The following is a 115,343-nucleotide window of genomic DNA, read 5'->3' on the forward strand; positions in this document are numbered from 1 at the left end:
TGATCATCCTCTCAGACCAGCTAGGGATCGTCGCCTTGGTGAGCCATTACCTCACCAACTAGCTAATCCCACCTGGGTTCATCCAATCGCGCAAGGCCCGAAGGTCCCCTGCTTTCCCCCGTAGGGCGTATGCGGTATTAGCTACCGTTTCCAGTAGTTATCCCCCTCGACTGGGCAGATCCCCAGGCATTACTCACCCGTCCGCCGCTCGCCGGCAAAAGTAGCAAGCTACTTTCCCGCTGCCGCTCGACTTGCATGTGTTAGGCCTGCCGCCAGCGTTCAATCTGAGCCATGATCAAACTCTTCAATTTAAGTTTGGTTGCTTCGAAAAGCGGCTCAATGAATTGCTGAAATAAACTGTTCGACTTCTTATTGGTAAGAAATCGTCTTGGTCACTTCACCAGACATTGAAAATCAAAAATTGTTTTTGATGTTCGATGCTGTGAGTGCCCACACAGATTGCTTGATTCAAATTGTTAAAGAGCGACGCAACAGTGTGTTGCTGCGGGAGTGGAATTCTACTCAACCGCTTTCTCGAGTCAAGCCTTATTTTCAAAGGCTTTTCGAGGTTATCGATAAGGTTGTTTGCGTTGCCGCTTGCCCTGTCGATGGAGGCGCATTATAGGGAACAGATTCTTTCTGGCAAGGCTAAACTGCATGTTTTTTTGATAAAACCGCACAACCGTTCAAACAACAAACAAAAAGCATAAAACTTGAACTGAATCACACATTCTTGAGGCAGATGACCGTCAAGTACCCCTCCCCTTCAACTCATATAAGCCATTTCGGATTGTTGACGTGCTAGCCAAAGCTCCTCCATCTCCAACAAGGTCTGATAGATTTTCTCCGCCTGCTCCGGTCGGCTGAACAGATAGCCCTGTCCATACAAGTGGATATCGGTCAGGGATCGCAGCACATCCAACTGGGCCTGTGTCTCAATCCCTTCACACACCAGACTCTTGCCCAGCATCGACCCCATCCTGCAAATATTGGCGACCAGTTCGGATGCCTCCATTGAGGTGTCAATGCCCTGTATAAAGGAGCGGTCGATCTTCACCTTGCTGACCGGTAACTTTTGCAGATAACTCAAAGATGAATAACCAGTCCCAAAATCGTCTAATGCCAGCAGTACCCCCTGCTGATTGAGATCCTGCATCAGTTGCAGCGAATTCTTCACTTCGCGCATGGTGGTATCTTCAGTGACCTCCAAAACCAGACTGCTGGCTGGCAGGTGGTTCTCCATCAATGCCTTGGCCACCAGTTTGAGCAAATTGCGCTGGTACATGCCCGGCGAGATATTCACGCACATCTGCAGGTCGACCATACCCAACTGATGCCACTGATAAAGCTGCTCGCAAGCGGTGTTCAACACCCAGCCGCCCAGACGCTCGGCAAGCTGGAACTCCTCAGCCACCATGATCACTTCGTTTGGCGGAATAAAGCCCAGCTCCGGATGCCGCCAGCGCAGCAGTGCTTCGACAGCTTCACAACGGCCACTCTCGAGATTGACGATGGGTTGGTAATAGAGTTCCAACGCATTGTGTTCCAGCGCCATGATCATGTCCGAGGCCAAATGCTTGCGCCGCGCCGTCTCGTTGAGCAAGGAGTTATCGTAAATCACATAGGGGACATGGGTCTTGCGGCTATGGAACAGAGCCTGTTCCGCACGACTCAATAACTCCTGTGTTTTATCGCTGTCCATCGGATAGAAGGCAATCCCGATCCCCACCTCGAGCCGGAAGGGATAGTTATCATAGACGATATCTTGCTTCAGAACGTGCAGCAGTCGCGCTACCAGCTCCCTGACCTGACGCAGATCGCTGCTACCACGCTGGATAATGGCAAATTGATCGCCACCCAACCGACCACTCCACTCCCCTTCTTCACAGAGCAATCTGATCCGTCTGGCCAATTCACTGAGCAAAAAATCGCCCGCATCATAACCAAACTTGCTGTTGATATCTCTGAAGTCGTTGATATCGACCAATACCAATCCGAAAGGTACCTCCTGAGTGGCACAGAGCTCCATCCGTTCCAGCAATGCCACCCGATTGGAGAGACCCGTCAACGGGTCACGCCTTGCTGCCCTAAAGTGACGTCGAGCTTCATATACAAGAAGCAAGCTAAGGAGTAAAACCGAGATAACCAACCCCGACACCATCAACAGCAGAGCATTACGCAATTGACCAAAATGGCGATCATTCTCTGAGTAGATGTTGATGTTCTTCTGCATAACGGAAGCTAGTGCATAGGATAAAGGCTCCTGCAAGGGGGCTAGGCGCATCATTATTTGCTGGTAGACAGAGTCTCCGCTCTGCAGCTTGGTAATGACAGGCTCTATATCGCGAATGTTGTTTTCAATCAGTTGCACCAAGCGCAAGGTTTTCTGCTTATCCTGCATGCTTTTACGCAACTGACCGCTCAACAGGATGGGGGTTCTGCTCCAAAGAATGTCATAGCGCAACATCAGGTCATTGTGCTCTATTCCACCATAATGGTAGACCTCTACAGCACTGAGGAAACGCCCCAACTCGAGCTGCAGCTGCATCAGCGCCCAGGAGACATCATAGGTATATTTCTCCATCGCTCTGGTCGCATTCTGGAGCTGAACCAGACAATAAAGGGTGCTCCCGGTAAACGACAGAATGGATACATACAGAATGACGAGCAGTGGCCACGCCCTGGTCTTTCCTTTCACCCCGTGCTCCCGTGACTCTTTTATCAGTGTTGAATATCTATCAGGTCCAGCTGCCAAATCATCATGTCAGTATATTCAGAGCGCTTCAGCTCCGGATATTGATCAAGCGGCAACATAAACCAGAGCGGCCCCTTGTCACGGACCCTCATGGCTACCCCGTCATCTTCCCAAGCAAGAATAGGGTTATACTTGGCAACTTTGTCCCAATTGATGCGGATCTGAAAACTGTTCAATGCTGTCAAGGTTATGCTCTTGCCATTAGCCCCCACTGCGGCCAGCACGTCCGCCACCTTGGGCCCTCTGTACTTGTGAGGTTTATCAACCCAAGGGTTGCTGGTGACTATCTCATATTGCGGCAACGCCTGCAGCGTGGCCAAGTCAAAAAGCACTTTGCCGTCCACCTCATCTGGGGAGCTGATATTGCCGCTTACTTTCAAGATCACAGGCCCCTTGAGGGCCTCGGCAGCCACAAGCGGCATGGCAATCAATGCAAACAGCAGAGTTATCCATCCAAGCACCTTCATCTTTCCCCCTTACACTTTTCTGCTATCAACAGACTCAGTTTAGTCAGATATAAAAAAACGGCCCGCCAAGGCGAGCCGTTTCTCAAACAGAGCCGGGATGATGATTACATCATGCCCATGCCACCCATGCCACCCATATCAGGCATGGCTGGAGCATCTTTCTTCGGCAGCTCGGTCACCATGCACTCGGTGGTGATCATCAGGCCGGCGATAGAAGAGGCGAACTGCAGGGCAGAGCGGGTGACCTTGGTCGGATCCAGGATACCCATGGTCAGCATGTCGCCATACTGCTCGGTGTAAGCGTTGTAACCGAAGTTGCCTTCACCATTCTTCACCGCGTTGGCGATGACGGAGGCTTCCTCACCGGCGTTGATGACGATTTGACGCAGCGGGGCTTCCATGGCGCGCAGGGCAACCTTGATACCGACGTTCTGGTCTTCGTTGTCACCGCGCAGACCAGCCAGTTTGGCTGCAACGCGAACCAGCGCGACACCACCACCGGCAACCACACCTTCTTCAACCGCGGCACGGGTAGCGTGCAGGGCATCTTCCACGCGTGCTTTTTTCTCTTTCATCTCGACTTCGGTGGCTGCGCCAACCTTGATCACGGCAACACCGCCAGCCAGCTTGGCTACGCGCTCTTGCAGCTTCTCACGATCGTAGTCGGAAGAGGTCTCTTCGATCTGCTGACGGATCTGGGCAACACGGCCTTCGATCACACCGGCATCACCCACGCCATCGATGATGGTGGTGTTCTCTTTGGTGATGACGATGCGCTTGGCACGACCCAGATCTTCCAGAGTCGCTTTTTCCAACTCCATGCCAACTTCTTCGGAGATGACAGTACCGCCAGTCAGTACGGCGATATCCTGCAGCATGGCTTTGCGACGGTCACCGAAGCCAGGCGCCTTGACGGCAGCCACTTTCACGATACCACGCATGGTGTTGACCACCAGAGTGGCCAGGGCTTCGCCTTCTACGTCTTCAGCAACAATCAGCAGCGGCTTGCCAGCTTTGGCAACGCCTTCCAACACCGGCAGCATTTCGCGGATGTTGGAGACTTTCTTGTCAACCAGCAGGATGAACGGGTCGTCCAGTTCAACGGAACCGGTCTCTTGCTTGTTGATGAAGTAGGGGGACAGGTAGCCGCGGTCGAACTGCATACCTTCAACAACTGCCAGCTCATCTTCCAGACCCTGACCATCTTCAACGGTGATGACGCCATCGCGACCCACTTTGTCCATGGCTTCGGCAATCAGCTTGCCCACTTTCTCGTCGGAGTTGGCGGAGATGGTGCCCACCTGAGCGATGGCATTGCTGTCGGCGCACGGCTGGGACAGTGCTTGCAGTTCAGCAACAGCAGCCACAACGGCCTTGTCGATACCGCGCTTCAGATCCATCGGGTTCATACCGGCGGCAACGGCTTTCAGACCTTCGTTGACGATAGCCTGAGCCAGAACGGTTGCAGTAGTGGTACCGTCACCGGCGGCATCGTTCGCCTTGGAAGCCACTTCCTTGACCATCTGGGCGCCCATGTTCTGGAACTTGTCTTCCAGCTCGATTTCGCGCGCAACAGATACACCATCTTTAGTGATGGTCGGGGCGCCGAAGGACTTGTCCAGCACCACGTTGCGGCCTTTCGGGCCCAGAGTCACCTTGACGGCATCAGCCAGGATGTTGACACCTTCCAGCATCTTGATGCGAGCTTCGTTACCAAACTTGACGTCTTTAGCAGCCATTTTCTTCAATCCTTTCTATCAATTCGGGGAAAATCGGGGATAGATTACTCTTCGACAATCGCCAGGATGTCAGTCTCGGACAGGATCAGGACGTCCTGACCATCCAGCTTCTCGGTCTTCACGCCGTAGCCTTCGTTGAAGATCACCTTGTCACCAACCTTCACGGCCAGCGCTTTCACATCGCCATTATCCAGGATGCGACCAGTCCCCACGGCAAGCACTTCACCACGGGTGGACTTCTGGGCCGCAGTACCAGTCAAGACGATACCGCCGGCAGATTTGGCTTCAGCTTCGATGCGCTTGATGATGACGCGGTCGTGCAGTGGACGAATTTTCATCGATAACTCTCCCAAAATGAGTCTCATTGTTGCTTTGAGGAATGGCCGTTCCAGGCCAAATTAGATATGTCCCTGATGTGGGGCAGAGTTGCTAACCCTTCAAGGGCAAATACAAAAAAAATTTTTTCACGTACTATAAACATCTTCGATGGTTCAGCCATGTCCACACCCTGGAGCAAGGTCGGTTCAAGCCGCCCGTTTTCCATGCCAGAACCTTCAAAGCCAGCTGTAGAGACGAGCCCTTGACCCGCACCAACCCCATGTTGACAGCCCCTATTCCGGTCGTACTGCGCCAGATGACGGGCCCCATGATCTTCGGCATCATCGCCATTCTGGCCTTCAATCTGGTCGATACCTTTTTTATCGGTATGCTGGGCACCGAAGCACTGGCCGCCATCAGTTTTACCTTTCCTGTCACTTTTGTGGTTACCTCGCTGGCGATGGGATTGGGCGCCGGATTGTCAGCGGTGATCGGTCATACTCTGGGGCAGGGCAAACACGATGAGGCGGCCCATCTCGCCACCGACAGCCTGTTTCTGGCGGTGATCATGGTGGCCCTGCTATCCGCGGGGGGGGCTCTCACCATCAAGCCTCTGTTTACTCTGTTGGGGGCCAGTGCCGAGCTTATCTCTCTCATCCATGACTACATGCTGATCTGGTATCTCACCGTCCCCATGCTGGTGCTGCCCATGGTGGGCAATGCCGCTATCCGGGCGACCGGCGATACCAAAACCCCCAGCCTGGTGATGGCCATAGCCGGGCTGGTCAACGGGGTACTGGATCCTCTGTTGATCTTCGGTATCGGCCCCTTTCCCGAATGGGGGATCCGCGGGGCAGCCATCGCCACCTCTATCTCCTGGTTGATGGCGATGCTGGTCAGCCTCTATATCCTGCGTCATCGGGAGGGCTTGCTGCTGTGGCGCCTCTCGCCTCGGGCTCGGTTGCTGACCCACTGGCGGGCGCTGCTCCATGTTGCCGTCCCCGCCTCTTTTACCAATATGCTCAACCCTCTGGCCAATGCAGTGCTGATGACGATCTTTGCGGGCCTGGGTACCGAGGTGGTAGCCGCTTACGGCGCCGCATCGCGGGTCGAGGCGCTGCTGCTGATCGTGATGATGGCCCTTGCCTCCGTACTGGCCCCTTTCATCTCGCAAAACTGCGGCGCCGGCAATCCGGCCCGGGCCAAAGCCGCACTTCAGAGCTGCCTGCGCTTTGCCCTGCTGTTCCAGCTCGCCATCTATGGCCTGACCTGGCTGCTCGCCCCGCTGATCGCCAATCTGTTCAGCGATCATCCGCAGGTCATTCGCCTGATTATTCTCTATCTGCATCTGGTGCCGATCGGTTACGGCTTTCAGGGCATGGTGATGCTGCTGGCCTCGGCACTCAATGGCGTGCGAGCATCCAGTATTTCGTTCTTGTTCAACGGATTGCGACTGTTTGGTTTTCTGTTGCCAGGAGCCTGGCTGGGGGCAAAGCTGGGGGGAGAACAGGGGATATATCTAGGAATACTGCTGGCCAATCTGGCGGCGGGCACCCTCGCGTGGTGGTATGCCCGACACCGCTTCGAGGCGCTGTGCCATCAGGGCAAACCCTGATTCAGTCACTCGCCTCGGGTTTTCGTCTCGTCGATTACTCTTTACGCTCACTCTTTGCGCTCAAATTCGCCTTCGATGGTGGTGCCGCCCTGCTTGGCGTTCCCCAGATGATCATCGGACGGTGCGTTGCCAAACGGCGATTGAGTACGCTGGAAACCGCCCATCTGCATCCGGAACTGGCTGCTGCCGATCAGCTTGTCAGCCAGTTTGTTGCGCAGCCAGGGTTGCAGCAACAGCACACCGAAAATGTCGGTCACGAAACCCGGGATAATCAGCAGCAGGCCCGCCAACGCCAGCATCATGCCCCCCATCACCTCGCGGCCCGGCATCTCGCCCATCTGCATCTTTTGCTGGGCGCTGAACAGGGTCTTGATCCCTTCACTTCGCACCAGCGAGGAGCCCAATACCGCGGTCAGTATGAGCAAGCCGACAGTCGGCAGCGCCCCGATTACCGAGCCGACCTCGATCATCACGGTGAGTTCCAGTACAACCAGACCCACCAACAACAAAAACAACTTGCCCATATCCACTCCAGCACCGGTAAATTGAGAAGAAGTGGCGCCCATCCAACGATGGTCAGAGGCGATTTTGCCGCCCCGTCATCACCACTTTCTGCCCTGAATAAATGGGGGCGGCCCCCCTCTTTTCAAGTTGGTCAACTGACTCCTACGTCATCAGCAATCTAAAAAATCAGCAAAAAGTCACAAAAATTTATAAAAATCATCATGATAAAAACTTCATAACATATGTGTACTTTCCTCAAAGTAATTTGAAAATGTCGCAAATTTAGTGATCCACCTCTAATAACCGATACCTCAATTGGAGTAGTATATTGATTAGTTTTTCGGGAGGTCATTCTCCCAACCGCCCCACTCGATGTGTGGTGCTTCAGGATGAGCTGTGCGCAAGGAACTCGCGACCACTCGGTGAGGATTTTTCCATTTATCTGATTTCTGAGGCATTACAATGAGCGACATCAAGAACGTCCGCATTGAAGAAGACCTGCTGGGCACCAAAGAAGTTTCCAATGATCTCTACTACGGTGTGCACACCCTGCGCGCTGTCGAGAACTTCAAGATCAGCTCTCAGAAGATTTCTGACGTTCCGGAATTCGTCCGCGGTATGGTGCTGACCAAGAAAGCCGCTGCGCTGGCAAACGGTGAATTGGGTACCATCCGTCCTGAAATTGCTGACAAGATCGTAGAAGCCTGCGACCTGATGCTGAACACCGGCAAATGCTTCGACCAGTTCCCGGTCGACGTTTACCAGGGTGGTGCCGGTACCTCCGTCAACATGAACACCAACGAAGTACTGGCCAACGTCGCCCTGGAAATCATGGGTCTGGAGAAAGGCCGTTACGACGTCATCAACCCGAACGACCACGTCAACAAGTGCCAGTCCACCAACGATGCCTACCCCACCGGTTTCCGCGTTGCTGTGGTCAACAGCACTGACGTGACCCTGCATGCGCTGGAGCACCTGATCGCGGCATTCGATGCCAAAGCGAAAGAGTTCAAAAACATCCTGAAGATGGGTCGTACCCAGCTGCAAGATGCGGTTCCGATGACCCTGGGTCAGGAGTTCCACGCGTTCGCCGTGACCCTGCGTGAAGAGATCAAATCCATCAAGCGTTGCCAGGAGCTGCTGCTGGAAGTGAACCTGGGCGCAACCGCCATCGGTACCGGTCTGAACACTCCGCCCGAGTACTCTGCACTGGCTATCAAGCGTCTGGCCGAGATCACCGGTCGTGCCTATGTGCCGGCAGAAGACCTGATCGAAGCGACCTCAGACTGTGGCGCCTACGTCATGCTGCACGGCGCCATCAAGCGTCTGGCTATGAAGCTGTCCAAGATCTGTAACGACCTGCGTCTGCTCTCCTCCGGCCCGCGCACTGCACTGAAAGAGATCAACCTGCCGGAAATGCAGGCGGGTTCCTCCATCATGCCGGCCAAGGTCAACCCGGTTATCCCGGAAGTGGTCAACCAATCCTGCTTCAAGGTATTCGGTAACGACATCACCATCACCTTCGCCGCCGAAGCCGGTCAGCTGCAGCTGAACGTCATGGAGCCGGTGATTGGTCAGGCGATGTTCGAATCCCTGAGCCTGATGGAAAAAGCCTGTATTTCCCTGCGCGAGAAGTGCGTGGAAGGTATCACCGCCAACCCGGAAATCTGCATGAATCACGTGCTGAACTCCATCGGTATCGTGACCTACCTGAACCCCTTCATCGGCCACCACGAAGGGGATATCGTCGGCAAGATCTGTGCCCAGACCGGCAAGAACGTCCGCGAAGTCGTTCTTGAGCGTGGCCTGCTGAGCGCCGAGCAGCTGGACGAAATTCTCTCCATCGAGAACCTGATGAACCCGCAATACAAAGCCAAGCGTTTCACCCGCGAAGCTGCCGTATAAGCGAGTGTGGGCCGGGATCTTCCCGGCCCATAAAGTCAGTTCCCGATTGGTCTTTATCCCCAGCCCGATCGGGAATTGGCTTTTTGCCAAATAAAAACCAAAAACTAAAAAATGGAGTTATCGCTATGATTGGAATCGAGTTACTTGTCGTGCTCGCCGCTATCTATCTGGGGGCCCGGATAGGCAGCATCGGCATCGGCTTTGCCGGTGGTCTGGGGGTACTGGTATTGACGTGGGGTCTGGGCATGCCCATCCCGAGCGATCAACTGGTCAGCTACATCCCTTGGGATGTGATCATGATTATCGCGTCCGTCATCTGTGCCATCGCCTGTATGCAACTGGCTGGCGGGATGGACTATCTGGTCTTCCTGGCAGAAAAAGCGCTGCGCAAGAACCCCAAATACATCACCTTCGCCGCCCCGGTGGTCACCTACCTGATGACCATGCTGGCCGGTACCGGTCATACCGCCTTCTCCACCCTGCCGGTGATCGCTGAAGTGGCCAAAGAGCAAGGGATCCGCCCATCCCGTCCGCTCTCCATCGCGGTTGTCGCCTCCCAGATCGCCATCACAGCTTCCCCGATCTCTGCCGCTGTGGTTGCCTTCTCCGGCATGCTCGAGCCGTTTGGTGTTGATTATCTGACCCTGCTGGCCATCTGCATCCCCTCTACCTTCCTGGCCTGTATCCTGGGCGCCTTCATTGCCAACATGATGGGCAAGCCGCTGGAGCAGGACGAAGTCTATCTGGAGCGTAAAGCCAAGGGGCTGATCAAACTGCGTGGTACTACCAAGCTCGAGATCAAACCGTACGCCAAGCTGTCGGTCTGGATCTTCATCGCCGCCATCGTTGCTGTCATGGCTTATGCCACTGCCATCTCCGGTAAAGTGGGCCTGATCACCAACCCGCCGATCCCCCGTGACGGCGCCATCATGGGCATCATGCTGGCCGCGGCCACCATCATGACCCTGGTGTGCAAACTAGACGCCACCCAGGTCACCAACATGCCGACCTTCAAGTCCGGTATGTCCGCCTGTATCTGCGTACTGGGTGTCGCCTGGCTGGGTAACGTCTTCGTGAAAGGCAACATGGACACCATCCAGCTGATCGCTGGCGACCTGCTGAACCAGTACTCCTGGCTGCTGGCCGTGGTGCTGTTCTTCGCTGCCATGCTGCTCTATTCACAAGGCGCCACCACCAAGGCCCTGATGCCTGCCGCACTGGCACTGGGTGTCAGCCCGCTGACTGCGATTGCCTCTTTCGCAGCCGTGAGCGCCCTGTTCGTACTGCCGACCTACCCGACCCTGCTGGCCGCGGTAGAGATGGACGACACCGGCTCCACCCGTATCGGTAAGGCGGTCTTCAATCACCCCTTCTTCGTACCGGGCACCGCCACCATCGCCATCGCCGTGGCGCTGGGCTTCTTCTTTGGCGGCATCCTGCTGTAATCCTATCGCCTGCCGATTACCAAACAAAAATCCCCGCCAGTTGGCGGGGATTTTTTTATCTCTTTACTCTGTGCTTGGCTGTCTGCCAGCAAGAGACCTGACCTCTTATACGGGTGGCTCAACCACGGCGACAGCAGACACCACAACAGCGTGTCAACGGCGCTATAACCACCGCTGCCGGATTGCAGGAGCAGTAGGCCACCATGGTACTCACCACCACGCCAGAAGGCGGGATCCTTTGGATCAGACCGGATCCAGGGTATCCAGCGGCCAACGCGGCACGGCTTTGACCGCCAGCGGTTCGAACACGCCCGCTTTCAGGCGCTGCATACCGGCGTAAGCGATCATGGCGCCGTTATCGGTGCAATATTCAGTGCGCGGATAGAACACCTCGCCCTTGAGGCTCTCCATCAGCTCGGCCAGCTGGGCACGCAGATGACGGTTGGCACTGACGCCACCGGCGACCACCAGACGCGTGAGACCTGTCTCTTTCAAGGCACGACGGCACTTGATGGCCAGGGTATCAACCACCGCATCTTCAAACGCCCGAGCGATATCGGCACGGGTCTGCTCATCATCACCATTGGCAGCGATGGTGTTGGCGGTGAAGGTCTTCAGGCCGGAGAAGCTCATGTCGAGCCCGGGACGATCTGTCATGGGACGGGGGAAGTGGAAGCGTCCCTTAGTGCCTTTCTCGGCCAGACGGGAGAGCAGCGGACCGCCCGGATAATCCAGCCCCATCAGCTTGGCGGTCTTGTCGAACGCCTCGCCAGCGGCATCATCGATGGATTCCCCCAACAGCTGATAGCTGCCGATGCCGTCAACCCGCACCAGCATGGAGTGACCACCGGAGACCAGCAGCGCCACGAAGGGGAACTCGGGGGCCTTTTCTTCCAGCATAGGAGCCAGCAGGTGGCCTTCCATATGGTGGACGGCGATAGCAGGCTTGTTCCATGCCATCGCCAGTGAACGACCAATAGTGGCTCCCACCAGAATGGCGCCAACCAGACCCGGACCCGCGGTATACGCGATGCCGTCGATGTCATCTTTGCCCAGTCCCGCCTCTTGCAATGCGGCCTGGATCAACGGGATCGTCTTGCGAACATGATCCCGGCTGGCGAGTTCGGGGACGACGCCACCGTAGTCCGCATGCAGCTTGACCTGGCTGTATAACTGATGGGAAAGGATCCCTTTTTGATCGTCGAAGATCGCGATCCCGGTTTCGTCACAGGATGTCTCTATGCCCAATACACGCATTGCTAAAAAATTTCACTGCTAAAATGAGACGGCTATGGTAACCTTCGCGGGTTTTTTAAACCAGAGCGATCTCTGCGGGTTTACTTTCATTCCCTGTCCAGAGTATAATTTCGCACCATTTTAAGACATGCTGATCGATTGAAGGTCAGCTAACAATTTATCACTGAGGTGAAAGGCACATGCCAGTAATCAAAGTCCGTGAAAATGAGCCGTTTGACGTTGCTCTGCGTCGTTTCAAGCGTTCTTGCGAAAAAGCCGGTATCCTGTCCGAAGTTCGTAGCCGTGAGTTCTACGAGAAGCCGACTACCATTCGTAAGCGCGCCAAAGCGTCTGCTGTCAAGCGTCACGCCAAGAAGCTGTCTCGCGAAAACGCACGTCGTATCCGCCTGTACTAATCGGGTGATATTGCCGTGTCTCTGAAGGATCAACTCAAGGATCAGCAAAAGCTCGCCATGCTTGCCAAAGATAAGGCACGTCTGGGAGCGATCCGCTTGTTGATGGCAGAAATCAAGCAACGTGAAGTCGATACCCGTATCGAGCTGAATGATGAGGATATCCTCGCTGTCGTGACCAAAATGGTCAAACAGCGCCGCGATTCCATCAGCCAATTTGAAGCTGCCGGTCGCCAGGATCTCGCCGACAAAGAGTCCGCTGAGATCGTTGTGTTGCAGGAATTCCTGCCGCAACAGCTGGCCGCAGATGAAATTGCCGCCCTGATCGAGCAAGCCATCACTGAAAGTGGTGCTGCCGTCATGGCTGATATGGGCAAGGTCATGGCTGTCTTGAAGCCGAAAATTCAGGGGCGTGCCGATGTCGGCGCCGTCAGTGCTCAGGTGAAAACCCGCTTGGCGTAACAGGCAACTCTCTTGTTTGGTCGAAGAAGCCGTGCTTCCCTTGGAATGCGCGGCTTTTTTATTTTCTCCGCAATGAAACAGGACGGTTATGGCAGGCAGGATCCCACAATCCTTTATCGACGATCTGCTCGTACGCACAGACATAGTCGAGCTGATCGACTCGCGAGTGCGGCTGAAAAAAGCCGGTAAAAACTACCAGGCTTGCTGCCCTTTTCATAACGAAAAAAGCCCCTCTTTTACCGTCAGCCAGGAGAAGCAGTTCTACCACTGTTTCGGTTGTGGCGCCCACGGCAACGCCATCGGCTTTGTCATGGAGTACGACGGTCTCGAATTTCCCGATGCCATCGAAGAGCTCGCCAGCATGCAAGGCATGCAGGTACCTCGCGAGCAGAGCATCGGCGGCTCGGCCAATAGCCAGCCCGCAGTCAGCAAGGATCTGTTCGAGCTGATGAACCAGATCGCCCGCTTCTACGAGAGCAATCTCAAGAGCGCTCCCCATGCGGTGGAGTACCTCAAAGGCCGCGGCCTGACCGGTGAAGTGGTCAAACGATTCAACATTGGCTATGCACCCAGCGATTGGGATCAGGTGCGCCGCCGCTTTGGTACCAGCCGGGATCACGAGCAGTTGCTTATCTCGGGCGGCATGCTGATCACCCGTGACAATGGCCCGGGGAGTTATGATCGTTTCCGCGATCGCATCATGTTCCCGATCCGTGACAAGCGTGGCCGGGTCATCGGTTTCGGTGGCCGGGTGCTGGGTGATGGCACCCCCAAATACCTGAACTCGCCGGAGACCCCCATCTTCCATAAAGGGCGGGAGCTGTTCGGTCTCTACGAAGTAAAGCAGGCACACAAGGATCCACGCCGGATCCTGGTGGTGGAAGGCTACATGGATGTGGTGGCACTCGGTCAGTACGACATCGACTATGCGGTGGCGGCGCTGGGTACTGCAACGACCAGCGACCATATCCACACCCTGTTTCGCACCACCGCCGAGGTAGTCTGCTGCTACGACGGTGACAACGCCGGTCGTGAAGCCGCCTGGCGCGCGCTGGATAATGCCCTCCCTCATCTGCAGGATGGCCGCGAGCTGAAGTTCGTGTTCCTGCCCGATGGCGAGGATCCCGACTCGCTGGTACGCCAGATCGGCAAGGAGGGTTTTGAAGCCCTGCTCGATGAAGCCCAACCGTTCGCCGACTTCATGTTCGAGCGTCTCGGCCGGGATGCCGCACTTTCGGGTGAGGCAGGCAAGTTCGAAGTGGCCAACAAGGCCGCCGAGCTTATTCGTCGCGTTCCGGAAGGGTTTACCCGCGAAGGGCTGATCACTCGTCTCTCCAGCATGATGCGTTGGGGCGAGAACAAGCAGCGCATCGCCGAGCTCTTTGCTCGCAACAGTCAGCCCAAGGCCGAGGTCAACAAACCCAAGGCAGCCAAGCTGACACCACTGCGGCGTGCACTGGCACTGATGGTGCAATATCCGGCAGTAACGGCTGAGCTTCCCCCCATGCCGGAATTGGCCGGACTACGCGTACAGGGCATCAAGTTCCTGCTGCAACTGCACCAGCAAATCCAGGCACAGCCTGGTATCACAACCGGTATCCTGCTGGAACACTGGCGTGGTACCAAGGAAGGAGAGATCCTTGCTCAGCTGGCCATGCACGACCTGTTCGAGGAGATCAAACTCGATCAGGAGCCGGATATTCTGGGAGAATTGCAGGACACCTTCGTCGGCTTCATCAACCAGTTTCTGAAGCAGCGGATCGAAGAATTGCAGGCCAAAGTGGCTCAGGAAGGACTAAGCTCCGAAGAAACCCAAGAGCTGATGATGCTGATAAGAGAGGTGCAAATTGAGAAAAGAAATGAGAGTGGGGCTTGATATTTGAGTGATTAGTCCCAATATGGATAGCGTTGCCCGAATCGACGGGATGAAAAGCAAAATTTTTATAACCGCCTGGCCCCGACAATACTGCGGGCAGGGGTTTCTCATGACCGACGCCGCAACCAGACATAGCATGTCTGGCGGTTTTCTATTAGAATTGGCTATTTGCGCAGCAGCGCACTGTACGCGCAACCTAGCAACACCAACCGGATGAGTTCTATGGAGCAAACCCCGCAGTCTCAGCTTAAACTCCTCGTTGCCAAAGGTAAAGAACAGGGCTACCTGACCTATGCCGAGGTGAACGATCACCTCCCGCAAGACATTGTCGATTCAGACCAGATCGAAGACATCATTCAGATGATCAACGATATGGGCATTCAAGTGGTTGAAAACGCTCCGGATGCCGATGACCTTATCATGGCTGAAGGTGGTACCGCCGATGAGGACGCTGCCGAAGCAGCGGCCCAGGCTCTGGCATCTGTTGAATCTGAGATTGGTCGCACGACCGATCCCGTCCGCATGTACATGCGGGAAATGGGTACCGTCGAACTGCTGACCCGTGAAGGCGAAATCGACATCGCCAAGCGGATCGAAGACGGTATCAACCAGGTACAAAGCTCCGTAGCCGAGTACCCTGAAGCAATTACTTACCTGCTCGAACAGTACGACAAGTACGAAGCCGAGCAGCTGCGTCTCTCTGACATTATCTCTGGCTTTATTGACCCGAACGAAACTGAAGATATGGCGCCTACCGCCACGCATATCGGTTCCGAGCTCGGCGAAGACGATCTGGCCGACGAAGATGAAGAAGACGAAGAAGACGAAGACGAAGATGGCGACAGCTCTGACGACGACGGTGACGGTGGCCCGGATCCGGAAGTCGCTCGCGAGAAGTTTGGTGAACTGCGTGCCCAGTATGAAGTGACCCGCCTCTCCATTCAGAAGAATGGTCGCGCGCACGAAGATACCCAGGCCGCCATCGCCCAGCTGGCCGATGTATTCCGTCAATTCCGCCTGATGCCCAAGCAGTTCGATCGCCTGGTCAACAACATGCGTGAAATGATGGAGCGCGTCCGCGTGCAGGAACGCATCATCATGAAGCTCTGCGTTGAGCAGGCCAAGATGCCGAAGAAAACCTTCGTCGCGGCCTTCACCAACAACGAGTGTGAAACTGCCTGGTTCGAATACCAGAAGCAGGCTGGCAAAGCCTGGTCTCCCCGTCTGGTTGAAATGGACGAGGATATCCAGCGCGCCATCGGCAAGCTGCAGCAGATTGAAGAAGAGACCGGTCTGTCGATTGCCCAGATCAAGGATATCAACCGTCGCATGAGCATCGGTGAGGCCAAAGCCCGCCGTGCGAAGAAAGAGATGGTTGAAGCCAACTTGCGTCTGGTTATCTCCATCGCCAAAAAGTACACCAACCGCGGTCTGCAGTTCCTCGATCTGATCCAGGAGGGCAACATCGGTCTGATGAAGGCGGTAGACAAGTTTGAATACCGTCGTGGCTACAAGTTCTCGACCTATGCAACCTGGTGGATCCGTCAGGCCATTACCCGCTCCATCGCGGATCAGGCCCGTACCATCCGTATCCCGGTGCACATGATCGAGACCATCAACAAGCTCAACCGAATCTCCCGTCAGATGCTGCAGGAGATGGGGCGTGAACCGAACCCGGAAGAGCTGGCGATGCGCATGGGCATGCCGGAAGACAAGATCCGCAAGGTACTGAAAATCGCCAAAGAGCCTATCTCCATGGAGACGCCCATCGGTGATGATGAAGATTCCCACTTGGGCGACTTTATCGAAGATACCACCTTGGCTCTGCCAGCGGATGCGGCGACCAGCGAAAGCCTGCGCAACGCCACCCGCGAAGTGCTGGCTGGCCTGACCGCCCGCGAAGCCAAGGTACTGCGGATGCGTTTCGGTATCGACATGAACACTGACCACACCCTCGAGGAAGTGGGCAAGCAGTTCGACGTTACCCGTGAGCGTATTCGTCAGATCGAAGCCAAGGCACTGCGCAAACTGCGCCACCCGAGCCGCTCGGAAGTGCTGCGCAGCTTCCTGGACGAATAGTCCTGACCCTGTGTCAAACTGCTCTGCCAAAGCCCCGCCATGCGGGGCTTTGTTTTGTCTGGCATTTACCCTTGCAACCCTCTTTTCGCCCTCAATCAAGCTGGACAATTAGTCGCCAAGTGGTTGATATGCCTATAGACTGCCCTTTCCTCTTCCCCTATAATCCACGCCGCTAAACGCACAATTTGGCCCCTTAGCTCAGTTGGTCAGAGCAGTCGACTCATAATCGATTGGTCGTGGGTTCAAGTCCCCCAGGGGCCACCATATACAACAAGGCGTAGCAGGTTAGTAGCTGCTACGCCTTTTGCTTACCTGGCGTTTTTGGGTGCTTTAATGGGTGCTTTTAAGGAAAGGCCAGGCCGTTTCTAGTTAACCTGCCATGGGGATACAATGGGATCCACTGATGGCGGCAAAGTGACTGCTGACGAAGTTGGCGCGCACCGCCATGTCTTCACCTCGATAGCAAAAACGTTCGGCAATTTGTGCTTCAATGCCTTCTTGTCTTTTTATATGACTCCTTTGTCAATAGATGTATTGCTCCTTTATCGACCTTTGTAATCAGCATCCACAAAACGAAGCATTTGGCCTTAGCTTAGGGGTCTCCTGCCACTTCCTCCAACTGCTTAAACAGGTCAAACTAGCGCTCCGCCTTTTACTGTGCCTTGTGCTCATTGTAGTGGTCAACTAAATCCGGACACTTGGTTAGGCCGTTCTTCGGCTTTTGCAGGCGGTATCCCGTCATTGTGTTGATGTGGACGCCGCCAGTTGTAGTAATCCATCAGGTAATAACTGATATCCCGCTTTGTCTCCCGCACGCTCATGTATCCCGTTGCCGAAATGCCCGGCTGCCATATTGGCTGACCTGGTCAGAGTGAAACAGCACGCCTGACGGACAACCCCGCTGCTGATACGCCATCTCCAGTTCTTTGATGGCCAGCTCGGCATCTGGTTTATCTGACATCGCCCAGCCCACGACCCGCCGGGTGTGCAGGTCAAGCACCGCTGCCAGGTAATGCCAGCGTCCACCTGCCCAGACGTAGGTGATATCGCCACACCACACCTGATTGGGTTGCTGGACATCAAATTCGCGAGCCAGCAGATTGGGGATATCCGGTCGCTCAGACTGGGCGACCTGATAACGATGAGCGCCCGGCGGTTTGGATACCAGCCCGGCTTCCTTCATCAGGTTGCGTACTTTGAATCGGCCAATCTGATACCCCAACTCCCGCATCATCGACATCAAGGCGCGGCTGCCTGCCGAGCTCCGGCTTTCTTTGAACAACCTGCGCAACTCGGAGCGCTGTTGCATGCGCTCACGGTTAATCGCCCGCCTGCGGGCCAGATAATCGTAAAAACAGGAAGTGAGCACATCGAAAGCGCAACAGACCAAGGTGATGGGGGCTTGCTCCCTTAATCGGTCTATTAGCGCGTACGTGTGAACTCGTCCGCCATCAAGAGAGCGGTAGCCTAATGGGATGGCCTGCTCCATCCACCCCGCTATGCTGGAGCCAGCATCAAGGAGGCTCATCATGACTCAAGCGCAGATTTACATTTACGGGATCGATTTAGGCAAAAATAGGTTTCACCTGGTGGCGATCGCATGGAGTATGTATTGACCAAGCAAAAGCTCACGCGTTCACAACTGAAACAGTTCATCAGTACGACTCCACCCTGTCGGGTTGCCTTCGAGGCATGTCCTGGTTCGCAATACTGGGAACACCTGTTTCAACAGGCGGGGTTCGAGCCCAAGATTATTCCCGCTCAATTTGTTAAGCCCTACCTCAAATCGAACAAGAATGACTTCAACGATGCCACCGCCATTGCCGAGGCTGGTAGCAGAGGCACTATGCGCTGTGTCCCGTTGAAATCTCATGAACAGTTGGCATTGCAGGCGACTCATCGCGTCCGTCAGCGTTTCATCGTCGAACGAACAGCCACTGTCAATCAGATGCGAGCGTTGCTGCTGGAATATGGGCTCACCGTGCCAGTCGCCAGAAAAGTCTTCGAGCGCTCTCTGCCGACGATCCTTGAAGATGCCGAGAATGGCTTGCCTGACTTTATCCGCGCCCTGGTATTACGCCTGAGAGAACGGTGGCAACAGCTGGATATTCAGATTGATGATATGAGCCTCATGCTCGGACAAGCCTCAAGCGCATCAGGTTTGTGCCAAAAAATCAGTACCGTCCCCGGCATTGGACCGATTGTCTCAACCGCGTTGATTGCCGCGATTGGCAATGGCTCACAATTCAAGAAAGCCCGCGACCTGCCAGCCTGGTTGGGGCTTGTCCCCAGGCAATATTCAACGGGCGGCAAATCTTCGCTCGGCGGGATCAGTAAGCGTGGCAATAGCTATTTAAGGCAAATGGTTATTCAGGGCGCCAAAGCGCTGAAAATTCACATGAAGCGTGACAAATCATCGTTAGGCGAATGGGTCGCCAGGCTAGAGGTCGGCCATCACCACCATGTGGTCCTTATCGCCCTGGCCAACAAGATAATGCGAATTTGCTGGAAAGTGCTGACATCCGGCAGGGATTACCAACCGTATCCCAACACAAGTTCAGCCGTTTAACTGATAGAACTCATACCCGGTTTTGCGAGCCAAAAACAGATGACAGAAGCGTTCACCCCACGACGTTGCAGCCTGGCTAAAAAAGCAGTCTCTCATGACTGGTAGCTTTATTAGGACGATGACGTGCGGATCCCATCAAGGCGCCAGAGCCGGAAAACAGCTCACAGACAGGCCGGATACATTGACGCAAACGACTTCAGGAAATCAGTTCAAGCTTGCAGATAAGGAGCAGACCATACATTTTTAGAATGTCCTTTTCACGTTCGAGCCGGTTGATACGGGCTTCCAGCTCCTGAATTTTTTGCTGCTCCGGAGTCAGTGCTTTGCCGATTGGGGTTGTGCCAGTTCGTTCGGATTGCAGTTGCTGAACCCAGCGACGAAGCACGGTTTCACCGACATCCAGTGAACGGCTTGCTTCGGGGACTGAATATCCCTGGTCGAGCACCAGGGATGCGGCTTCGAGTTTGAATTCGGCAGTAAATGAGCGACGTAATCTTGTCATTGAACACCTCAGGTCATGGTGGCGACTGTACCACCTAAAATGGTGTCCGGGATAATTAGACCACTACACCACGTCCCGTTGCACGACTACACCACTCACACCATTGCGGCCTAAACACCGCCAGCCAATCCTGCAACCGCCACATTTACCAACCTATTAACCAAACACCTCGCCTCCCTTGTCGCGCCTAACGCGCCGGTGATGGGTGATGGGTGATGGGTGATGGGTGATGGGTGATGGGTGATGGGTGATGGGTGATGGCATATGTAGCACCATCATGCAGCATTACAAGCTTATTGGCGGGGTGCTCCCCGGCACCAATCTGATCACGGATTTGGTTAACGAAGAGGATCTGTTGAGCATCGCCAACCAAATTGCCTATCAGAAACGAGCAAAGGAAAATTTACGTTTAGGACCGATGCCAAGCCCCGCCTTATTGAATACCACGCATGAAATCGAAATCAAAAAACCAAAACCGTAAAAACACCATGAAAACTTAGAATTACGTTCCATATTAACACCGAAACAACACTGACCCCCTCCCCCAAAAAAAATACAAAAAAAACACAAGAAAATCAAAAGCAAAAAGATTAAAGGCAAAGGAGGCAAGTAATCATCAACGTCCAGCCAAAAATGAATAGAAGTTGTTTTGTGATATACCACACAAACTTTGATAATTACGGTGGATAAGCATTGCTTTGGAAATCGATTTCAAGAAAATGGGCGCAGTGTGATTTGCCTTGGCATCGATTGCATGGTGGCAGTTTGAGTCTCGACAATTCATCGTGATGGACATTTTCCCATTGATTGGAGTGGTCAGTATGAATGCAACAAAAAAAGGACTTTTAGCAACATTGATCGCCGCAGCCTTGCTCGGTGGATGTGGCGGTGAAGAGAACATTTCTTCTAGCAACGGCAGTGAAACCCATCCGGGTGAAACGCTTCCTGGTGAAACACCTCCAGGCGGTGAAGATGGCGTATTGTTGCTGTTTGGTGTTGGAGCGAACGCAAAAGTCACCCCCAATATTCAGTCGGAGAAGGATAACTGGAACCTGCAGCCAGTCACGTCTACTCCTGTCGCCATGACCAGCATCAGTGCTGTGCTCATCAACAATGCTGGTACCGATGACACAGCCGATGTGCAGGTAGCCGGTGACGGAGATGGCACCTTTATGCTCAAATCCGCCACCCCTCTGAACCTGAACAAATACGCTTCCGGTTTCATCGAGTTCCAGCTGCGAACCAAGAGCAAGGTGCCGGAAGTGCTCAATGCCTCCATCGACAACGAGTATCCCAACCGCAGCAGCCTGCCCATTGCAAGCGCCCTGACCGGTTCCGGCAACTGGGAAACGCTCACTCTGCCCATCAACTGCATGAAGCCCTTCCCCGGTGCCAAGGCCGTCAACCTCGCCACTGTGGGCACACCGTTCCACCTGGCCACCAAGGAAGCCTTCAACTACGAAATCACCAACATCAAGTACCTGCTCACCACCTCAGCCAAGCCCGTTGTCGACCCGGTCACCTGTGAAGCGCCTGGCGGCGCTACCGACCCTGGAACCGATCCTGACACCAATCCAGACACAGGCTCCGGCGTCAACAATGCCCCCGCGCTGGTGGCCACCGATGCCGCACTCTACTACTCCGGTGACAAGAGCCTGGCCCAAGACCGCAGCGCTGATTACCCGGCAGCCAGCTTCGGCGGCACCCTGACCGATGAAAACCAGGTCATCACCATGGACCTGCCAGGCAATGGCGCCGCCTTCCTCGGGACCGACAGCGCCAATGGGGATCTCTCCGCCTATCAGGACGGCGTCATGCTGCTCGACCTGAAAGTCTCCAGTTACGGTGACTCCCCCAACATCCAGATCCGCATGGACGGTACCGCAGGCCCAGACTTTGGCACCTTCTTTACCATGGACAGCAACATCGTGCCCGATGACGACACCTGGTACCGCTGCATCCTGCCGGTTGCATCTCTCATTCCGGCGGCCAACACAGGCTCAGTACAAAAGGCGCTCTACCTGAGCGGGGCCTGGGACTCCATGGCCGGTCTGCGCTTCGCCTTCACCAACGTAGCCCTGAAAACAGCCATCCCGGCAGACTTTGACAGCAATCAGCCCTGCCAGCAGATCAAGTGATAAGGCATTGAATCTTCGAGAAATCGATTGAAAATAATTTTCTACGGATTGGAGCAATAAGATGAAATTGAAGTCACTCGCCTTGTTTGTCGGGGCATGTTACGGGCTAGCAGTGCCCGCCGTATCGAATGCCGCCGAGAGTTTTGGCTTCCACGGTTATATTCGTGCTGGTTCAATGTTTGACGCCAAGGACAACTTCGCCAAGGCGGGGTACGAATATGAGATGGACAAGACTATGGGGCGCCTGGGCTCCGAGCTGGACAACAGCTGGGAAGCGGGTCTGAACAAGTTGTGGGATCTGGGCAACAACAAGTCGGTCAACATTCACTTCAAGGTGGAGTCCGATGCCGATGGCCTGCAAACCCGTGCAGCACCTCGCGAAAGCGGTGTGTCAGAAACCTATGTGGAGCTGGGTGGCATCACCCCGACCGGGACCATGTGGGGTGGTCTGCGCTATTACGACCGCGAGAACTACATCTGGACAACCGACTATTTCTACACGGACTACTCGGGGACCGGCGTCGGCATCAAAGCCATGGAGATGGCGGGTGGCAAGTGGGACTTTGCCTATATCAACAGCAACGACACCAGCCACTCCGACCGCGCCAATGGCACTGAAGCCACCATGCACACCCTCCACACCAGCGCCCTCTACGGCGCCTGGGACATGGAGATCGCACTCAAGCAGATGCCCAGCAACGAATTCACCGGCGACAACAAGCAATATGCGACCAAGGGGGCAGAAGGAACCGTCATTTATTCCCGCGACGACTTCTTCTTCATGCCGGGCGGCTTCTCCAAGTTCATCGCCCAGGCAGGACGTGGACTGGGTTCAGGCGACTTGCTGGGGGCCAACCTGACCAATACCGCCATGTATCGCAAGGGCTCCCTGTATCAGAAGACACTGCAGGACAAGGCGGATGGCTATAAACCCTACCAGTCCAAGGTGATGGAAGGCGATCAATCCTATCGCGTCTTCCTCTGGGGTGGCTGGTATGGCGCCAATATTCATCTGCTGCCGACCATCTCCTACCAGTACAACGACTACGAGCTGGGTGGCCATGACTCCTGGTATGCCGCATCTCTGCGCCCGGTATTCCCGATCAATGAGTTCTTCTCCATCCAGACGGAAGTCGGATATGTGAAAAACAACCTGCTCATCGATAACGTCGAACGGGGTGGCACCTCTCACAAGGTCAGCATAGTGCCGACCTTCACTGTCAATACCGGCATGGGGCCCTCACCGGAGATCCGCATTCTGACGACCTATGTCGATCACAACAACGAGACCCCCTGGCAGGAAGACCGGGAAGATTTCCTAGTCGGTGTGCAGGCGGACATGTGGTGGTAGGTTAGGTCGCGATACTTATTTGCACTATAATCTCGGGTCCCTTGGGGGACCCGCATTGCATACGAGGAAACACGATGAAGGGAACGAAACAGTGTCTGCCTTTCCTGGTCAGTCTGTTGATGGCCGGGTGCGTCAGTAAAGGCCCGGAGCATCCGCCAAGATCGGCAGCCTCCGACTTGCAGCAGCAGCTTCAACATGACCGAGAACAATTGTCGGGCAAAATGGCGATCGAGGCATTCAAGGATCTTCGCTTCCAGCCCTTCGGGCAAGAAAGCCGTTGGGTAAATGTGGGCACTGACAGCCCGGTTTACGCATTCGATTCGGGCAAAAGCTATGTGATGGCCTTCTCATTGCCCGCTTTCCCCCAAGCTGCCCGCGTCAAAGTAACCATCCCGATCGACTATACCATTTTTCTGCCCAGCATCCTGTTACTGGACGAGAATCACAACGCCATTCAAACCATTCCCAGCTCCACTTTCAGTTATAACGGCCGTTCATTAATTTCAGGACAGAACATCCAGGGAGAATTTACAATTCCGGCCCCCATCGGCAGCGTCCGAGCTGCCTATATGGTGATCTATTCTACTACGCTGGATATGCAAGGCAGCACCAGGCTCAATCCCGACGATCTCCAGCGCGCAATGCAATATGATCGCTCCACGGATGTCGCCCGTCTCATCAATGTGGAAGTGCCCCATTCGACCACCGGACGATTATATTTGGCACTGGACGCAGAGGCTGCTGTAAATGCGACACCGAACGCAAAAACCATATCGCCCGTGATGATCACCGCAGATAAAGCGCTAGGTGAACTGGATTATTATCAACATATTCGCACTGCGGTTGTGAGCAAAAACTACGAGCAGGCTCTCGCCTGGGTCAAGGCCGCCGAACAGGCCGGTTTTACCAAAGCAAGAGAGGTTTTTTTTGCCGCCCAGCAGTAGTGGACCACTCAATCTGAGGCAAAGCATCATTGCTTGTCACCACCAAGGGAAAGGGTTATCCTAAGCCTCTGATTTATTGAGAATATATTCTTGTAACATTGGTTATAGCCAAGGGTTTTCACAGTCGAGTACGGAGGGCGGATGTCGAAGTCAGCTCAGGAGAAAAAAGCCACTGTCTATGATATCGCCAGACGAGCCGGTGTCTCGGCAAGCACTGTATCCCGGATATTAAACGGCTCGGCCAAAGTGGCCGCAGATAAACGCCAAGCGGTTGAAGATGCAATTCAGGAATTGAATTTTCGTCCCAACCTTATGGCACAATATCTGAAAACGGGTCAATCCATGACCCTTGGGGTATTGACTCAACATGTAGAGAGTCCATTTTCCAACGAAATGTTGCGTGGTGTTGAACATACCCTTCAGGGCATGGAGTATGTGCCGCTGATTGTCAGCGGTCACTGGAATGCGGAAGAAGAAGTCGAACGGTTGCGCCTGCTGGTAGCTCGTCGGGTCGATGGTCTTATTATTTTGACCGGCCACGTAAATCAACAAACGCTGCTCGAGTTTTCACAACAAATACCCATTGTTGCCACTGGCCACAATATCATGACCGAGCGGGTACATTCCTTCAGCATCAATAATCGGCTGGGTGGCTACATGGCAACTCGCTATTTATTGGATCTGGGTCATCATGACATAGCCCACATTGTCGGCTTACCGGATCAAAACGATGCCATCGAACGTCATCATGGTTATCGTCAGGCCTTAGTCAGCGCGGGAATCGAATATGATCCATCCTTGGTCATCCAAGGGGATTTCGCCGAGGCTGGTGGCCTGAATGCAGTGAAGAAACTGGTGCAGAGTGGCCGGAAATTCTCAGCCATATTCTGCGCCAACGATCAGACCTGCTACGGGGCTATTTTGGGGCTCAAGCAGTGCGGCTTAAGGGTACCAGAGGATGTTTCACTCATTGGTTTTGATGACCTGCCATTCTCTACCTATTCCAACCCGCCATTGACCACGGTACGCCAGCCCATCTACGAGATGGGGGTCAAAATGGTCAAGACTCTGTTGGGTTTGATCGAGGGCACGGAGCCAAACTCGGACGAACTGCCCGAATTGAGCATTGTGGTGCGTGATACTACTCTGCCGTACAAAGGATGAATGTCGACTGGGGGTTGTTCCCTGCGCAGCATCCGCTCAAAGCGGCCTTCGGGCCGTTTTTCTTTTGTCAGCCGCCTGTCCAGCGAGCGACTTGTCCTTGTCGCATCTTCCACCTTGTCTCTCTGACGTAGCACAGACTCCACACACAACCCGGCGCACCTCTTCTACCGGCCCCTCAATCCGGCTGGCTCCATAAAACCAGCCAGAGCCTGGCAATGACAACCCGATGACATCTGCCTACAAACCGGCCCTGATGGAAAAAGGCGCCTGAAGGCGCCTTGAAGAGTCTGCTGATCGCTGCGGGGGATTGCCCTGTGGGCGTGTCCACCGTCAAGGCGCAGCGAAGGGAGACTCCGTCCCGATAGCTGTGCTGGTTGCCAGCGTGGGAAGATGCTCGTCCGCCTCACAGAGACGGGCTCTTTTTGCCGTCTTCTGGGGGAGATACCAGCTTGCCAACCCCTGCTGGATGCGCGCGGCGGCCGCTTCCGGCGTCATGGTGCCAAGCACCACGGATTGCGATACCTCTGCGAGCTCGGTGGTGAACGATGGCTCCCCCCTAGTGAGAAACTGAGCCCCCAGACGCAGGGTAGAGTCACAGGTATCACGCCAGCCCATCATGGTGCTAGCCACCGGATCCTTGAGCTCGAAGAAGTGATTGGAAAGGGAAAAGAAACCCGGTACCGAGTTGGAGAAGCTCTCGGCAAAGTCCGCACTCGCCATCCACTCCACCAGTTTCAGGGCAGCCTCCTTGTTGGGGCTGGCTGCATTGATGCCGATCCCCATGTCAGTGTGATCGGTGAAGTAGCAGGTGTCACCTTCCTGCGCGACGGGGGGCGGGAAGGCACCAAAATTGACCTTGCCGGTAAACTGGGCCAAGGACCAGGAACCCGCCACTATCATGGCGGCCTTACCGGAGGCAAAGGCATCCACCGCCTGAGCCTCGGTTGTATCGGCCGGATGGTCCCCTATGTAAGGCCGCCAGCTCGCCAGCTCACGAAACGTCGCCATATAAGGGGCATCGGTCACTCGCGCCTGGCCGTTGATCAACGCTAGGCGTCCATCTTCCCCATGCCAGTAGTTGGGGCCGATATTCTGGTAGCCAAGCTCGGAGACCACCCAACTGTCGTGGGCCGCCAGCGCAAGCGGCAGATAGCGGCCATCCTGCTTAACCTTCTCCAGCACGGCGAAGAAGTCAGCACGGGTTCGGGGTGTCCTCAGCCCCAGGGTTTTAAAGATGTCGACATTGAAGTAGAACCCCTGGATCACGGAGGCGATGGGCAGGCAGAAGGTCTGGGCCCCGGAGTCGGTCTGCCAAGCGGCCTTGGCAAAGCTCGGAAAGTTCTCCATCCCGGGCAAGTCCGTCAGATCCAGCAAATACCCCTGCTGGAACAGTCGCAGGGACTGATCGTAGGGACGGCAAGTGATGAGATCCCCCGCCTTTCCCGCCACCAGCCGCTCGGCAAGTACCTGATCGTAATCGGCCGAACGCTGCGGTTGCAGCTTAAGGGTGATCTCGGGATGGAGCGCCTGAAAACGGGGCAGAAAATGCTCCTTCCAGAGCACCTCGTCATCCACGCGCCAGGTTTCCAGCACCAGCTCCTGGGATACCGCCGCCGTACTCAACCCCCAGACCAGCAGGGCACTCACAGATTTCCACATCGCCTCTCTCCTACACCTTGAAACGGGCCACCAGACTCTGCTGCTGGCTGGCCAGCCCCGACAACACCTCACCACTGCTCGCCGACACCCGGGACGCCTGCTCGGTCTCGTGAGCCACGTCTGCGATGGCCGCCACGTGCTGGGCCACTCCCTGACTCACCGAAATCTGCTCCGCTGCGGCATAAGCCATGTGATCCGCAATCTCCTTGATGGCCTCCATGCGCGAGGCGATCCCCGCCAGGGCACTCTCGACATCCCGGGTCTGCTGCACACTCTGCTGGGTCTGCTCATGGCTCTGGGCCATCACGCTCGCCACATCGCGGGCGCATCCCTGCAGGTTGTCGATCATCACCTGGATCTCCTGGGTCGCCCCTTGTGAACGGGTAGCCAGCGCCCGCACCTCCTCGGCCACCACGGCAAAGCCCCGCCCGGCCTCCCCGGCACGGGCCGCTTCGATGGCCGCATTGAGGGCCAGCAGGTTGGTCTGTTCAGCCATGCCACGGATCACCTCGAGAATGTTGCCAATGTTGCTGCTGTAGCCTTCGAGCTTGCGGGTGATCGCCATGGCCCCGGCGATGTCGGTCGCCAGTTGCTCGACGCCATCCCGATTGGCCTGCATCAGATGACGTCCGCGCCGGCTCTCGTCATTGGCCTCCCCCACCTCCCGACGAACATGATCGCTCGAGCGCGCCACTTCGGTCGCACTGGTCTCCAGCTCGAAGATGGCGGCCGCCACCTGATCGGTCTGGGCCTTCTGCGCCTGTACCTGCGACATCACCTGCTCGCCGATCTCCGCGGTCTTGCGCGTCTCGCTCACTAGGTACTCAGAGCCGGTCTGGACCTCCATCATAAGCGTCTTGGTGCGGTGGGCCAGCTGGTCGATGGAGTTCGCGACCTCACCAAGCTCGTTCCTGGCGGGGTAGCGAACCCGCAGCGTCATGTCCCCTTGTGCCATCAGACCGAGAACCCGATTGATCCGCACCAGCGGCACCTGGATGCTGCGGGCCGTACTCCAGGCAACTATGAGGGCGATGAGCACGGAACACAGGGCCACCATCACGATCCAGGTGCGGGCGCTGTCAACCGCGACGTCGGCACTCAGCCTGTCCTCCTGCATGCTCTGGTTGCTGATGGCGATAAGCCTGTCCAGGACCTCCCCCAGTTGCTGGCTCTGCGCCTCCTGCTGTTCACGCAAGCCATGGAGTTGCTGGCTGATTTGCTGACGGCGCACCAGGGTGGCAATCAGCCCCTTGTCGCCAAATACCAGCTGGGGAATGCGCGCCACATGGCGGGTGAACCTGGCCTTGACGTCATCGGGGACAACAATCCGCTCCAGACGCTGGTTCGCAATGTCGATGTCTTTGGCCAGCACCCCCTGTAGCGCCACCAGATCCGTGTTGCCGTCGGCACGCAGGATCAGCTTGAGATCCCGTGCAATACCGCTGGTGATGAGCTCCGCCTTGTTCTGCAAAGAGCGCCGCCCCGCCGTGTAACGCACCAGCAAGTCCGCCGCCGAACGGTAGTTGTCGTCCAGGTGCAGCAGCTCGCTCCGCATTCGTGCGAGCACCCGCTCCAGCTCGACCGACTCTTCGTGCAGGCTCATCAACTGCTCAGAGATGGTAAACAGCCGGGGGGCCTGGTCGGTGACCCGGGCGAGTTGCCGCTCACTCTCGGTATCGAGTGTCAGGGCCGCGAATGCCTTGATGTGCTGCTCATAGCGGACCTTGTCATGGGCAACACGCTGACGGGACTCGGGGAACGCCGACGTCTCCCGGATGGCGAGATGCGCCAGGCTGTCCCTGTCAGCCATCAGCAATGCGGCGCGCAGCCGGCTGGCGGTCAGGGCCTGAGGCGTCGCCTCCTCGGTTACCTGCTGGAAACGACCGTGAATGGAGGTCGTCTTCAGGTAACTGATGGCCCCGAGCAATAGCAACAGGACCAGCAGCAGCGTAAAGCCCAATCTGATCCGCTGTACGATCGACATCCTTCTCTCCCACCTCTCCCTCCGCATCGGGGCGGAGCCGGTTATCAAGGCACCAGGAGCCCGACAGGCATCCTGGTGCATCTGGCTGACGGCTTATCGACTCAACCTGCCCTGGCAATCGAGCCTGACCACTTCCCCTGAGGCCCCCAGCAGAGAAGCCGGTACCCAGCGTACGGTCGCCATGTCGATGCGTGCCTGTCCACTGGTGCCCAGGATGAAGGGGGTATTGACCTTCGCGAAGTCCATGCCCTCTTCGAGGCAGCGCAGGGGCAGACTCAGGGTCACCCACTTCTGCGGGGGCAACTGGCGCAAGGCCGGAGCAATCTCGATGGACTTGCCGCAGGGCCAGCCACACTGCAGTCCCAGCGTCATGTCCCCCGCTGGCGCCTGCTGCACCCGCAGCGTCACCTGCAGCTCGCTCTCGCCCTTCAGGTAGGTGCGACGATCCGCCCCCTTGACCTGGGTGGTCTGCAACTGGATCGTGGCCCCGGAGTCGATACCCGGCTTGTCCGCCCCGAGGAAGGTGACCGCTCGCGCATCCTGCTGGCGCAGGTAGTCGATGGGCTGAACCTTGATGAAGGTCATCTCGGTCACGCTGTTGCCGGAGACTTCAGTCCCCGTCCAGTTGCTGGCGTCCCCCATGCGCAGACGGTGTTCTTCACCCGCCTTTGGCCCGAACAGCTCGAGCACCTTGTCAGCGGCGCTCAGTTTGGCGGGGTCGCTCTCGTTGCAGCCGAAGGTACGTTTATCCAGGGTCAGGGTATTGAGGTTGCTGACCCGGGCCGCCACAGGGGAAGGCTTGCCGTAGCTGAGCCCGTAGCCATAGGGGAAGAGCGGTGCGTACTCACCCGCAGGATCCTGCTCGAAGGCTGGGCGCTGCCAGCCCGGGATATGGGTGGGCGTGCGATTGATGGTGGTGGCGCACTTGCTAAAGGGCCACGAGAAGGAGAGGCGTCCCTGGAAGTCATGGGCCACCTTGCCCTTGGCATCCCTGAACAGCAGATCGGTGATCCCCTCCCCCTCGGTGCCCGGCAGCCAGGCGGCGACAAAGGCGGAAGAGAGATTGAGCTCCTCATTGACGTAGAGCGGACGTCCGGAGAAAAGCACGGTCACCACGGGGATGCCGGCCGCCTTCAGCCGCTTGAGGGTCAACAGATCCTCGTGATAGCTGCTCTTGAGATCCCCATAGGCAAGGGTCTTGTTGTCAGGAATGTCGCCGAACCACTCGGCATAGGGATCCTCCCCCATGACCAGGATGGCGACATCGGGCTTGGCTCCCGTAAGCTCACCGGATCCCGTGCTCACCTGCACATGATCCGCACCGACGGTGGCGGTCACCGCATCCAGCACGCTCTGGGCACCGGGGAAATCACCGCGCCCGTTCTCGCTGCCTTGCCAGGTCAGGCTCCAGCCCCCCACCTGCTTGCCCAGATCGTTGGCGGCGCTCCCAGCCACCAGCACCCGGCTCTGCCGGCTCAGGGGCAGGATCCTGCCCTCGTTCTTGAGCAGCACCAGCGACTTGCGTACCGCCTCCCGGGCCAGCGCCTTGTGCGTCACGGCACCAAGTTCACCCTGCTTGCCCGCCAGCTCACGGGCCGACGGCATGGGTTTCTCCCACAGCCCGGCCCGCATCTTGACCCGCAGGATACGCGTCACGGCATCGTCGATCCGGCTTATCGGGATCTGCCGGCTCGCCACGCCATCGAGCAGGCTCTGGCGAAACTCCATCCAGTCCTTGCGCGCCGTGACCATGAAGATGTCGACCCCGGCCAGCACCGCAGGCAGGCAGCTCCCCATGGTACAACCGGCGATCTCGCTGTGACCGTTCCAATCAGAGACGACAAGGCCATCAAAGCCCATCTTGCCCTTGAGCACGTCGGTCAGCAGATAGCGGCTGCCGTGCAGCTTGCCATTGTACTCAACCCCGTCTTCTGGCAGCACGTCGCGGTTGAGCTCGTTGTGCCAGCTGTTGAACGAAGCCATGACCACCTGGGCACCGGCATCCAGCCCCGAGAAGTAGCCCACCGCGTGCAGGTTGCGCAGATCCTCTTCCGAATAGAAGTTCTGACCCCGGTCGACCCCGTTCAGGGTACCACCGTCCCCCACGAAGTGTTTCACGTTCGAGATGACATGGCGCTGGCCGCGTAGATCCGTCGCGGAACCTTGCAGGCCACGCACCATCTCGCCAGCATAGTGATAAACGATGGCGGGATCTTCGGAATAGCCCTCATAGGTCCGGCCCCAGCGATCATCTCTGGGCACCGCCACCGTCGGGGCGAAGGTCCAGTCCAGCCCGGTGGCGGCCACTTCCCGCGCCGTCACCTGGCCGATACGGTAGATGAGCCCCGGATCCCGCGCAGCACCAAGGCCGATGTTGTGCGGGAACAGGGTCGCCGCAAAGACGTTGTTGTGGCCGTGCACCGCATCGGTCGCCCACATGAATGGAATGCGATAGCCCCTGCCCTCAAAGCCCGCTTCCGCCGCTTGCCAGTAAGTGTCGGCCTGGCGTGCCCAGTCCGCTGCTGAGGCGTGTTTGTTGTTGCCTGGCCAACCGCCACCCCCGTTGAGGACGGAACCAATCTTGTAGCGAGTGACCTCCTCTGGGGTCACTTCACGAAAGTCGGGCTGGATCATCTGGCCGACCTTCTCCTCCAGGGTCATCCGGGAGAGCAGGGACTGGATCTGGCGCTCCATCCCCTCGTCCTTGGCAATGGCGCTATGGATCTGCGGCCAAGTGACAAAATAGGGCATGGTCGACAGCTCATCCGCCATCCCGGCACTCCAGATGCCGCACCCCACGAATAGGCAGGTCATAGACCTGGTGAGACCTGTAGTTTTACGCATTTTCCTTATGACTCTCCGGATATTCTCATTCATCGCCTGACGCATCGATCATGGGGGTCCGCCTTGAAAAACAGCCCAAACATGAAATCGATTGCAAGAATATTTAATGGTAAACAGAAATCTCCTCACCCTTCCAGCAGTATCTTTACCCTGCCACGGTAAAAATCCCACCGAGAGAGTAAATAGTGATGTAGCTCACAAAGATCAGACTGTTTCTCGCCAGCAAAATATCCAGGAGGGGATGGAGCACACGGAAAAGCACCATGACAGAAAAAGCAATAAAATTATAAACATATAGTGTATTCTTCATCTCATGCCACTGCATATTTTACCGAGAATGGCACCCATTTGGTTAAACTGGCGGGAAATAAAGAGAGGATGATAAGGATTCAATAGAATTCAAATCTCGTAGATCTACATATCAATAAACGAAAATTTGTAGCCCACATCACAGTTCATAAAGGCAAACTTGATTTGCCACAAACTTTACTATTACCTAATTCGTGAAATCGATTTCCACTCAAGAGTTGTATGTAAGTCTTGACAGTGAAATGCGGGTAGCAGGATGACTCGGTCATTTTCAGCGCGAGTGCGAAAATCGACGCCATTATTTCCGTCTGTGATCAAAGGGGTAACAATGAAAATATCTCGGCTTAGTGCCCTGACGCTTGCCATGTCTTGCGTCATTGGCTTGCATGGCTGTTCCCTGCCCAGCGCAGGGGCATCAGGCTCCGGTGCCTCCTCGGCATCTGCCGGACCTGTGGGTGAATTGCTAACCAACGGGGGCTTCCAAGGAACCGATGGCTGGTGGACGGCTGGGGGTACCCTGAACGCCGAGAACCAGATGGGCTGTATCACCTTCACCGAGTCGGGATCCAATCCTTGGGATGTCATCTTGGGACAGTCCAACCTCGGCCTGGTTCAGGGGCAAACCTACAAGCTCCATTTCACTGCCATGGCCAAGAGCGACATCAACGTCAAGGCCCTGATCCAGCATGATGGCGCCCCCTACACCAACCATATGGTGCAGGACCTCGCCCTCAGCAGCACACCCAAACCTTTCGACATCCAGTTCATGCCCTCCTCCACGGACGAGAAGACCCAGTTTCAACTCCAGATGGGCACCCAGACACCGACCACCGTCTGCATCGGTGAAGCAACGCTCTCGGGTCCATCCCTGGTCAAGAAATCTGATCTGGCCAGCGTGCGCGTCAACCAAGTCGGCTACCTGAGCAAGGCATTGAAACGTGCGACCATCGCCACCGACAGTAAGGACTCGCTCCCCTGGACCCTGCGCAATGCCCAGGGTGAGGCCATCGCCGAAGGCAAGACCACCCCCTTTGGCCTGAATGCCGCATCCGGCGAGAACGTACAGATTGCCGACTTCAGTCAGGTCACCACCCCGGGCACCGGCCTGGTACTGGAGGTCGCCGGCCAGAAAAGTCATCCGTTCAGCATCGGCGATGACATCTATCACACCATGAAATTCGATGCCCTCTCCTTCTTCTATCAGCAGCGTAGCGGCATCGACATCGAGGCCAAATATGTCCAGCGCCCCGATCTCGCTCGCCCGGCAGGACACAAGCCCGAGAAAGTGACCTGCTTCAACAAACAGGATGCCAAGGGCAACCAGTGGCCAGGTTGTGACTTCACGCTGGATGTGACCGGCGGCTGGTACGACGCTGGCGATCAGGGCAAGTACGTGGTCAACGGCGGCATTTCGGTATGGACCTTGATGAACCTCTATGAGCGAGAGCAACTGGCGAAAGAGGGTGACAAGAGCGCCTTTGCCGACGGCAAGGCTAAAATCCCGGAGCAGCACAACGGCCACAACGATCTGCTGGACGAATCCCGCTGGATGATGGAGTTCTTCCTCGCCATGCAGGTACCCGAAGGCAAGAAGGCCTGGGTACCGGTAGGAGATCAATCCAAGCAGCTCGACAGCCTGAAACTGACCGAGATCGATGCCTCAGGCATGGTCTTCCACAAGGTCGCCGATGAAGCCTGGACCGGGATGCCGCTCCCGCCCCACAAGGATCCACAGCCCCGTTTCCTGAGCCACCCCAGCACGGCTGCGACCCTGAACCTGGCTGCCACCGCCGCCCAGTCTGCTCGCGTATGGAAAGATCTGGATCCGGCCTTCGCACAGCGCAGCCTGCAGGCAGCCGAACGAGCCTGGAAGGCGGCCAACCGCCATCCGGACATCTATGCCTATGACAACTTTGTGGGATCCGGTCCCTATGATGACACCAACCTGAAGGACGAATTCTACTGGGCTGCCGCCGAGCTATTTGCCACCACCGGCAAAGCCGAGTACAAGCAGGCCGTCCAGCAGTCCCCTCTCTATCTGGCCGCCCCCAAGGGGGATCGCAGCGCAAGCGGTGATCTCTACTGGCAGGATCTCAGCAGCGCAGGGACCATCACGCTGGCCATGGCGCCTAACAAACTGGGCAAACAGGAAGTGGAGAAGGCGCGCGCCGCTATCATCGCCGCAGCTGACGGCTACCAAAAGAGCGTGGCGACAGAGGGTTACCTTATCCCCTATCAGGCTACCGAATACCCCTGGGGCTCCAACTCCAACCTGATGAACCGCAGCATCTTCCTCGGGTTGGCCCATGACTTCACGGGGGAGCGCAAATACCTGCAGGCCATGTCCGATGCCATGGACTATGTGCTGGGCCGCAACCCCCTCGACCAGTCCTATGTCTCCGGCTACGGCAGTCGCCCTCTGAAAAATCCGCACCACAGGTTCTGGGCACATCCAGTCGATCCCGTGTCTCCCCTGGTTCCCCCTGGAGTGATGTCTGGAGGCCCCAACTCCATCAACTTCAGCGATCCCGTTGCATCCACTATGAAAGGGAAGTGCACCGGCCAGACCTGCTGGAAAGACGAGATAGGAGCCTGGACCCTGAACGAAGTTACCATCAACTGGAATGCTCCCTTCTTCTGGGCTGTCAGCGTGCTGGATGAAGGCGGATTAACCCGTTAAGTGCGCTCCCGATGCTCCGTCACCATGGCGGAGCATTTTCCCCTCCCGACCTTGTCCTTATGCAGATATCGGGCCTGTGTCTATCTTTTTCCCAATTTCCCATCAATGCAAACGCCACAGGGCGAATAGATAAGTGGCCCCGCAAACTCTTGCGTCCCTCCCTTATCCACCACACAGCCTTTACGACAAAGTTATGCCTCCTGAGTGCCTCTCATCCACCTTTGGGCGCAGCTGATTTTCTACCGTTATACCGTGCCATTAGGCCTGCTGACGCAATACGGCAGCCGCTCAGAGCAATCTCTCCTGCGATGCAATACAGTGCTACATACCGGTAGATGAGCCCGTGCCAGAACCTGAAGTCGATACTGTCATCATCCCTTCGGGCTTACGGCAAGGTTAGGTCAACGCCTCCATCGGAGCAGGGCTTTGCCCTAGGTCTGCGAGCTTCTGCAATGAAATCTTGCAACCATCCCACATCTGAAGGTCCCCTATCCCCAACATGCTCCAGAAAAGGCCCCTAGGCCATGACGGGACCTGCCATCAGGGCGGAGTAACAATCAGCAGAGCGCGGTAAAGCACAGGACATCATGGAGGCGGGTATCTGTTGGGGCTTTCAACATCAATGCACCGCGGGAAGAGTACGCTCTGCATCTTGTGGGGCCTGCCCAGCAGGTGTTGGGTTGGCATAAAACACCAACAGACATGAAATCGATATTTCAAAGACAAAACCCAACAACAACCAGATTAAACCAATAACCATACAAACAAAAAACACTTTATTTTCAAAGGATTGATAATCAAAAATGCGCACAAGCACAACCCAGCAAGTGATCAGCATCACAATTACAAAACCCCAAACGTGAAATCGATTTCCCAAATTATTTGGTCGATCTATAGTGAGTTCAATTTAATAACTGAGGAATCATCATGAAAAAAATTATGCTGTGCTGCTCTGCCGGGATGTCCACCAGTCTGCTGGTGAAGAAGATGGTGATCGAAGCCGATAAACGCGGCTTGGCTGCCGAGATCAAGGCTTTTGGCGCATCAGAGTTCGATGATCAGATGCCGCTCTACCAGGTGGTCTTGCTAGGGCCACAGATCAAGTACATGCAACCTGAATTACAAGCCAAGGCAGCCGTTCATGGTGTCAAGGTACAACCCATCGACATGATGGATTACGGCATGCAGCGCGGTGACAAGGTGCTGGACTACGCCCTGTCCCTGATTGGTTAAGCGTGCTCACAAGGAAGGACACACACAATGAGTTCACTCTATGGGATGCTGGTCAAGTTGATCGAACAACGGATCGGCCCATTGGCAGGAAAACTGGGCCAGCAACGCTATGTTCTGGCCATCCGTGACGGCTTCATTGCCGCGCTGCCGTTCATGATCGTTGGCAGCTTTATGCTGGTCTTCATCTTCCCCCCCATCTCCAGCGAAACCACCTGGGGCTTTGCCAGAGCTTGGCTCGATTTTTCCACCACCTATCGTGCCGAACTCATGTTGCCCTTCAACATGAGCATGGGACTGATGACGGTCTTCATCTCGGTGGGAGTCGCATCAAGCCTGGCCAAGCAATACTCCCTGGACCCCATCACCACGGGCTTGCTCTCCCTGATGTCGTTCATGCTGGTGGCGGCACAATATAAAGACGGCACCATCTCCACCCAGTATTTCTCCGGTCAGGGCATCTTTACAGCTCTCATTTGTGCCATCTATTCGACCGAGGTCTACGCCTGGCTCAAGCGCAACAACATCACCATCCGTCTGCCCGAGCAGGTCCCGATGGGGGTAGCGCGCTCCTTCGAGGTGCTGATCCCGGTCCTAGCGATCATCCTGACCTTACACCCCTTCAACATGCTGCTGCAGGAAACCACAGGCATGATCCTGCCCGAGGCGATCATGGCCATGCTCAAACCGCTAGTGGCGGCTTCCGACAGCCTGCCTGCCGTCTTGCTGGCGGTGCTGTTGTGCCAGATCCTATGGTTTGCTGGCATCCACGGCACCATGATCGTCACCGGCATCATGAACCCCTTCTGGATGGCAAACCTAGCCAGCAACCAGGCCGCACTAGCCGCAGGTCAGGCCATTCCTCACACCTTCCTGCCCGGTTTCTGGGATCACTTCCTGTTCATCGGCGGCGTGGGATCCACCTTGCCACTGGCATTCCTGCTAATGCGCAGCCGTGCCGTACACCTGCGCACCATAGGACGAATGGGCGTGGTCCCCGGGTTCTTCAACATCAACGAACCGATCCTGTTTGGTGCCCCCATCATCATGAACCCGGTCTTCTTCCTGCCCTTCATCCTGGTGCCGGTGATCAACGCCATCCTGGCCTGGTTTGCCGTGGATCTGGGTCTGGTTGAGAAGGTCGTGATGCTGACCGCATGGACCACTCCGGCCCCCATCGGCGCCTCCTGGGCGACCAACTGGGCCTTCAGTCCGGTCATCATGTGCTTCATCTGCATGGGGATCTCCGCCCTGATGTATTACCCCTTCGTGCGGGCTTACGAACGCACCCTGCTCAAGCAGGAAGCCGAGACGGCTGAAGCGGAAGAAGCCGCCAGATCAGAAAAAGCAGACACAATCACACCGATTCAGAGTCAGGCGTAAGCACCCGGCGTGCGGGCGCCACGCCGCCTGCACGCCGGTCATCAAGAGGAAACTGCAATGCAATATACATTCCCCGAAGGCTTCTGGTGGGGTAGCGCCTCGTCGGCCGCACAATCGGAAGGGGCTGCCAACGTGGGCGGCAAGGCACCGACCATCTGGGATCACTGGTTCGAGACGGAGCCACATCGTTTCCACGGTCAGGTAGGCCCAGCCAACACCTCCACCTTCTACGATCGTTATCGTGAAGACATCGCATTGATGGAACAGATTGGCCACAACAGCTTCCGCACATCCATCTCCTGGGCCCGGTTGCTGCCGGATGGCCACACCGTCAACCAGGAGGCCGTCGACTTCTACAACAAGGTTATCGATGAGCTGCTGGCCAAGGGGATCAAACCCTTCATCGGCCTGTTCCACTTCGACATGCCGATGTACTGGCAGGAGCAGGGGGGCTGGGAGAGCCGCGAAACCGTGGCGGCTTATGCCGAGTACGCAGAGCTCTGCTTCAAACTGTTCGGTGATCGCGTCGCCTGCTGGATGACCTTCAATGAACCAGTGGTGGTGGTGGAAGGTGGTTATCTGTATGACTTCCATTACCCGAACCAGATGGACTTCAGACGGGCAGCCCAGGTGGCTTATCACATGATGCTGGCCCACAGCCTGGCGGTGAAGCGTTATCGAACACTATCCCTGCCCGGCCAGATCGGCATTGTCCTGAACCTGACCCCCTCATATCCGCGCTCTTCAAACCCGGCGGACTTGAAGGCCTCGTTCATTGCTGACCTGTTCTTCAACCGCGCCTTCCTCGATCCTGCGGTGAAGGGAGTTTATCCCCAGGAGCTGATCGATATCCTGCGCGAACACGATCAGATGCCCGTGGTGCAAAGCGGCGACTGCGAACTGCTGGCCGCCGGCAAGATCGATCTGCTCGGCATCAACTATTACCAGCCGCGGCGAGTGAAGGCACGCATGACGGCCATCAACCCGGACTCCCCTTTCCTGCCTGACTGGTTCTTCGAGAATTACGAGATGCCAGGCCGCAAAATGAACCCTTATCGTGGCTGGGAAATATATGAGCGCGGTATTTATGACATATTGATCAACCTGCGCGACAACTATGGAAATATTCCAAGCTATATCTCCGAAAATGGCATGGGTGTCGAAGGGGAACACAGATTCATTGGTGAAGATGGTCAGGTAAAAGACGACTATCGTATCGACTTCATTCGTGGCCACCTCCAGTGGATTCATACCGCCATTGCTGAAGGAAGTAATTGCCGTGGTTATCACCTGTGGACCTTTATTGACAACTGGTCCTGGATGAATGCCTACAAGAACCGCTATGGATTCATCAGCCTTGATTTGGAAAGCCAGCAGCGCACCGTCAAGAAAAGTGGTGAATGGTTCGCCAACGTCTCTCGTAATAATGGATTTTAAGGAGTCATAAATGATGGATCTTGAAGAAGCAGTCATGGGCATCATCGTCAATGCCGGTCAGTCTCGCAGTCTCTGTTTCGAAGCCCTGCGTCAGGCTCGTGCTGGCCAGTTCAGCGAAGCGGATGCCTTGCTGCTCCAAGCCACCGACGCAGGGAAGGCTGCCCATGCCGTACAAACCAAACTGATTGAAGCCGATGAGGGCGAAGGCAAGACCAAGATGACACTGGTCATGGTACATGCTCAGGATCACCTGATGACCTCCATTCTGTGCCGCGAACTGGCCACCGAACTGGTCGAGATCTATCGCCGCCAAGCCAGCTGATTTTAACTCATCGGATCGGGAGTCCGTGCTTTTGCCACCGTTATATACGGTGGCTTTTTTTATTCTGCTTATACCAACCAGTCGTCATGTATTTCATACCTTTTCAGGCAATTTCAAAAATATGAAACTGTCATGACGCGATACCAGTATAAGTTTCAATATATGTTAATGGCTATTCTTATGCTGCTTGTAGTCATCAATAAAACACTCATTAATAAACACACAGGAATTTGGATAATATGCGTAAACTTGGACTGATGTCAGTATTGCTGATGGCGGGAGGATTATATTCCACTCAGGCATCGGCATGGTGGTGGAGCAATCAGGATTGGCAGGTCTCTGATGGTTGGCGTAATGGAGGGTCAGAATTCGACTGCACCTGGCGCGCCGCCAACGTCTGGATGGAGTCCGGCATGGCCATCCTCCATGCGAAATCCGACAAAGGAAACAAGAGCTGCGCTGAGCTGCGAACCTACAACTACACCCGCAAGGGTCGTTATGAGGTGCAGATGCAGGCAGGATCGGTGCCCGGCACCATCAGCTCCTTCTTTACCTATACCGGAGATGCAGGCACCAGCTCTCACTATGAAGTCGACATCGAGCTGATGGGGGGCACCAACCTGCTCCATACCAACGTCTGGATCCAGGGGCGTCAGTATCCTCAAGACATCGATTTAGGCAAGTACGGCATGTCAATCTGGAATATGGAGCGCTACGCCTTTAATATCGATGCAGCGGGTGTCACTTGGCAGGTGTTCAGCCGCACCCAGAACAAATGGGTGAGCGTGCGCCGAGAGAGCCGCCCCGTCACCAGTTGGATGCAGGTTTTTGTGAACAACTGGATCAGCGCCAATCCCAGCTTCCCACCAAGTACCTACAACAGCCAACCTGTCTACGCCAAATACAAGTACGTCAACGTTACTCCATGGGAATGATAGTAGGCTACGTAGTGGCCTAATCATCCCGGACACCATTTTAGGTGGTACAGTCGCCACCATGACCTGAGGTGTTCAATGACAAGATTACGTCGCTCATTTACTGCCGAATTCAAACTCGAAGCCGCATCCCTGGTGCTCGACCAGGGATATTCAGTCCCCGAAGCAAGCCGTTCACTGGATGTCGGTGAAACCGTACTTCGCCGCTGAGTTCAGCAACTGCTTGAACCGATACATCGCCGCCTCTGCCAGCGAGCGCCGATTATATCCCGACATCTTCTTCCAGTGCGCCAGCCCTTCCTTGCGCATCTCCAGCACCGCCTCATTTCTCGGATGTCCCTTTTCCCATAACCCCGCGTTCTTGCGAGGCGGGATACAGGCTGTCGCCCCTTTGCGCGCGATAAGCTGATGGCTGGCTTTGCTATCATAGGCGCCATCCGCATAAACACGTCCCAGCTTGCGCCGCAGTGGGTTGAGCAAGGTCGGCAGCACCTCGGCATCATGGACATTTTCCAGCGAGACTTCCGCCGCCACGATATCGTGGGTCACCGGGTCTACCGCCAGGTGTAACTTGCGCCAGACCCGCCGCTTCTCAGCGCCGTGTTTTCTGACCTTCCACTCGCCTTCACCAAACACCTTCAGCCCGGTTGAGTCGATAACCAAGTCGGTAATGCGCCCCTTTGGGGGCTGTCGATAAGCGACCGTCACTGTGCGTGCTCGCTTGCTGACACAACTGTAATCGGGGGCACAAAGCGGTACGTTCATCAACTCGAACAGGGAGTCGAGTAGTCCTTGGGTGGCCCGCAGAGTGAGGTTGAAAATCCCCTTGAGCATAAGGAAAAGGAAGGTACAGATGATCTGGTCAGTGTAAAGCTGGCTGTGGCCCCGGCCCCCATGATGGCCGTGGTGAAACCAGTTGTTCATGGCCTCGGCATCAACCCAGAAGGTGAGTGAACCACGGTTAACCAATGATTTGTTGTATTGAGGCCAGTTGGTGATGGGGAGAAGCGACGTACCCATGATGCAGACTTGAAGAGGATGGTGGTGATCAGGTCACCGAGTCCTCAGTTAGTTCCATTCAAGCTGCATCGATTTGGGCAACAACGCCGGTGGCGACTGTAACACCTAAAATGGTGTCCGGGATGATTAGACCACTACACGCCGGGATGGAAGAAAAGAGGATGGAAACTGAAAAGTGGTAAGCAAGTGGCTAATAGATTGTTGGTCGAAGAAGTATATTCAGCATTCGCACGCATAAAAAACAAGGTTTCAATTGAGCGCGATTTTGGCCGTGCAGGAATTGAAGGTAATGAGATAGCGGACAAACTAGCAAACTTGGCGATCACTACCAACGAAGTGGAGCTCGCCAGACTCAATGATGATCTGTAACAATCTCACGTCACGACAGTGTCTAAAGAAGCCGGGGCGATTCAGTGAAAATAATCCAACTCATTGAAATTTAAAAATTAAAGTGTCAATTCTTGGCATAAGGCATTCTTTCTTTGAACCCTCATATAGCACACAATTATAACACCGTGTAAAAATCTTTATTTTTTCACTGTTCCCACTTTTTTCAAACAGGCGCTAAAATTTTTCTGGCGGATATGAAATGTGATGGACATCACGTTCCGCAATGTATCAATTAAGGATAACGGTGCTGCCGAATTAGGCAATACCGCATCGGAAAAGGAGCAAGCCTATGTCCTGGTTTCGTGATTTTGTAGAAGCAACGGTTGCCACCGCGGTAGTGATTGTCTCTCTGCCTGTGCTGGGCCCTGTGGGTGCCATCTCCTCAGCCGGGGTAGCTGTTGCGGTGGCGGTGGGTGCTGGCACCGCAACCGACAAGTACATGGATGAGAAGGGATAGTTACAAGCTAGCATACATCGTCTGAGCGACCGTCACTGGCACTCAGGCGTTGTTAGCGGCGGGCATGAGCTTGATATGTGAGAGGGAAAGAGCATGTTTACCAAGATGATGTGCAATGGATATTGCCTGTAGTGCCTTCACTGCTCCCGATACGCCTTCGTCAGCGAACCAAGTCTCAACCTTGTGAGTCTGCCCAATACTGTGACGCTGAGCTCCAATACTCTGTTCGTCCGTGCTTACTCTGAGATACCCAATCAACGCCACGATAGTCTCGACAGTGAGTACGACCGCCAAGACCCAGAAGAGGAGCAGCGCAGAGAAGTATATCGCCGCGAACATGGTTGCGGCTTTATGAATGAGCGCTGGAACCCATACTAGTTCCGATCAACATATGGTGACGTCGCCAATGAATGGCAAGCATATTTGAGTGATCTTGATATCTAAAGCAAGTCACTCCAGACCCCATCGGACTCGATCAACCTAACAAGAGCTTGCGCACTGAATCCCTCGGCATACAGAGTCTCTACCTCATTCCCAGCCTCAGCCTCATCCATCTCTTCAAACTCCCGCAGATAATGCGGTTCATCGCGCAAAGCGATCTCCATGATCTCGCGGGAGACGACGTGGAACCCATCGACAACCTCACCATCAAATTCAATCGACGTATCCACAACCCAGGCATGCAGGGCTGGCAGAGGATTAACATCACTCAGCAATAGAGCTGAACGCAACCCTTGGTCATTTTGCAGTGCTTGAAGCACAACCGGTTGCTTGCGCTTTAACTGCCTCGCCGCCTTGCGCAGGGTATTGGTTCGATGCAGCCAGACTTCATGGCGAGTTGAACGAATGAAGCCAGACTTGACCTCCAGCAGCAACGCAACCCCATCCAAGTGACAGATCAGGTCCACTTCGCCAGCATCGCGCTCATCACTCAGTGGCGGTTGGTAACCCACCACGACGTGGAATCCCCTCTGCCTTAGCGCTTCGGCAAGGGTATGTTCAATACGCTCCGTTTCGCTGCGCAGAGCTGGCCTGCGGTGTTCAACACGACGCAAGTTATTCACCGCAGCGGTCAGATTGTTCTGTTGACCGGCAACCCAGGGGAACTGAAAACTGTAGCGGCCAATCTTGTAGAACGGCCGCTCGTACAGTCGTGGTGACGGTATGCTTGGCGCTTGCCTTATCTGCGCGGATAGAGCCTGCAGATCACTGGTCCAGAACTTCAGGATGGCTTCGGCCGCCTCGGGGTCGCCCTTGGGATACTCAGGGCTGACGGTCCAACCACAAATACGACGGATCTTATCTTTCGGTTCCGACCAGGTGATGGGAAAGCGGTTCTCACCATGCACAAGTCCTTCAAAAGCCAATTGACCCAGAGCCTTCACTGCTACACCAGAGTCATCCATATAGCGCAGAAAAGGCTGGAGAAATGCCTGCTCGAAGAACACGGTTGTCAGCTCACTGGCTAATATCGCGTGGTGCAGGGCTACCTCAGCTCCATCGTTCAGTCTGACCCGTTCACCCAATCCGAAAATGGTCTGCAGGTAGAGCTGACTGCGAATGGCTTTTATGTAAGCAAGCTGATTCGCTTCGTGGTTTTCCGGCCTCCCTATGATTGCGCCAGCCATATCGGACGCTGCGAATTGCTCAATCGCGCGGTACATCCAGTAGTGCCAAAGCAACCTGCTTTTTCTCTCAGTACGCTGCCAGCGCTGTGAGCCCAAATCAGTTTTATTGAAGATGACCGGTTGTCCCGGCTTGAGCAGGTAACCGCAATCGCTGTCAAAACAGAACCAATTGATGGAATTCTCGTAGTCGATTCGCTCGCGCATAGCGGCAATAAGCAGGGCAACCGATTCGAGGTTGGCAACACACTCTCGCCCCACACCTGACGGTGGAAAAAGGAGTGGCGACAAATGACGCTTGAGAGAGCGGCCGAGAACCTCCTCTGTCAGTTGAAAATCACGCTCGGAACAATTCAACAGTTTGCGCGCGATAATCCGATCATAGACATCCCAATCTTCCGCACTGCTGTCTCTATCCTTAGCGGCACCAAGTTGCCCATAAGCTGTCACGCTCAAATAGGAAAGCAGCTCTAATAGCGTAAGCGACTTCAGGTGGGACTCAGCCAGTGCGATGGCTTTATCGAATGGTTCGAGTTGCTCAAGCAAGCGATCACAGACGCCGAAAAATTCGCACCAATCCTTGCTGACGAGATTGTCCCGAAGATGCCGCCAGAGCGGTGAATCGCTGCGTGTAAACAGCTTCGAGTAACGAATCGCCCAACGCAATACATCTGGATGACGAGCGGACAGATGATCCAGCAGCGCAGTGCTAATAGCATCCTCAAAATGCAAAATACGTCCCAGTGCCAAGCTTGCCAGTTGAGCACTTTCAAGATTGACTGGCTCCCACCAAAAGGATGCGGCAGCCAGTCCGGCAGCACGATTGCGAGTTGTGTATTTGCCGCTCGGACGCTGATCCAGAAAGTCGTGAAGGCACTCATCAAGTGCGGCGAATGGGGCAAGCTGCTGTGCATATCCAGCAAAACGAGTCTGGTAAAACTCCTGGCATTGCCGTTCCTGGCCTTGCATATCTGGTCATCCTTTTCCTGCCGTCGAACCTTGATATTCAAAGAGATTGAAATCAGCAGCTCATTTGAGGCCCGCAACAAGTCGGACAATCGGTATGGAAGGAAATAGTTAACACGTTTCCAAGAAGGGGGAAACAACTGATGAGGAGCCAAGAACTGGTAATTACAGATGTGGTAAGCAGGGCGGCAAATCAAAATGCCCCACAAATGCCCCACAGAACTGGGGGACCGGAAAAGCACAAGGGCCTAGCCGAAGCTAAGCCCTTGTTAAATGTGGTCGGTGTGAGAGGATTCGAACCTCCGACCCCTTCGTCCCGAACGAGATTGCCACGATGGCTTTGGGGCTTTCATTCGATCTCGCAAAATCAGTCATCCTAATCAACCTCGCTATCTTCGTCCCAGTTGGGTGGATGCACAAACGTTACTGTCGATTTCACCTGCATGCTCCCGTGGCTAAGGCCCGAATTTTCTCGCGCCCCCCCATCGCCGTACTTCTTGGGAGCCAACTTCGAGGCCAGCCATTTACGAGCATCGATCTGCAGGCGGGCACGAGCAATCACATCATGGTTAACTTTTACGTTCCCGTTGGCGTCGAGAAAGGTGTCATTACTGCTGTCATCGGCAATCTGGAGGATCTCGTCGGCCAGTTTGTCGGCCAGCTCCTCGCGCGCGCACGCGTACTGGTCCCTAAATTCTATGTAGCGTTCATCAGCCAACCAGCGCATCACCATAGATTTGGACGGCATGCCTGGACGCGCAAGCACTGCGCGTAGACTCACTCCATCAGCAATGGCGCTGCATATAGCCTCACCCAACTCGTTTGTGAATGTACTCCGACGACCTCTTGTTACCGTCTTGGGATTCGACGTATTGGTTTCCACAGTGGAAACCTGAGGAGTAAAAACTGGGATCATAACTTGAGTTGTAGAATCCACGTGTTCAGAGCCCCTGATAGGGGCCGTAGGCATACCTGAAGATGAGGTAGCGTTAACGGGTGTTATAACTCTTGACCATTTGTGCGTCTTGGCCCGCTTGTTAATGGCGGTATGTGAAATGCCGTGCTCTATCGCTATTTGGCGTACACTTTGGCGGCCAGCACAGTACGCGAGTTCGATACTGTGCCAGTCTGGGGAATCCGTTGTATGCATAGAGGAATAGGTCATAGGCGACCAGTATTTACGAAGGCGCAGGTTGATATCCAGCCCTACAGGGGGGAGGATGATAATCGTTGCCCGGATGTGCGGTAATAAATCAGTCTACCTTCCTTAGATGGAGTAGTAGATTACGCATCCGGCGCGAGGCTCCTCAGGGCAAGGCATTGCAGCCAGCAGCAGGAAATCGGTGTGTAAATGCCCCCTGCGCTCCACTTAGGCATATGATGTCCATCAGTAAAAACTACATCACCTTCCCAAGTTATTTATAGTTAATATTTAATTTCAATTACTTAATCACTCCATCCCCCTTTGTGTACCTTACCCTTGGCCGACGCCACCGCTACCTGAACCACCCGATCTACCTCCTCAGCACTGATGTTTGAAATCACCCCTTCCTGGAATCGACAGTATGCAGTCCCCGTATTACCGCTCCGGTTCAGACGCACACTCAGTTCTAAGAGCCCTTGGCGAGGAGAGTTCTCGTCATACACCTCGTCCCGGTACAAGCCAATCCAAATGTCGCAGTCTTGCTCGATCTGGCCAGTGTCACGGCTGTCGCTCGGCATGGGCCGCTTGTTGTCCCGAGATTCAAGACCACGATTGAGCTGAGTCAGCAGCACTACCGGGCAACCCATCTCCTTGGCCAGTTCCTTGAGTCCCTTGGTGATCGCCCCATACGCCAAGTCATTGCGTTCAGCCTTATCCGCCTTCATCAAGGTCAGATAGTCCACCGCAATCAATCCCAGTTGACCCAACTTACGGCGCAGACGACGACACTCCCTAACAATCTGGGACAGGCTCATACCCGACTGATCGGCAAGGTGAAGCTTGGAGTAGCCCAACTCGGCCGCTACAGAATAGGCCTTGTCGATCGATTGCTGGTCTTTCGCATGACTCAGCTCCTGCCGATTTATTCCGACAGCCTGCGCGATCATCACCTCGAACAGCTCAACACTGGTCATTTCCAGACTGAAACCAACAACCGGCAGCTTTTTCACCAAAGCAGTGTGGTTGCACAAGCTGGCCATCACCGTCGATTTACCCATTTTGGGGCGTGCCCCAATGCACACCAGCGCGGTCTTGTTGATCCCGGACGGGTAGAGCAACTTGTCGAGACTGTCGATCCCTGTCGCGTAACCGATCATCTCGTTAGGGTTGAGGTTAGAGCGGCGCTCCATCTCGTCACACCACTGGCGGACTATGTCTGAGGCTGGCGACGCTAGGGCCGACACACCATCAGAGCGCTTGCTGTCGATTTCCCCCAGCAGGCCATCCATGGTGGCGAACCGCTCTTCGGTCGAGCTGAATCCAGGATCCATCATCGCCCCAATACAATCCTGCAGCCTAGCCACAGCAAAGCGACGATCTGCATTTTGGCGCACGATGGCACCATAGGTAGTGATGTTGGCCGCACTCGGCGTGTTTTTGATGACTTCTATCAAGTAGGCCAAACCGCCAGCCTCCTCAATCAGCCCACTCTCATCCAAACGGTGGCTGACCGTATTGAGGTCAACAGGTTGGCGCGTAGCCACCAACTGTGAGATGGCGTCAAAAATGATCTGGTGCGGCCGGCTGTAAAAATCCCGCTCAGACAGAGAGAGCTCGTGGAAAGCTTCGGCGCGGATCATCAGCCCACCCAGCGTCGATTGTTCAGCTTCAAAGTTGTGCGGAGGGACCAATCCCAGAATGCTACTCGTCATCGAACCGCCCCTCCATTACGCCCAATATGCAGCGCTCGGTGATCAGAAAATCCAGATTCTTCCGTTTCCAGCTCGACCTGCCATCCTGCCGTGGTCGACTCTCACACATCCAGCGGCAGTTCTCGGCGATATATTCCAGGTACTTACGCCAGCGTTCTTCGGTAAACTTGAACTTGTGCCAGAAGTTACGAATTTTGGTCTTGCGTGCGTCGGTAAGCTCCCGTATTGCAGCCATCTCAGGCAGTACCTCGTGGTAGATATCCACGATGGCTTGAAAGGGTGTGTGTTTGCTCTGCTTGACCTGTTGTTGTTCGACTGTGGGGGCGTCAGCACCAGCTGATGCTCCATCAGTATTTTTCTTTTTTGTCTTTTTAGTAGTGTCTTTTGTGTGTCCGGGTTTCTCTGACAAGACTGTCATGGTTTCCGTGACACCATTTGTCATGGTTTCTCTGACAATGTCAGACTTCCTATGACACTCAGTAACTTCCCACTCACTCAGGCAATTGTTGGGACCGATTTTGCCCACCTCACGCACCAAAACCTTCATACGTAACAACGTGTTTTTGGCAAGACTGACCGCCTGGCGCGACATCCCTGTGCGCCGGGCAATCTGGCCGTCAGAAATGCGATCCACCTTCTTGTTAAACCCGAAGGTGCAGCGGGTAATGGCATGTATCACCTTCTGCTCATTCTTGGTGAAATCAGCCAAAATGATGGCGTCATAGAGCTCATTGGCAATCCTGGTAAAACCGTCAGCCAGTTGAGCCACACGGACAGCCGGTGGCTGAACTGGCGCGTGCTTGTCCGGAAACATATAAATATCAGCCATATTACACACCGTGTTTATCAACCAGTGCACGTACACGCAGCTCGATTTCTTTGTGAGTCAGCTCTTTCTCACGTTCAAGCAACAATGCCTTTTCCCTCGAGTACAAAACCCAAGACTCCTGAGGTGTGACGTCCTTGGTATCCGGCCTTACTACATCACCCATGTCTCACCTCCAATCACAGCAAGGAAACCATCAGCAGAGAGTAGGTAGTTCTTCTCCATGGTGAAGGGCATGTAGAGCAGCAAAATGAATTTCTTGAATGGGGAGGCCATTACGTAATCTCCCCTTCGCTCAATTTGGCAATGAATGCCTCAACAGCGGCAAGGTCGTAACGAATAGCCCGCGGTCCGATATGGACAGCCTTGGGGAAATTCGGATTATTTTTACGCCAGCGGTAGATGGTAGCCCGCGAGATTTCCAGTTTTTTACGCAAGCTTGCTTCGGAAATCAGCATCGTATTAGGTTGATTCATAAGATTGCTCCTTGGTTTTTTGCATTCGAGAGCAGTCTGAAGGAATGTCAACCTATGAGGCCAGCCCTACAGGGGTGAAAGCTTAATTGAGCCTGATCGCCCCCCTTTGGGGGCGTCTATGTCAACTCAACAATTTAGTGATTTATCTCGACAAGCAATTAATTAACGACATTATCAACCAGATAGAGCAGTGCTTGAGTGATGAGTCTCTAAAGAGTACTCTGCGAGATCTAACCAACCTGCGCGAGTCCTACAGGTGAGGGGATTCAGTGGATGGGACGTACAGGCATTCTATGGGGTTTGCGTTACGGGCTAGACAGAGAGCAATGTGACGTTCGAGGATGGGGCTCAAGAGTAGGATGAGCCAGACAGAAATGCCGCCTGACCCTAAACACCAGATTGGTCAACGACAGCTTTCCAAACTGCGACGTATACGAACATTCGCCGCGAAGCTACCCATCATTTACTCCCCAAGGTTTGCAGAGACACCAGGATCCATTTCAGTCTGCAGCAAGCGTCGTTCCCATAATTCCAAGGCATGACGCTTTTCTGGAAGATATTCATAACGATCATAGTGTTTGCTGGATACGTCATTCCGGGCGTGATTCTGGAGGCGGTCGCGCAGATCTTTGGCAATACCAAGCTCACCCATCAGGGTTTTACAGGTACGCCGGAAGTCACGGGGGATAAAATGCTCCATCTGGGTTCGTTTTCTGTAACGGTCGATAGCTTGGCTCAGTGATGCCATCGGCATAGGCTTATCCGACTGCAGGGCATGAGGAAAGATAAAAGGGCTATCACCAGCTAGCTCTTGTTGGAACCGAAGGACAAACAAGGCGCTATCAGTGAGTGGAACAATGTGGATACGCTTATTTTTTGAAATGTCGGCGGTAATGGTCAGAGTTTTGGCTTGCCAATCAATATTGGCCCAACGGGATTCAGCCAGTTCATTGGGCCTCTGACCTCCGGTGAAGAAACACAACCGGATCAGGTTGCGTAGGGTCGGGCCAAGGCTCGTTGGCTGCTCCATATCATCGAGTAGTTGACGGGTTTCGCTCCATGATAGGAATCGTTCTCCGACGCGCTCCGCAGCTTTCTGTTTGGGTATCGCGTCCACTGGGTTCATCACAAGGCCAAACTTAGCATCATCTATGAAGTTGGCAGGATCGTTGTCGTGCTTGAGGCCGTAATTGAAGGCTGCCATCAGGTAACTACGTACCCGGTTTGATTGGGTGCTTGCTCCCCGGCGTATCATGTGGGCCAAAATGATCTTGATATCATGAGCGGTCACATCCTTTGCTTTGGTCGTCTTGCTCAGATGCGGGTATGTCTCTTTTTCCAACGCCAACATCACAGCCGCATGGGTACGTTTACCGTCTTTCTTCATCTGTTGGGTATAGCTTTGGAATAACTGCCCTATGGTGCCTTGTTGCTCATGCTCTCGCTTGGCCTGCTCACGCTCTTTTGATTGTCGTTCTTGCTCATCTTTGGGGTCTAAACCATCTCGGATTGTCTGGCTCAAGGCCCGGGCTTTGTTGCGGGCATCGGCAAGGCACAGCGTGGGAAAACTGCCAAGTTGGATGAAGGCCCGCTTTCCTTTGCGCATGTAGCGGAAGACAAACATCTTGCCACCACTTGGAAGAACTTTGACCCCGAGCCCACCAGCCCCACGAGTACGGGTATCATCCATCCTGTAATAGGCATTGGTTTTCGCTGGTAGTGCAGCGATATCATTGGGCGTTAATGGCATAGTCGACAGGTCTCGCTAAAAGCACCCATGCTCAAATCATGGTGCTTTAATGGGTGCTTTTAAGATGAAGCTATCTGATATTTTACGAGATCTTATGAGACAAGCAAGTTTGCTATATGTATGTGTTTACTATGATTTTTGTATGCTTTCTGAAACGCAATGAGACATTGTGAGAATGTAAATTCTACGACTCATAATCGATTGGTCGTGGGTTCAAGTCCCCCAGGGGCCACCAAATTAGAAAAGGCCGCTCATCATGAGCGGCCTTTTTGCATCTGCGGATCGGGCAATGTCCAGTGATAAGCTCGATGAGGTCATAGAAAAGACCCGCCATGGGCGGGTCTGGGCAGGGTCCGGATCAGGCGCCTCACTCAGAGACAAGGAGCCTAATGCTGAGCCTCAGGTTTGCTCGTTGCTGCCGCTCTGGATGGATGAGCGACGCCCGATGGCAGGCAGCATCCGGGTAACCAGATTGCTGCGCTGGCGCCAGGAGGTGAAGACGATGGCCAGCAGATGCAGACCAATCAGTCCCTGCAGCGCCACCACGCACCACTCATGCCACTCGTCAGCCCCCAGTTCAAATCCCGTCTCGGTATTTTGAAACCAGCCGCTGCCAGCAGTGGCCAGCACAACCAGCCAGAGCGCCCACACGGCAAGCTTGCCGCTACCGTGATGACCCGGAGCCGGAGGCTGCCGCTCACGCATCTCGCGCGCTTGCTGGCGAAAATCCTCACCGCTGGGGATGAGGGCACCAAGGCGAGCGTAGCCACGGGCGAAAGTGAGCCCCCAGAGCAGACGCAAGGAGATCAGCCCAATGGCGCCGTAACCCAGCCACTCATGCCACTCCTCCCCCGCTTCGTTAACCCAGAGGTTGCCGATGCAGACTGCCGCCAAGCCCCAGTGGGTCAGGCGAACCAGCGGATCCCAGCGAAAGGGCTCACCCTTTTTGCTTGGCATATTTGTGGTACTCCTTCTTCAGGTCGTTGACCTTGGCCAGATGTTCGCGCGCCTTGGCCTCATCACCCGCCTTGAGTGCGGCCAGGCTGGCGTCCAGCTCGGTCTGTACCTCGTTCATCCCTTCAAGGAATTTCTCTTTCTTGGCGGCCGGCATGTTCTTCTGCTTGGCCACATCAAGCTGGGCCTTCATCTCGTTGATGTGCTTCTCCATGGTGGCTGCATCATCAGCCTTGACGGCCTGCTTGTAGTTGAAGCCAATCTTCTTCATCGGCTGTTCCAGATCACCCGCCACGGCAGGCAGGGTCATCAGGCCAAACATCAGGGGCAGCAGCAGGGGGCGGACGGTTTTCAACATGGGATTTCCTTATATAACGACATGCTCGAATTGTTAGGGGTACTTATGAATCCAAACAAGAATTCATCACCAGCATGATGCCATGACTCATGGTGAAACGTTTGTGAAAAATGCTGTTTTTTGTGGCAAATAGTGACAGATATGCCGCGCTTGTTTGCGCTTGGTAACTGATTGAACGCAGGTGACACGCACCATGGGGATGGTTGAAAGCGGTAAACAGGGACAAAAAACCCCGCCGTAGCGGGGTCTGAATCAGCTGGCCATTTGCGTGCGTCAGTTACTCCTGTTCGCGAGCAATGGCGCGCCAGCCGATATCCTTGCGGTAGAAGACGCCATCCCACTTGATGCGGCCAGCGAGCTGATAGGCACGCTGCTGGGCTTCTGCCACTGTGTGGCCGAGGGCGGTGGCGCACAACACGCGGCCGCCAGCGGTCAGGCTGGTATCGCCCTCCAGGCGGGTACCGGCATGGAACACCTTCTCGCCCGCCACTTCATCCACCGGCAAGCCGCTGATGGGGTGATTGGTGCTGTAATCACCGGGATAGCCACCCGCCGCCAACACCACGCCGATAGCGGCGCGGGGATCATAGATGGCCTCTTTCTGATCCAGATTGCCTGCGCAAGCGGCCAGGCAGAGCTCCACCAGATCGGACTGCATCCGCAGCATGATGGGCTGGGTCTCGGGATCGCCGAACCGGCAGTTGAACTCGATTACCTTGGGATTGCCTGCACCGTCGATCATCAGACCGGCGTAGAGGAAACCGGTGTAGACGTTGCCTTCGGCAGCCATGCCGCGCACGGTCGGCATGATCACCTGCTCCATCACGCGTCGATGTACCTCGGCGGTCACCACAGGCGCCGGGGAGTAAGCCCCCATACCGCCGGTGTTGAGGCCGGTATCACCGTCGCCAACTCGCTTGTGATCCTGACTGGTGGCCATCGGCAGCACGTGCTCGCCATCGACCATGACGATGAAACTCGCCTCTTCACCCTCCAGAAACTCCTCAATCACCACCCGGGAGCCCGCTTCGCCAAAGGCATTGCCGGAGAGCATGTCGCGCACCGCGTCTTCCGCCTCCTGCAAGGTCATGGCGACAATCACCCCCTTGCCCGCCGCCAGACCATCGGCCTTGATGACGATGGGAGCCCCCTTCTCGCGCAGATAAGCGAGTGCAGGCTCCACTTCGGTGAAGTTCTGGTACTCGGCAGTCGGGATGGCGTGACGGGCCAGGAAATCCTTGGTGAAAGCCTTGGAGCCTTCCAGCTGGGCTGCGGCAGCCGTCGGGCCAAAGATCGGCTGACCGGCGGCGCGGAAGGCATCCACCACCCCTTTCACCAGCGGCGCTTCCGGCCCGACGATGGTGAGGCCGACCTGCTTCTCTTTGGCAAAGGCCAGCAGCCCTTCGATATCGGTCGCCTCGATGGCGACGTTCTCGACACCCGGCTCAAGCTGGGTGCCTGCATTGCCCGGCGCCACAAAAACGTGACGCACCAGCGGGGAGTGTTTGGCCTTCCAGGCCAGAGCGTGTTCACGGCCACCGTTGCCAATGATCAGTACTTTCATCGTATCGCTCGCTTCTATTTGTGGTCACTGGACGGCCACCCGGGCCGTCAGTCAGTGGAAATAGTCAGTTGAAAAGAGACAACAAAAGGGCCGCCATCGGCAGCCCCTGACCCATCAATGACGGAAATGGCGCATGTTGGTGAACACCATGCACATGCCGTGTTCGTCGGCGGCATCGATCACCTCCTGATCGCGCATCGAGCCACCCGGCTGGATCACGCAGGAGATACCGGCCTGCGCGGCAGCATCGATACCGTCGCGGAACGGGAAGAAGGCATCGGAGGCCATCACGGAGCCCGCCACGGTCAGCCCTTCATCCGCCGCCTTGATACCGGCGATTTTGGCCGAATAAACACGGCTCATCTGGCCTGCGCCGACGCCGATGGTCTGGCCATCTTTGGCGTAGACGATGGCGTTGGATTTGACGAACTTGGCCACTTTCCAGCAGAACAGCAGATCTTGCAGCTCTGCCTCGGTCGGCTGGCGCTTGCTGACCACGGTCAGATCACCCAGCGTCACCATGCCGAGATCCCGCTCCTGTACCAGCAGGCCGCCGTTGACGCGCTTGAGGTCAAAGCCTTGCGCCGGTGCCGTCCACTGACCGCATTCGAGCAGACGCACGTTCTGCTTGGCAGCGACCGCATCGCGGGCCTCCTGGCTGACGGTGGGGGCGATGATCACTTCGACAAACTGGCGGGCCACGATGGCTGCCGCAGTGGCGCCATCCAGCTCGCGGTTGAAGGCGATGATGCCGCCAAAGGCGGAGGTGGGGTCGGTCTGGTAAGCGCGATCGTAGGCACTCAGCAGGTCGCTACCGATGGCCACGCCGCAGGGGTTGGCATGCTTGACGATGACGCAGGCCGGCTCGTCGAACTCCTTCACACACTCCAACGCCGCATCGGTATCGGCGATGTTGTTGTAGGAGAGCGCCTTGCCCTGCAGCTGGGTAGCGCTGGAGACAGAACCCGGCGCGGCATGCTCTTCGGCGTAGAAGGCGGCTGCCTGATGGCTGTTTTCGCCGTAACGCATGTCCTGCTTCTTGATGAACTGGCTGTTGAAGGTGCGCGGGAAGCGGGACTCCTCGTCACCCTCCTTGTTGTCACCGTAAGAAGGAACCATGGTGCCGAAATAGTTGGCGATCATGCCATCGTAGGCAGCGGTGTGCTCGAAGGCAGCGATGGCCAGATCGAAACGGGTCGCCAGTTTCAGGCTGTTGCCGTTGGCATCCATCTCGCGAATAACCCGATCATAGTCGGCAGCTTTGACGACGATAGCGACATCTTTATGGTTTTTGGCGGCAGAGCGCACCATGGTCGGGCCGCCGATGTCGATGTTCTCGACTGCATCGGCCAGGGTGCAGCCCGCTTTGGCAACGGTAGCAGCAAAGGGATAGAGGTTGACGACAACCATGTCGATGGGGGAGATAGCGTGCTGGGCCATGATGGCGTCATCCTGATCCCGACGGCCGAGGATGCCGCCATGAACCTTGGGATGCAGGGTCTTGACTCGGCCATCCATCATTTCAGGGAAACCCGTGTAGTCGGAGACCTCGGTCACCGGCAGACCCGCCTCGCCAAGCAGCTTGGCGGTACCGCCCGTGGAGAGCAGGGCAACACCACGCTCGTTGAGTGCCTTGGCAAATTCCAGAATGCCAGTTTTGTCAGACACACTCAGCAGTGCACGGCGAATGGGTCGAGCTTGTTCCATCACACTATCGTCCTCAACATAACGGGGACCGTTCCATGGGAGGCGAGGCTCAACACAGAGAGTCCCCAAATAAATGGAAGTGGGGGATTTCGCAAACCACTCTCGCCCCGACATCCGGCAAAAGCGTTTTAGGAAATGCCCGCTTGGTGCGGCGCTCTGTTATGGGCGCGTATTCTACACAAAAAATGTGACCTGTGGTGGATTTTTTGAAACGGCAAAGCCTTATTTGGCGTGACGTTAAACGTTTTCCACTTGATTTTCTCGAAACGTTTGCACTTTCAGTGTTTTATGGAAAAAAGGGTCGCCAGGAGATGTTTATCTGCCCCTTTTATGCCCTTGGCTGGCAATCCATGGGCAAAGGGGTGATAGTGGATTCCGGTTTTTGTGGCGGCATACATTCAAGGGGAGAGAGAGCATGTATCGGATCGGTGAACTGGCCAAGGCGTGCGGGGTCAAGGCAGATACCCTGCGTTTTTACGAGAAGAACGGGCTTATCTCACCGGGGATCCGCAACGAATCCGGCTACCGCCTCTACAGCGAACAGGACAAGCGGCGGCTGGAGTTCATCATTCGCGCCAAGTCGGTCGGATTCTCGCTGGCCGATATCGGCGAGCTGCTCGACCTCGATACCAACAAGGCCAAAGTCACCTGTCAGGAGGTGAAAGCGGTGGCCGACACCAAGCTGGCCCAGGTGGAGCAGAAGATCATCGAACTGACCCGCTTTCGCGACAACCTGCGAGAGCTCTCCAATATCTGCTGCGGCGGGCCGCGATCGGCGGAGCACTGCGCCATCCTCGAGACGCTGGAATCTGGCGCCCCGGCCCATCACGAGCATCACAACCACGACCAGCATGACCCGGTTCACGGCTGACATGGTATGCCTGACTGAGCGTGCCTAGCTCAGTGTGACTGACTCGGCGCGCCAAACGCATTGCTCCGGCGGCGATTTGGTGACAAAATCGCCGCGTTTTTAACCGGTGCCAGTGTATCCGGTTGCCGGGCGCTAGCCTGAACAGGCGCCCGCAGTGAAAACCGCCATCCAGACACAAAAATCAACACACCAAGAGAAAAGAAGAGGAGCCATCATGGCCAAAATTCGGGTCGACCAACCCGCCCTCCCCCGTGAGGAAAATGCGCAAGGGGGCCACTATGCCCATCAGCGCGGCGAGATAAAGGATAACCATCTGCACGCCCTGCTCTCCGATCCCCTGTTTCGCAGCCGGGTCGAGCGCAACAAGAAGGGTAAGGGGAGTTACCAGCGCAAGGCCAAATTTGGCAAGCGGTGGGAGCCCGGCCAACAGCAGATGATCCGCGTCTGCTGCTGAGCGGGTTTCTACCGCGCATAAACAATCAGGGCGCCATTGGCGCCCTGATTGTTTTGACAGAAGAAGCGATTTGACAACGCCAACTAACAGCCTCAGCAGGCCGCTCACTCATCCATAAAGAGTTCGAGCAACACGTTGAGATAGCGATGGCCGAGAGAAGTGAGCTGCCAGCTATCCCCCAGATCCTCGATAAGTTCCTTGCTCCGTGCGATGGCGAGCACTGTCTCGACCCGCTCCAGCGGCAAGCCGGTATAGGCCTCGAACTCCGCCTTGGGGGCCGGTTCAAACAGGCGGAAGCGGTTCATAAAGTATTCGAGCGGCAGATCGTCTGCCGTCACCTGCCACTGCTCGTCCAGATAGGGGCGACTCTTGTCCAGATACCCTTTCGGATGCTTCACCTTGGCGGTGCGCAGGATCTGTTGGTTCGCGAGATCAGTCACCTTGCCGTGGGCGCCACAGCCGATCCCCAGATAGTCGCCGAAACGCCAGTAGTTGAGGTTGTGATGGCACTGATAGCCCTCTTTGGCGTAAGCCGAGATCTCGTACTGGCGATAACCGCTGGCGGTGAGCATGGCGTGACCCTGCTCGTAGATGTCCCACAGGGTGTCATCTTCCGGCAGTGTGGGCGGCTTGGAGGCAAACGCCGTGTTCGGCTCTATGGTGAGCTGATACCAGGAGAGGTGCGGCGGTGCGCAGTCGATCGCCTGCTGCAGGTCATAAAGGGCATCGTCCAGACTCTGATCCGGCAGACCGTGCATCAGATCCAGATTGAAGGTAGGCAACTTGATGGCATGGGCCAGTGCGGCGGCCTTGCGCGCCTCTTCCGGGCCGTGAATGCGGCCGAGGCGGGTCAGCTTCTCCTGCTGGAAGCTCTGCACCCCGATGGAGATACGGTTGATGCCAGCGCGCTGGAAACCGGCGAACTTGTCCGCCTCCACCGTGCCCGGGTTGGCCTCCATGGTGATCTCGCAATCTGCGGCGAGCGGAATGCGGGCCCGCACCCCGTCCAGCAAGGCTTGCATCGCCTCCACCGTCAACAGGCTGGGGGTGCCGCCGCCGATAAAGATGGAGGAGAGCGGCCGCCCTTGTGCCCACTTCAGATCCTGATCCAGATCCTCCAGCAGAGCGGCGACATATTCGAGGTGAGGCAACTCCCCCTTCTGGGCATGGGAGTTGAAGTCACAGTAAGGGCACTTCTGGACACACCAGGGCACATGAATATAGAGAGAGAGCGGCGGCAGTTGCAGCATGGGGCTTCCAATAAAACGGGGGCTCAAGGCCCCCATTGTAGATGACTATGTGTAATTGACCGTGTGTAACCGACAAGGTGGCGAAGTGACTCAGTGCGCCGCAGCCAGCGCCGCTTTGAGTTTGGCCAGCGCCTGACCGCGATGGCTCAGCTGGTTTTTCAGCTCGGCGGGCATCTGGGCGGCGGTGCAGTCGTGATCCGGCACGAAGAAGACCGGGTCATAGCCAAAGCCATGTTGACCGCGCGGCTCGTCGATGATCATCCCTTCCCAGCTCGCCTGACAGATGATGGGGGTGGGATCATCGGCGTGACGCATATAGACCAGCACACACCAGAAACGGGCGCTCTTCAGGTACTCGGGGGCACCTTTGAGCTCGCCGAGCAGCTTCTCGATGTTGGCCTTGTCGCCGGCACCCACACCGGCAAAGCGGGCGGAGTAGACGCCGGGGCGCCCTTGCAGCAGATCGACTTCCAGACCGGAATCATCGGCCACGGCGGGCAGACCGGTAATGCGGGCGGCGTGGCGGGCCTTGATGATGGCATTCTCGACGAAGGTGGTGCCGGTCTCATCGGCATCGGAGACCGCAAACTCGCTCTGTGGGATCACCTGGATCTTCATATCGGCCAGCATGGCGGCCAATTCCTTCACCTTTTTCTGGTTACCTGTTGCCAGGACAAGCTTGTTCATCGAGCACCTCCGCAAAAATAATCTGCGCATTCTATGCGGCGCAAGCGTTTAGTAAAAGCGCCAATTACACCCGCTGTGATGGGGTTACGGGGGATTTGCCGCCATCGAATAACCAGCTTTTTAATACATGTTTCCATAATGGAATAACCAAAGTGATTAAATACCATTTCTATTCATTACTGTGAGTCAGTAGACTCGCGCCCCAATTCATTAACCTGGCTGACTAAAGAGGTGACAGATGCCATTGATACTTTTGCTCGTACTACTGGTGCTGTTCAGTCCGCTGGCTATCGACATCTACCTGCCCGCCATTCCGCAGATGGCCGAGCAGCTGGGCGCCGAAGTAACCCTGATGCAGGGCACCATCACCTGGTTCCTGTTCAGCATGGGGCTGGGGCAACTGCTTGTTGGCCCGCTGGCCGATCGCTACGGTCGCAAGCCTATCGCGCTGGGCGGCGTGCTGCTCTATGGCCTGAGCGCGCTGGGGGCCGGTTTTGCCGCTAGCCTCGGCGAATTGATGCTGGCCCGGGTGCTGCAGGGCTTCGGCGCCTGCGCTACTTCGGTCGCCGCCTTCTCGGTGGTGCGTGACAGCTATGGCCCGAAAAAGAGCGGTCAGATGATCTCCTATCTCAATGGCGCCATCTGCTTTATTCCTGCGCTGGCCCCCCTGCTCGGTGGCTGGCTCACCGCCAAGGCGGGCTGGTCTGCCAACTTCTGGTTTATGGCCGGTTATGCGCTCATCGTCGGCAGCTGGCTGATGTGGCGGATGCCGGAGACCCGCCCGGAGGAGACCCGCAGTGAAGGGGCCCTCATCAGCTGGTCCCGCTATAGCCCGGTGCTGCGCTCCCCCAGCTTCCTGTTCAACGCGTCCCTGTGCATGCTGGCGATGGCGGTGATCCTCGCTTATGTCACCGCCGCACCGGTGCAGCTGATGGTGAAACTGGGGCTCGATATGAGCGGCTTTAGCTACTGGTTTACCGCCAACGCCGCGCTCAACATTCTGGCCTGCTTCATGGCGCCGCGCTTTATCGCCAAGGTGGGGCCAAGACGCACCCTGCGTATCGGCCTGCTGGTACTGATGCTCTCGGCCATCACCCTGACCCTCGCGATGCACATCGAACATCCGCTGGCGATGATGGGGCCGGTATTCCTCTCCAGCATCGGCTTTGCCATGATTCTGGGCTCGGCCGCCGGGATGGCGCTGGCACCATTCGGCCACTGCGCCGGTACCGCCGCCGCCCTGCTCGGCCTGTTCCAGATGAGCGGATCCGGCGCGTTGGTTGGCCTGACCGGCGCCCTGATGCACGACCCGCTGAGCCAGCTGGCGCTGCATATGTGGCTGCTGCTGCCGCCCTTGGTGATGCTGATGACCCGACGCGGTCGCCGCTTGTGTTTGCAATAAATCCTGTGCTCTGATGGGCACACTCAGGGGGCCATCGGCCCCCTTCTCGTTTGTATCGCCTTTACAACGAATGGCCATCCGGCAGAGAGCCTGCGATGGCAACCCCACTCACTCGATGTCAGCGGAGAACTCCCGATGAGCCACACTCTCAACGCAGCCCTGGTGGGCTATGGCTTTGCAGGCAAGACCTTTCACGCCCCCTTCCTCTCCACCACCCCGGGCTTGTCCCTCAGTTGGGTGGTGAGCCGCGATGCCGCCAAGGTGCAGGCCGATCTGCCCGGCTGCCGGGTCGGTTCACTGGAGGAGGTGCTAAGCGATGAGACCGTCGATCTGGTGGTGATCGCCACCCCCAACGACACCCACGCTCCTCTGGCCCGCCAGGCGCTGCTGGCAGGCAAACATGTGGTGATCGACAAGCCCTTTGCACTGGATCTGGCCGAGGCGCAAGCGCTGGTCGAGCTGGCCGAAAAGCAGCAGCGGCTGCTCAGTATCTTCCACAACCGGCGCTGGGATGGAGATTTTCTTACCGTGCGCCGTTTGATTGGCGAGGGGACGCTGGGGCAGATCGCCCAGTTCGAATCCCACTTCGATCGCTATCGCCCCGAAGTGCGCCAGCGCTGGCGCGAAGCGGGTGGCCCGGGTTCCGGCCTCTGGTTCGATCTCGGCCCCCATGTGCTGGATCAGGCATTGCAGCTGTTCGGCCAGCCGGACTGGTTGCAGGCCGATCTGGCCGAGCAGCGCCCCGGCGCACTGGCGGACGACTACTTCCATGTGGTGCTGGGTTACGGTGCTCTGCGGGTTATTCTGCATGGCAGCAGTCTGGTCTCGGCCACCATGCCGCGCTTTGTCATTCACGGCAGCCAGGGTTCGTTCGTGAAATTCGGTATGGATGTGCAGGAAGATCAGCTCAAGCAGGGCAAGCGGCCACCGGCGGCTGATTGGGGCATGGATAGCGAACCCGGTCAGCTCAGCCGCATTGTCGATGGTCAGTTACAGCAGCAGAGCGTAGTGGGTGAGGCGGGGGATTATGGCGCCTACTATCGCGGTGTCTGCGCCGCCATCCAGGGCGAAGGGAGCAACCCGGTGCCAGCAAGTGAAGCGCTGGCGGTGATGGCGCTGCTGGATCTGGCCCGTCAGAGCCACCTTGAGGGAAAACGGCTGCCCTGTCAGAAGCTGTCTGACTAAGGTGTGGGCCATCGGCCGCGCTTGAGCAACCTTGACCTTGCTAAACCGCCACAAGATGGCAGTAAAGCGGTGTTTCATTGTGCAATTAGTGCCATTTAACGGCATCTTGTATTGATATCAGTCGTTGCAGTGGAGCTTTTTATCCACGGCACGAAAAAATGTCATTGTGATATCCGTTTTCATCGGTAACTAATGGGGCTATATTGCGCCCGCCTGCTGCCTCCCGGCTTCTTGTTTCAATACCGGGCAACGGTGGGCGCTGTGATGGTTGCACAGACCATCTCTCCATCTTTTTTTGAGGGAATGCACATGAACAAAGTACTGGTAGCCGGTATCCTGGGTCTGATGTTGACTGCTTGCGGTCAGAAAGAAGAAAAAGCTGCCGCTCCTGCTGCTGCTCCGGCCGCCGAAGTTGCTGCCACTGTAGAAAAAGCCGCTAGCGAAGCCACCTCTACCGTAGAGAAGGCCACCTCCGAAGCGACTGCAACCGTAGAAAAAGCTGCTACCGAAGCCGCTACCAAGGTTGAAGCTGCAGTGAGCGATGCCAAGGCCAACTAAGCCTGCACCTCATTCGAAGACGGGTCCGAAGGCAACTTCGGGCCCGTTTTTTTATCTGTCGTTCAGGGGGCCGGATTAATCAGCGAGGTGAGGATGTGATCCTCCCAGCGGCCATTGATCATCAGATATGCCCGCGCGAATCCCTCCCGCTCGAAACCGAGCCGCTCCAGCAAGGCGCCACTGCGCTGATTGGCAGGCATATAGCAAGCCATGATGCGATGCAGATCGTGCTCCCGAAACAGGTAGTCGATGGCGGCTGACAGCACCTCTCTCATCACTCCCTGCCCTTGATGCTGCTGGTCGATGGCGTAGCCCAGATGACACGCTTTGAAGACCCCCATCAGGATATTGCTGAAGTTGCAGGTGGCGATCACCCGCTCGCCAGCCGGATCGATGGCCACCAGATTGACGCCGGTGCCGTTGAAGAACTGGCTGTAGCTGTCCTGCAGCCGGGCATGCCAGTAAGAGAGGGTGTAAAAGTGCTCGTCCCGAAGCGGCTCCCAGGGGGTGAGATGGTCACGGTTGCGCCGGTAGAAGTCGAGCATCATGGGGGCCTGATCCGGCGACAGTATGGTCAGGTGGGTGCGGGCCGTCTTGATATGTGGCAGCGCCATCAGGACTCCCTCTGCCTTAACCACTCATCGCGCAGCAGGCTGTAGTGGGCATGGTCCACAATCCGGTTGCCCAGCCGCTCTGCGCGCCGGGTCACCCCCTCAAGCTGCATCCCGAGCCGTTCACAAACAGCCCTGCTGGGCTCGTTATCGGTGGCGGCGCTGATCTCCACCTTCTCCATCCCCATCTCTTCGAAGGCGTGGTGGATCAGGGCCTGACAGGCACGGGTGATGATGCCGTTACCCTGCCAGCGCTCCACCAGCCAGTAGCCGATGACCACCTTGCCAAGGTCGTGATCGATGCTGTTGTAACCTATGACTCCCACCACCTCCCCCTGATACTCGATGGCGGTGGTGAGCCCCTCGCCCCGGGCGAACTTCTCGATGGCACTGCGAATGAAGAGGGCGCTGTCAACGGGGCGCTGGATCAGTGGCGGCCAGGGTAGCCACTGGGAGAGGTACTCCCGGTTGTCATTGCAGAGGGCAAACAGTTCGCTCGCCATATCGGGCTGCAAGAAGAGCAGCGCAAGCTCGTCGTCCAACTGCCATGAAAACATGGGATTCTCCTTTCAAATCAGTGATCAAATAGCGAACCAGCCACCCAATGTAGCCAATCGCCACTGGCCGCGCCAGCCACTTTTACGGCCCCCCTCCGGCAGGCTTCGCAGAGGGTGACAGCGCACGTACTCTCCTCCCTCAAAAGAGGAGGGTGGGAGTCTGAAACCGGATAATGCTCTCCACATGACGCCGATAAATGCCCCCCAAACGGCACTTTGGCAGATCCTGCTACCCCTTTGTGCTGCGCTGTCACTTTTGACAGGGGGCACTTTCCCCCACCGGCACTAGCTTCAAAACGCCCGACCTTCGGTCGGTTTATCAACCTCATCGATTTAAGGAAAGAAGAGATGAATAAAATTTATCTGGCCGTTGCGCTGGCCTGCTGGGGAAGCGCCGCACTGGCGGCGCAAGAGGTAGAGATCAACGTAACGGCAAACGGCATCCGGGCCATGACAGGCCTCAGTGCCGCGAGTGGTACCTTGCAGCTGGAAGATGGCGAGTTTCGTCAGGTGCGGGTGGTCAAGCTGCCCAATGGCCAGCAGCGGATCCGCTACGAGCAGGTCTGGAACGGCATCCCGGTAATGGGTCAGGTGGTGGTAGCTGACAAGAGCCTGAACGGCCAGCTGCAACAGGCCAGCGGGCGCATGCTGCGCCAGATCGATCAGGATGTGGCAAGCCCGGTCGCCACCCTCTCGCCACAGGATGCCGCCAGCAAGGCCAAGGCGGGCAGCAAGGGGAGCAACGAGCAGGTCAAACTCTACGTGATGCAGGATGAGAACGGGCTGGCCCGGCTGGTTTATCAGGTCTCCTTCATCGCCGAAGGTGACAAGCCGAGCCGCCCCTTCGTCATTCTTGATGCCCAGAGCGGTGAGGAGCTCAAACGCTGGGAGGGGATCAACCACAAGGACGCCAGCGGCCCGGGGGGCAACATCAAGACCGGCAAATACGTCTACGGCACCGACTTTGGCCCGCTCATCGTGGATGACAACTGCCGGATGACCAGCCCCAACGTCGATACCATCAACCTCAACCACGCCACCTCAGGCGGTGCCATCCACCAGTTCACCTGCCCGGAGAACCGGGTCAAGGAGATCAACGGCGCCTATTCGCCCCTCAACGACGCCCACTACTTCGGCAACGTGGTGTTCGACATGTACCGCAACTGGTACAACACGGCGCCCCTCACCTTCAAACTGAAGATGCGGGTTCACTACAGCAAGAATTACGAGAACGCCTTCTGGGATGGCAGCCAGATGACCTTCGGTGACGGCGCTACCACCTTCCACCCGCTGGTGAGCCTTGATGTGGCGGCTCACGAGGTGAGCCACGGCTTTACCGAACAGAACTCCGGGCTGATCTATTCAGGACAATCCGGCGGCATCAACGAGGCCTTCTCCGATATGGCGGGTGAAGCGGCCGAGTTCTACATGAAGGGGAGCAACGACTGGCTGGTCGGCGCCCAGATCTTCAAGGGCAACGGCTCCCTGCGCTACTTCGAGGATCCGACCCGGGATGGCAGGTCCATCGGCCATGCGGCGGATTATCAGGAGGGGATGGATGTACACCACAGCTCCGGGGTCTATAACCGCGCCTTCTACCTGCTCGCCACCAGCAGTGGCTGGAACACCCGCAAGGCATTTGAAGTCTTCTTGCTGGCCAACCGCCTCTACTGGGGCGCCAACACCAACTATCAGCAAGGGGCCTGCGGCGTCAGCCGGGCGACCGCCGATCTGGGTTACAGTCAGGCGGATGTGGCACGGGCCTTCCAGACCGTCGGGGTCGATGCCAGCTGCGGCAGCACGCCGCCACCGAGCGACAACGTGCTGCAAAACGGCGTGCCGGTGAGCAACCTCGCCGCCAGCAAGGGTGGCAAACTCAACTACACCCTGAACGTACCGGCGGGCACCAGGTCGCTGCAGATCAGCAGCAGCGGCGGTACCGGTGATGCCGACCTCTACGTCCGCTTTGGCAGCGCCCCCACCAGCAGCAGTTACGACTGCCGCCCCTACAAGGGGGGCAATAACGAAAGCTGCTCGTTCACCAATCCCAAGGCGGGCACCTGGCATGTGCAGCTGTCAGGGTTTGCAGCGTTCAGTGGCGTGACCCTCAAGGCCAGCTACTGATCCACCCGGTGCGGGCCTTGTCCCGCATCGCTCTACTCATTGCGCCACCGTTTCGCCAGCGTGCGGGCGGTGGCCAACACGGTTTCCCGGGCCGGGTTGGGCCGCTTGCCACCTCGCCAAGCCATCATCACATCCCAATGCTCTTGCGGCAGATTGCGCACATCGAGCCTGACCAGCCGCCCCACCTCCAGATCCCGCTTGATGGCCAGCTCCGGCATCAGGGTGATAAACCCGTGTTCCAGCGCCAGATCCCGCGCCGCACTGGCGGGCTGCACCGCATGCAGGGGGCTGGCGGCCCGCCGCAGCCGCCGCAACTGCTGGATAAAGACGTCACACCCCGGCCCCCATACCTGAGGCGCCAGCCGCTGGTCGGCAATATCCTCCAGGGTGAGGCCGTGACAACCGGCCAGCGGATGCAATGGCGAGGCGATAGCGATAATGGGGGAGCAGCAGAGCAGCTCCATCTGCAGGCCAGCAACCGGCGGGCGCTTGAGTACAAAGCCGATATCGGCCTCCCCGGTCAGCAGCGACTGCATGATCTCGCCGGAGTGATCCGTGGTGCAGCGGATTTCGAACGGCTCGTCCACCAGCTCCATCAATAGCGAGCCAAACACCACCGAAGTGAGGGATGGCAGGCTGGAGAGACGGATACAAGGTAGCGCAGGCGCCCCCTGCAGTGCCAGCCGCCCTTCGCTCAGGATCGCCAGCGCAGAGCGGGCCGATGGCAGAAACTCCTCGCAGGCACGGGTCGGCGTCACCCCGCGCCGATGACGCTGAAACAGCGGCGCCCCGAGGCTCTCCTCCAGCTGGGCAATCCGCTGGCTCACGAGCGGCTGTGACCAGCCACGAATGGCCGCCGCCTGACTGAAGCTGCCCAGCTCGGCCACATCCAGCAGCAGTTGCAGATCGTCCAGATCCATAGACATAAATAATCCTGATATGAAATATAGGTAGTTGTCGTCTACCACTATATCTAAACCCTCTCCAGAATGAAGGTATCTGTGAATGAGAGGGCGTTATGGTCGATAGGGCGAGGTTTTGGGGGCGTTGGTTTCTGGCGCTGGATACCACACTGGTGATCCTGGGTTTCTTTGTGGTGATGCCGATGATCAGCCTGCGCTTCGTCGATCAACTCGGCTGGGCGGCCGGTCTGGTGGGGCTGGCCCTCGGCCTGCGCCAGCTGACCCAGCAGGGACTGGGGATCTTCGGCGGCTCCCTCGCTGACCGCTTTGGCGCCCGCCCGCTCATCGTCACCGGCATGCTGTTGCGCGCCGTCGGCTTTGCCACCCTGGCCTGGGCCGACAGCGGTGCCATGCTGATCTTCTCCTGCTTCCTCTCCGGACTGGGCGGTTGCCTGTTTGACCCGCCACGGGCCGCACTGGTGATCAAATTTACCCGTCCCCATGAACGGGGCCGCTTTATCTCCCTGCTGATGATGCTGGAGAGCGCGGGAGCCGTCACCGGTGCCCTGCTAGGCAGCTGGCTGCTGCGCTTTGACTTCACCTATGTCTGCCTGCTGGGTGCCGGGCTCTTCACCCTGGCGGCCCTGTGCAACTGGACCCTGTTGCCCGCCTACCGCCTCTCGGTCAAACCGACTCCGATGCGGGAAGGGTTGGGGCAGGTGCTGGCGGATCGCGCCTTCTGCCGACTGGTGCTGATCCTGAGCGGCTACTACATGCTGTGGGTACAGGTGATGCTGATTTTCCCCATTCTGGTCAAGCAGCTCTCTGGCACCACCACGGCAGTGGGCTGGATGTACAGCCTGGAAACGGCGCTGTCACTGGCGCTGCTCTACCCTATCGCCCGTTTCAGCGAGCGGCGCTATCGGCTGGAGAGCAGGCTGATGGCGGGTATCCTGCTGATGACGGTGGGGATCGGGCTGGTCGCTTTCGTCAACACCCTCTCCGGCATCTTCGTGCTGCTGGCCTGCTTCTATCTGGGGATCATCATCTGCGAACCGGCCCGGGAGACCCTGATGACCCGGCTTGCCAACCCCACAGCCCGCGGCAGCTACATGGGCTTCAGCCGCCTCGGGCTGGCGCTGGGGGGCATGACCGGCTACGTGGGCGGCGGCTCCCTCTATGACTTCTCGCTGCAACAGGGACAACCTGCCCTCCCCTGGCTGGTGCTGGGCACCATAGGCGTCGCCACCATGTTGCTGCTCGCCCGCTGCTTCTCCCGCCGCCCGGAGCTGACCATCAGAGCCGCCGCCTGACGCCCCCCTGCCTACGGCAGCCCCGCCAACGGTGCTGCAGCTTACCCCATATTCTGCAAGCCATCACAGCAAAAGGTTGCGAATTACAACTTTTACGCTATTTTAGTTGTCATGCACAACTAAAAAGGAAACCACGATATGGATCCCCGTCCCCTGCGCGCCCTGTCGCGCGATCTGGTTCGCGAACTCGGCATGCTCTCCCAGCAGTGCGGCAATCTGGCCCTCACCCCCATCGAGGCTCACCTGCTGATCGAGCTGGAAAACGCCCCGGCCACCAATCAGCAGCTGGCAGAAAAGCTGCACATCGACAAATCCAACGCCAGCCGTCCGCTGGCACGCCTCGCCGAGCGGGAGCTTATCAGCTGGCACCCGCACCCCTCCGACGGCCGCAGCAAGGAGGCCCGCCTCACCGTCAACGGTCAGGGGATGCTGCTGGAGTTGCACCGGGAGATGGACGGGGCGATGGAAGAGATGCTGGCGCAGTTGAGCCTGCCCGAGCGGGAGCAGTTGTGGCAAGGGTTACGTCTCTATCGCAGCGCCCTCTCCCGCGCCCGTCGCCAGCGGGGTTACCAGATCCGCCCCATCACGGCGGCGGACAATGCCCAGATCGCCTTGGTGATCCGCGCCGTCTCGGCCGAATATGGCCTCACCGCCGACAAAGGGTATGGGGTCTCGGATCCCAATCTCGACACCCTCTCCCAGAGCTATCAGGGGGAGAAGAGCCGCTACTGGGTTATCGAAGGGCCGGACGGTTCCATCCTCGGCGGTGGTGGTATCGCGCCATTGGCAGGAGAAGAGGGAGTCTGCGAGCTGCAGAAGATGTACTTTATGCCCGCCCTGCGCGGACTGGGCCTTGGCAAGCGGCTGGTGTTGCAGGCACTGGACGAGGCGCGCGCACTTGGTTATCAGCGCTGCTATCTGGAAACGACCGAGGTCTTGCGCGAAGCCACCAGCCTCTATGAATCACTGGGCTTTGAACATCTGCCTGGCCCCCTTGGCTGCACCGGCCACGGGGATTGCGAGATCTGCATGGTGCTGACACTTGGGTAGCCCCCCCCCTCATCCCCAGCCCTTCTCCCGCAAGGGGAGAAGGGGGCAAAACACTTCCGCGATCTTTCAGGAAGACCTCCGATGGTTCCCTCTCCCTCCGGGAGAGGGCTAGGGTGAGGGCTGCTTGCGACTGGTATATGCTGAACCATTCCCCCCTGCATCCCTCCTTAAACAGGCAAAACGGCACAAAACAAGAGACCCCGCCGAAGCGGGGTCTCTTTGATTATCTGCCAATAAGCAAACCAGCGGTGATCAGTGCTCGCGAGTCTGGCGGAACTCGACGTCCGGGTGGCGCTCCTGGGCCAGGCGCAGGTTGACCATGGTCGGTGCGATATAGGTGAGGTTGTCACCGCCATCGAGGGCCAGGTTGACCTCGTTCTTGCGCTTGAACTCTTCGAACTTCTTGACGTCGGTCCCTTCCACCCAGCGGGCGGTGGAGACGTTGACCGCCTCGTAGATGGCCTCGACGTTGTACTCGCTCTTCAGACGAGAAACCACCACGTCAAACTGCAGCACACCGACCGCACCGACGATGAGATCGTTGCTGATCAGCGGACGGAACACCTGTACCGCCCCCTCTTCGGAGAGCTGGACCAACCCCTTGAGCAGCTGCTTCTGCTTGAGCGGATCGCGCAGGCGGATGCGGCGGAACAGTTCCGGTGCGAAGTTCGGGATACCGGTGAACTTGAGATCCTCACCCTGGGTGAAGGTGTCGCCGATCTGGATGGTACCGTGGTTGTGCAGACCGATGATGTCACCGGCGAAGGCGTCTTCCGCCTGCTCACGGTCACCGGCCATAAAGGTCACGGCGTCGGAGATGTTCACATCCTTGCCGATACGCACGTGGCGCATCTTCATGCCCTTGGAATAGGTGCCTGACACGATACGCATAAAAGCGATACGGTCACGGTGTTTCGGATCCATGTTTGCCTGGATCTTGAACACGAAGCCGGAGAACTTCTCCTCGGTCGCCACCACTTCGCGGCTCTCGGCCTTGCGCGGCATGGGAGACGGCGCCCAGTCGGTCAGGCCATCCAGCATGTGGTCAACACCGAAGTTGCCAAGCGCAGTACCGAAGAAGACCGGGGTCATCTCGCCAGCGATAAAGGCATCGTGATCGAACTCGGGGGAGGCGCCCTGCACCAGCTCCAGCTCGTCGCGCAGTTGCTGGGCCAGATCTTCGCCGACGGCGGCATCCAGATCCGGGTTGTTCAGCCCCTTGACCACCCGCTTCTCCTGGATGGTGTGGCCCTGACCGCTCTGATAGAGATAGGTCTCGTCCTTGTAGAGGTGATAGACCCCCTTGAAGGATTTACCGCAGCCGATGGGCCAGGTGATGGGGGCGCACATGATCTTCAGCTCGCGCTCCACCTCATCCATCACTTCCATCGGGTCACGCACTTCACGGTCCAGCTTGTTCATGAAGGTGAGGATGGGAGTATCACGCAGGCGGGTCACTTCCATCAGCTTGCGGGTCCGGTCTTCAACACCCTTGGCGGCGTCGATGACCATCAGGCAGCAGTCGACCGCCGTCAGGGTACGGTAGGTATCTTCAGAGAAGTCCTCGTGGCCCGGGGTGTCGAGCAGGTTGACCAGACAATCGGCATAGGGAAACTGCATCACCGAGGTGGTGATGGAGATACCACGCTGCTTCTCCATCTCCATCCAGTCGGATTTGGCGTGCTGGCCCGAGCCACGGCCCTTGACGGTACCGGCGCGCTGAATGGCCTGTCCGAACAGCAGGACTTTCTCGGTGATGGTGGTTTTACCCGCATCCGGGTGCGAAATGATCGCAAAAGTGCGTCTCTTGGAGACTTCACTCAGAAATTCAGCTGACATAATTCAACGTTCTTCTATTGAGCGGTGGCATCGGCCACCGTGGGAATAAATCCGGAATGCCGCTCACGGCACATGTATACGCAACGAAAGCCACGCCAGCTGGCGTTTTGCCAACCTGGTGGAGAGAGGGAGGAGGGTTGCGTTACATGGGTCTTCTCGCCTGAGTCAAAGCAAAATTGCGCGACATTATACCCGCGCGAGTGAAAAATACCCAGTCCGTCAGTCGTCTGTTTCCACCCGGTTGCGCCCGGCCCCTTTTGCCCGGTAGAGAGCCTCATCCGCACGCCGGATCAACGCGGCCAGATCCTGATCATCATCGCGCTGGCAGGCACACCCGATGCTGATGGTCACCGGATGGGACAAACCGGGCAACGCCCGTTGGCCGACCCTGGCGCGGATCCGCTCAGCCAAACGGGACGCCTCCTCCAGCCCCGTCTCCGGCAGCAGTGCCAAAAACTCCTCTCCACCGGTACGGCCCAGCAGATCCTGCTGCCGCAACTCTCTTGCCACCATTCTGGATACCCACTGCAGTACCCGATCTCCCTGATGATGACCCAGCGAATCGTTGATCCGCTTGAAGTGATCGATATCAAAAAGCAGCAGAGAAAAGGGCATTCGCTGCCTGCGGGCCAGCTCAAAGTGCTCGCGCCCATCCACCAGCACCCGACGCCGGTTATCGATGCCGGTCAGCTCATCGGTAAAGGCCAACCGATGCATCCGACGATTGCGCTCCAGCAACCACCTCATCGTCAGCAGAGCCACTCCACCGCAGAGCACCATCACCACCAGCAACCAGAAGCGACGCTCCTTGATCTGCGCCAGCTCCTGCCGCTGCAACTGCTGCTCGACCCGCAACCGCTTGTTCTCTTCCGCCTGGCGGGTCAGTTCAAACTGGCCGCGCACCCAGGCTGTACTCTGCTCTCGCTGCATCTGGTCGAGGCGCTGCTCTTGCACCAAATGATCCCGCAAGGCCGCCAGCGCAGCCGGATAGTCCCCTTGCAGCTCGAATGCTTCGCTGCGCACTGCGTAGAGATCCATCAGGTAACGAGTGTGCCCCTCAGCCTTCAGGATCGGTTCAATCTTCGCCAGTGCGCTCAAGGCCGGGGCCGGATCCCGCATTTTCACCTGCAGTTTGGCCATTACCAGCTCGAGATGGGCGTGGAGGATAGGATCAACTTCAGGGGTGAGCACGCCTGCTGCCTGCGCCAGCAAGCGTCCGGCCTGCTCCAGGCGCGCCAGACCGAGCAGAGCCTCCGCCAGCATCACTTGACGATCCGCATGTTCAATCCGGTACTCGGGTTGTTGCAAAAAGGCGAGACTACGTTCGAGCTCCTGCTGCGCTTCCTGATAGCGCCCCGTCTCCAGATAGACCAGAGCCAGCTGCTCTCTCATCCTGGCCAAACCGAACCCGTCATGGTTGTGGGCAAAGTGTTCATGCAACCGGTTCAGGGTAGTGAGAGCCTCGGCATAGAGACCCATGCGGCGAAACGCGGCGGCAATCTCGAGCTGCGCCCGGTTATACCAGGTGGTCAATCCCAACCGTTCGTAGATGTCGTGCGCCCTAGTGAGATCCACCAGCCCCTGCCCTGACGCCCCCTGAAACGACAACATGGCTCCCCGGTGGGACAGCGCCAGCGCCTCCAGCTTGAGCACAGCGGCCTCCCCTGCCAACCGCAGCCCCTCATCATAATCCCGACGGGCTTGTGCCACCTCGCCGAGCAGCTGATTGAACCAGCCACGACAGATGAGCAACTCGGCAATGGCTGCGTCATCTCCCCGTTGTTGAGCCAGCACCAGTTGGCTATCGGCATACGCAATCGCACGGCGAGACGCCTGGATGTCATCGGCAGATTGGGCCCAGCAAGCCAGACGACTGATCCGCATCAGCTGGGACGGTGGATAGTCGCTGCCATCCCGCAGCAAGCGAGCAACGCGCTCCCGCAGCAACTCGATAGGCTGATGGACCTGCTCCATCTCCTCCAGTTCATTTTCCAACTGCTCGGGGGACAAGGGTCTGGCTGCCAGCCCGAATACCGCCAGCAACAGCAGCAAGGCAAGTCGGCTCATAAACACTCCGGATGAATGGGGAAAGAGCAGCAGGCGACCCGATACCGGAAAATCACCCTGTAACAACGGCTGTAAAGGCTACCGCAAGGAGAGAGGACTTGAATGGGTTTCATCTCACATTTTACAGCAATATCATAACGTTGGAATGAGGAGGGGGATACAGAGCGAAAGAGGGGGCTGGCTCCCTCCCGGTAACTAATGATGCTGCCAGCGCCGCAGTAGCCGGCCGCGCAGACCGCAATCGAGCAGCCAGCTGTTGTCAAAGACACGCAACAGTGCCGGTTTGGCGTGCCGGGACATGGCCACTGCGTGAAAGCGGGTCTGGCGCTGGCGATAGCGGTTCATCTGCTCGAGCAAGGCATGGGGCAGACTCTGAGCGATAAAGTCCGAGATAACCAGCACATCCGCCTTGGCAAAAGCGGGCTCATCGAGTTTGACCAGCGCCTTCTCCAGACAAGGCACCAGATCGGTACCACCGTGAAAGCTCATGGAGAGGAAGCGCTCCGCCTTGTCCAGTCCGGTATCGGCGGTGATCTCAAGGGTCGCCACCTCGGTAGAGAAGAGCATCAGGTAGCAACCGCGCTTCTCATCCATCGCCACCTTGAGCAGCGCAAGAAAGAGTGCCTTGGCACACTCCTCGGGATAGCCCCCCATGGAGCCGGAGGTATCGACACAGACGATAAAGGGGCCCCGCTGCTGCAACTGCTGCCCCCCCTGCTCCGGGGTGCGCAGCATAATGCGCTGGCGCGGCAAGGTGCCGCGTGACTGGTAACTGAGCAGGCGCCGCTCCAGATAGCGGCGGTAGAACTCCAGCTCCAGCTCCGGCAGCCCCAGCATCACCGCCTCGCTTGGCAGTAGCCGCATCAGGTCGCTCGCCTGGTGGATGCCCACCAGGTCGTCCGGCACATCGTCGCTGGGGGCGGGCTCCAGCTCCAGCACCTGAACCGGTGGCACCGGCTGCTCCTGCGCCCGGCGATCCCGCTCGCTGCGCCCGAGAAGAGCGGCAATCTCCGCCAGCAAGGGCTCGCGCTGCAACATACGGGCGTATTGCTTGACCAGCACCAGACTGCGTTTGTGCCAGTGCCCCTGCGCCAGATCCCAAAGACCACCGGCTGAGATCTGGTTCGGATCGAGGGCATCGGCCAGGGTGCGGCTCGCCAGCAGCTGATCTTCAATCTCCTGACGCTGCTTCTCCCGCTCCGCCTCGGCGATCTGCTGCTGCAGTTGCAGCAGGCTCCCCACCAGACTGGCACGCCACTTGTCGATAAAGAGCTGGCGCAGCCCCTCGGTGGGGTGAGCCATCAGCTGGCGAACCAGCGAACGGGCCTCACCGGCAAAGGGGCTGTAGTGATCCAGCGACTCCAGCAGGGCGGGCAGGCGACCAATCAGCTCGGTCATCGGCAACTGCCGGTGCGCCTGATAGAGCAGGTACTCCTGCTCCAGCGCCACCGGCACCGGCTTGTGACGGATCTCCTCGCCAAGCTGCTCACCCCAGCTCTGCAGGCGCTTTTTCAGCAGCTTGCCCTGCAGCGGGGAGCGTTTGATAAATTCGGAGATCTTAGGCGACGCAGCAAGCAAAAGTGCCACCTCCCCTGCCAGCTCCCCTTCACCGATCAGGAGCCCCAGATCCAACATGCCAATCTCAAGCATGAGCGATCCTTACTCGTCCAGCCTTGGCAACCGCTCGCGCCACTGTGTCAGCTCGCCGCGCAGCAGTTCAAGATCCCGGCTCAGCACGAAGAAGCTGTCCTCCACCTGTTGCAGCCAGCGCTGGGCAATAAAGAGGTGCTGCCGATGACGATCGAACAGAGTACGCTGCTGTTTAAGCTCCAGTACCACCTTGCCAACCTGGGCAAGCAGCTCATCAAGCGCTTGCAGCCAGGGCGCCAGCACCACCTCGGGGATGGCGTTGCGCTCCATCAATACCAGCGGGATCTGCTGGCGCTGGATATCGAGCACCTGCAGGCGCAGCTCATCGTCAAGTACCAGCTCGTAGTGTCCCTCTTTCGGGTTGCCATATTGATAACCCACCAGCGCCTCGCCGGTCGGATGCCAATGGGAAAGCAGGGTACGATCGAACACCAGGGTGCTGGTGAGACGCTCGGGATCGCTGCCATCCAGCGGGGCCGGGGTGAGCAGATGGAAGTGCACCTGCTTGCCAAAGGGTCTGGCGTTGGCGAGCGGGATCTCGATCCCCCTCGCCCGTCTGCCAAACCACTGCTTGCGCTTGCGCGCCTTGCAGCAGAGACGCTGGGCCACGCCCTGTTTGAGCTGTTTGAATTGATCCCGCAGGGCAAGCAGCTGGCGGGTCAAGGCCAGTTGCTGATAACCGTAGAGACGGGAGAACTCGGTCATCATCTCCAGCAGGGCGGTGCGGGACTCCTCGTCGTGCCAGAGACAATCCTTGAACAGCAGCAGATCTACCGGTGCGACCTCATCGCGGCCATTGAAGAAGGCGCTCGCCTTGATGAGCCGTACCGCCTTCTTCCAGCGGCGATCCGACACATAACAGCGATGGGCCAGCTGGCTGTCTAGCTGCTGGCGCAGCTGATAGATAAGTTCGAAACAGGCATCCGGCAGGCGCACCTGCTCAATCTGGCTCTGCCACTGCTCGTACTCATCCCCCCGGATCTGCAGGGATTCCGGCAGATTCTGGTGGGCGTGACCGTCGCTGGCCAGCATGGATTGAAAGTTGGCTTTCTCCTGCACCCGGTCCATCCAGATCCGCACCAGCATCCGGTCGTAGAGCGCTTCCAGCCCGCTGTCCGGCGCCGGCAGCTCGTTGGAGGCGGTCACCAGCAGCCGCATGGGGATGGGATGCTGGCTATCACCATTGCGGAACTGCCGTTCGTTGATGGCGGTGAGCAGGGTGTTGAGAATGGCGGGACCCGCCTTCCAGATCTCGTCGAGGAACACCACCTCAGCCTCCGGCAGATAGCCGGCAGTGAGGCGCAGGTATTTGCCATCCTCTTTCAGCGCCTGAATGGAGAGGGGGCCAAATACCTCCTCCGGTGTGCTGAAACGGGTCATCAGATATTCAAAGTGGCGGGCGTCGTGAAAGGCCAGCTTGAGGCGACGGGCAATCAGACTCTTGGCGATACCGGGTGGCCCCAGCAAGAAGACACTCTCACCGCTGAGGGCTGCCAGCAGACCGAGGCGCAGGGCATCCTGCCGTTCATAAAGCCCCTCACCAAGGGCTGCCAGCAGCCGGGGCAGGCGCTCCTGGATGGGAATAAGACGCGCAGGGTTCTGGGCTTGAGCTAAAGACGACATAGAGAGTGTTCCGAAGCTGGGATGATGTTAGCCCCAAGGCGTGATATCCATTTGCTCGACCTTGGGTTTTGTCTTGTTATGATGTTTATTCTGGTATCTCTTGCCGCACAATACCCGCCTCTGGCAGGAAAAAACGCAAAGGCAGTGCGATACCGTATCGGCAGCGTGCTGCGCCCATGCATAGCCAGTGTCGTGATGGCACCATGCCCGCATGCGCCAGATGATGCGTTGCAAAGGGTGCAGCAAAAGCGGTTCGAGTGTACCCTGCGCAACACAATTTTCCCCAACGCAGATCAAGAGTGAGTCGCCCCAGATGCAAGATCCCGTTCGTCAGAGCATGTTGGCCCGCATGGGCATTCAAAGCTGGCAACTGCGTCGTCCGGCATTGCTGGGTGCAGATCTCGTACCCGAGCTTGCGCAAGATGCCGTGCAGCCCGACCAGACAGCACCGGCCACCCGCGCTCCGCTGCCCAGCGGCAAACTCTGGTTGCTGGCGCCTCAGCTGCCTGCCACCACGCTGCTGGCGGATATCTGCCAGCTGCTCGGCATGACCCCCGACGAGGTCTCACTGCTCAGCGAGCTGCCGCCTGCCAACCTGCAAACGGCGGATGCCTCACCGCTGCTCTGGCTGACGGAGGCCAACCCGGAACGACCCGATGCGTTGATCTGTCCGCTGGACCCCAGTGCCGCACAAAAGCGCGCCCTGTGGCAACAACTACGCCGACACCTGGCGAACAGTACGGCATGATCCTGCATCATGCCTTCAACGCCCTCTTGGAAGCCGCTCTTTTTACCTGATTTTACAAAAGTCGTCTTTGCCAACCCCGACATCCTCCACCCAGTCACCCGGAGTCAACATGCCTGAGTTTCGTCCCCTGCTCGAAGCCGATTTCGACCTTGTCTATCCCATAGAGCAGGCCGCCCACAAGGAGCCCTGGAGCCAGGCCAACCTGCTATCCTGCTTCGGTCCTCGCTATCTCAACGGCTTGATGCTGGTCGATGGTCGCCCGGCCGGCTTCTATATCTCGGATCTGGTGGCCGGAGACAGCTCGCTGATGAATATCTGTGTCCACCCCGAATTTCAGGGCAAGGGGTTGGGACGGACACTGCTGCAAGCCTACCTGACTCGCAGCAAACAAGCCGGGGCAGAGGCCTGGTTTCTCGAGGTGCGGGCAGGCAACCAGACCGCCATCAACCTCTACGAGAGCGCCGGCTTTGCCGAGTATTGCCGCCGCGCCGACTACTACGGCACCGGCAATGATCGGGAAGATGCGGTACTGATGTCCCGCCTGTTCGATTTCGGCTGATCCAGCCTGTTCGTCGTGCCCAAGCCTTTTGTCCCCCCTCAATCGAGGGGGGCGTTGTCCAGCGCGGGATCCTGCAAGGCTAGGGTGGTATGCACTACCGCCTCGAATCCGGCACCGGAGAGCGGCATATAGAAGCCCCGCAGCCAGGTTTTCCCCGGCATCCAGATCTGCTGTATATCCACCACTATCTTGATCGGTTTGAGGGGTTGACCCGGCTGCTGGATATAGATGCCGGGCGGTGTGGCCACCTTGGGAAAACGGCGCAGGATCTGTTCACTACCATCCCCCTTGCCCGGATTGAGCCGCACCTTGACCAATCGGCTCAACGGCACTCTCATCTCTTCACTGCGCCAGAAGCGTTCGTTCAATGCCTTGCAGCGACGGCACTTGGGGGTCTCCAGCACATAGAGCAGTGGATAGCCCAACGCCAGCGCCTGTTGCTGCGCCTGCTGATACCCCTCGGCCCCCTGATACCAGGGATTGGCGGGCCCCTGTGATGACGTTCCGGCAAAGAACCAAAACGCAGCGCCCCCCACCACCATCAGCCCGACCGCGGCCAACGCCCCTTTCACCCACAGATTCATATCGTTAACCCTCTCTCTGCCTCCTAGCAGTATCGGCCAGTCTGCGCAAAGGGAGAGCTATTTGCACTCTTTGTGATCCAAGACAAACGGCGAACACTTGTAAGCTGTAATGTTGGAGTTTAAACTCTAGCCCGATTTTTAGTGCCCTCGCGGGCGTACAACTGTAATTAAAGGATGTTTAACTGATGCCGAAGCTTCATCTGGTTCGACTGATGCGTGAACGTATTGCCCAGCTTGGCAACAAGGCTGCCCTGCGGGTTCAGCAAGATGGCCAGTGGCGCGCCATCGGCTGGCGTACTCTGGGCCAGGCCATGGACTACTGCGCACAGGCGCTGATCCGTGCCGGCCACCAGCCAACCGAGATGGTCGGCATCTATGCCCGCAACATGCCGGAATGGACCCAGGCCGATCTGGGCATCTTGGCCGCCCGCGGCGTCAGCGTCCCTATCTACCCCACCAGCACGCTCGATCAGCTGCGCTACATCGTCAAAGATGCCGGCATCAAGGTACTGTTCGTTGGCGAACAACCCCAGTTCGATCAGGCGCTGCAACTGATTGAAAGCGGCGAGATCCGCCAGCTCATCGCCCTCGACGGCAACGTCAATCTGCGCGGCTGCGAGCAGGCGAGCCACTTCCAGACATTTCTGGTCTCCGGCAACCATCAGCCCAGCGAGCAGGAACTGCGAGTACGGGAAACCCAGTACCGGATGGATGACCTGCTGACCCTGATCTATACCTCCGGCACCACCGGCGAACCCAAGGGGGTCATGCTCGACTTCAGCAACATCGCCGCCTGTTTCGAGATGCACAACAGCCGCCTCGATCTGAACGAGCAGGATGTGTCGCTCTGCATGCTGCCGCTCAGCCACGTGTTCGAGCGGGCATGGAGCTACTACGTGCTCTATTGCGGCGCCGAGAACGTCTATATCCGCGATCCGCAGAAGGTGATGGATGTGATTGGCGAGGTGCAGCCGACCGTGATGTGCGCCGTGCCGCGCCTTTACGAGAAGGCCTACGCCATGATCCAGGCCAAGGTGGCTCAGGCTCCGGCTCTGCGTCGTGCCCTGTTTGGCTGGGCGACCAAGGTAGGAAAACAGATGGTTGCCACCCGTCAGGCGGGCAAGTCCGCCTCCCCGCTGCTCTACGGCCAGCTCTGGCTCGCCGAGCGACTGGTGTTTCGCAAGCTGCGCGCCCGTTTTGGCGGCCGCACCCGCTTCCTGCCGGTGGCGGGCGCCCGTCTGGCCGACGATGTGAACCTCTTCTTCCAGGCGATGGGGCTCAACCTCAAGTACGGCTACGGCATGACCGAAACCACCGCCACTGTCTGCTGCTACGAAGACAGCCAGTTCAAGTTGGGCTCCATCGGCACGGCACTGAACGGCATCGAAGTGAAGCTGGGTGAGAACAACGAACTGCTGGTGCGCTCCCCCACAGTAATGCGCGGCTACTACAACAAGCCGGACGCGACCGCCGAGGTGATGACCGAGGATGGCTTCCTGCGTACCGGCGATGCCGGTGAGCTCGACAGCCAGGGCAATATCTACTTCACCGAGCGACTCAAGGAGCTGATGAAGACCTCCAACGGCAAGTACGTGGCCCCGCAACTGGTGGAAGGGACCATCGGCAAGGATCGCTTTATCGAGCAGATCGCCATCGTCGCCGATGCCCGCCACTTCGTCTCGGCGCTGATCGTCCCCTGCTTCGAGTCGCTGGAGGAGTACGCCCGCTCCATCAACCTGCAGTACCAGTGCAAGACCGAGCTGCTGCGCCACTCCCGGGTGATGGAGTTCTTCGAAGCCCGCATCGCCGACTTGCAAAAAGAGCTGGCCAAGTTCGAGCAGGTGAAGAAGTTCACCCTGCTGCCGAGCGCCTTCTCCATGGAGCTGGGTGAACTCACCCCCACCATGAAGCTGCGCCGCAAGATCATCGAGGCCAAGTACCAGAGTGAAATCGAGGCCATGTATAACCACGTCTGATATCGCTCAGGTTCAGAGAAATAAAAAAGCCGCTCACTCGAGCGGCTTTTTGTTGGCACTTTGGTTGGTACGAACCCGCCTTCAGGCCGGGGTCTTACTGGTCCCGAAGTAGTCGGCCAGGAAGTCATCGAACGACAGGCTGTCGCTGCGCTCGCGTTCGCGCTGTTTGGCCAGCGAATCCTTCGCCTCACCGGCAAAGTAGGCCTCATCCCAGTACTGCAGCTCCCCTGCCAGCAGCTCCTCGCGATAGCGGGTCGCCAGCTTGTCGCCGTAGCAGCCGTTGTCCTTGCCGCTCTCCAGCAGCTCCTTGAGCATGCGGGCGGAATAGGTGAGCTCGGGGTTGAGCAGCTTCTCGCGGTGCATCGCCAGCGTCTCGCGATAGCGGTTGCGGCCGCAGCAGCGATCCAGCAGATCAGCCACCTGAGCCAGCTCGTCGAACAGTTTGAGGCCGTACTCTTTGAGGCCAATGGCATTGCCCTGCTCATCTTCCAGCGTCAGGCCGGGACGACGCCCTTCCAGCACCACCTTGTTCTGGTTGCTGCGGTTGCGAGCAATCTCCTCGTCACTCAGCACCGGAGAGGGGCGCAGCAGGCACCAGACCAGGAACAGATCGAAGAAGCGGATCTGATCCGCATCGATACCGAGCGGGGTGAAGGGGTTGACGTCCACGGTGCGCAGCTCGATGTATTCGATGCCGCGCTGATCCAGCGCATCCGAGGGCTTCTCGCCGCTGCGCGGGGTACGCTTGGGGCGGATTGGGGCGTAGAGCTCATTCTCCAGCTGCAACACGTTGTCATTGAGCTGACGATACTCCCCATCCACCTTGACCCCGATCTTGGCAAAGTCAGGATTGTGGGTGTTGATGGCGCGGCGCAGGCTGCTGACATAGGCCGGCAGATTGTCGTGACTGATCTTGAGCCCAGCCTGGGCGCTGTTGGTATAGCCCAGATCGGAGAGACGCAGCGCGGTGGCGTAAGGCAGATAGAGGGTGCCCTTGCCGGTCTTCTCGAACGGCAGGTTGCTCTTGCGCCCTTTGAGGAAGGATTCGCAGATGGCCGGAGAGGCACCAAATAGATAGGGCACCAGCCAGCCGAAGCGGTAGACGTTGCGAATAAGCCCCATGTACTTGTCGGAGATAAAACGCTGGCTGCAACACCCTTCGCACACCAGATCCTGCCACTCGCTCCAGAAGCTGTCGGGCATGGAGAAGTTGAAGTGCACCCCGGCGATCACCTGCATCAGGCTGCCGTAGCGGTTCTTCAAGCCCTGACGGTAGAGAGTCTTCATCTTGCCGATGTTGGAGCTGCCGTATTGGGCCAGCCGGATGCTCTCTTCCCCGCCGACGAAGCAGGGCATGGAGAGCGGCCAAATCCGCTCGTCGCCCAGATGCTGAATCACATGGTGATGGATGTCGCCGAGCTGCTCCATCAGGCTGTCGATGGAGTCAGTGGCCGGGGTGATGAACTCCAGCAGGCTCTCCGAGTAGTCGGTGGTGATATTGGGATGGGTCAGGGCCGAGCCCAGCGCCCGGGGATGGTCACTCTGGGCGAGTCGGCCATCCGGCGTGATGCGCAGGCATTCACGTTCGATCCCGCGCCGGATCCCCTTGAGCGCGGTGAGGCGCTCCGGTGATCCTAACGCATTCAGCAACTCAGTGAGCGACAAGCTTGTTGTAGTCATATTCACGGCTCATGTGAGGCCGCCCCATCCGGGGCGGCTCTTGATTTTTATAAAGCGTCAGTTACGGCAACTGCAGCGGATAGATGGGAAGATGAAGCTCCTTCAGGGGTTTTTCAAGCTTTTGCTTGTCTCCCACCACAACGATCACCATGTCGGCCGGATTGAGCCAACGGGCGGCACTGGCCTTCAGCGCCTCGGGCGACACCGTCTTGATCAGGTTGTTCTGGGCCTGCACATAGTCCGGTTTCAGGTCATACATCACCATCTGCAGCAGGAAGCCCGCCTTCTGGCCGAGGGTCTCGTAGGAGAGGGCATCCTGCTGGGAGACCGCGCTGCGCATATAGGCCAGCTCGACCGGGGTCGGGCCGCTCTTGCGGTAGTTGTCCATCTCCTTGAGGAACTGGCGGATGGCATCCACAGTCGCATCGGCCCGCACATTGGCGCCTGTGGCGAAGGTGCCCACCTCGCGGTTGGCGGAGAAGCCCGAGCTGGCGCCATAGGTGTAACCCTTGTCTTCCCGCAGGTTGAGGTTGATGCGGCTGTTGAAGTTGCCACCCAGGTTGAAGTTCATCAGCCCGGCGGTGAAGTAATCCCCCGTGGTATCAAACGGCATGGCGCGACGGCCGATGCGGATCACCGACTGGGGCGCCCCCGGCTTGTCGACCAGATAGATGCCCGGCTTGGCCTGCTCACCCTTGAGCTTGAGATCTCCCAGGGTTGGCGTTGCCCCCTTCCACTCTGTCAGGAAGCCAAGTTGCTCCTCGATCTGCTTCTGGTCCACATCACCGACCACCACCACTTTGGCGTTGGTGGGGTTGTAGTAGGCCTGATAGAAGTGCTTCACGTCCGCCAGGGTCAGCTTGGCCACATCAGCCGCTACCCCGTCGGTAGGTTGACCGAGGCGGTTCTGCTTGCCGTAGACCAGCTCGCGGAACGCCTGTCCGGCCAGCCACTCGGGCTGCTGCTGGGCCTGTTGCATCCCTTGCAGCAGCTGCGCCTTGACCCGCTCGAAGTCAGCCTCCCGCATGCCCGGGCGCTCCAGTACCTCGCGCACCAGCGCTAGGGTCTGGGGCAACTTGTCCGCCAGCGAGCTGACGGTGATGAGGTTGTTGTACTGGGCGCTGGAGACATCAATGCTTGAGCCCAGCTTTTGCAGCTCGTCGCTCAGCTGAGCCTCGGTCAGGCGCACCGTGCCCTGCCCCATCATGGCGGCGGTCAGATTGGCCAACCCCAGTTGCCCCTTATCTTCGGCACGAATGCCGCCCGGCAGGGCGATCATGATGGAGACGGCCGGGATCTCGTCACTCTTGGTGCCAATGATCTCGATGTTCTTGTCGAGCTTGCCGTGCCAAATGGCGGGCACCTTGACGCTCACCGCCTCGCTCGCCTTGGGCTGCACGCTGCGATCGAAATTGTCTTTTACCGGTCGTTCGGCCAGCGCTTCGTCATGCTTGCTGTAATCCGGCAGCTCGCGCTTGGCGGGGGTAAAGTTCGGGGTGGCAACCTGCCACTCGGTCTTGCCCTTGGGCACCACGCTCAGCACCACCGCAGGCTTGTCGGCGATGAACTTGTCGTAGGCCGCCTTCACCTGCTCAGGTGTCACCTTGCCGATGGCATCGAGAGTCTTGAACACATAGTTGGGATCCTGGGCAAACACCTGACCCATGGCGAGCTGGCTCACCTTGCCGGAGACGCTGTCCAGACCCCAGATGGCGGAGGCACGGTACTTGGCGATCGCCTTCTCCAGATCTTCCGGTTTGAGGCCGCGCTGGGCGAACTCGCCGATCACCTTGTCCACCTCCCCCTTGAGGGTCTTGAGGCTGCCATCCTGCGACGGATTGGGATAGGCGTAGACGGTCAGGGTACAGGCCAGCTCTTCGCAGTAGTGGGACGCCCCCACATCGATCGCCTTGCCGGTTTTCACCAGCGACTGGTAGAGCATGGAGCTGGCGGAACCGCCGAGTACGTCGGCAAACATGTCGAGCGCCGGCTCCTGCGGGTCACCAAGGGAGACAGTGGGGTAACTGATATAGAGCAGCGGCAGGTGCACCTTGTCCTGCAGCGTCACGTAGCGGGTCTCGGGCAGGGTCACCGGCTTTGGCGCCGGCTCGGCCACGTCCGGGCCGCGCGGGATGGAGCCGAAGTACTTCTCGATCCACTCGAGGGCCTGCTTGCAGTCAAAGTCGCCGCCCAGAGTCAGGGTGGCGTTGTTGGGGCCATACCAGCGCAGGAAGAACTGCTTGAGGTCGTTCACATCGACCCGGTCGAGATCTTCCACGTAACCGATAGGCTGCCAGGAGTAGGGGTGTGTACGCGGATAGAGAGCCTCCCCAACCTTCTCGCTCACCAGCCCGTACGGCTGGTTGTCGACCCGCTGGGCCCGTTCGTTCTTGACGGTGGCGCGCTGGATCTCGAACTTCTTCTGGCTCACCGCATCGAGCAGGAAGCCCATCCGATCCGCCTCCAGCCAGAGCACTTTTTCCAGCTGGTTGGCAGGCACAGTTTCGTAGTAGTTGGTGCGGTCCTTGTTGGTGGTGCCGTTCATGTCACCACCGGCCTCGTTGATGATCCGCATATGCTCCTGATCACCGACGTGCTTGGAACCCTGGAACATCATGTGCTCGAAGAAGTGGGCGAAACCGGACTTGCCGACCGTCTCGCGGGATGAACCGACGTGATAGGTCACATCGAGGTGCACCAGCGGATCGGAGCGGTCGGGAGCCAGGATCACGGTCAGGCCATTGTCCAGCTTGTACATCTGGTAGGGGATGGCGAGCTTGCCCTCCTCCTTGCCCTGTTCGGCGATCAGGGTCGGTGCCGCCAGCACCGGCAGGGTGAAGCCCAGCAGAATCGTTAAAGGTATGACTTTGTTCACGGTAACCTCGTGAGTGACAAAAACAGGCTAGAAAATGTGACTGGCCAGCAGAAAAACCAGGGCATAACGGAACAATTTGCCGAGCCCGATCAAAATGAGAGAGCGCCAGAAGGAGAGGCGCAGCCAACCGGCCAACAGACAGAGACCATCACCGACCACCGGCGTCCAGGCAAGCAGCAGACACCAGTGACCATGTTGTTTGAGCCAGCCTAAGGCTTTTTGTTCCCCACGGCCTTGAAAATCTTCCGGTTTTTTCTTGAAGGTGGCGAGCCAGCCGAGCCACCAGGTAGTCATGGAACCGAGGGTATTGCCCAGCGTCGCCCACAGCAGCAGGCTAGCCATGCTCCACTCCCCCTTGGCCGCCATGGCCCCCAGCAGCACTTCCGAGCTGCCGGGCAGCAGGGTGGCGGAGGTGAATGCACTTAAAAAGAGCCACCCCAGCCCCATCTCCATCATCTCGCTCATCCGGGATAGCCATCGGCCGCAGGCATGCGCAGCAGCAGCTTGCCGCGTACATGGCCCCCTTCGATGGCCTGATGGGCCAGCGCCCCCTCAGCCAGAGCGAACTCACCGGCGAGGGTGACCTTCACCTCCCCCTGACGCAGCAGCATCAACATCTGACCCAGCTGCTTCTGGTCGGGGTGAACCAGCATGCCGACCACCTCGATACCCGCCGCAGCCCCAGCATCCTTGATCTGCTGGGCGGTAATGGTAGGCACAGTCACCAGGCGGCCACCCGGTTTGACGCAGGCCAGCGCCGCCTTGCCGCTCTCGCCGCCCACCAGATCCAGCACCAGATCGACCTGACTGGCCTCTGCCACCACCTGTGCTGGCCAGTTCGCATCATGGTAATCCACCATCCAGCGCGCCCCCAGTGCGTGCAGGAAGCCATGGTTGTCGGGGCTGGCGGTGGCCACCACCTCGGCGCCATAAGCGCTGGCAAACTGCACCGCCAGATGGCCGACGCCACCGGCACCGGCGAGGATCAAGACCCGCTGACCGCTCTGGAGGCCGCCGTGCTCAAGCAGCCCCTGCCAGGCGGTGAGACCGGCCAGCGGCAGCGCCGCCCCCTGCTGCAGGCTCACTCCGTCGAGCTTGACCAGCTCGCCTTCGCTTGCCACCACAGACTCCCCGTAGCCACCGGCAGCGAGGGGAAAACCGACCATGCCGCACACCAGATCCCCCTCGACCAGCGAGGTCACGCCGGGGCCTATCTTCTCCACCACGCCGGAGATGTCATAACCCGGCGTCCAGGGCAGCTTGTCCTTGTTCTGGGCCGCCGCCCAGCCAAGACCGGCGCGGGTTTTGGCATCGATGGGATTGACCCCCGCAAAGCAGATGCGTACCCGCACTTCGCCATCGGCTGGCACCTTATCGAGGGAAGGGTTGAGCTTGAGTACCGAGGGGTCACCGAATGCGGTAATCTGTAGTTGCGTCATTGCACAATCCATCCTGTTGATTGATCAAGGGTCAACAGAATAACAGCGAGGACACCATGGCTCGAATGTTTCTTATTCCTCTGTTGCTGGCACTGGGGTGGTGGGCATTTCTGCTCTACTTCCGCATCCCGCTCAAACAGGGGGCCAAGGGGTTTTACTGGATCATCGGCATCGGTGGCGGACTGGCCGCCTTCCTCAGCCTGATGATGGTGCTGACTCACTGAGTGCCACAGCCACTCGATAACGAAAAAGGCCACCGCGTTCCGGTGGCCTTCTCACTATTCGGGTTGCTGCTCCAGCGCCGGATTTAGGTAGTAGTGTCGATTGCTCCCCTGCCCCAGCACCCCTTGCGACAGCAGATGGTGGAACACCCGATCCACCTCCTCCAGCGAGAGTGACAAAGCCTGTGCCACCGAGCGTTTGCTGCACTTGAGCTCACCGCTCACCAGCGCACCGCGCACCTGCGCCAGCACCTCGGGGGCGGGCTCGGGCGGCAGCATGGGCTCAGGCTGGGCTGCCATCGCCAACGCCTCCTGCGCCTCTCTGCGAGCTTGATCCTGCTGCCAGCGCCACATCCGGCGAAAGCGGTTCTCCTCGCCGATCAGGCTGACGAAAAAGGCACCGAACACGTCGAGCAGCACCGAGAGGAAGCAGACCAGCAGGAACTGCACCTGACTGATGCTCATCCCTACCCCGTCCGCCAGACTGCTCATCAGCCCCAGCATGGAGGATTGTTCGTTGACCGGCTTGGCATCGCGCTGCTGACGCAGCTCATCCTGCTGCAAGCGCAGCTTGGTGTTGGCGTGCTGCAACGAGGAGACGCCACTGGAGATGCGCTCCAGCTCGATGTATTTGCGGGCCGCCTCCTCGTTGAGCTGGATCTGCCGCTCGATGCTGGCGATCTGCTCGTCGAAACGGGCAAGCTCCCGCTCGTGGCGCGCCTGCTGGCTCAACACCGTATTGGTGGCGCTGTTGATGCCACCGATACTGCCGCCGATGGATATGGCCGCCAGCACGCTGTAAAACAGCAGCGACCAGAGAGCACCACTCAAATCCCGCCGCGCCTTGCGCTCGCCGTACTCGTACCAGACGTAAAACTTGCCCAGCTCGAAGATGATGGCCAAGCCGCCGAACAGCCACTTCATCAGCGGGTTGTCATCGATGGAGAGGAACAGCAGCAGGGAGAAGATAATGGAGGCCAGAATGGCCAATCCGGTAAAACTGTATACCGTCGTCAGAGCGAACCACCCCTTGGGGTAGCGCTGTGTGGAGGAGTCCTGTGTGGTCATGATGAAGGGGTGTGCTGTGCAGGAAAAGTTGGCTGCCGATTATAGTCGCCAGACTCGCACAGAGAAGGGCAAATGACTGAATTCCTTCAGATTGGCAACCAGCTGCCCAGAGTGCGACCAAAACGGACAAATCGGCAGCAGAAAAGCGATACAATTCCTCCCTGACTTGATCATGTGGTGAGATGAGGTGCGATTCCGCCCGGGTTCAGCCCAGATCCGTACACTCATCCACCGTTGCAATTATCCGAGGCCATCATGAACAGTACGACCACCTTGCTACTCTCCCTTCTTCTGGTTACCGGCGGCGCCGCTGCGACACAGCAATATCCAGAGAGCGGTGGCACCGAATTTTCCGTCGATGAGCTTAAATTCAATCTGGACTGGGATGACAAACAGTTCGGCTGGACCCAGAACGACTGCCTCACTCTGGATATCGGGGAGACCTCCTCCGTCGACTGCAAGGCGGTCAAATTCAATCTGGAAGATGAAGAGAATCGCAACCAGCCACCGAAAACCAACCAGGTCCCTGCCAACTCGCAGAGCGACCAGTAACAACAGGAGTACCCTTGCGATGACCCAAGCTAAACACAACCCCGTTATCCGACGCGGCGCCCTGCTGCTTTCCCTGCTCATGGCGCACGGCATCGCGGTTGCGGCACCGCCAAGCAAAAATAGCGATGGCATCAAGATCTCCGGTGATGACATCAAGATCAATCTCGACTGGGATGACAAGGAGTACGACTGGTGGCAGGACAACTGTCTGGATCTTGGCATTGGCGACAGCCGGATCAAACTCAACTGCGACAAGATGGATGGCAAGTACCGGGATCACTACAACCGCAGCATCCACAGCGGCAATAACCCGGGACAGGGTCACGACAAACAGAAGGATAAAAACAAGGGTAACGGCAAGAAAAACTGACCCCCCCTTTCCTTATCCAGCAGGGGCCTGGCGCCCCTGTGCTGATTGTTTTACCAATAATTCTCCGCACTGATATTGCCCGGTGCCCGCCGCAGATTCTTGGCCAACCCCAGCGCCAGCAAGGTTTGCTGGGTCTCTTTCACCATCTCCGGATTGCCGCAGATCAGCACTTGGCTCAGCTCGGGTGAGAACTCCAACCCCACTCGAGCCTGCAGCTGACCATTGGCGATAGTCGCCGGGATCCGCCCTGCCATTGCATCGGGCCAAGGCTCGCGGCTGACAAAGGGGACATAGCAAAAACGCTCGCCATATTGCTCGGCAAAGCTGGCGATCAAATCCTGATAGCTCAGCTCTTCGCCTTTGCGCACCCCGTGCACCAGCACCAGATTCTCGAAACGGTTGAAGGCTTCCCCATCTGCCAACATGGAGAGGAAGGGGCCGATGGCAGTGCCGGTCGAGAGCAGCCAGAGATCGCGCCCGGCGGGCACCTCATCCAGCGTCAGGAAGCCGGTGGCCTGGGATTGCACCAGCAATGTATCGCCCGCTTGCAGCAAGCCAAGGGACGGAGTCAGCTCACCGCTCGGGATCTCGACCAGATAGAACTCGTGGTATGGCGCAGAGGGGGGATTGACGAAGGAGTAGGCGCGCTGAATGCGGCGATCGCCCTGCTCGAGGGCCAGCTTGGTGAATTGGCCTGCCTTGTAGGGGACCAGCTCGGCCGCTACCCGCAGGGAGAACAGGGTGGGTGTCCATTCGATGCGTTCGATGACGCGACCTTCTACCCAAGCCATAAGGATCTCCTCCAGTGGAACAGACCTTCACTCTACCCCCGGGCCGGAAAATAAAAAACCCGCGCAAGAGCGCGGGTTTTTTCTGCAAAAGCGAATCGCTATTACAGGGCAACAACCTGGATCTGTACGGTTGCTTTAACGTCAGCGTGCAGCTGAACAGCAACTTCGTAGTCACCGGTGTTACGCAGAACGTTGCCCATGCGGACTTCGCTCTTGGCAACGGCTACGCCGGCAGCAGTGATGGCTTCAGCCACGTCACGGGTACCGATGGAACCGAACAGCTTGCCTTCGTCGCCAGACTTGGAAGCGATAACCACGGTAGCCAGTTCGGCCAGCTTGGCAGCACGCTCTTCAGCAGCAGCTTTGTTGGCAGCCAGTTTGGCTTCCAGCTCAGCGCGACGAGCACCGAAAGCTTCGATGTTGGCTTTGGTGGCCATAACAGCTTTGCCTTGCGGGATCAGGTAGTTACGGGCATAACCAGATTTCACGGAAACTTGGTCACCCAGACCGCCCAGTTTGGCGATTTTGTCGAGCAGGATAACTTGCATTACCTTTCCTCTATAAATTTCGTTGAGTTAGGCTTAAGTGCCGGGCCGATTCTTACTTGTTGTGCAGATCGGTGTACGGCAGCAGAGCCAGGTAACGAGCACGCTTGATGGCGCGTGCCAGCTGACGCTGATACTTGGCGCGGGTACCGGTGATACGGCTCGGTACGATCTTGCCAGATTCAGTGATGTAGTTTTTCAGAGTAACGATATCTTTGTAGTCGATCTCGGTAACGTTCTCGGCGGTGAAGCGGCAGAACTTACGACGACGGAAATAACGTGCCATGGCCTTTATCCTCTAGTCAGTGATCCAGAATTACTCTTCGGAAGCAGCTTCAGTAGCTTCTTCGCGGCGCTCGTCGTCACGACGGGTGAAGCGCTCTTCTTTGGCCTTGGCCATCGGAGAAACTTCAGTCACTGCGTGCTTGGTGCGCATGATCATGTTGCGGATAACGGCATCGTTGAAGCGGAAGTTGGTTTCCAGCTCATCGATAACGGCTTGCTCTGCTTCTACGTTCATCAGAACGTAGTGGGCTTTGTGCAGTTTGTCGATCGGGTAAGCCAGCTGACGACGGCCCCAATCTTCCAGGCGATGAATGGTACCACCGGAGGTGGTGATGGCGCCGGTGTAACGCTCGATCATGCCGGGAACTTGCTCGCTCTGGTCCGGATGAACCATGAAGACGATTTCGTAATGACGCATTTTAGCTCCTTACGGATTAATTCAGCCTCCGCCCAGGTGCAGCCAGACCTCGGAGGCAAGGAACATAAAGGTGTTTAGTCGCTGCTTTTCTAGGGCGGCGTATTGTACGAAATCACATCCCTCACTGCAACTGACCGCTTTAAATGTTTTTCCCGATGGAAATCATCAGAAACAATAATTGATAATGATTATCACTTAGATCTATTCTCTCTCCATATCCTTATGGAGGGTGATGCCATGCAACCCGCACTGACGACTACGATTCCAGCCCGCAAATTCAAGCTAACCCTGCTCGGGCCTGCCTTTATCGCCGCCATCGGCTATATCGACCCGGGCAACTTCGCCACCAATATTCAGGCGGGCTCTACCTTTGGCTACCAACTGCTCTGGGTAGTGGTATGGGCAAACTTGATGGCCATGCTGGTGCAAACCCTCTCGGCCAAACTCGGTATCGTCACCGGCAAGAATCTGGCGGAGCACATCCGCGACCGACTGCCAAAACCGGCGGTCTGGGCCTACTGGGTGCAGGCAGAGATCATCGCCATGGCCACCGACCTCGCCGAATTTATCGGCGCCGCAGTCGGCTTCAAGCTGCTGCTTGGCGTGACCTTGCTTGAAGGGGCCTGCATCACCGCCGTGGTGACCTGGGGGATCCTGATGTTGCAATCCCGCGGCCAGAAACCGCTGGAGTTCGTGGTCGGTGGCCTGTTGCTGTTTGTCGCGGCGGCCTACATCGTCGAGCTGATCTTCTCCCGCCCCCATCTGCCCAGCATGCTGGAGGGCGCCCTCTTCCCCGGTCTGCCCAACAGCGATGCCGTCTATCTGGCCGCCGGTGTGCTCGGTGCTACCGTGATGCCCCACGTTATCTACCTGCACTCGGCACTGACCCAGCACACGCAGGATCAGGGTTCAGTCAGCCAGCGGCTGCACACCACCCGGGTCGATGTGGCGATTGCCATGACTATCGCCGGCTTCGTCAATCTGGCGATGATGGCGATGGCGGCCGCCGCGTTCCACAGCACGGGCCACCAGCAGGTAGCGGAGCTGGAATCCGCCTATCAGACCCTCACTCCCCTGCTGGGTCAGGCAGCAGCCACCCTGTTTGGCCTCTCGCTGGTCGCATCCGGCATCAGCTCTACCGTGGTAGGGACCCTGGCCGGGCAAGTGGTAATGCAGGGTTTTGTCCGCTTTACCATCCCGCTCTGGCTGCGTCGCGCCATCACCATGGCTCCCGCCTTCGTGGTGATCGCCATGGGTCTCAACACCACCGAAATTCTGGTACTGAGTCAGGTGATACTGAGTTTTGGCATCGCGCTGGCCCTGATCCCGCTGTTGATGCTGACCGGTGATCGGGCGCTGATGGGGCAACATCGCAACCATCCGGTCACCCAGGCCATAGGCCGTCTTATCGTTGCACTGGTTATCGGGCTCAATGCCTACCTGCTGGTCGCCATGATCTAGCAACCAGTCACCAAACAGGAGGCTCATTAACACTGGTTAATGAGCCTCCTCGCACTTTGGCGTATGCTGCCGCTTTCTCTTCTCATCTATCGTTGCGGGAGCCTTGCCATGGAACATACCCGAGTCAGCTTCGTACTGAGCCATCATCAGGAGCAGGCCAGCGTGGTCTGCTGCCAGCGCGGTGAAACCACGCTGCTGGTCACCGACCTCACCCCCTTTCATCCCCAAAGCCATCTCTGGCCCGATCAGCCGGGGGATGTGGGTCATGCTCGCTGGGAAGGTAGCGAAGCCGCTATTGGCCCTTGCCGGATGGGGGCTATCAGCCCGGATGGCGAGCTGTTCGTCGACAGCGCCATTCCGGTCAAGCGGGGGGCTGAGGGATGGCAGTTCGTGGTGGTACACCCCTTGGCGGGCGAGCACAGCTTGCCTGTCGGCAGTCGGGTCGAGTTACAGGTCGATAGCGCAGCACGCCACGCCCTGAGTCTGGGCCACAGCGGTTGCCATCTGGCGGCACTCGCCCTCAACCGGATTCTCACTCCTTACTGGCGTAAAGAGGTGAGTGAGCGCGATGCACTGGGCCAACCCGACTTCGACCGTCTCGCCATCCAGAGTTCACGAGTCGAGCCTTGCGGTTCGCGGGAGCAGTACCGCATCGGCAAGAGCCTGCGCAAGAAGGGAGTCAACAGCGAGGCACTGCTGGCGGATCTGGTGCTGATTGAAGAGAAGGTCAACCAGCAGCTGGCCGACTGGATTGCAGCCGGGGGCGAGATCCGCCGTAGCCGCGCAGGCGAGGCGATCATCGATTCGCGCTACTGGCACTGCATGCTGGAAGATCAGGAGGTGACCATCCCCTGTGGCGGTACCCATGTTACCTCGCTCGCCGAGTTGGGAGAGGCCAAGGTACAGCTCACTCTGGTGGAAGAGGGCTTTGCCATGCTGACCCGGGTCACGCCAACCGACGCCTGAGTCGCAGACTTGACCACTCAGGGCTAACGCCCAAATTGGCAATAGAGAAGTATCGCAAAGAGGGCGCATCATCATGCCCCTCAACGCCAGTCATGACGGGCCGATGCTTCTCTTTTAACCACTCCCTGATTAGAATGCGCCTCCCACAGGAGGCACATCACCCATGAGTAGTACCCAACTACGCACCACCCCGGATCGACTTCGTTATCTGGTTCTCTACGAAGGCATCGGGCTGGCACTGGTCGCACCGCTGATCAGCCAGCTGTTCGGTCAGGGCGTCGCCGAGGTCGGTTCGCTGGCCATCTTCTTCTCCATCGTCGCCACCGCCTGGACCTATGGCTGGAACCTGTTGTTCGACAAGGGGTTGCTCAAACTTTGCGGACGCACTAACAAGCGACCACTGGACCGCTTCCTGCACGCGTTTGGCTATGAGGCGAGCTTTATGATGCTCTCCCTCCCCTGCGTCATGTTCTGGCTCGATTTGGGAGTGTGGGACGCCCTGATGCTGGATCTCGGCTTCGTCGCCTTCTACCTCGTCTACATCATGGTCTTTACCTGGGCCTATGAGCGGATCTGGCCGCTGCCATCCAACCCGCAAACGGCATAAGGCCTCAGCCGCAACGAGGCCGACAAAAGGAAAAGTCAGGAAGGATGGGAGAATCCCATAAAAACAATGCCAGTCAGCAAGCTGACTGGCATTGGACAAAACAGACTTTCGGACTTACTTGACGGCGTCTTTCAGAGCCTTGCCAGCCACGAATGAAGGCACGTTGGCAGCAGCAATCTGGATCTCTTTACCAGTTTGCGGGTTACGACCGGTGCGGCCTGCGCGGTGGGTGACCTTGAAGGTGCCAAAACCGACCAGTTGCACAGCATCGCCTTCTTTCAAGCTCTGGGTAATACCATTGATGATCTCTTCCAGAGCCACTTTGGCCTGAGCTTTGCTCAGATCTGCTTTGGCGGCAATCGCATCGACAAGTTGAGCTTTGTTCATAACATTTCCTTTATGATCGGGCATTTAGCGCTGGGTCACTCTATGCAAAAAAAAACGCACAGGCAAAGCCTTTATCGAGCCGAACGCGTCAAACGCTGGGGTTTTCATCAAGATCTGCGGAAATAGTCACATTCCACACGCGAAAAACCGTGAGCAGGCCTGAAACCTGCTAGCACGCAGACACAATCCGCTGGCTATTTCTTCGCCACTTAACATTATCCCCCCATGGCTATTGACGCTTGCCCAGATTTTCCCTAGTTATAGGTTGTGTCACTGCTCAAACGGCTCGGAATACCGAACAATCGGCCAGCCTTTGCCCCACGGAGGGATAGGGATTATGTTGACGAAACTGGAACAGACCAAGCAGGCGCTGGCAGGCAAGCATAAGGCTATCGACGACTGGCTGGATGCAAGGCAAGCGTTGCTGGTTGGATACATGCAGCTGGCAGGCCTCACTCCGGCGCGGACCAAGCAACGCAGCCTGCCCAAAACAGAAGAGCTGCATCAGTTTTGCGACCGCCTGGTCGACTATGTCAGTGCAGGCCATTTCGAGATCTACCACCACGTCGTCACCGCCTTCGAGCAAGCCAGCGGCGAAACACTGGAGCTGGCCAAGCGCATTTATCCCCATATTCGTGCCACTACCGAGTTTGCCCTCGAATTCAACGACAAATACAGTGATGCCGACGAGGCCCAACTGCTACTGCTCGATGATGACCTCAACGAATTGGGCCCGGTACTGGAGGATCGCTTCAAACAGGAAGATCGCCTGGTCAAGGCACTCCATGTGGTGGAGTTCCTCAGTGCCCAGCAAGCCTGATTGCTATTTTCGGAGCAAGTTCAAGATACTGGCAGCCAAGGTGCATTACACTCAGAGCAATGATTCCCTGTGTCCAGCTGATTCCAAACTAGGAGATGAGCATGTCTGAGCGCCGCCGTTTTGCACGGATCCTCTATTTGACCACGGCCGAACTCACCCAGGGGGAGCACAAGTGGCAGACTCAGCTTGTCGACATATCCCTGCAGGGCGCCCTGTTAATCCGACCGGATGATTGGGAGAGCCGTGACAACAAGGAGTACCAGCTCAGTTTTGTCCTGAGTGGCAGCGACATCGAGATCAAGATGCAGGTCGAGCTAACCCATGAAGCCAGCAAGAAGCTGGGGTTCTACTGCCACCACATCGACATCGACAGTGCCACCCACCTCAAGCGGATGATAGAGCTCAACGTAGGTGACGAAGAGCTGCTGCATCGGGAGCTGGAACAGCTGTTGAACGAGCATCAGGAGCACAACCAGTCGTAACGACGCCCGGCCAGACATGGTGCTCTTTTCTGTTCATTCAGCCTCTATTGCTACGGTTATAACGCCTCGAGCGCCTCTGATAACTTCTTGACCGGCACCACTTCCATCCCCTCGATAGGATGCTTGGGGGCATTGGCGTGCGGCACGATGGCACGACGAAAACCGTGTTTGGCCGCTTCCTGCAGCCGCTCCTGACCAGAGGGGACAGGACGGATCTCCCCTGAGAGCCCCACTTCGCCAAACACCACCAGATCCTTGGGCAGCGCCTGATCCCGGAAACTGGAGACCATCGCCAGTAGCAGCGCCAGATCCGCACTGGTCTCCTCGACCTTGACCCCGCCAACCACGTTGATGAAGACATCCTGATCCGCCATCTGCAGCCCACCGTGACGGTGCAGCACCGCCAGCAACATGGCGAGCCGGTTGTGATCCATCCCCACCGCTACCCGACGCGGGTTGGAGAGCTGGGAGTAATCCACCAGCGCCTGCAACTCCACCAGCAGCGGCCGGGTGCCCTCCCAGATCACCATGACGATGGAACCGGGCGCCTGCTCCTGCCCCCGACTGAGGAAGATGGCGGAGGGATTGCTCACCTCGCGCATCCCCTGTTCAGTCATGGCAAAGACCCCCAGCTCGTTGACCGCACCGAAGCGGTTCTTGTGAGAGCGCAGAGTCCGAAAACGGGAGTCATGGCCACCGTCAAGCAGCACAGAGCAGTCGATGCAGTGTTCCAGTACCTTGGGGCCAGCCAGACTGCCATCCTTGGTCACATGACCCACCATGAAGATGGCCACATGGTTCTGCTTGGCGTAACGGGTCAGTAACGCTGCTGCCTCACGCACCTGTGAGACCGAACCGGGAGAAGATTGGACATCCGCCACATGCATCACCTGAATGGAGTCGATCACCATGATCTGCGGCTGCTCCTGCTGGGCAATCAGGCAGATCTGCTCAACGCTGGTCTCGGAGAGCATCCGTAGCTTGTCGGTAGGCAAACCAAGGCGGTTGGCCCGCATTGCCACCTGCTGGAGCGACTCCTCACCGGTGACATAGAGAGTTTTCATCCGCTCTGCCAGACCACACATGGTCTGCAGCAGCAGGGTCGATTTACCCGCCCCCGGGTTACCACCGATCAGAATCGCCGAGCCGGGCACCACACCGCCACCAAGCACCCGATCCAACTCCTTGAAACCGGAAGTAAAACGGGGGATTTCGGTGGTGGCGATCTCTGCCAGTGTCTGTACCTGACTGCCGACCGCGCCGGCATAACCGGTGTAACGGGCACTCTTGCCTGCGGGAGTGACGGAGCCAAGGCGTACCTCGGTGATGGCATTCCACTCCTTGCACTCGCTGCATTGACCTTGCCAGCGTGTGAAGTCGGCACCACATTCGGAACAAACATAAGCAGTTTTATTTTTAGCCATTGATAACTCGGGGACAGGATGAATTCCTGCTTGATATACTTGTTTGCGACCGACAGATCAAACCCAGAATCGGAAAAGTGACTTTCCGTGGCAGGAACACATGGATTCAGTACACCAACAACATCTGATTGAACAACTTGTACCCCTGCTGCGGGAGAAAGATTTCGAAGAGATCTTCAACCGTCTGACCCAGGACGAAAACAGTAACGGCCGTTTTCTGATCAAGATGGAGCTCAATCGCAAATGCTCCCCTTGCCGCAGGGTTATCGACATGCGCGATGAACTGGAGGACGAGTGCCTGGTGCACGAGTTCGACGGTATCACCCACTTTATGCCGGCCGAGGCCATCGGACTGTTTCAGTCCCAGTGCTATCTCTACCGTGACGCCTATACCCTTGGCGTTTACGAAGCGCTGCAACAATGGCAAAAGAACCATCACCACGCCCGGGTGGATGGCCTGCTGCAACCCCCTGTCAGCCCCTTCCGGCAATACGACGTCAACACCATCGTCTTTGCCAGTTACTACGGGCGACGACAAGAGCGGATGCACTTTAGCTCGCCCTTGCTCATCAAACTTCATGACGGGGAGAAGTTGTTCGCCAAAAGTTCCGATCTTTCCCTCGGCGGCATGAGAGTCTCGGTCCCCTATTTGCCCAATTACCAGACCGGCGCTCAGGTCGAGGTCTTCTTTACCGGGCTAGAGCGGGATCACCCCAATCCGGTGCTGCATCAGCCGGTCGGTTACCAGATCCTCGGTGAAGAGAGCAAGGAAGGGAAGTATTGGCTGAGGCTGGTACGCTCCGGTGAGCAGCCCGCCTTCGATGCCTTCCTCAGCGACTTTATCGAAGCCAACAAGATCCGCTATCGGGTCAGCGTCGACTATCTGCTCTCCGCCGCCATCATCAAGGGATATGAGCAGTTCTACCTGCCACGGATGACCGGCATGCCGCTCTTCTTCAGCACAGGAGATTGTCCCTCACTCGAGATAGCACTGCGCACCGAGAACAACCAGCACCTGCTGGAGTATTGGCGCGACGAGAAAAACCGCGATGCCCTGGCGGGACTCTTCTCAGCAAAACGGATGAAACGCCTCTGCCCTGCTCCCGGCACCACGACCGAAACCCTCATCTACTGCTTCACCCACACGGTACGCAGCCATATCTATTTCTTCTCTGCCACTGCTGAAGAGCTGCGCCAGAGTGGTCTCACCGCCCTCTTCTTCCAGGTGGGCTCCCGACGTCCCAGCTGGCGTGTCTACAAGTTTTCACTGGAGGCGTGTGAATCGCTGGAGGCAGATGTAGGGCAGTTGCAGGGGGTCGAAAATTCGCAACTGCAGGATATTCTGTTACTCGAACGTCTCAAACTGATTGGGTATTGCGGCCTGCTGCAGGAGATCAGTCTGGAGTCCCAACGGGAGGAGTTCCGCCCGGAGGGCGAGCTGGGCAATAATGCCAATGAATTGCAACGTTTTGGTCACGAGCTGGGCGTTGCCCCCTTCGAGATTGAATCCCTGCACTATGTCCAGTTGCGCAAGGAGCTGCGCTATATCCACAAAACAGCCGTTGCCATCCATCACAATGGCAAGTCATGGCTTGGCTGGACCCGAGATATTTCTGCCCATGGCCTGCAGGTCGAGCTGGAAGATGCCTTTATCGGCGAGAAAAACGATGTGGTGACCATCGCCCTGCCCCGTCTGCAGGAGTTATCCAAGAGCATGGATCTGCAGCATCTCTCCTACCGGCTGGTTAGTCTCAACATGACTCGCACCGTGCTGCACCTCTGTATCGACGGGGATTCCGATCGTCATACCGGTCGTCAGTTCTTCAGCCTGCTGATCGAGAGCAACCAGAACAAGCTCAAGGCGGCGCAGGAGCAGCGCCGTTATCGCGGACTGGCGCGAGCCCTGCGCAATATTTACACCCACCACCTGTTCAACTCACCGGTCTATATCAACAAACTGAAGGGTGCCCCCAAGCCAGCCGCCATCGGCAAGTCACTCACTCCACGCAGCCTGCAACAACTGTTAACCGCCTGTGCCGAGCAACCTGAGCAGGAGAACCTCTATCCGCTGTTTCAGGGGGAGTTGTTCAAGGAGCTGCTGATGAATCCGTTGCGAGCCATCGAGCGGGAGGACAAACCGCGTGAAGATGAGGTCTATATTGCCAGCATCCAGACCAAGGCGGGCCTCCCCATCTTCACCAGCCGCCTCGCCAGCAGCTTTAGCAACCTAAAAGAGAAGCGCCAGTTCATCGAGCTGGCACTGCAGCAGGGAGAATTCTACTCGGTGCTGGTCGGCATCTCCCGCACCGGACGCCCCGACACCAACTTCATTGCCAATGAGCTGGACTACATCGCCAAGTTCGCCATTCACAAGGCAAAGCGGCTGGAAGAGGAGTTGTGGAGTGTCGTGGGGGTTGGCGAGCTGACCGACACCACCCAGGCAACTCTGTTCCGGTTCGGCATCACGCAGCCGCCCCGCTGATCCCATCGACACGGGCGCACTATGTGCCCTGTTTTTTGTCATGCTGCCTGCGGATTGAGCAGCCATTCCAGGATCCGGGGAAAGTGATCCTCCTGCGCCTGCGGGGCGGTCAGCATATTGATGTGGTCATAGTCAAGCCGGTTGCCATTATCACGCCCCAGGCGGGTGTGACGAGCAGCCGAGCCTATCTCGTCGCTGAAACGGCGCACATCGGTCGGATGGCCCAATACCTTGTCGGCTCTGGCAGAGATCATCCAGAGTGGCGGCCAGTTGACCCGTGCCGCCCCCTCGTCATAGGCAAAACCGTCGTGAGGATCCCGCCAGGGGCCACACTTGACCCAGGGGATGGTCTCCTGCAGATAGCGCAGCGGCTCGTCGTCAGCACCGATCTTCAGAGTACGAGCCGCCAGAAAACCACGGCGGCGAGCCAGCCAGGGGGCCAGCCGATTCCAGATCAGATCCACCTTCAGCCAGCGCTCGGGATTGTGCACCGACACACCGCGCTTGGTGCCAAAAAACAGCAGACTGGCCACCTGATCCGCCAGCTCGGGGAAGCGCACCAGGGTCGAGGCCATGATGACACCGCCCCAGGAGTGGGCCACCCAGTGCACCTTGAAGCCATGATGGCACTCGGCAATCCAGCGATGCAGGGCGGGCAAGTCCTCGGTGATTAGCTCGTGCTGGCCGTGCTCCGCCAGCTCGGCGATGGCCGGAGTGCTGAGCCCCCGTCCCCGCAAATCAGCCACATAGACCTGATAGCCGTGGCGGGCCAAAAAACAGGCCAGCCCCTTGCCCGATTCGGTGTAAAAGATGCGGCCGTTCTCGATGGCGCCGTGCACCATCAGGATCGGCTCGCCATGCACGGCGACCCGGGGTTTGATGTGGCGAACATGCAGTTGATGGGCGCCACAGGGGATAAACAGAGACTGCTGCAACAATTCCATTTTTATTGGTTTCCTCCTTGAAACACAGTCAGCGCTTGTCCCAGCGTTGTTCGCTGCAGGCCCGCGCCGCCAGCAGGCAGATCACCCCCTCCAGATCGTGATGATTGAGGGTGGCCGCAGCCTGCGCCCGCACCAGCGGCTTGGCATGAATAGCAATCCCAAGACCTGCCACGCCCATCATCTTGAGATCGTTAGCACCATCGCCGATGGCCACGGTCTGGGCGGCAGCAATGCCGTACTCCTGAGCAAGCTGCTGTAACACCTCGGCCTTGACGCTGGCATCAACGATGCGCCCGCTCACCTTGCCAGTCAGCTGACCCCCTTCCACCGCCAGCTCGTTGGCGAAGATAGCATCGAGCCCCAGCGCCTGCTGCAACTCGCCGGCAAAACGGGTAAAACCGCCGGAGGCGATGGCCACCTTCCAGCCAGCCTCTTTGAGGGTATCGACCATCAGTTGCAAGCCGGGCATCCACGGCATGTTGGCGGCCACCTCGTCGAGAATGGTGACCGGCGCTCCAGCCAGCAGGGCCACCCGGTTGCGCAGACTGTCGGAGAACTCCAGTTTGCCCTGCATGGCAGCAGCTGTTACCGCCGCCACCTGATCGCCGACCCCCGCCAGCCGCGCGATCTCGTCGATGCACTCGATACGGATCGCGGTGGAATCCATGTCCATCACCAACAGGCCGGGTTCGCTCAGGGTGGGTAGTGCCGGCAGGTGGCAGAGATCGATCTCCCACTCACCGCTCTTGAGCTCGGCCACCAACTCGGAAGAGAAGCGATCGCAGCCAAGCAGCAGCAGCGGCACCTCCGTCACCTCGGTGGGAGGATAGAGGGTGGCCACCAGCCCCTGCGCAGCCAACAGTGGTGACAGATGCGTCAGATGGGAGGCGCCCAGCCCCTTGCCAAACAGTACCAACCAGCCGCCCGCCTGCGGGGTCTCTGTCGGTTGCAACGCATCGGCGTTGAGCTGCCAACAGGGTGAGCCGGACAACAACGCAGGCCAATCGGATAACAGAGGGGGGAGCCGGGACAACAACATAAGAGATACGCCTTCCTTGGTGATCAGGGGGTTAACAATGCTGACCCAGAGTAGCGTATTGCTTTTTGCGCAGGCAAGCGCCAAGATCCGGCACTCATTGTCAGCATGAGGTCTCGCGCTTGCAGCGTCATCTTCCCATCAAACGTGTACTCAGTCTGGTAGCCGGCCTGCTGCTCGGCTGCTGGGTACTGGTTGTTCTCCTTCATATGCAGGGAGAGAGCCAGGCTGCGCTGCACACCGAAGCACGCAACCGCGCCCAGGCACTGGTCGCCTATGCTGCCCGCGACATGAAGCGCTGGCTCAAGGAGGAGAACAGCAGTGAGCTGGAACGGCTGGCCCGGGATCTGGCGACCGAGCCGGAGATCCTCGATGTCACACTCTATGATGGACGCGGCATTCCCCTCGCCCAGTCGGAACAGGCCGTACCGCTGGAGAGCCTGCTACCCATCGGTGACAATAACAAATCGATGCCGGAACAAGGCAAGGGGCGGATCCAGTTCGTACAGGAGGTCCTGGATGGCGATCAGACACTGGGCTACCTGCGCATCACCCTGGAAGAGCAGCAGATGCTGGCGGACAAGGACACCAGACTCAAAACGATTCAGGAGAAACAGCGGCTGATATTGCTGATTGCGCTGCTGGCAGGTCTGCTTATCTCCTATGGCATTCGTCGCAACTATATGCGAGTGCGCAAGCACAAAAAACGAAGTCCTCCACCCTCCCCGCCGCCAACCAACAATGATGCGGCGCAGTAAACGGATAAAGAAACGGCGACCAGAGGTCGCCGTTTTTGCATGGTTCCAGAGGCTGCGGGATTAGTTGTCGCCCAACAGGACGGAATCCAGCGCGATTTCGATCATATCGTTGAAGGTCAGCTGACGCTCTTCAGAGGTGGTCTGCTCACCGGTACGGATATGGTCGGAGACGGTGCAGATGGTCAGCGCCTTGGCACCGTACTCTGCGGCCACGCCGTAGATACCGGCGGCTTCCATCTCGACACCCAGGATGCCGTATTTTTCCATGACGTCGAACATGGAGGGGTCCGGGGTGTAGAACAGGTCGGCGGAGAAGATGTTACCGACGCGCACGGCAACGCCCTTGTTCTTGGCGGCCTGCACGGCATTGGCAACCAGGTCGAAGTCAGCGATGGCAGCGAAGTCGTGATCCTTGAAGCGCAGACGGTTTACTTTGGAGTCGGTGCAGGCACCCATACCGATCACCACGTCACGCAGTTTCACGTCTTCACGCACGGCACCACAGGAGCCCACACGGATCAGGGTCTTCACACCGTAATCGGTGATCAGCTCTTTTGCGTAGATGGAGCAGGAGGGGATACCCATGCCGTGGCCCATTACGGAGATACGACGGCCCTTGTAGGTACCGGTAAAGCCGAACATGTTGCGCACGTCGCAGATCTGCTCGACGTTCTCCAGGAAAGTTTCAGCGATGTACTTGGCGCGCAGGGGGTCGCCCGGCATCAGCACGGTATCAGCAAAGGCGCCATCTTTCGCATTGATATGAGGAGTTGCCATTCTCTTGATTCCTTCACACTAGGTTGAGTTTTATTGTTTTATAAATTGCCCGCCGCCGAAGTGGCGGGCGGGTAAATTACAGGAAGCTGGTACCGTACGCCAGTTTCGGCAGGCCGTGGTAAGCCGCGATGCTCTGGCCGATATCGGCAAAGGTCTCGCGACGACCGACAGAGCCAGCCTTGACCGGCTTGCCGAAGAACAGCACCGGAATGTATTCGCGGGTGTGGTCGGTACCACCCCAGGTCGGGTCACAGCCGTGGTCGGCAGTCAGCACCACCACGTCGCCATCTTGCAGCAGCTCAAACAGCTCCGGCAGGCGGGAATCGAAATACTCCAGCGCACCGGCATAACCGGCAACATCACGGCGGTGGCCGTAGGAGGAGTCGAAGTCGACGAAGTTGGTGAAGACGATGGTGTTGTCACCGGCCGCTTTCACCTCTTCCAGCGTGCGATCCCACAGCTCGGTCAGACCGGTCCCTTTCACCTGCTTGGTGATGCCCTGCTGGGCATAGATGTCGGCAATCTTGCCGATGGAGACAACCTGGCCACCCGCATCTTTCATGTAATCCAGCACGGTCGGCGCCGGCGGCAGCACTGAGTAGTCGTGGCGGTTGCCGGTACGCTTGAAGTTGCCCTTGCCAGTGCCCACGAACGGACGCGCAATCACGCGGCCGATGTTGTAGGGCTCCAGCAGCTCGCGAACGATGTGGCACAGCTCATAGAGCTTCTCGAGGCCGTAGGTCTCTTCGTGGCAGGCAATCTGGAACACCGAGTCGGCGGAGGTGTAGAGGATCGGCTTGCCGGTCTTCATGTGCTCTTCGCCCAGATCATCAAGCACCTGGGTACCGGAGGCGTGGCAGTTGCCGAGATAACCTGGCAGACCAGCCTTCTCGACGATGGCGTCCAGCAGCTCCTGCGGGAAGCTGTTGTGGTGATCCTTGAAGTAGCCCCACTCGAACAGCACGGGCACGCCGGCGATCTCCCAGTGACCGGACGGGGTGTCCTTGCCGGAGGAGAGCTCCTGCGCAAAGCCGTAGGCACCGACCACCTCGATATCTTTCTTCAGCCCTTCCGGGAAGTAGCCGGAAGCCTGCTCGCAAGCGTGGCCCAGACCCAGCTTGTTGAGGTTGGGTAGATTGAGGGCACCACGGCCTTCAATTTCACCTGCCGCACACGCCTTGGCGATATGGCCAAGGGTGTTGGCGCCCACATCTCCGAACTTGTCGGCATCGGCAGCAGCGCCAATACCGAAAGAGTCCATCATCAGAATAAAGGTACGTTTCATGGGTCTTCCCCTTGTTACAAATCGGCCAGGGTGATACGGCGGTACACTTCAGGCAGTGCTTCCGGCCGCTCGCCACCAATCCGGACAGCCGCCTGCACCATGCTGGCAGCCTGAGCATATTGCTCTTCAGTCTGAGCGTGGATCATCGCGATCGGCTTGTCAGCATCAACACTTTGACCCAGGCGGATAAAGTCGGTCAGACCGACCGCATAATCAAGTTTGTCACCGGCAGCGCGGCGACCACCGCCCATCGCCACCACGGCCAGACCCAGCTCGCGTGTATCCATGGCGGTCACGAAACCGCTGTTGGCCGCGAAGACCGGGCGCACGATGGCAGCCTTGGGCAGGTAAGCGTCATAACGCTCCATAAAATCGGCCGGGCCACCGAGACCAGTCACCATGCGACCGAAGATCTCGGCTGCCTTGCCGTTATCCAGCACCGCCTGCAGCTTGGTGCGGGCATCGCGCTCGCCGCTGGCAAGACCGGCGGAGATCAGCATCTCGGCGCACAGCGCCATGGTCACTTCGTGGATCCGCGGGTTGCGGTATTCACCTGTCAGGTAACGCACCGCTTCACGTACTTCCACCGCGTTACCGGCGCTGGAGGCCAGCACCTGGTTCATATCGGTCAAGAGCGCAGAGGTGCGGCAACCGGCACCGTTGGCCACGGCCACAATGCTCTTGGCCAGCTCTTCGGAGGCTTCGAAGGTTGGCATAAAGGCGCCGGAGCCCACTTTCACATCCATCACCAGCGCTTCGAGCCCGGAGGCGAGCTTCTTGGAGAGGATGGAGCCGGTGATCATGGCGATGGATTCGACGGTTGCAGTAATGTCACGTACTGCATAGATACGCTTGTCAGCGGGGGCCAGATCGCCGGTCTGGCCGATGATGGCGACCCCCGCCTCTTTCACCACTTTCAGGAAACGGTCGTTGTCGACCGAGGTCTGGTAGCCGGGAATGGCATCCAGCTTGTCGAGGGTACCGCCGGTATGGCCCAGACCACGACCGGAGATCATCGGCACGAAACCGCCACAGGCAGCGACCATCGGGCCAAGCATCAGAGAGACCACATCACCCACACCGCCGGTGGAGTGTTTGTCGACAATCGGGCCACCCAGATTGAGGTGATCCCAGGTTAGCACCATGCCGGAGTCGCGCATGGCGCAGGTCAGGGCGACCCGCTCATCCATGGTCATGTCTTTGAAGTAGACCGCCATCGCCAGTGCAGCGATCTGCCCCTCGCCGATGGTGTTATTGGTAATGCCCTGGACGAAGAATTGAATTTCTTGGGTACTGAGCGCTTCACCGTTGCGCTTCTTGCGAATAATTTCTTGAGGCAAAAACATCTTTCATTCCCTCCGCCATTGCTGGCGTTACACAAGCCTGAATCCTTGCCCGCACACCGCATGGTGGGGGCTAACAGGGCGGACAGCAGTCCGCCCTCTCATCAACCTATTAGTAACCGCTGGTGTTGGCCGGCTTGTCGCCATGCCCCAGAGTGGCCAGCAGACTGGCCAGCAGGCTGGATGCACCAAAGCGGAAGGTACGGGCAGATACCCAGTCGTTGCCGAGGATCTCTTCGGCCATGGCCAGATACTGACCGGCAACGGCGGCATCTTTCACGCCACCGGCAGGCTTGAAGCCGACTTTCGGATTCTTGGCCTTGATCACTTCCATCATGATGCGTGCCGCTTCTGGGGTCGCATTGACCGGCACCTTGCCGGTGGAGGTCTTGATGAAGTCGGCACCGGCATCGATACAGATTTCGGAAGCGCGACGGATCAGCGCCTCTTCTTTCAGCTCGCCGGTTTCGATGATCACTTTCAGCAGCACGTTGGCACCGCAGGCCTCTTTACAGGCTTTGACCAGATCAAAACCGATCTGTTCATTACCAGCCATGAAGGCGCGGTACGGGAACACTACGTCCACTTCGTCGGCACCGTAGGCGACCGCGGCACGGGTCTCGGCCACGGCGATCTCGATGTCGTCGTTGCCGTGCGGGAAGTTGGTCACGGTCGCAATGCGTACGTCGGCAGCGCCGATCTCACGCAGGGTCTTGCGAGCGATAGGGATAAAACGGGGGTAGATGCAGACGGCGGCGGTCAGGCCAGCCGGTGACTTGGCCTTATGGCACAGGTCGATCACCTTCTGATCGGTGTCGTCATCGTTCAAGGTGGTCAGGTCCATCAGGTTCAGAGCGCGCTGAGCGGCCACTTTCAGATCAGTCATTCTGTTCTCCAAAGTCTCGATTTAATCCAGATAACCGGGCACCACCATACCATCCAGCGATGGATGCACAGGCAGTAATCCCCAGCTATACGGGAATGGAATTACAGTGCGAAGGCACCGGCACTATCGGGATGCTATTCAAAACACCCTGCAGGCACTGCGACTGTAAATAAGGCAAGAGCCCTGTCACTTTCTTACAAAAGTGCGGACTTGGTTCCATGAAGACTTGAGAAAGGCCGACAACATCTGACCCGACTTCCCAATCAATTCCATTTGACCGCCAACACCCGATTTCATCGAGTATTAGTCATTGCCAGCACCCTGCTGGCAACGCCTATTTCAGCCGAGATACCCCCTGTTTGCAAGCCGGATTTGCCAATTTCAGAGGTACCTCACATCTGACAAATCCAGGTCTAAAAAAGCCTTACGAAAAGAAACGGGTCAGGATCCATGAGTAGGCCAATCCCCCCAGATAGACCCCGACGATCCCCATTACCCCGGACAAAACGGGAGGCGCCGGGATCGGCAATTTGAGGAAAGAAAACAACAAACCAACTATAAAGCCGGCCACCATCGCCAGTAGCACTTCATTCATATAACCTCCGATTTGACTCATTTTATTATTAGTTTAGATAGGAAAACGGTTGTCACCGCTCCATACGCGAACGCCACGGCAGATGCCGTGGCGTTCGTGTTTATACCCTGTCAGTCAGGCGGCGATTACATGCCGGACAGTGCCAGGAAGAAGCCTGCGATAGTGGCAGACATCAGGTTGGACAGAGAGCCAGCCAGTACGGCTTTCAGACCAAAGCGTGCAATGGTGCCGCGGCGGTTCGGCGCCATGGACCCCAGACCACCCAGCAGGATGGCAACAGAGGAGAGGTTGGCAAAACCACACAGCGCGAAGGAGATGATCGCCTTGGTGTGATCGGACATGGCCACACCGTTGATCAGCACTTCGTCTTTCAGGTACGGAGCGAAGTTCAGGTAAGCCACGAACTCGTTCACTACCAGCTTCTGACCGATGAAGGAACCAGCAACCACTGCTTCATTCCAGGGCACACCGATCAGGAAGGCCAGCGGGGAGAAGATCCAACCCAGCAGCAGTTCCAGAGAGAGTTGCGGATAACCGAACCAGCCACCCACACCGGAGAAGATGCCGTTGATCATGGCGATCAGACCGATGAAGGCCAGCAGCATCGCGCCGACGTTCAGGGCCAGTTGCATACCGGCAGAAGCGCCAGCAGCAGCAGCGTCAATGACGTTGGCAGGCTTGTCATCCAGCTCGGCATCAGCAGAGCTTTCGTCGTAGTTCGGGGTCTCGGTCTCGGGAACCAGCAGCTTGGCGAACAGCAGACCACCCGGCGCAGCCATGAAGGAGGCAGCAATCAGGTACTCCATCTTCACGCCCATGGAGGCGTAACCGGCCAGTACGGAACCGGCAACGGAAGCCAGACCACCACACATGACGGCGAACAGCTCGGAGTCAGTCATCTTGGCGATGTAGGGACGAACCACCAGCGGCGCTTCGGTCTGACCGACGAAGATGTTGGCGGTTGCAGAGAGGGATTCGGTGCGGGAAGTACCCAGTACTTTCTGCAGACCGCCGCCCAGCAACTTGATGACCATCTGCATGATGCCCAGGTAGTAGAGCACTGCTATCAGGGAAGAGAAGAAGATGATGACCGGCAGAACACGGAAGGCAAAGACAAAGCCGCCGCCACCGAACACTTCAAACATCTTGTTGCTGACCAGACCGCCAAACAGGAAGTCGATCCCGTTCTGGCCGTAGCTGATCACGCTGGATACCGCGTCGGATACGCCGACCAGGATATCGCGACCAACCGGAACATAGAGTACAAACGCCCCCAGACCGGCTTGAATTGCGAACGCACCGACAACGGTACGAACGTTGATTGCCTTGCGATTGCTGGAGAACAGCACCGCGATAAGGACGAGCGTCGCCATCCCTACCAGACCCATGAACAAATTCATTATTATCTTCCTCTAGTAGCACCTGGCTTGTTAGCGAGTTGTTATTAAACCCAACTAATCAAGGGGAGCGCATTATACTAATTAAAGTCCGATAAAATAGAATGCTGGTCACATTTTATCGTTATCAAAATGTCCAAGTGTCACAAAATTAGACAGCAAACGATTTTTACGCTCATTTTTTTTCCTGACAACTCAATCAGGTGTTGCGAATTTGTTTCATGGCTATTGGTCGTGATGGAAAATATGTTGGGCAGTTTCAAATAACACCTTGGCAACATCTGCCGATGGTTCATCCCGCAATGTCATCAATATTTCCGCTATTTTCGGCAGAGCTTCCGGTGTATTTCGGGAGCCTTGTACGCCTTGCAACGGCATATCTGGCGAATCGGTTTCCAGCACCAGGGCCTCGAGCGGCATAGCCCGAAATACCTCTCGCGTCTTGTTCGCCCGTTCAAAACTGATTACCCCGCCCACCCCGAGTCGAAAGCCCAGTTGCCAGAAAGCCTCCGCCTGCTGCAACGAACCGCTGAAAGCATGGATCACCCCACCACGAGGCGGCTTGAAGCGGCGCAACAGCTTGGCCACAGTGTCATTGGCGCGCACCGAGTGGATCATCAGGGGGAGCCCGGCATCTGCAGCCAGCCGGATCTGAGCCTCAAACAGCGCAAGCTGCCCCTCCTGCGGCACGTGAGAACGGAGGTCCAGCCCACACTCACCGATAGCCACCAGCCTAGCAGGTTGGCTCATCACCAGCGCTCGCAGCCGTTCCATCACCCCCTCACGCTGCTCACCGGCATACCAGGGATGAATGCCCAGACCATAAAAGAGGCCGTCATGCTGATCTGCCAGTGCCATCACACGAGTCCAGTTATCCTCTGCGATGGCAGGAATGATATACTCCGTCACCCCTAATGCCCGACAACGGGCCAGCAGCGCCTCCCTGTCTTGGTCGAACACCGGAAAGTCGAGATGGCAATGGGTATCTATCAGCTGCATATCACTCACACCTGTTTGCGGTATTTAATGGGTCATTGAACATGATGAACAACAGAAACAACGGCTTTACCCTGATTGAACTGGTGTTGGTGATCATAGTGCTGGGGATCCTGGCCGTCACCGCCCTGCCACGCTTTATCAATATCAAGGATGATGCCCTGAAAAGCACGGTCTCGGCGACTGCTGGCAGCTTTGCCAGTGCAGTTCAACTGGCAAATGCCGGCTGGTCGGTGAAAGTGAAGGGGGAGTCTATCGGGCTCTACAACTTGAGTAGCTTTGGCAAAGGCGATCTTGATATTAATCGCTATGGTTGGCCTGTAGGCACGAAAGAGGACTATAACCAAGCGCCAGATACAACATTTCCACCTGGCTCTAACGAAAACCAGATCTCTGTTAACAACGAAGATGACTGCAAGCTACTCTTCACTGGATTACTTGATACAGAGCAGACTGTTCCTGACTTAGACAATAACAACACTGAAACTGACTATAGTTCCGAACTTATTATTGCAGATGACCAAACTGAGATCGGAGGGTTAGAGCATCACAACTGCCGCTATATCCTGCGTGATTCTATCGGCCGCTTCCCGGATCACCCCAACGGCCTCGGCTTCGAGTACAACAGTGTTACCGGTGCCGTGACCCGCAATTTTGATTGAGCTCAGCCTCTTCTGCGCAAGCTCGCTCTTTGCTTGAGTCCTCATTATAACGAACCGGTGTGCAGCAGCGCCGGTTCTCCTGAGTGAGCCCCCACTCCTCGCACCACGCATCGTAACGGGCCAGCCAACGCAGCAATACCCCTTTCATCATCACACCTCCGCCAACAGGTTCAGGTCAAAAACCATCCTAATCAGAGTCGACAAGGGGAGCAAGCCATCCCCATTTTTGCGGTCGGTCGAGATAGAAAGAGCCGGTCAGCATGGCTGACCGGCTCTTTTAAGATTCCCTGAAGAGGTTATCAGATGAGCGATAGCTCATCCGCCTCAAAGGCTCTTCAGTTTCTCTTCCGGCAGAGCCAGCTCGTCGTTGTGGTTGACGCCGATACCGCGCTCCAGCACATGACGGGCGATGGCGTGGGCCTCTTCCAGCGAGTGCATGCTGTAGGTACCGCACTGGTATTCGTTCAGCTCGGGGATCTTGCCCTGCTCCTGCACGGTCAGCACGTCGCTCATGGCGGCCTGCCAGGCGGCGCCAACCCGGGCTTCGTCTGGTGCGCCGATCAGGCTCATGTAGAAGCCGGTACGGCAACCCATGGGGGAGATATCGATGATCTCCACGCCGTTGCCGTTCAGGTGATCACGCATGAAGCCGGCAAACAGGTGCTCGAGGGTGTGGATGCCGCGCTCGGAGAGGATCTCCTGGTTCGGCACGCAGAAACGCAGGTCGAACACGGTAATGGTGTCCTTGTTCGGGGTCTGCATGGTCTTGGCCACACGCACCGCTGGCGCTTCCATACGGGTGTGGTCAACGGTAAAACTGTCCAATAACGGCATTTCTGACTCCTGATTTGGTTACCAGAACCAGCCCCCACGGGAGAGCTGATCCTTGCATTGACGGTACTGGGCGCCGTAGCGCTGGGCGCGAGCTTCCACCTTGCGAGAGGTCTTCATCAACCACCCCTTGCTGCGATAGCTGCCACGCCGGTAGCCACCCCACCCTTCGTGATAGTTGAGGTACTGGCCATAGGCATCCCACTTGGAGGTGCCATTGAGCCGCTGGGCTTTGTTAGTGTACCAACCCATAAAATCGATGGCGTCGGCAAAATCATCGCGGTCACTCCAGCTGTTGCCGGTTTCCCGCTGGTAATCCGCCCAAGTTTCATCTTTGACCTGAGCATAACCATAAGCCGAACTGGCCCGCCCGGTCGGGATGAAGAGGAAATACTGCATCGGCGGCTGAGCATCATGTACGTACGAGGACTCCTGATACATCATGGCCATCACCACATGGATCGGCGTCCCCCACTTCTCGTTCATCTTGAGCGCGGCCTTGTGCCACTCCGGCTTCTCGCGAAAGATCTGGCACAGGTTTTCCGGCTGAGCCGGCGGGCGGGTACTGCACGCAGTGAGTACTGCCAGCAGGCCTGCCACCGCCACGATGCGCTTTCGGGACATCAGAGCAGAACTTGATTTGCTCTCCTGAACATAACGAGGCAAAAACGACATCAGATAGCGTCTTCGTTCTCTTCGCCGGTACGGATACGAATGACACGCTCCACCTCGCAGACGAAGATCTTGCCATCACCAATCTTGCCGGTACGGGCGGTGTTCTGGATCGCTTCCAGACAGGCATCGAGATCCTCGTCCTGCACCACCAGCTCCACCTTCACTTTCGGCAGGAAGTCGACCATATATTCGGCGCCGCGATAGAGCTCGGTATGGCCCTTCTGGCGGCCGAAGCCTTTGACTTCGGATACGGTCATACCGTTGATGCCGATCTCGGCTAGGGCCTCGCGCACATCGTCCAGCTTGAACGGTTTGATGATGGCTTCAATCTTCTTCATGGTGACTCCTTACCAGTTCTGTTTGCCGAACCCGGATGTAATGGGGTAACGGCGATCCTTACCAAAGTTGCGAGCCGTAATGCGGGGCCCGACCGCCGCCTGACGGCGCTTGTATTCGTTGAGATCCACCAGGCGGATCACCTTGCGCACCACCGCTTCCTCGAAGCCCTCGGCCACCATGTCGGCCACGGACGCATCCTCTTCCACATAACGCTTGAGGATGGCATCGAGGATGTCGTATGGCGGCAGACTGTCCTGATCCACCTGATCCGGCGCCAACTCTGCTGAAGGGGGGCGGTCGATAACCCGCTGCGGGATCACATAGTCGACCGAGTTGCGATATTCGCACAACTTGAAGACCAGCGTCTTGGGCACATCTTTCAGCACGTCAAAACCGCCAGCCATGTCACCGTACAGCGTGGCATAGCCAACAGCCATTTCACTCTTGTTGCCAGTGGTCAGCACGATACGACGACGTTTGTTGGAGAGCGCCATCAGCAGCACGCCGCGGCAGCGGGCCTGCAGATTCTCTTCGGTCGTATCGCGAGCGGTACCTTCAAACAACGGCGCCAGCTGGGTCATAAATCCTTCGAACATCGGCTCGATGGAGATGATGTTGAACTCAACCCCCATCCGCTCAGCCTGCTCCTTGGCATCTTCCACACTCATCTGGGCGGTGTAGCGGAACGGCATCATCACCGCTTGCACCTTGTCGGCCCCGATGGCATCGGCCGCGATGGCCAACGTCAGCGCCGAGTCGATGCCGCCGGATAGGCCCAGCACAGCGCCGTGGAAGCCGTTTTTGGTAACGTAGTCGCGCACTGCCAGCACCAACGCCTTATAGGTCTCGGCCAACGGCTCCAGCGGTGCAGCGGGTTCCCGCGCCTTCACTGGCTGGCCATCGGCAAAACGTACCAGCGCCAGCTCTTCGGCAAACGGGGCCAGCTTGTGAGTCAACTCGCCCTGGCTGCTGAACACCTTGGAGCAGCCGTCGAAAATCAGCTCGTCCTGACCGCAGACCTGATTGAGGTAGACCAGCGGCAGACCGGTCTGATCGCAGCGCTCGGCCATCAGCTCGCGGCGGATCCAGGGTTTTTCCTGATCATAGGGCGAGGCGTTGATGGTGAGCAGCAGCTCGGCCCCCGCAGCCTTGGCGGCCAGCGCCGGGCCAGGCTGCCACAGGTCTTCGCAGATGAGTAGACCCAGATTGTGACCACGGAAGGGAACCACACAAGTCTCGGCCGCGGCGGTGAAGTAGCGCTTCTCGTCGAATACCCCGTAGTTGGGCAGGTCCTGCTTGAAGTAACGGGCAATCAACTTGCCTCGCTCATAGAGGGAGGCTGCGTTATAAAGAGCCTCACCTTCACGCCAGGGATGCCCGACCAAAATGGCGCAGTTGCCCTGCCATTCGGCAATGCGAGCCAGCGCGGCATCGACCCGCATCATCAGATCGGCGCGCAGCAGCAGATCTTCCGGTGGATAACCGGTCAGGGCCAGCTCGGAGCAGACCAGCAGATCGGCACCTTGCTGCTCGGCCTGAGCCGCCGCAGCGAGCACTTTGTCAGTGTTATCTTCGATGGCGCCTACCGTCAGATTCAACTGGGCAAGCATCAGAGAGAGGGCTTTTGCCATGGCGATGCATCTTGTATTCGAAAATGATGGGGAATGATAAAGAAAAGGCGCTGGCTGTGCCAGCGCCCCGGATTCAAGGGGTACAACTTAGATTGGCCGCATTGGTTACACCATTATCCACCAGCAGGGCACAAGGACCACTAATCACCTGACCGTTGGCGGGTGGCGTCATGGCGATGCTGAGGGAAGCTGGTTTCAACAAGTAAGTTTTATTTCCCTGTGCACTGTAGGAGAAGTTCACCACCAAGCTACTATTTTGCGCTGCCGTACAGACATAGGTAGCCGGCTGGTTGTTAGCCTGGGGTTTATCAATACGGCAAGTAGCCCCCGTAGTTGTGGTACTGACATTCAAGCCACCGAAGGTATTTTTGCTGCAAGATACTGGCGCAGTATTGTTGCCATTCCCCTGCTCAAGACACTCGATCCGTCCCGATACCGTGAGAGTTGGCACAGTCTGGGAGCTGGTATCGATCGAGATAGGCATGGTGGCGACCTTGGCCTCACTTCGATCTACCGGTGAGATAAGTGAAGCTGTGATCCCCGAGTTACCTTGGTAGGCCGTCACCTTGATCGATGCACTTTGCAACACGTTGGATGCATCCTTGGTGCTCTTCTTGGCGGACAAATAACCACGGCTGTAGCTACCAAAATAATAGCTGCCAAGATCAACGACTGTCTTGACAGGCTCGTTGGTCACACCGACATAGTCAGAGGCACTGCCAGTCAACTGGCCACTCAATGGCACCAAGCTCCACTCCGCCAGCATGGTCAGATTGATATCCTGAAACGGAACCTTGGCCAACAGATCCTGAGAGGTCAGATCGAGCTTCGAGAGACTGTCCGGCGAGAGCAGATCCACGTAGATACCTCTAGCAATCAACTGGGCGGTCCCCGTATTCATGGTGATCTTGGTGCTGGTATCTCCCCCTGTCGCAGCATTGGCAGGCAACCAATCCGCAAATTCGGTGATCGTCGGCGGCGTGGCCGTGGGGTTTGCGGTCCAGTTGAGGGTGTTTTTCTGCCAGGTGATGTAGGTAGTAACTACGTACTTGATGTAGTTCTGATAGCTGGTCTGGTTTGCGGGCTTGGCAAGAAAATCAGCGCTGGTCACGACAACTTTGATCAGGTTCCAGTCAGGCAGCGGGCGATAGTAACCATCAAGTCTGACAAAGCGGCAGGCATCCACATAATCGCCACTATTGACCGATGAGAGGCCACTGTTGTAACGCAGTCGACTGGTATTGAGTGGAGCGTAAAACTGTTCGAAACTGCTGCCGCTGCCATCGAAATGATCCTTGCAGCAACTGGTGCAGAGACTCGGTTGATCTCTGACACTGCTGTTGAGTACCCCGGTCTGCTTGGTAACCTGGGAGCCCACATTCCAGTACAACAGGTTGCTGCTGGTCAAAATGGCCTTACCGGGCAGGTAGGCATTGACACTCGAGCCATAACTGCAGGAACAGGAGACCGATGCCAGATCCTGCAGCACCTGTTGAGTATTGCCACCATTGTCTGGCTTATAGGTAACAGTCTCGAATTGCACCAGTTTGCCAACAGAACCATCCTTGGAGGTCACGGTGGGCAATGGCTTGCTGGTCTCTTGCTTGCGCCCTTCCTGGTCAATCTGGATGGAAATGACATCGGGCGCGACCCCGGGGGTATAAACCACATGGGGCGGCTCACGACTGGTATCCAACCCCCCGTTAAACTGATTCTGGGTTAATGACTCAACAGGCGATACCGCACCGGAAAGCAACAAGGAATGGGACTGCCCGACGCTGTCGCTCCAACTGACATTGACATTGACCACCTTTCGGCCAGGATAGGCATGCAAATAACCCGCCGGGATAGCCGTCTGCCAGCCAGAGCCATTCCAGTACTGATTACTGACGCTCCAACTAAGGGCATAAGTCCCACCGCCATCAGGAGGTGTTGCCGAACTGGAACCTGCCGCGATACTGTTATAAGCAGTAAACGGTGAAACCGCGCTTACCACTCCATTGAAGGTACGAAACGCATCCAGTTTTGACTCCGCCAGACGCATGGCTACCTCATAACGGCGGCTATCCTGGGAGGTATTGAGCAACGAACGAGACATAGCCACCAGTCCTGCGACCCCCACTCCCAGCAGAACCAGGGTGATCAAAATCTCTAACAGCCCAAATCCCTTGTGCGGTTTCATACATGCTCCTACCAGTCGCGCCAGCTACCAGGCACCAGATTGATGCTCTGAAACGCAGCTCCATTTTCGATATTGCTCAACACCGCCTGATCATACTTGGCATCAAAGGTGCCGTTAGCCGTTTTGCCCAGTTGATAGTTGGCCACCACGGCACCGTTGACGATAGCCCCCCCCTTCAAGCTGATATCAGTAGTCGCCGTAGCAGGCGTGGATGAATAGGCAAACACCAGCCCATAGAGGGTAGCGCTCCCATTGACCATCAGATTGCCATTGCGAACGATGAGTACCACGGGCGCAGCAACCGAGCCGATAGACCCACCCGGTTTGCAGTCTCCATCGACGATAATCAGGCCGCTTGAGGCGGTCGAGAGCGAGTCGCAATTATTCAACCGATGTACTGCTCGTGACTCCAGATTGGCCCACCCCGTAGCGTCATCATTCTCGTTAAACAGATACCAGACCAGGTCTGTGGGGAATGCCGTATCATTATCTTTGATGTCCGACTGCTTATCACCCTTCTGGCTAATGTAGGTACTACACCCGCCGCTGTAGTCTCCCTGGTGGCAAGTCTGACCAGAACCATTGGTCAAATCCACATTGCCATTCGTCCAGACAGATAACGGAACCCCTGGCCCCCCACCGTTAGGGTTGGCCACCACAGTGAAGTTGCCGGATACTGCCATACCACCGGCAACTGTCAGGGGGGCTGCGGGAGTGCCGGCCAACACGCTTATCTTGATGGCCTTCACCTCAACCTCTGCATTGGCGGTACTGTCCACCAGGGTTGCCATAGTGCGCACTTTAACCGGAACTACGTTCGCCCCACCGACAATCACGGTCGGTTCATCCAGAGCCCACAGGGTATAATTGCCAGCCGAAACAGTGATAGATATACCGCTACTGGGGGTG

General features: G+C 57.4%; 101 protein-coding genes, 1 tRNA gene, 1 rRNA gene and 5 pseudogenes (1 of these 108 running past the window's edge). 45 read left to right on the forward strand and 63 right to left on the reverse strand.

All coding sequences use genetic code 11. The features are described from left to right. The 5 genes from G5229_RS08095 to G5229_RS08115 all read right to left on the reverse strand — a co-directional run. Positions 1–311: ribosomal RNA gene (locus G5229_RS08095) — 16S ribosomal RNA — on the reverse strand; the annotation flags it as partial. Positions 312–766: 455 nt separating this feature from the next. Next, complete coding sequence (locus G5229_RS08100; protein ID WP_421207312.1) at positions 767–2,698, reverse strand: putative bifunctional diguanylate cyclase/phosphodiesterase; 1,932 nt, start codon at positions 2,696–2,698, stop codon at positions 767–769. Positions 2,699–2,721: 23 nt separating this feature from the next. Continuing rightward, positions 2,722–3,222, reverse strand: coding sequence for a molybdopterin-binding oxidoreductase (locus G5229_RS08105; RefSeq protein ID WP_216952894.1), 501 nt, complete (start codon positions 3,220–3,222; stop codon positions 2,722–2,724). 104 nt (positions 3,223–3,326) lie between these two features. Continuing rightward, on the reverse strand, positions 3,327–4,961 hold the full coding sequence (groL, locus tag G5229_RS08110; protein ID WP_005341224.1) for a chaperonin GroEL: 1,635 nt from the start codon (positions 4,959–4,961) through the stop codon (positions 3,327–3,329). Between the two features lie 44 nt (positions 4,962–5,005). After that, positions 5,006–5,299 (reverse strand): co-chaperone GroES, encoded by a 294-nt coding sequence (locus tag G5229_RS08115; RefSeq protein WP_005309514.1) that lies wholly within the window; start codon positions 5,297–5,299, stop codon positions 5,006–5,008. A 260-nt stretch (positions 5,300–5,559) separates the two neighbouring features. On the opposite strand from G5229_RS08115, the gene G5229_RS08120 reads away from it, so the two are divergent. Continuing rightward, complete coding sequence (locus G5229_RS08120; protein ID WP_421208996.1) at positions 5,560–6,894, forward strand: MATE family efflux transporter; 1,335 nt, start codon at positions 5,560–5,562, stop codon at positions 6,892–6,894. A gap of 47 nt (positions 6,895–6,941) precedes the next feature. Here G5229_RS08120 and G5229_RS08125 read toward each other — a convergent pair whose 3' ends face one another. Further along, positions 6,942–7,418 carry an FxsA family protein gene (locus tag G5229_RS08125; RefSeq protein WP_005340570.1) on the reverse strand — a complete coding sequence of 159 codons (477 nt, stop codon included), beginning with the start codon at positions 7,416–7,418 and terminating at the stop codon, positions 6,942–6,944. Positions 7,419–7,860: 442 nt separating this feature from the next. Here G5229_RS08125 and aspA point away from each other — a divergent pair, with 442 nt between their 5' ends. Both aspA and G5229_RS08135 read left to right on the forward strand, forming a co-directional pair. Next, the gene (aspA, locus tag G5229_RS08130; RefSeq protein ID WP_421208944.1) at positions 7,861–9,303 is read left to right on the forward strand and encodes an aspartate ammonia-lyase; all 1,443 of its coding nucleotides are present in this window, start codon (positions 7,861–7,863) and stop codon (positions 9,301–9,303) included. 125 nt (positions 9,304–9,428) lie between these two features. Continuing rightward, positions 9,429–10,748 (forward strand): anaerobic C4-dicarboxylate transporter, encoded by a 1,320-nt coding sequence (locus G5229_RS08135; RefSeq protein WP_021229055.1) that lies wholly within the window; start codon positions 9,429–9,431, stop codon positions 10,746–10,748. Positions 10,749–10,991: 243 nt separating this feature from the next. Here the strand turns inward: G5229_RS08135 and tsaD are convergent, their stop codons facing one another. After that, a complete protein-coding gene (gene tsaD / locus G5229_RS08140; RefSeq protein ID WP_005340567.1) occupies positions 10,992–12,005 on the reverse strand; it encodes a tRNA (adenosine(37)-N6)-threonylcarbamoyltransferase complex transferase subunit TsaD in 1,014 nt (337 codons plus the stop codon). A 179-nt stretch (positions 12,006–12,184) separates the two neighbouring features. Here tsaD and rpsU point away from each other — a divergent pair, with 179 nt between their 5' ends. From rpsU to G5229_RS08165, 5 genes are all read left to right on the forward strand, one after another. Then, complete coding sequence (gene rpsU / locus G5229_RS08145) at positions 12,185–12,400, forward strand: 30S ribosomal protein S21 (RefSeq protein ID WP_005309452.1); 216 nt, start codon at positions 12,185–12,187, stop codon at positions 12,398–12,400. Positions 12,401–12,415: 15 nt separating this feature from the next. After that, the gene (locus G5229_RS08150) at positions 12,416–12,859 is read left to right on the forward strand and encodes a GatB/YqeY domain-containing protein (protein WP_421208945.1); all 444 of its coding nucleotides are present in this window, start codon (positions 12,416–12,418) and stop codon (positions 12,857–12,859) included. A gap of 88 nt (positions 12,860–12,947) precedes the next feature. Continuing rightward, positions 12,948–14,735, forward strand: a complete 1,788-nt coding sequence (gene dnaG, locus G5229_RS08155; RefSeq protein ID WP_421208946.1) for a DNA primase — start codon at positions 12,948–12,950, stop codon at positions 14,733–14,735. A gap of 183 nt (positions 14,736–14,918) precedes the next feature. Beyond that, positions 14,919–16,814 carry an RNA polymerase sigma factor RpoD gene (gene rpoD, locus G5229_RS08160; protein WP_263718854.1) on the forward strand — a complete coding sequence of 632 codons (1,896 nt, stop codon included), beginning with the start codon at positions 14,919–14,921 and terminating at the stop codon, positions 16,812–16,814. A 187-nt stretch (positions 16,815–17,001) separates the two neighbouring features. Then, positions 17,002–17,078 (forward strand) — tRNA-Ile (locus G5229_RS08165). Positions 17,079–17,494: 416 nt separating this feature from the next. Here the strand turns inward: G5229_RS08165 and G5229_RS08170 are convergent. Beyond that, positions 17,495–18,282 (reverse strand): annotated as a pseudogene (locus tag G5229_RS08170) (IS3 family transposase); the annotation flags it as partial. Between the two features lie 144 nt (positions 18,283–18,426). Between G5229_RS08170 and G5229_RS08175 the strand changes: the two are divergent. Continuing rightward, positions 18,427–19,383, forward strand: a complete 957-nt coding sequence (locus G5229_RS08175) for an IS110 family transposase (protein ID WP_235634697.1) — start codon at positions 18,427–18,429, stop codon at positions 19,381–19,383. A gap of 241 nt (positions 19,384–19,624) precedes the next feature. On the opposite strand, the pseudogene G5229_RS08180 reads toward G5229_RS08175, so the two are convergent. Then, positions 19,625–19,885, reverse strand: a pseudogene (locus tag G5229_RS08180) (transposase); the annotation flags it as partial. A 277-nt stretch (positions 19,886–20,162) separates the two neighbouring features. Here G5229_RS08180 and G5229_RS08185 point away from each other — a divergent pair. Continuing rightward, complete coding sequence (locus G5229_RS08185) at positions 20,163–20,366, forward strand: hypothetical protein (protein ID WP_158651141.1); 204 nt, start codon at positions 20,163–20,165, stop codon at positions 20,364–20,366. Between the two features lie 135 nt (positions 20,367–20,501). Here the strand turns inward: G5229_RS08185 and G5229_RS08190 are convergent, their stop codons facing one another. Then, positions 20,502–20,903 (reverse strand): hypothetical protein, encoded by a 402-nt coding sequence (locus G5229_RS08190; RefSeq protein ID WP_158651142.1) that lies wholly within the window; start codon positions 20,901–20,903, stop codon positions 20,502–20,504. Here G5229_RS08190 and G5229_RS08195 point away from each other — a divergent pair. The 4 genes from G5229_RS08195 to G5229_RS08210 all read left to right on the forward strand — a co-directional run bounded on the left by G5229_RS08195 (position 20,869) and on the right by G5229_RS08210 (position 25,482). Beyond that, on the forward strand, positions 20,869–22,023 hold the full coding sequence (locus tag G5229_RS08195) for a putative glycoside hydrolase (protein ID WP_368216553.1): 1,155 nt from the start codon (positions 20,869–20,871) through the stop codon (positions 22,021–22,023). The genes G5229_RS08190 and G5229_RS08195 overlap by 35 nt on opposite strands. 61 nt (positions 22,024–22,084) lie before the next feature. Next, positions 22,085–23,374 carry a carbohydrate porin gene (locus G5229_RS08200; protein ID WP_421208947.1) on the forward strand — a complete coding sequence of 430 codons (1,290 nt, stop codon included), beginning with the start codon at positions 22,085–22,087 and terminating at the stop codon, positions 23,372–23,374. 74 nt (positions 23,375–23,448) lie between these two features. Then, a complete protein-coding gene (locus G5229_RS08205) occupies positions 23,449–24,318 on the forward strand; it encodes a MalM family protein (protein WP_100654520.1) in 870 nt (289 codons plus the stop codon). Between the two features lie 141 nt (positions 24,319–24,459). Further along, positions 24,460–25,482, forward strand: coding sequence for a LacI family DNA-binding transcriptional regulator (locus G5229_RS08210; RefSeq protein ID WP_042084009.1), 1,023 nt, complete (start codon positions 24,460–24,462; stop codon positions 25,480–25,482). Positions 25,483–25,812: 330 nt separating this feature from the next. Here G5229_RS08210 and G5229_RS08215 read toward each other — a convergent pair whose 3' ends face one another. The 3 genes from G5229_RS08215 to G5229_RS08225 form a co-directional block, all read right to left on the reverse strand. Further along, entirely contained in the window at positions 25,813–27,141 is a 1,329-nt protein-coding gene (locus tag G5229_RS08215; protein ID WP_270803844.1) for an ABC transporter substrate-binding protein, read from the reverse strand. A gap of 10 nt (positions 27,142–27,151) precedes the next feature. Beyond that, positions 27,152–29,125, reverse strand: coding sequence for a methyl-accepting chemotaxis protein (locus G5229_RS08220; protein ID WP_158651143.1), 1,974 nt, complete (start codon positions 29,123–29,125; stop codon positions 27,152–27,154). A gap of 93 nt (positions 29,126–29,218) precedes the next feature. Beyond that, entirely contained in the window at positions 29,219–31,939 is a 2,721-nt protein-coding gene (locus tag G5229_RS08225) for a glycoside hydrolase family 3 protein (RefSeq protein WP_235634699.1), read from the reverse strand. 667 nt (positions 31,940–32,606) lie between these two features. Here G5229_RS08225 and G5229_RS08230 point away from each other — a divergent pair. Further along, positions 32,607–34,958 carry a glycoside hydrolase family 9 protein gene (locus G5229_RS08230; protein ID WP_235634701.1) on the forward strand — a complete coding sequence of 784 codons (2,352 nt, stop codon included), beginning with the start codon at positions 32,607–32,609 and terminating at the stop codon, positions 34,956–34,958. A 619-nt stretch (positions 34,959–35,577) separates the two neighbouring features. Here the strand turns inward: G5229_RS08230 and G5229_RS08235 are convergent. Beyond that, the gene (locus G5229_RS08235) at positions 35,578–35,799 is read right to left on the reverse strand and encodes a hypothetical protein (protein ID WP_158651144.1); all 222 of its coding nucleotides are present in this window, start codon (positions 35,797–35,799) and stop codon (positions 35,578–35,580) included. Between the two features lie 86 nt (positions 35,800–35,885). Here G5229_RS08235 and G5229_RS08240 point away from each other — a divergent pair, with 86 nt between their 5' ends. The 6 genes and pseudogenes from G5229_RS08240 to G5229_RS08265 all read left to right on the forward strand — a co-directional run. Continuing rightward, on the forward strand, positions 35,886–36,191 hold the full coding sequence (locus G5229_RS08240) for a PTS sugar transporter subunit IIB (protein ID WP_064341853.1): 306 nt from the start codon (positions 35,886–35,888) through the stop codon (positions 36,189–36,191). Positions 36,192–36,218: 27 nt separating this feature from the next. Then, a complete protein-coding gene (locus tag G5229_RS08245) occupies positions 36,219–37,571 on the forward strand; it encodes a PTS sugar transporter subunit IIC (protein ID WP_064341852.1) in 1,353 nt (450 codons plus the stop codon). A 57-nt stretch (positions 37,572–37,628) separates the two neighbouring features. After that, positions 37,629–39,008, forward strand: a complete 1,380-nt coding sequence (locus G5229_RS08250; protein ID WP_100654524.1) for a glycoside hydrolase family 1 protein — start codon at positions 37,629–37,631, stop codon at positions 39,006–39,008. Positions 39,009–39,018: 10 nt separating this feature from the next. After that, positions 39,019–39,330: a PTS lactose/cellobiose transporter subunit IIA gene (locus G5229_RS08255; RefSeq protein ID WP_010673336.1), complete on the forward strand. Its 312-nt coding sequence runs from the start codon at positions 39,019–39,021 to the stop codon at positions 39,328–39,330. 239 nt (positions 39,331–39,569) lie between these two features. Continuing rightward, a complete protein-coding gene (locus G5229_RS08260; RefSeq protein WP_100654525.1) occupies positions 39,570–40,265 on the forward strand; it encodes a family 16 glycosylhydrolase in 696 nt (231 codons plus the stop codon). Positions 40,266–40,343: 78 nt separating this feature from the next. Continuing rightward, a pseudogene (locus G5229_RS08265) lies at positions 40,344–40,472 on the forward strand (transposase); the annotation flags it as partial. 6 nt (positions 40,473–40,478) lie between these two features. Here G5229_RS08265 and G5229_RS08270 read toward each other — a convergent pair. Next, a pseudogene (locus G5229_RS08270) lies at positions 40,479–41,285 on the reverse strand (IS5 family transposase); the annotation flags it as partial. 147 nt (positions 41,286–41,432) lie between these two features. Between G5229_RS08270 and G5229_RS08275 the strand changes: the two are divergent. Further along, positions 41,433–41,654, forward strand: a pseudogene (locus G5229_RS08275) (hypothetical protein); the annotation flags it as partial. A 310-nt stretch (positions 41,655–41,964) separates the two neighbouring features. Further along, the gene (locus G5229_RS08280) at positions 41,965–42,132 is read left to right on the forward strand and encodes a hypothetical protein (protein WP_168176960.1); all 168 of its coding nucleotides are present in this window, start codon (positions 41,965–41,967) and stop codon (positions 42,130–42,132) included. 42 nt (positions 42,133–42,174) lie between these two features. Here G5229_RS08280 and G5229_RS08285 read toward each other — a convergent pair whose 3' ends face one another. The 12 genes from G5229_RS08285 to purH all read right to left on the reverse strand — a co-directional run bounded on the left by G5229_RS08285 (position 42,175) and on the right by purH (position 55,214). After that, on the reverse strand, positions 42,175–42,471 hold the full coding sequence (locus tag G5229_RS08285; RefSeq protein ID WP_235634705.1) for a recombinase family protein: 297 nt from the start codon (positions 42,469–42,471) through the stop codon (positions 42,175–42,177). A gap of 101 nt (positions 42,472–42,572) precedes the next feature. Further along, a complete protein-coding gene (locus G5229_RS08290) occupies positions 42,573–44,726 on the reverse strand; it encodes a nuclease-related domain-containing protein (protein ID WP_100654526.1) in 2,154 nt (717 codons plus the stop codon). 373 nt (positions 44,727–45,099) lie between these two features. Then, complete coding sequence (locus tag G5229_RS08295; RefSeq protein WP_368216486.1) at positions 45,100–45,888, reverse strand: hypothetical protein; 789 nt, start codon at positions 45,886–45,888, stop codon at positions 45,100–45,102. A gap of 281 nt (positions 45,889–46,169) precedes the next feature. After that, positions 46,170–47,579 carry a replicative DNA helicase gene (locus tag G5229_RS08300; protein WP_100654528.1) on the reverse strand — a complete coding sequence of 470 codons (1,410 nt, stop codon included), beginning with the start codon at positions 47,577–47,579 and terminating at the stop codon, positions 46,170–46,172. Then, complete coding sequence (locus G5229_RS08305; protein ID WP_100654529.1) at positions 47,569–48,408, reverse strand: replication protein; 840 nt, start codon at positions 48,406–48,408, stop codon at positions 47,569–47,571. The genes G5229_RS08300 and G5229_RS08305 overlap by 11 nt, the downstream gene beginning before the upstream one ends. A gap of 1 nt (position 48,409) precedes the next feature. Next, on the reverse strand, positions 48,410–48,571 hold the full coding sequence (locus G5229_RS08310) for a hypothetical protein (protein ID WP_158651145.1): 162 nt from the start codon (positions 48,569–48,571) through the stop codon (positions 48,410–48,412). Positions 48,572–48,680: 109 nt separating this feature from the next. Continuing rightward, positions 48,681–48,881 (reverse strand): helix-turn-helix transcriptional regulator, encoded by a 201-nt coding sequence (locus tag G5229_RS08315; protein WP_100646754.1) that lies wholly within the window; start codon positions 48,879–48,881, stop codon positions 48,681–48,683. 463 nt (positions 48,882–49,344) lie between these two features. Next, positions 49,345–50,631, reverse strand: a complete 1,287-nt coding sequence (locus G5229_RS08320) for a tyrosine-type recombinase/integrase (RefSeq protein WP_100654530.1) — start codon at positions 50,629–50,631, stop codon at positions 49,345–49,347. Between the two features lie 399 nt (positions 50,632–51,030). Next, positions 51,031–51,588 (reverse strand): cytochrome b/b6 domain-containing protein, encoded by a 558-nt coding sequence (locus G5229_RS08325; protein ID WP_236325557.1) that lies wholly within the window; start codon positions 51,586–51,588, stop codon positions 51,031–51,033. After that, a complete protein-coding gene (locus tag G5229_RS08330; protein WP_005349056.1) occupies positions 51,569–51,943 on the reverse strand; it encodes a cytochrome b562 in 375 nt (124 codons plus the stop codon). Before G5229_RS08330 ends, G5229_RS08325 begins: the two co-directional genes overlap by 20 nt. Before the next feature lie 277 nt (positions 51,944–52,220). Next, complete coding sequence (gene purD / locus G5229_RS08335; RefSeq protein ID WP_421208948.1) at positions 52,221–53,507, reverse strand: phosphoribosylamine--glycine ligase; 1,287 nt, start codon at positions 53,505–53,507, stop codon at positions 52,221–52,223. Between the two features lie 114 nt (positions 53,508–53,621). Next, complete coding sequence (purH, locus tag G5229_RS08340) at positions 53,622–55,214, reverse strand: bifunctional phosphoribosylaminoimidazolecarboxamide formyltransferase/IMP cyclohydrolase (RefSeq protein ID WP_005340545.1); 1,593 nt, start codon at positions 55,212–55,214, stop codon at positions 53,622–53,624. Between the two features lie 415 nt (positions 55,215–55,629). Between purH and zntR the strand changes: the two genes are divergently transcribed. Both zntR and G5229_RS08350 read left to right on the forward strand, forming a co-directional pair. Next, a complete protein-coding gene (gene zntR / locus G5229_RS08345; protein WP_043825867.1) occupies positions 55,630–56,085 on the forward strand; it encodes a Zn(2+)-responsive transcriptional regulator in 456 nt (151 codons plus the stop codon). Positions 56,086–56,299: 214 nt separating this feature from the next. Beyond that, a complete protein-coding gene (locus tag G5229_RS08350) occupies positions 56,300–56,539 on the forward strand; it encodes an alternative ribosome-rescue factor A (RefSeq protein ID WP_100654533.1) in 240 nt (79 codons plus the stop codon). Positions 56,540–56,643: 104 nt separating this feature from the next. Here the strand turns inward: G5229_RS08350 and hemW are convergent, their stop codons facing one another. Beyond that, positions 56,644–57,789, reverse strand: a complete 1,146-nt coding sequence (hemW, locus tag G5229_RS08355) for a radical SAM family heme chaperone HemW (protein ID WP_421208949.1) — start codon at positions 57,787–57,789, stop codon at positions 56,644–56,646. Between the two features lie 90 nt (positions 57,790–57,879). Further along, positions 57,880–58,476, reverse strand: coding sequence for an RdgB/HAM1 family non-canonical purine NTP pyrophosphatase (rdgB, locus tag G5229_RS08360; protein WP_076495765.1), 597 nt, complete (start codon positions 58,474–58,476; stop codon positions 57,880–57,882). A gap of 238 nt (positions 58,477–58,714) precedes the next feature. Between rdgB and G5229_RS08365 the strand changes: the two genes are divergently transcribed. The 3 genes from G5229_RS08365 (at position 58,715) to G5229_RS08375 (ending at position 61,621) form a co-directional block, all read left to right on the forward strand. Next, positions 58,715–59,878: a multidrug effflux MFS transporter gene (locus G5229_RS08365; RefSeq protein WP_076495766.1), complete on the forward strand. Its 1,164-nt coding sequence runs from the start codon at positions 58,715–58,717 to the stop codon at positions 59,876–59,878. A gap of 135 nt (positions 59,879–60,013) precedes the next feature. Further along, entirely contained in the window at positions 60,014–61,063 is a 1,050-nt protein-coding gene (locus G5229_RS08370; RefSeq protein ID WP_201987901.1) for an oxidoreductase, read from the forward strand. A 309-nt stretch (positions 61,064–61,372) separates the two neighbouring features. Beyond that, the gene (locus tag G5229_RS08375) at positions 61,373–61,621 is read left to right on the forward strand and encodes a hypothetical protein (RefSeq protein WP_005340533.1); all 249 of its coding nucleotides are present in this window, start codon (positions 61,373–61,375) and stop codon (positions 61,619–61,621) included. A 62-nt stretch (positions 61,622–61,683) separates the two neighbouring features. On the opposite strand, the gene rimJ is transcribed toward G5229_RS08375, so the two are convergent. Both rimJ and G5229_RS08385 read right to left on the reverse strand, forming a co-directional pair. After that, positions 61,684–62,235, reverse strand: a complete 552-nt coding sequence (rimJ, locus tag G5229_RS08380) for a ribosomal protein S5-alanine N-acetyltransferase (RefSeq protein ID WP_421208950.1) — start codon at positions 62,233–62,235, stop codon at positions 61,684–61,686. Next, complete coding sequence (locus G5229_RS08385; protein WP_042053389.1) at positions 62,235–62,789, reverse strand: GNAT family N-acetyltransferase; 555 nt, start codon at positions 62,787–62,789, stop codon at positions 62,235–62,237. Before G5229_RS08385 ends, rimJ begins: the two co-directional genes overlap by 1 nt. A 348-nt stretch (positions 62,790–63,137) precedes the next feature. Here G5229_RS08385 and G5229_RS08390 point away from each other — a divergent pair, with 348 nt between their 5' ends. Continuing rightward, positions 63,138–64,913: a M4 family metallopeptidase gene (locus G5229_RS08390; protein ID WP_266134775.1), complete on the forward strand. Its 1,776-nt coding sequence runs from the start codon at positions 63,138–63,140 to the stop codon at positions 64,911–64,913. 32 nt (positions 64,914–64,945) lie between these two features. On the opposite strand, the gene G5229_RS08395 is transcribed toward G5229_RS08390, so the two are convergent. After that, positions 64,946–65,839 carry a LysR family transcriptional regulator gene (locus G5229_RS08395; protein ID WP_005349020.1) on the reverse strand — a complete coding sequence of 298 codons (894 nt, stop codon included), beginning with the start codon at positions 65,837–65,839 and terminating at the stop codon, positions 64,946–64,948. Between the two features lie 92 nt (positions 65,840–65,931). On the opposite strand from G5229_RS08395, the gene mdtH reads away from it, so the two are divergent. After that, positions 65,932–67,128 carry a multidrug efflux MFS transporter MdtH gene (gene mdtH / locus G5229_RS08400; RefSeq protein ID WP_266134774.1) on the forward strand — a complete coding sequence of 399 codons (1,197 nt, stop codon included), beginning with the start codon at positions 65,932–65,934 and terminating at the stop codon, positions 67,126–67,128. 138 nt (positions 67,129–67,266) lie between these two features. Next, positions 67,267–68,178: a bifunctional helix-turn-helix transcriptional regulator/GNAT family N-acetyltransferase gene (locus G5229_RS08405; RefSeq protein ID WP_110304085.1), complete on the forward strand. Its 912-nt coding sequence runs from the start codon at positions 67,267–67,269 to the stop codon at positions 68,176–68,178. A 252-nt stretch (positions 68,179–68,430) separates the two neighbouring features. Here the strand turns inward: G5229_RS08405 and prfC are convergent, their stop codons facing one another. The 4 genes from prfC to G5229_RS08425 form a co-directional block, all read right to left on the reverse strand. Then, positions 68,431–70,017 (reverse strand): peptide chain release factor 3, encoded by a 1,587-nt coding sequence (gene prfC / locus G5229_RS08410; protein ID WP_005340517.1) that lies wholly within the window; start codon positions 70,015–70,017, stop codon positions 68,431–68,433. 219 nt (positions 70,018–70,236) lie between these two features. Beyond that, complete coding sequence (locus tag G5229_RS08415; RefSeq protein ID WP_319919484.1) at positions 70,237–72,084, reverse strand: tetratricopeptide repeat-containing diguanylate cyclase; 1,848 nt, start codon at positions 72,082–72,084, stop codon at positions 70,237–70,239. Positions 72,085–72,279: 195 nt separating this feature from the next. Further along, positions 72,280–73,734: an ATPase RavA stimulator ViaA gene (viaA, locus tag G5229_RS08420; protein ID WP_216952886.1), complete on the reverse strand. Its 1,455-nt coding sequence runs from the start codon at positions 73,732–73,734 to the stop codon at positions 72,280–72,282. 9 nt (positions 73,735–73,743) lie between these two features. Continuing rightward, entirely contained in the window at positions 73,744–75,357 is a 1,614-nt protein-coding gene (locus tag G5229_RS08425; protein WP_227341929.1) for an ATPase RavA domain-containing protein, read from the reverse strand. A gap of 313 nt (positions 75,358–75,670) precedes the next feature. Here G5229_RS08425 and G5229_RS08430 point away from each other — a divergent pair, with 313 nt between their 5' ends. Both G5229_RS08430 and rimI read left to right on the forward strand, forming a co-directional pair. Continuing rightward, a complete protein-coding gene (locus G5229_RS08430; protein WP_421208951.1) occupies positions 75,671–76,105 on the forward strand; it encodes a DNA polymerase III subunit psi in 435 nt (144 codons plus the stop codon). A gap of 109 nt (positions 76,106–76,214) precedes the next feature. After that, on the forward strand, positions 76,215–76,664 hold the full coding sequence (gene rimI / locus G5229_RS08435) for a ribosomal protein S18-alanine N-acetyltransferase (protein ID WP_421208952.1): 450 nt from the start codon (positions 76,215–76,217) through the stop codon (positions 76,662–76,664). 38 nt (positions 76,665–76,702) lie between these two features. On the opposite strand, the gene G5229_RS08440 is transcribed toward rimI, so the two are convergent. Continuing rightward, positions 76,703–77,206 (reverse strand): hypothetical protein, encoded by a 504-nt coding sequence (locus G5229_RS08440; RefSeq protein ID WP_421208997.1) that lies wholly within the window; start codon positions 77,204–77,206, stop codon positions 76,703–76,705. A gap of 227 nt (positions 77,207–77,433) precedes the next feature. Between G5229_RS08440 and G5229_RS08445 the strand changes: the two genes are divergently transcribed. Next, positions 77,434–79,224 (forward strand): AMP-dependent synthetase/ligase, encoded by a 1,791-nt coding sequence (locus G5229_RS08445; protein ID WP_136502264.1) that lies wholly within the window; start codon positions 77,434–77,436, stop codon positions 79,222–79,224. A gap of 81 nt (positions 79,225–79,305) precedes the next feature. On the opposite strand, the gene gshA is transcribed toward G5229_RS08445, so the two are convergent. The 4 genes from gshA to G5229_RS08465 form a co-directional block, all read right to left on the reverse strand. Further along, complete coding sequence (gene gshA / locus G5229_RS08450) at positions 79,306–80,904, reverse strand: glutamate--cysteine ligase (protein ID WP_342401529.1); 1,599 nt, start codon at positions 80,902–80,904, stop codon at positions 79,306–79,308. A 61-nt stretch (positions 80,905–80,965) separates the two neighbouring features. Next, positions 80,966–83,779, reverse strand: coding sequence for a M16 family metallopeptidase (locus G5229_RS08455; protein WP_421208953.1), 2,814 nt, complete (start codon positions 83,777–83,779; stop codon positions 80,966–80,968). Positions 83,780–83,806: 27 nt separating this feature from the next. Continuing rightward, on the reverse strand, positions 83,807–84,244 hold the full coding sequence (locus tag G5229_RS08460; RefSeq protein WP_005348990.1) for a YqaA family protein: 438 nt from the start codon (positions 84,242–84,244) through the stop codon (positions 83,807–83,809). Beyond that, positions 84,241–85,218 (reverse strand): NADP-dependent oxidoreductase, encoded by a 978-nt coding sequence (locus G5229_RS08465; protein WP_236758185.1) that lies wholly within the window; start codon positions 85,216–85,218, stop codon positions 84,241–84,243. The genes G5229_RS08460 and G5229_RS08465 overlap by 4 nt, the downstream gene beginning before the upstream one ends. A 56-nt stretch (positions 85,219–85,274) precedes the next feature. Between G5229_RS08465 and G5229_RS08470 the strand changes: the two genes are divergently transcribed. Further along, positions 85,275–85,442, forward strand: a complete 168-nt coding sequence (locus tag G5229_RS08470) for a hypothetical protein (protein WP_005308905.1) — start codon at positions 85,275–85,277, stop codon at positions 85,440–85,442. Positions 85,443–85,496: 54 nt separating this feature from the next. On the opposite strand, the gene G5229_RS08475 is transcribed toward G5229_RS08470, so the two are convergent. After that, the gene (locus G5229_RS08475; protein WP_421208954.1) at positions 85,497–86,507 is read right to left on the reverse strand and encodes a Preprotein translocase subunit SecY; all 1,011 of its coding nucleotides are present in this window, start codon (positions 86,505–86,507) and stop codon (positions 85,497–85,499) included. 255 nt (positions 86,508–86,762) lie between these two features. On the opposite strand from G5229_RS08475, the gene G5229_RS08480 reads away from it, so the two are divergent. Then, positions 86,763–87,059 carry a hypothetical protein gene (locus G5229_RS08480; protein WP_040067567.1) on the forward strand — a complete coding sequence of 99 codons (297 nt, stop codon included), beginning with the start codon at positions 86,763–86,765 and terminating at the stop codon, positions 87,057–87,059. A 19-nt stretch (positions 87,060–87,078) separates the two neighbouring features. Beyond that, a complete protein-coding gene (locus G5229_RS08485) occupies positions 87,079–87,429 on the forward strand; it encodes a hypothetical protein (protein WP_042053367.1) in 351 nt (116 codons plus the stop codon). A 50-nt stretch (positions 87,430–87,479) separates the two neighbouring features. Here G5229_RS08485 and G5229_RS08490 read toward each other — a convergent pair whose 3' ends face one another. The 4 genes from G5229_RS08490 to rpsF all read right to left on the reverse strand — a co-directional run bounded on the left by G5229_RS08490 (position 87,480) and on the right by rpsF (position 89,468). Next, positions 87,480–88,220: a ferredoxin--NADP reductase gene (locus G5229_RS08490; protein WP_421206095.1), complete on the reverse strand. Its 741-nt coding sequence runs from the start codon at positions 88,218–88,220 to the stop codon at positions 87,480–87,482. Between the two features lie 101 nt (positions 88,221–88,321). After that, the gene (rplI, locus tag G5229_RS08495) at positions 88,322–88,768 is read right to left on the reverse strand and encodes a 50S ribosomal protein L9 (RefSeq protein ID WP_005340490.1); all 447 of its coding nucleotides are present in this window, start codon (positions 88,766–88,768) and stop codon (positions 88,322–88,324) included. 52 nt (positions 88,769–88,820) lie between these two features. Continuing rightward, a complete protein-coding gene (gene rpsR, locus G5229_RS08500) occupies positions 88,821–89,051 on the reverse strand; it encodes a 30S ribosomal protein S18 (protein ID WP_005308890.1) in 231 nt (76 codons plus the stop codon). Positions 89,052–89,081: 30 nt separating this feature from the next. Further along, positions 89,082–89,468, reverse strand: a complete 387-nt coding sequence (rpsF, locus tag G5229_RS08505) for a 30S ribosomal protein S6 (protein WP_005308887.1) — start codon at positions 89,466–89,468, stop codon at positions 89,082–89,084. A gap of 237 nt (positions 89,469–89,705) precedes the next feature. Between rpsF and G5229_RS08510 the strand changes: the two genes are divergently transcribed. The 3 genes from G5229_RS08510 to G5229_RS08520 all read left to right on the forward strand — a co-directional run bounded on the left by G5229_RS08510 (position 89,706) and on the right by G5229_RS08520 (position 92,502). Next, positions 89,706–90,929 carry an Nramp family divalent metal transporter gene (locus tag G5229_RS08510; RefSeq protein WP_421208955.1) on the forward strand — a complete coding sequence of 408 codons (1,224 nt, stop codon included), beginning with the start codon at positions 89,706–89,708 and terminating at the stop codon, positions 90,927–90,929. Between the two features lie 108 nt (positions 90,930–91,037). Continuing rightward, entirely contained in the window at positions 91,038–91,895 is an 858-nt protein-coding gene (locus G5229_RS08515; protein WP_421208956.1) for a hypothetical protein, read from the forward strand. Positions 91,896–92,058: 163 nt separating this feature from the next. Continuing rightward, positions 92,059–92,502 (forward strand): PACE efflux transporter, encoded by a 444-nt coding sequence (locus tag G5229_RS08520; RefSeq protein WP_005358045.1) that lies wholly within the window; start codon positions 92,059–92,061, stop codon positions 92,500–92,502. Between the two features lie 114 nt (positions 92,503–92,616). Here the strand turns inward: G5229_RS08520 and hupA are convergent, their stop codons facing one another. Further along, positions 92,617–92,889: a nucleoid-associated protein HU-alpha gene (gene hupA, locus G5229_RS08525; RefSeq protein WP_005340484.1), complete on the reverse strand. Its 273-nt coding sequence runs from the start codon at positions 92,887–92,889 to the stop codon at positions 92,617–92,619. A 337-nt stretch (positions 92,890–93,226) separates the two neighbouring features. Here hupA and rsd point away from each other — a divergent pair, with 337 nt between their 5' ends. Beyond that, a complete protein-coding gene (gene rsd / locus G5229_RS08530) occupies positions 93,227–93,709 on the forward strand; it encodes a sigma D regulator (RefSeq protein WP_216952872.1) in 483 nt (160 codons plus the stop codon). Positions 93,710–93,810: 101 nt separating this feature from the next. Further along, positions 93,811–94,191: a PilZ domain-containing protein gene (locus tag G5229_RS08535; RefSeq protein WP_216952871.1), complete on the forward strand. Its 381-nt coding sequence runs from the start codon at positions 93,811–93,813 to the stop codon at positions 94,189–94,191. Positions 94,192–94,247: 56 nt separating this feature from the next. Here G5229_RS08535 and radA read toward each other — a convergent pair whose 3' ends face one another. Continuing rightward, positions 94,248–95,615 (reverse strand): DNA repair protein RadA, encoded by a 1,368-nt coding sequence (gene radA / locus G5229_RS08540; protein WP_421208957.1) that lies wholly within the window; start codon positions 95,613–95,615, stop codon positions 94,248–94,250. Positions 95,616–95,715: 100 nt separating this feature from the next. Between radA and G5229_RS08545 the strand changes: the two genes are divergently transcribed. After that, entirely contained in the window at positions 95,716–98,097 is a 2,382-nt protein-coding gene (locus tag G5229_RS08545) for a PilZ domain-containing protein (protein WP_421206094.1), read from the forward strand. Positions 98,098–98,135: 38 nt separating this feature from the next. On the opposite strand, the gene G5229_RS08550 is transcribed toward G5229_RS08545, so the two are convergent. Both G5229_RS08550 and serB read right to left on the reverse strand, forming a co-directional pair. Next, the gene (locus G5229_RS08550) at positions 98,136–99,041 is read right to left on the reverse strand and encodes an alpha/beta fold hydrolase (protein ID WP_216980100.1); all 906 of its coding nucleotides are present in this window, start codon (positions 99,039–99,041) and stop codon (positions 98,136–98,138) included. A 28-nt stretch (positions 99,042–99,069) separates the two neighbouring features. Then, positions 99,070–100,080 carry a phosphoserine phosphatase SerB gene (gene serB / locus G5229_RS08555; RefSeq protein ID WP_216952868.1) on the reverse strand — a complete coding sequence of 337 codons (1,011 nt, stop codon included), beginning with the start codon at positions 100,078–100,080 and terminating at the stop codon, positions 99,070–99,072. Between the two features lie 119 nt (positions 100,081–100,199). On the opposite strand from serB, the gene G5229_RS08560 reads away from it, so the two are divergent. Next, positions 100,200–100,835: an AhpA/YtjB family protein gene (locus tag G5229_RS08560; protein WP_266134757.1), complete on the forward strand. Its 636-nt coding sequence runs from the start codon at positions 100,200–100,202 to the stop codon at positions 100,833–100,835. 60 nt (positions 100,836–100,895) lie between these two features. Here the strand turns inward: G5229_RS08560 and deoD are convergent, their stop codons facing one another. From deoD to G5229_RS08595, 7 genes are all read right to left on the reverse strand, one after another. After that, entirely contained in the window at positions 100,896–101,612 is a 717-nt protein-coding gene (gene deoD, locus G5229_RS08565) for a purine-nucleoside phosphorylase (RefSeq protein WP_040096807.1), read from the reverse strand. 76 nt (positions 101,613–101,688) lie between these two features. Continuing rightward, positions 101,689–102,897 (reverse strand): phosphopentomutase, encoded by a 1,209-nt coding sequence (locus G5229_RS08570; RefSeq protein ID WP_021230981.1) that lies wholly within the window; start codon positions 102,895–102,897, stop codon positions 101,689–101,691. 14 nt (positions 102,898–102,911) lie between these two features. Further along, positions 102,912–104,243, reverse strand: coding sequence for a thymidine phosphorylase (gene deoA / locus G5229_RS08575; protein ID WP_421208958.1), 1,332 nt, complete (start codon positions 104,241–104,243; stop codon positions 102,912–102,914). A 109-nt stretch (positions 104,244–104,352) separates the two neighbouring features. Further along, positions 104,353–105,126 (reverse strand): deoxyribose-phosphate aldolase, encoded by a 774-nt coding sequence (deoC, locus tag G5229_RS08580; RefSeq protein ID WP_005340468.1) that lies wholly within the window; start codon positions 105,124–105,126, stop codon positions 104,353–104,355. A gap of 424 nt (positions 105,127–105,550) precedes the next feature. Further along, the gene (locus G5229_RS08585) at positions 105,551–105,721 is read right to left on the reverse strand and encodes a XapX domain-containing protein (protein ID WP_005340467.1); all 171 of its coding nucleotides are present in this window, start codon (positions 105,719–105,721) and stop codon (positions 105,551–105,553) included. 125 nt (positions 105,722–105,846) lie between these two features. Beyond that, positions 105,847–107,121, reverse strand: coding sequence for a NupC/NupG family nucleoside CNT transporter (locus G5229_RS08590; RefSeq protein WP_005340466.1), 1,275 nt, complete (start codon positions 107,119–107,121; stop codon positions 105,847–105,849). Between the two features lie 222 nt (positions 107,122–107,343). Beyond that, positions 107,344–108,117, reverse strand: a complete 774-nt coding sequence (locus G5229_RS08595) for a TatD family hydrolase (protein ID WP_042053355.1) — start codon at positions 108,115–108,117, stop codon at positions 107,344–107,346. 41 nt (positions 108,118–108,158) lie between these two features. On the opposite strand from G5229_RS08595, the gene G5229_RS08600 reads away from it, so the two are divergent. Next, complete coding sequence (locus G5229_RS08600) at positions 108,159–108,776, forward strand: type II secretion system protein (protein ID WP_421172251.1); 618 nt, start codon at positions 108,159–108,161, stop codon at positions 108,774–108,776. A 324-nt stretch (positions 108,777–109,100) separates the two neighbouring features. Here the strand turns inward: G5229_RS08600 and luxS are convergent, their stop codons facing one another. The 6 genes from luxS to G5229_RS08630 all read right to left on the reverse strand — a co-directional run. Further along, positions 109,101–109,610: an S-ribosylhomocysteine lyase gene (gene luxS / locus G5229_RS08605; RefSeq protein WP_033135492.1), complete on the reverse strand. Its 510-nt coding sequence runs from the start codon at positions 109,608–109,610 to the stop codon at positions 109,101–109,103. An 18-nt stretch (positions 109,611–109,628) separates the two neighbouring features. Further along, a complete protein-coding gene (locus G5229_RS08610) occupies positions 109,629–110,231 on the reverse strand; it encodes a lipoprotein (protein WP_041233948.1) in 603 nt (200 codons plus the stop codon). Positions 110,232–110,281: 50 nt separating this feature from the next. Further along, on the reverse strand, positions 110,282–110,620 hold the full coding sequence (gene glnB / locus G5229_RS08615) for a nitrogen regulatory protein P-II (RefSeq protein WP_005308848.1): 339 nt from the start codon (positions 110,618–110,620) through the stop codon (positions 110,282–110,284). Positions 110,621–110,629: 9 nt separating this feature from the next. Next, complete coding sequence (locus G5229_RS08620; RefSeq protein ID WP_421202917.1) at positions 110,630–112,252, reverse strand: NAD+ synthase; 1,623 nt, start codon at positions 112,250–112,252, stop codon at positions 110,630–110,632. Positions 112,253–112,325: 73 nt separating this feature from the next. Further along, complete coding sequence (locus G5229_RS08625; RefSeq protein WP_421208959.1) at positions 112,326–114,434, reverse strand: type IV pilus modification PilV family protein; 2,109 nt, start codon at positions 114,432–114,434, stop codon at positions 112,326–112,328. Positions 114,435–114,442: 8 nt separating this feature from the next. Next, positions 114,443–115,343, reverse strand: the 3' portion of a protein-coding gene (locus G5229_RS08630; protein WP_421208960.1) for a PilX N-terminal domain-containing pilus assembly protein. Its footprint extends 206 nt past the window's final position; 901 of the gene's 1,107 nt are visible here — the last part of the coding sequence; its start codon lies off the right edge, out of view; its stop codon occupies positions 114,443–114,445.

This window comes from Aeromonas sp. 602396 (assembly GCF_049173735.1).
GTDB lineage: Bacteria > Pseudomonadota > Gammaproteobacteria > Enterobacterales > Aeromonadaceae > Aeromonas > Aeromonas veronii_A.

Bases quoted from the DNA above. Each gene is read 5' to 3' on its own strand.
- G5229_RS08105 (WP_216952894.1), bottom strand. From the start codon at position 3,222: ATGAAGGTGCTTGGATGGATAACTCTGCTGTTTGCATTGATTGCCATG.
- groL (WP_005341224.1), bottom strand. From the start codon at position 4,961: ATGGCTGCTAAAGACGTCAAGTTTGGTAACGAAGCTCGCATCAAGATG.
- G5229_RS08115 (WP_005309514.1), bottom strand. From the start codon at position 5,299: ATGAAAATTCGTCCACTGCACGACCGCGTCATCATCAAGCGCATCGAA.
- G5229_RS08120 (WP_421208996.1), top strand. From the start codon at position 5,560: ATGTTGACAGCCCCTATTCCGGTCGTACTGCGCCAGATGACGGGCCCC.
- G5229_RS08125 (WP_005340570.1), bottom strand. From the start codon at position 7,418: ATGGGCAAGTTGTTTTTGTTGTTGGTGGGTCTGGTTGTACTGGAACTC.
- aspA (WP_421208944.1), top strand. From the start codon at position 7,861: ATGAGCGACATCAAGAACGTCCGCATTGAAGAAGACCTGCTGGGCACC.
- G5229_RS08135 (WP_021229055.1), top strand. From the start codon at position 9,429: ATGATTGGAATCGAGTTACTTGTCGTGCTCGCCGCTATCTATCTGGGG.
- tsaD (WP_005340567.1), bottom strand. From the start codon at position 12,005: ATGCGTGTATTGGGCATAGAGACATCCTGTGACGAAACCGGGATCGCG.
- rpsU (WP_005309452.1), top strand. From the start codon at position 12,185: ATGCCAGTAATCAAAGTCCGTGAAAATGAGCCGTTTGACGTTGCTCTG.
- dnaG (WP_421208946.1), top strand. From the start codon at position 12,948: ATGGCAGGCAGGATCCCACAATCCTTTATCGACGATCTGCTCGTACGC.
- G5229_RS08185 (WP_158651141.1), top strand. From the start codon at position 20,163: ATGCAGCATTACAAGCTTATTGGCGGGGTGCTCCCCGGCACCAATCTG.
- G5229_RS08200 (WP_421208947.1), top strand. From the start codon at position 22,085: ATGAAATTGAAGTCACTCGCCTTGTTTGTCGGGGCATGTTACGGGCTA.
- G5229_RS08205 (WP_100654520.1), top strand. From the start codon at position 23,449: ATGAAGGGAACGAAACAGTGTCTGCCTTTCCTGGTCAGTCTGTTGATG.
- G5229_RS08210 (WP_042084009.1), top strand. From the start codon at position 24,460: ATGTCGAAGTCAGCTCAGGAGAAAAAAGCCACTGTCTATGATATCGCC.
- G5229_RS08215 (WP_270803844.1), bottom strand. From the start codon at position 27,141: ATGTGGAAATCTGTGAGTGCCCTGCTGGTCTGGGGGTTGAGTACGGCG.
- G5229_RS08220 (WP_158651143.1), bottom strand. From the start codon at position 29,125: ATGTCGATCGTACAGCGGATCAGATTGGGCTTTACGCTGCTGCTGGTC.
- G5229_RS08225 (WP_235634699.1), bottom strand. From the start codon at position 31,939: ATGACCTGCCTATTCGTGGGGTGCGGCATCTGGAGTGCCGGGATGGCG.
- G5229_RS08230 (WP_235634701.1), top strand. From the start codon at position 32,607: ATGAAAATATCTCGGCTTAGTGCCCTGACGCTTGCCATGTCTTGCGTC.
- G5229_RS08240 (WP_064341853.1), top strand. From the start codon at position 35,886: ATGAAAAAAATTATGCTGTGCTGCTCTGCCGGGATGTCCACCAGTCTG.
- G5229_RS08245 (WP_064341852.1), top strand. From the start codon at position 36,219: ATGAGTTCACTCTATGGGATGCTGGTCAAGTTGATCGAACAACGGATC.
- G5229_RS08250 (WP_100654524.1), top strand. From the start codon at position 37,629: ATGCAATATACATTCCCCGAAGGCTTCTGGTGGGGTAGCGCCTCGTCG.
- G5229_RS08255 (WP_010673336.1), top strand. From the start codon at position 39,019: ATGATGGATCTTGAAGAAGCAGTCATGGGCATCATCGTCAATGCCGGT.
- G5229_RS08260 (WP_100654525.1), top strand. From the start codon at position 39,570: ATGCGTAAACTTGGACTGATGTCAGTATTGCTGATGGCGGGAGGATTA.
- G5229_RS08280 (WP_168176960.1), top strand. From the start codon at position 41,965: ATGTCCTGGTTTCGTGATTTTGTAGAAGCAACGGTTGCCACCGCGGTA.
- G5229_RS08285 (WP_235634705.1), bottom strand. From the start codon at position 42,471: ATGTTCGCGGCGATATACTTCTCTGCGCTGCTCCTCTTCTGGGTCTTG.
- G5229_RS08290 (WP_100654526.1), bottom strand. From the start codon at position 44,726: ATGCAAGGCCAGGAACGGCAATGCCAGGAGTTTTACCAGACTCGTTTT.
- G5229_RS08295 (WP_368216486.1), bottom strand. From the start codon at position 45,888: ATGACCTATTCCTCTATGCATACAACGGATTCCCCAGACTGGCACAGT.
- G5229_RS08300 (WP_100654528.1), bottom strand. From the start codon at position 47,579: ATGACGAGTAGCATTCTGGGATTGGTCCCTCCGCACAACTTTGAAGCT.
- G5229_RS08305 (WP_100654529.1), bottom strand. From the start codon at position 48,408: ATGGCTGATATTTATATGTTTCCGGACAAGCACGCGCCAGTTCAGCCA.
- G5229_RS08310 (WP_158651145.1), bottom strand. From the start codon at position 48,571: ATGGGTGATGTAGTAAGGCCGGATACCAAGGACGTCACACCTCAGGAG.
- G5229_RS08315 (WP_100646754.1), bottom strand. From the start codon at position 48,881: ATGAATCAACCTAATACGATGCTGATTTCCGAAGCAAGCTTGCGTAAA.
- G5229_RS08320 (WP_100654530.1), bottom strand. From the start codon at position 50,631: ATGCCATTAACGCCCAATGATATCGCTGCACTACCAGCGAAAACCAAT.
- G5229_RS08325 (WP_236325557.1), bottom strand. From the start codon at position 51,588: ATGCCAAGCAAAAAGGGTGAGCCCTTTCGCTGGGATCCGCTGGTTCGC.
- G5229_RS08330 (WP_005349056.1), bottom strand. From the start codon at position 51,943: ATGTTGAAAACCGTCCGCCCCCTGCTGCTGCCCCTGATGTTTGGCCTG.
- purD (WP_421208948.1), bottom strand. From the start codon at position 53,507: ATGAAAGTACTGATCATTGGCAACGGTGGCCGTGAACACGCTCTGGCC.
- purH (WP_005340545.1), bottom strand. From the start codon at position 55,214: ATGGAACAAGCTCGACCCATTCGCCGTGCACTGCTGAGTGTGTCTGAC.
- zntR (WP_043825867.1), top strand. From the start codon at position 55,630: ATGTATCGGATCGGTGAACTGGCCAAGGCGTGCGGGGTCAAGGCAGAT.
- G5229_RS08350 (WP_100654533.1), top strand. From the start codon at position 56,300: ATGGCCAAAATTCGGGTCGACCAACCCGCCCTCCCCCGTGAGGAAAAT.
- hemW (WP_421208949.1), bottom strand. From the start codon at position 57,789: ATGCTGCAACTGCCGCCGCTCTCTCTCTATATTCATGTGCCCTGGTGT.
- rdgB (WP_076495765.1), bottom strand. From the start codon at position 58,476: ATGAACAAGCTTGTCCTGGCAACAGGTAACCAGAAAAAGGTGAAGGAA.
- G5229_RS08365 (WP_076495766.1), top strand. From the start codon at position 58,715: ATGCCATTGATACTTTTGCTCGTACTACTGGTGCTGTTCAGTCCGCTG.
- G5229_RS08370 (WP_201987901.1), top strand. From the start codon at position 60,014: ATGAGCCACACTCTCAACGCAGCCCTGGTGGGCTATGGCTTTGCAGGC.
- G5229_RS08375 (WP_005340533.1), top strand. From the start codon at position 61,373: ATGAACAAAGTACTGGTAGCCGGTATCCTGGGTCTGATGTTGACTGCT.
- rimJ (WP_421208950.1), bottom strand. From the start codon at position 62,235: ATGGCGCTGCCACATATCAAGACGGCCCGCACCCACCTGACCATACTG.
- G5229_RS08385 (WP_042053389.1), bottom strand. From the start codon at position 62,789: ATGTTTTCATGGCAGTTGGACGACGAGCTTGCGCTGCTCTTCTTGCAG.
- G5229_RS08390 (WP_266134775.1), top strand. From the start codon at position 63,138: ATGAATAAAATTTATCTGGCCGTTGCGCTGGCCTGCTGGGGAAGCGCC.
- G5229_RS08395 (WP_005349020.1), bottom strand. From the start codon at position 65,839: ATGTCTATGGATCTGGACGATCTGCAACTGCTGCTGGATGTGGCCGAG.
- mdtH (WP_266134774.1), top strand. From the start codon at position 65,932: ATGGTCGATAGGGCGAGGTTTTGGGGGCGTTGGTTTCTGGCGCTGGAT.
- G5229_RS08405 (WP_110304085.1), top strand. From the start codon at position 67,267: ATGGATCCCCGTCCCCTGCGCGCCCTGTCGCGCGATCTGGTTCGCGAA.
- prfC (WP_005340517.1), bottom strand. From the start codon at position 70,017: ATGTCAGCTGAATTTCTGAGTGAAGTCTCCAAGAGACGCACTTTTGCG.
- G5229_RS08415 (WP_319919484.1), bottom strand. From the start codon at position 72,084: ATGAGCCGACTTGCCTTGCTGCTGTTGCTGGCGGTATTCGGGCTGGCA.
- viaA (WP_216952886.1), bottom strand. From the start codon at position 73,734: ATGCTTGAGATTGGCATGTTGGATCTGGGGCTCCTGATCGGTGAAGGG.
- G5229_RS08425 (WP_227341929.1), bottom strand. From the start codon at position 75,357: ATGTCGTCTTTAGCTCAAGCCCAGAACCCTGCGCGTCTTATTCCCATC.
- G5229_RS08430 (WP_421208951.1), top strand. From the start codon at position 75,671: ATGCAAGATCCCGTTCGTCAGAGCATGTTGGCCCGCATGGGCATTCAA.
- rimI (WP_421208952.1), top strand. From the start codon at position 76,215: ATGCCTGAGTTTCGTCCCCTGCTCGAAGCCGATTTCGACCTTGTCTAT.
- G5229_RS08440 (WP_421208997.1), bottom strand. From the start codon at position 77,206: ATGGTGGTGGGGGGCGCTGCGTTTTGGTTCTTTGCCGGAACGTCATCA.
- G5229_RS08445 (WP_136502264.1), top strand. From the start codon at position 77,434: ATGCCGAAGCTTCATCTGGTTCGACTGATGCGTGAACGTATTGCCCAG.
- gshA (WP_342401529.1), bottom strand. From the start codon at position 80,904: ATGACTACAACAAGCTTGTCGCTCACTGAGTTGCTGAATGCGTTAGGA.
- G5229_RS08460 (WP_005348990.1), bottom strand. From the start codon at position 84,244: ATGAGCGAGATGATGGAGATGGGGCTGGGGTGGCTCTTTTTAAGTGCA.
- G5229_RS08465 (WP_236758185.1), bottom strand. From the start codon at position 85,218: ATGACGCAACTACAGATTACCGCATTCGGTGACCCCTCGGTACTCAAG.
- G5229_RS08470 (WP_005308905.1), top strand. From the start codon at position 85,275: ATGGCTCGAATGTTTCTTATTCCTCTGTTGCTGGCACTGGGGTGGTGG.
- G5229_RS08475 (WP_421208954.1), bottom strand. From the start codon at position 86,507: ATGACCACACAGGACTCCTCCACACAGCGCTACCCCAAGGGGTGGTTC.
- G5229_RS08480 (WP_040067567.1), top strand. From the start codon at position 86,763: ATGAACAGTACGACCACCTTGCTACTCTCCCTTCTTCTGGTTACCGGC.
- G5229_RS08485 (WP_042053367.1), top strand. From the start codon at position 87,079: ATGACCCAAGCTAAACACAACCCCGTTATCCGACGCGGCGCCCTGCTG.
- G5229_RS08490 (WP_421206095.1), bottom strand. From the start codon at position 88,220: ATGGCTTGGGTAGAAGGTCGCGTCATCGAACGCATCGAATGGACACCC.
- rplI (WP_005340490.1), bottom strand. From the start codon at position 88,768: ATGCAAGTTATCCTGCTCGACAAAATCGCCAAACTGGGCGGTCTGGGT.
- rpsR (WP_005308890.1), bottom strand. From the start codon at position 89,051: ATGGCACGTTATTTCCGTCGTCGTAAGTTCTGCCGCTTCACCGCCGAG.
- rpsF (WP_005308887.1), bottom strand. From the start codon at position 89,468: ATGCGTCATTACGAAATCGTCTTCATGGTTCATCCGGACCAGAGCGAG.
- G5229_RS08510 (WP_421208955.1), top strand. From the start codon at position 89,706: ATGCAACCCGCACTGACGACTACGATTCCAGCCCGCAAATTCAAGCTA.
- G5229_RS08515 (WP_421208956.1), top strand. From the start codon at position 91,038: ATGGAACATACCCGAGTCAGCTTCGTACTGAGCCATCATCAGGAGCAG.
- G5229_RS08520 (WP_005358045.1), top strand. From the start codon at position 92,059: ATGAGTAGTACCCAACTACGCACCACCCCGGATCGACTTCGTTATCTG.
- hupA (WP_005340484.1), bottom strand. From the start codon at position 92,889: ATGAACAAAGCTCAACTTGTCGATGCGATTGCCGCCAAAGCAGATCTG.
- rsd (WP_216952872.1), top strand. From the start codon at position 93,227: ATGTTGACGAAACTGGAACAGACCAAGCAGGCGCTGGCAGGCAAGCAT.
- G5229_RS08535 (WP_216952871.1), top strand. From the start codon at position 93,811: ATGTCTGAGCGCCGCCGTTTTGCACGGATCCTCTATTTGACCACGGCC.
- radA (WP_421208957.1), bottom strand. From the start codon at position 95,615: ATGGCTAAAAATAAAACTGCTTATGTTTGTTCCGAATGTGGTGCCGAC.
- G5229_RS08545 (WP_421206094.1), top strand. From the start codon at position 95,716: ATGGATTCAGTACACCAACAACATCTGATTGAACAACTTGTACCCCTG.
- G5229_RS08550 (WP_216980100.1), bottom strand. From the start codon at position 99,041: ATGGAATTGTTGCAGCAGTCTCTGTTTATCCCCTGTGGCGCCCATCAA.
- serB (WP_216952868.1), bottom strand. From the start codon at position 100,080: ATGTTGTTGTCCCGGCTCCCCCCTCTGTTATCCGATTGGCCTGCGTTG.
- deoD (WP_040096807.1), bottom strand. From the start codon at position 101,612: ATGGCAACTCCTCATATCAATGCGAAAGATGGCGCCTTTGCTGATACC.
- G5229_RS08570 (WP_021230981.1), bottom strand. From the start codon at position 102,897: ATGAAACGTACCTTTATTCTGATGATGGACTCTTTCGGTATTGGCGCT.
- deoA (WP_421208958.1), bottom strand. From the start codon at position 104,243: ATGTTTTTGCCTCAAGAAATTATTCGCAAGAAGCGCAACGGTGAAGCG.
- deoC (WP_005340468.1), bottom strand. From the start codon at position 105,126: ATGACTGATCTGAAAGTGGCCGCTCAGCGCGCTCTGAACCTGATGGAC.
- G5229_RS08585 (WP_005340467.1), bottom strand. From the start codon at position 105,721: ATGAATGAAGTGCTACTGGCGATGGTGGCCGGCTTTATAGTTGGTTTG.
- G5229_RS08590 (WP_005340466.1), bottom strand. From the start codon at position 107,121: ATGAATTTGTTCATGGGTCTGGTAGGGATGGCGACGCTCGTCCTTATC.
- G5229_RS08595 (WP_042053355.1), bottom strand. From the start codon at position 108,117: ATGCAGCTGATAGATACCCATTGCCATCTCGACTTTCCGGTGTTCGAC.
- G5229_RS08600 (WP_421172251.1), top strand. From the start codon at position 108,159: ATGATGAACAACAGAAACAACGGCTTTACCCTGATTGAACTGGTGTTG.
- luxS (WP_033135492.1), bottom strand. From the start codon at position 109,610: ATGCCGTTATTGGACAGTTTTACCGTTGACCACACCCGTATGGAAGCG.
- G5229_RS08610 (WP_041233948.1), bottom strand. From the start codon at position 110,231: ATGTCCCGAAAGCGCATCGTGGCGGTGGCAGGCCTGCTGGCAGTACTC.
- glnB (WP_005308848.1), bottom strand. From the start codon at position 110,620: ATGAAGAAGATTGAAGCCATCATCAAACCGTTCAAGCTGGACGATGTG.
- G5229_RS08620 (WP_421202917.1), bottom strand. From the start codon at position 112,252: ATGGCAAAAGCCCTCTCTCTGATGCTTGCCCAGTTGAATCTGACGGTA.
- G5229_RS08625 (WP_421208959.1), bottom strand. From the start codon at position 114,434: ATGAAACCGCACAAGGGATTTGGGCTGTTAGAGATTTTGATCACCCTG.